This window comes from Ancylobacter crimeensis (assembly GCF_023016805.1).
GTDB classification, from domain to species: domain Bacteria; phylum Pseudomonadota; class Alphaproteobacteria; order Rhizobiales; family Xanthobacteraceae; genus Ancylobacter; species Ancylobacter crimeensis.
Map to the genome: position 1 here is coordinate 228,639 of NZ_JALKCH010000005.1, position 114,058 is coordinate 342,696.

Consider the following 114,058-nt stretch of genomic DNA (forward strand, 5'->3'; position numbering starts at 1 on the left):
GGAACGTTCGGCGGCGAACCCGGCGGCGAGCCGGGCGGGCGCGGAGGATGGGGAGGCTGAACCATCGGGGGTCACTCCGCCGCCTGCTGGGTGGTGTCGCGATCGAGCGGGAAGGTGCAGGTCACGAGCGTGCCGCCGCCCGGCGCCGCGCCAATCTGCACCAGCCCGCCATGCAGCTCCATGAGCGAGCGCACGATGGAAAGCCCGAGCCCGACGCCGCGGTGACGCGAGCCCGAGGTGCGGCTCTCGAAACGGTCGAACACGCGGGAGGCAAGTTCGGGGGCGATGCCCGGCCCCTCGTCGCGCACACGGAAGCGCACCGCTTCCGGCGTGCGTTCGGCCGAGAGGGTGACGGTGGAGCCCTCGGGAGCGAAGCCGACGGCGTTGGACAGCAGGTTGTAGAGGATCTGCCGCACCCGCCGCTCGTCGGCGAGGAAGCTGCCGGCACGCTCGGAGACTTCCAGCACCAGCCGGATCTCGCGCTCCGCCACCCGGTCGCGGATGCCCTCGGCGGCGGCCTCCATCGCGGCGCGGATGTCCACCGTGCCGAGCTCCAGCGCCATGGTGCCGGCGTCGATGGTGGCGAGGTCGAGGATGTCGTTGATGATGGCGAGCAGGGCCGCGCTCGATTCGGTGATGTGGCTCACATAATCGCGCTGCTTGGGGGCGAGCGGGCCCGTGGCGTCGTCGCCGAGAAGCTGGGCGAAGCCGATGATGGTGGTGAGCGGCGAGCGCAGCTCGTAGGAGACGTGGCTGACGAAGGTGCTCTTGAGGTGGTCGGCCGCCTCCAGCGCCTCGTTGCGCTCGACGAGGGCCCGCTCCATCTTCACGCTGTCCGTCACGTTGCGGAAGGTGATGAGCGTGCCGCCATCCGGCAGCGGCTGGGTGGCGCCGTCCAGCACCGAACCGTCGCGCCGCTCCATGCGGATGCGCAGCGGCGCGCGCTTCTCCATGGTGGTCACGGCCTCGCGCAGGCTGCGCCAGATCTCCGGCTTCGCCACCTGTCCGGCGCACAGCGCCATCAACCGGTCGATGTGCGGGCGATCGGCCAGCGCGCCGGGCGGGAGCTGCCAGAGCGTGGCGAAAGCGGGGTTGCTGAGGCCGAGCCGGCCGTCCGAGCCGAACACCGCCACCGCCTCGGCGAGGCCATCCAGCGTCTCGGTCTGCAGGCGCGCGAGCGCATCGACGCGGCTTTCCAGCGCGAGATGCTCGGTCACCTCGTCGGCGAGATAGGTGACGCCGCCTTCCGGGTTCGGCGCGGTGACGACGCGCAGCGTGCGCCCGCCGGGCAGGTGCCAGGCGTGCTCGCGCGGCTCGATGGCGTGATAGGCCTTGTGCAGTTCCTCGCGCCAGGCGCGGAAATCCGCCTGTTCCGGCAGGCGGCGGGTGGTGCGCAGCCGATCCAGCACCGCGCTGTCGGACGGCCGGTCTTCAAGGAAGGCGGGGTCGAGGTCGAACAGCCTTGCATAGGCGGCATTGTGGAACACCAGCCGCCGGTCGCCGCCGAAGATGGCCACCGCGGTGGAGAGCCGGTCCAGCGTGCGGCGATGGGCTGCGACCGCATGGGCGAATTCGGCGCGCACGCTTTCCGCCTCGGTGGCATCGAGGGCGAGGCCGGCAAAGCCGTCTCCCGTTGCCACCTCCACCACGTCCAGCACCCGGCGCGAGCCGGCGACGATGACCGGCAGCCGCGCCGCATAGGCGCCGCCCTTCGCCTGTGCCTCATGCGCCGAGCGTCGGCCGGCATGGTCGAGCAGAGGCAGGTCGCGCGCCACCGCGTCGCCGGCGTCGGAGGCTTCGACCGCATGGGCATAGGCGGCATTGGCCCAGACGAGGCGCCCGTCGCCGTCGCGCAGCCAGGCGGCGTGCTGCAGGCGCCCGAGCAGGCTGCGCAGGCCCGCAGCCTCGCCTTCCAGCCGCCGCTGGTCCTCGCGGGTGGCGGCAAGCTCCTGCCGGGCGCCGGTGACCTCCCGCAGCCGGAGCATCACCGCGCTGCCGACCGGGCGCCCCTCGGCCTCCACATGCCGGCCGTCATGGGTGACGAGCGGCAGGGTGAAGGCGATGCCGGCGCGGCGAAGATCGTCCACCGCATGGTCGATCGCACTCGCCGAGCCCGGTGCGAGCCAGGAGCCGAAGGCGAGCAGCCGCAGCGGCGCCGCCGAGCCGGTGAGGGTGACGGCGGGGCCGAGGATCTCCGGCGCGCCGGCGGGCTCGCGCCACACCACGATCACCTGCGGCTCGGTGAGGAGGAGCGCGCGGCTTTCCGCGAGCTGGGCCTCGAGCCGGGATATGTCGGCATGGGCTTCCGCCTCGCGGGCATTGGCGAAGCGGCGGAAGCGCAGATGCACGATGGCGGTGGTGGTGGCGAAGGCGAGCAGCCCCGCCATGAAGGCGAGCCCGGTGACCTCGCCGCGATCGAGCTGCCCGAGCGCGCGGGCGGCGTCGCCGAACGGACCCGCCAGCGGGACGGCCATCGCGGTGCCGGCGGTGGCGAGAAGCGAGGCGAGGGAAGCGGAGGCGAGGAGCGCGCGGCGGAAGGGGCGCGCGGCGGCCGAAGCCATGCGCGGGGTATCGCCGGAGCGATGGGCGGCGCCGGGCTCCGCGTCCTGTGGGCGGGCGGCCGGCGAGCAGGCGGTTGGCGTGCGGGAGGCTCGCGGCTGGCTCTGGCGCTGGTCGGCACCGGCTTCGCGGACAGCGCAGGTCGCATGCCGCGACGTTGCCGCCGCGCCCCCGGCTCCGGTCCCGCTGTGCCGCACCATCTGGCCGTCGCCCCCTTGTCGCCGCGCGATGCCCCCCGGCACCGTGCCATTCCCCCAAAGGCGCACTGGCGCGGGGCCTCACCGCGCTTCGCCCGCCGCGAATCACCCTGACTTTAACCAAGCGGGACTCCCGGCAGAAGGCCCGATGCGGGGGGTGTTGAAACCGGGGGCGACACTGCCGGTATGGCTGCACCGGTCGCCGGTGTCGCGGGCGTTCACCAGCCTCTGGCACGGGCGGATGCAGCCGCGTTCGGGATGCGCGTGTCACTTGGCCCGGCGGGCAGGAAGCTCGCCGCATGATGCGTCTCATCGCCTGTGCAGGTGGACGGCCGGGCCTTTGCCGGATGCGGCCTTTCCTCTCCGGGTCGGGAGGCGAACGGGCCTGCGCGGGCGAGGGAATGGCAGGAAGGCCGCACGCGCCGCATGCCCTATCCCTCGACCTGCCCCCCGTCGGAGAGCGTGACGCGTTGCACGGGGAGCCAGGGAGGCGCGTTTCGCGGCCGATTCGCTGGCGGGGGACTCAGCCGCCCGTCCGCCGTCATGGCCGGTCCCGATGCGGCCACGGCGTTGCCGGGCGGGCCCTTCCCATGCCGGCAGCAGCGAAGCGAAAAGCTGGGCCGGGCGGATCTCCGTTCGTTCCGATACTGCACGGTCAGCCGCCGTGCGGGGCAAGGAACGCTCCCGGTCGCAGCCGAGGCCTCGGGGAAACGGCGAGGCGGCATCTCGGGCGTCGCGACGCATCCCCACCGTTCGGGCGAGAGGGCCGGGCGGCGACCGCAAAAAGAAGGGGCAGACGGGTTCCGCCCGCTGCCCCGTTCCTCACGGCCGGGTCGCGCCCTGCCGCTGCCCGCCTCAGAGCCCTTCGAACAGGGCGGTCGAGAGGTAGCGCTCGGCGAAGGAGGGGATGATGACCACGATGGTCTTGCCCTCCATCTCCGGCCGGGCGCCGACTTCCAGCGCGGCGGCGAGCGCGGCGCCGGAGGAAATGCCAACCGGGATGCCGTCGAGCCGGGCCACGGCGCGGGCGGTCTCGAAGGCGGTCTGGTTGCCGACCGTGATCACCTCGTCGATCACCGAGCGGTCCAGCACGTCCGGCACGAAGCCGGCGCCGATGCCCTGGATCTTGTGCGGGCCGGGCTGGCCACCGGAGAGCACCGGGCTGTCCTCCGGCTCCACCGCGATCATCTTCAGCGAGGCCTTGCGCGGCTTCAGCACCTGGCCGATGCCGGTGATGGTGCCGCCGGTGCCGACGCCCGAAACCACCGCATCGACCGCGCCGTCGGTGTCGTTCCAGATCTCCTCCGCGGTGGTGACGCGGTGGATGGCCGGGTTGGCGGGATTGCGGAACTGTTGGGGAATGATGGCGTCGGGCAGCTCGCGCACCAGTTCCTCGGCGCGGGTGACGGCGCCGCGCATGCCCTGCGCCGCCGGCGTCAGCACCAGTTCGGCGCCGAGCAGCGCCAGCATCTTGCGGCGCTCGATCGACATCGATTCCGGCATGACGAGGATGAGCCGGTAGCCGCGCGCGGCCGCGACGAAGGCGAGCGCGATGCCGGTATTGCCGGAGGTGGGCTCCACCAGCACGGTGCCCGACTTCAGCACGCCGGCCTCTTCCATCGCCTCGATCATGGACACGCCGATGCGGTCCTTCACGCTGGAGATAGGGTTGAAGAATTCGAGCTTGGCGAGGATCCGCGCCTTCACCCCGCGCTGCGCCGGCAGGCGGTGCAGCTCGACCAGCGGGGTGTTGCCGATGGTCTCGGTGATGGAGCTGTAGACCCGGCCGCGACCGGGCTTGGAGGAGGTGGATTCGGCCATGGACGTCTCCCGAGAATCCGGAAATCAAGGGTCCGGTTGCGGGAGCATATAAGGTGTCGCGCCCGCATTCGGAACTGCGCCTAGCATATTCACGCTTGCGCGTCGAGAAATCTTGATAACAACAATTCTAGATGGTGAAATCTATGCCTTCCGGCACGCCGCGCCGGCCCTCGGTCTGCAGCGCCTTGCGGCAGAGTTCTTCCACCGTTACCGCTTCCAGCGCGGTTTCGAAGGTGCGCTCCGCCTCGGCGACGGCGGGCTGCACCACGTCGCGCACGATGGAGGGGAAATCGGCCATGGCCTCCTCGGCGTCGGCTTCCACCACCCGCACCACCTCGGCCACCGTGATGCGGCGGCGCTCGCGAGCGAGCTCATAGCCGCCGCGCGGCCCGCGCACGCCCTTCAGCACGCCGGCATGGACGAGGGCCTGCAGCACCGGTTCCAGATGGCGGGGAGGGAGATCGTGCCGGGCGGCAAGCGCCTTGGCGGCCACCGGCGTGCCGCGCGCATGGAGGGCGACATCGACGACGGCGGCAATGGCGAGCAGGCTTTTGTCGGACAGACGCGGCATGGACCCTTGGCTAGCGCGATCCGGCGCCGCCGTCGAGCCCCGTGGAGCCGAAACCACCATCTCCACGTGTTGTTTTTTCCAAATCACCGGTTTCCGTGAGCTGAATCACCGTCACCGGGGCCACGACGAGCTGGGCGATGCGCTGCCCGCGGGTGAAGGTGACAGGCTCGGAACCGAGATTCACCAGCAGCACCTTCACCTCGCCGCGATAATCCGCATCGACCGTGCCGGGCGCGTTCAGCACCGTCACGCCGTGTTTCAGCGCAAGGCCGGAGCGCGGGCGCACCTGCGCCTCGAAGCCGTCCGGCAAAGCGAGGGCGATCCCTGTCGGCACCGCGGCGCGGGCGAGCGGGTCGAGGGTGAGCGGGGCGTCCTCGGGCAGCGCGGCGATGAGGTCGAGCCCGGCGGCGCCGGCGGTGGCATAGGCCGGCAAAGGCAGGTCGGCACCGTGCGGCAGCCGCATCACCGGGACGGACAGGGGCATGGCGGTCATTCGGTTTCCTGCGCGATGGGGCCGACGGCCTCGACGATGCGGGCGACGAGGCGGCGCGCCACCTCGCTCTTGGCGGCCATGGGCCAGTGCTCGACGCCCTCCGCCGCGACCAGATAGACCGCGTTGCTGTCCCCGCCCATCACCCCGCCGGGCACCTCGCCGCTTTGCGAGACGTCGTTGGCGACGATCCAGTCGCAGCCCTTGCGGGCCCGCTTGGCGGTGGCGTAGGCGATGACGTTCTCGGTCTCCGCGGCGAAGCCGACCACAAGCCCCGGCCGGCGTCCGGCGGGCAGGCGGGCGATGGTGGCGAGGATGTCCGGGTTCTCGACGAGGGCGAGCGCGGGCGTACCCGAACCGTCCTTCTTCATCTTCTGGCCGGCGGCATCGGCGGTGCGCCAGTCGGCGACGGCGGCGGCGAACACCGCGATGTCGGCCGGCAGCGCGGCTTCCGCCGCCGCCAGCATCTGCCGCGCGGTCTCGACATGGACCACCGTCACGCCGGGCGGATCCGGCAGGCTCACCGGGCCGGACACCAGCGTGACCCGCGCCCCGGCGGCGGCGGCGGCGGCGGCGATGGCGTGACCCTGCTTGCCGGAGGAGCGGTTGGCGATGTAGCGCACCGGGTCGATCGGCTCATGGGTCGGGCCGGAGGTGATCAGCACATGGCGGCCGGCGAGCGCGCCGGTCGCGCGGGGCGCCGCGAGCAGGCGGGCGGCCTCGTGGGCGATCGCCAGCGGCTCGGCCATGCGGCCGGCGCCATCCTCGCCGCGCTCGGCCATCGGGCCGCTGTTCGGGCCGATGAAGGCGATGCCGTCGCCCCGCAGCGTCGCGGCGTTGCGGCGGGTGGCGGGATGCGCCCACATCGCCGGGTTCATGGCGGGCGCGACCAGCACCGGCGCGCGGGCGGCGAGCAGGATGGCGGAGGCGAGGTCGTCGGCGAGGCCATGCGCCATCTTCGCCATGAGGTCGGCGGTGGCGGGGGCGACGAGGATGAGGTCGGCCTCGCGGGCGAGGCGGATATGGCCGATATCCTGCTCGGCCTGCCGGTCGAACAGGTCGGTGTAGACCGGCTCGTGGGACAGCGCGCCGGCGGCGAGCGGGGTGACGAAGCGCTGCGCGGCTTCCGTCATCACCACTCGCACGGTGGCGCCGCGCTCCTTGAGCCGGCGGATGAGGTCGAGGCTCTTATAGGCGGCGATGCCCCCGCCGATGACGAGCAGCAGGCGGGCGCCGTCGAGGGAGGCGTCGATATGCGTGCCGTCCATGGGCGGGCTGGTCATGCTGCCGCTCCCTTGCCTAGTGGAAGACCTGCCACGCCAGCAGCGCAGCGATGATCCACAATGCCACGCTCGTCCAGCGATTGCCGCGTCCTTCGGCCCGGCCGATCGCCTTCACCGTCTCGGGCGCGAGGGCGAGGCCCTCGCGGGTGGCCTCGTCGAGCTGGGCGGCGATGCGCTGGCCGTGGGCGACGAGCATCGGCAGCGCCTGCACCCCGCGCCCGAGCGCACTGACTCCGTCCGCCACCTCGCCGATCCGCGCGGCGGGGCCGAGATTGCGCTCGATATAGGCGCGCACCACGGGCTCGGCCGTCCTCCACATGTTGAGCTGCGGATCGAGCGAGCGGGCGACGCCCTCGACCACCACCATGGTCTTCTGCAGCAGCAGAAGCTCCGGCCGGGTCTTCATGTCGAACAGCGCCGTGACCTCGAACAGCAGGGTCAGGAGCTTGGCCATCGAGATCTGGTCGGCACGGCGGGAATGGATCGGCTCGCCGATGGCGCGGATCGCCTGGGCGAAGTCGTCCACCGAATGGTGGCGGGGTACATAGCCGGCTTCGAAATGCACCTCGGCGGTGCGGCGCCAGTTGCGGGTGATGAAGCCGAACAGGATCTCGGCGAGGAAGCGCCGCTCCTTCTGGTCGAGCCGGCCCATGATGCCGCAATCGACCGCCACCAGCCGGCCTTCGGCGTCCACGAAGAGGTTTCCCGGATGCATGTCGGCGTGGAAGAAGCCGTCGCGCAGGGCGTGGCGCAGGAAGGACTGCATCACGATACGTCCCAGTTCCGGCAAATCGTGCCCGGCGGCGCTGAGCCCGGCGAGGTCGTTCAGCTTGATGCCGTCGATCCATTCGGTGGTCAGGACCTCGCGCCCGGTGCGGTCCCAGTCCACCGCCGGCACGCGGAAATCGCCGTCTTCCGCCGTGTTCTGGCCCAGCTCGGACAGCGCGGCGGCCTCCAGCCGCAGGTCCATCTCCATCGAGACCGAGCGGGCCAGGGTGTCGACGATGGCGACCAGCCGCAGGCGCTGGCCCTCGGCGGAGAGCTGCTCGCCGAGCCGGGCGGCGCGGTAGAAGGAGCCGAGATCGGTGCGGAAGCGGCGCTGCACGTCCGGCCGCAGCACCTTCACCGCGACGGTTCGGGTAACGGCGCGCCCGGCTTCCTCATCGCGCGCCGTGCCGCGATGCACCTGGGCGATGGAGGCGGCGGCGATCGGCGGGCCGAGCGTCTCATAGACCTCGCTTGCCGGCCGGTCGAAGGTGCGCAGCATCGCCGCGTCGACCTCCGCTTGCGCGAAGGGCGGCATCCGGTCCTGCAGGGTTTCGAGGTCCTTCGCCAGCTCCGGGCCGACCACGTCCGGGCGGGTGGCGAGAAACTGGCCGAGCTTCACATAGGACGGTCCCAGCCGGGTCAGGGCGGCGGAGAGCCGGGCCGCGCCGCTGCCGGCGCCGCGCCGCTCGATCAGGCGGGCAAGGGTGAAGGCTTCTGCCGCGCCCGGCGGGGCGCCGCCGAAGTCGAGGCGGGACAGCACGCCCTCGCGGGCGAGGACATAGCCGGCACGGACCAGCCTCAGCGCATCTCCAAGCGGAGTTCCCACAAAGCCCCCTCAGATCCGAACGCCGGAATGCAGCGCCACGATGCCGCCGGTGAGCGGGGTATAGGCCACGCGGGAGAGCCCGGCATTGCGCATCAGCTCGGCAAAGGCCTCTGGCGGGGGGAAGCGGCGGATGGACTCGACGAGGTAGCGATAGGATTCGGCATCCCCGGTCACCAGCCGACCGAGGCCGGGGATGACCTTGAAGGAATAGGTGTCGTAGATGGCGTCGAGGCCCGGCACGTCGACGCGCGAGAATTCCAGCACGAAGCAGCGCCCGCCCGGCTTCAGCACGCGGCGCATCTCGGCCAGCGCCTTGTCCATGCGCGGCACGTTGCGGATGCCGAAGGCGATGGTGGTGGCGTCGAACGAGGCGTCCGGGAAGGGCAGGTCTTCGGCATTGGCCTCGACGAAATCGAGGCGGTCCGCAAGGCCGCGCTTTTCCGCCCGCTCGCGGCCCACGGCGAGCATCTCGCCATTGATGTCGGCGACCGTGGCATGGGTGTTGGGCCCGCCCGCCTCCACCGTGCGGAACGAGACATCGCCGGTGCCCCCCGCAATGTCGAGCAGGGCGAAAGGACGCTCGTTCCGCGGCGGGCGGAGCTTGGAGACGAGGGCGTCCTTCCACACGCGGTGGAGGCCCATCGACATCAGGTCGTTCATCAGGTCGTAGCGGCGGGCGACCGAGCGGAACACGTCGTCCACCAGCGTCTGCTTCTCGCCGAGCGGCACGTCGCGGAAGCCGAAATGGGTGGTCGCGTCGGCTCCGTCTGTCGTGCGGGTCTGGCTGTCGGCCATCATCTGCTCCCTGAGGCGCCGCAAGGCGCTGCGGCGCCGGCGCCGCAGCGCGCGGACCATAGCGGAGACGCCCGCCTTGCGCCAATCCCGCGCGGCGCATGGCTGGGGCGATGGAGGCGGCGTCCACATGAAGCCGGTGAGGGCCGGCAAAATCCGCGGCGACCGGGGGACGGTATCTGTGCGCATGACCCTGCGCCCGCGCGCCGGATGACGGAAATTTCACGAAGACCGCCCTTTCACCGCCTTGCTCGGGGACTCATATCGCTCCCACGGCAACCCATGGAGGGGACGATGAACGCCGAAGAACGCGCGCTGATCGACGGTCTGTTCGAGAAGATGGCACCCATCGCCAATGCGCCCCGCGATCCCGATGCGGAAGACCTCATCAACCGTCATGTCGTCGCGGCGCCGCACGCGCCCTATGCGCTGGCGCAGACCGTGCTGGTGCAGGAGCACGCGCTGAACCAGGCCGCGCAGCGCATCGCCGCGCTGGAAGCCGAGCTGAAGGCGGCGAAGGACGAAGCCGCGAAGCCGTCCTCCGGTGGGTCGTTCCTCGGCGGCCTGCTGGGCGGCGGTCTTGGCGGCAGTCTTGGCGCCGCCGCCCGCTCGACCTCGGTGCCCGCTGCCGGCCAGCGCACGATCTCGCCGCAGGCCGATTATCAGGGCGGCGCGCAGGCCGCGCAGCCGGGTTACGGGCAGGGCGGCTACGGGCAGGCTGGCTACGGGCAGGGTGGCGGAGGCTTCCAGCAGGGCGGTTACGGCCAGCAGCCGGGCTTCCAGCAGGCGGCGCCGCAGGGCCGCTTTGGCGGAGGATTCGGCGGCGGGGGCTTCCTCTCGAGCGCGCTCACCACGGCGGCGGGCGTCGCCGGCGGCGCCCTGCTGTTCGACGGCATCCGCTCGATGATGGGCGGGGCCGGCAGTCCGTTCGGCGGCCACGCCACCGAGAACGTGACCGAGAACATCACGCAGAACATCACCGAGAATACGAAGGACGGCGTCTCCGCCGCGAGCCCGTGGGGCGATTCGGCGAAGGATGCCGGCGATGCGGGCAGCGACACGGCCGGGCAGGGCGTCACCAACGGGCTGTGGCCTTTCGGCGGAGACGACACCGCCGCGGGCACCGACAGCGGCACCGACCTTGCCGATTACGGCAATGACGATGGCGGCTTTCTCGACGACAGCTCCGACGACAGCGGCTGGGCCTGAGGCCGTCGAGCGGACGGGCGCGGCCGGGCCGCGCCCTTTTCCGTCTACAGCACCTTCACCTTGGTGCCGATGTCGACCCGCTCGTACAGGTCCTCGACATCGTCGTTCAGCATGCGGATGCAGCCCGAGGACACCGAGCGGCCGATCGTCTCCGGCTCGTTGGAGCCGTGGATGCGGTAGAGGGTGTCGCCGAGATAGAGTGCGCGCGCGCCCAGCGGGTTTTCCGGGCCTCCGGGCATGTAGGCCGGCAGATCCGGGCGGCGCTCCAGCATCTCCTGAGGCGGCCGCCAGTCCGGCCATTCCTTCTTGCGGGTGATGTATTGGGTGCCGCTCCAGGCGAAGCCCTCGCGCCCGACGCCCACCGCATAGCGCAGCGCCTTGCCCTCGCCGAGCACCAGATAGAGGTAGTGCTCGGAGGTGTTGATGACGATCGTGCCCGGCGCCTCGCCGGAGGGGTAGAGCACGATCTGCCGCGACAGCCGGTCGATCGTCCGGCCGGTGCCGAAGGCCGCGCTGCGGGCGCTGCCGTCCGATCCGTCATAGGGGGCGGGTGCGTAGACCGGGCGGCGCGATGCCGGCAGGTTGGCGGCGCGGTCGTCATTGAGGCCGGGCGGATAGGCATAGCCGGAGCCCGGCTGCCAGCCGCGCCCGCCGGATTGCCACGGCCGCTGGCCGCCGCCATAGCCATACTCGTAATATTGCGCCGCCGCCGGAAAGGTCAGAAGCGCCAGCGTCGCCACGGCGGCGCAGGCCGCCCTCGTCGCCACGGCGGCGCAGGCCGACATGGCCGCGGCGCGGCCGGGACGGACGAGGGCCGCGGCAGCCTCGCCCGTCATCGCTCGGCCGGATGCGGCCGGCACCTCGCGCGCGACCGTCGTTGCGCGAGGTGCCGTTGATGCGCGAGTGGCCATCTGTGGCTCACTGCTGCGGGCAGCGGACATAGACCATGGTGCCGTAGCGGCCGGCGACTTCCTTGTCGAGCCACTTGAGTACCATCACCGAGCCGTCGAAGCGCAGCACCTCGCGATCGCCGTCGCCCCCCGGCGGCTCGTCCGGCAGGCCGATATAGATCGGGCCGGGCGGGTTCTGCTTCGACACGACCTCGGAGGGCTCCGACTGGTCGGCGAGGTACATCATGAAGCCGCCGCTGGAGCCGCGATTAATGACATAAGGCTGCCGGCATCCCTGCTGGGCCTGCTGCTCGGTGCGCGCGGCGTCCTCGGGCCGGTGGAAGGCCGCGAGGCCCCACTTGCCCACCACCTGGTCGGCGGTGATCGGCGAAGAGTAGCCCGGCCCGGCCGGCACCTGGGGAGACGGCGGCTGATTGCCGCCGGCGCAGGCCGCAGCGAGCGAGGCGATCGCGCCGACCAGCAGGGCGCGCGGCAGAAGAGCAGTTCGGTTCATCGAGAACTCCGGGGCACGGGAGGCCAGGAAGAGGGCACGTGAGGCGCGGAAGGGCTTGCGGGCACGAAATGGGCGTAGAGGGCAGGCTCCGACAGCTCCGCTGGCGGAGCCTCGCGGCAGGCTGTAGCGGGAAAGCACGGCGAGACGACGAACAGCGCAGCGGGCAAAGACAACGGGCGAGACAGCCGGCAGGGCCCATGGTAATCGGGCGTCCTTCGGCGGAAGACGAAGCAAGCTTCATCGGAATTCTATACAACGGTGCTTTACGCTTTCTTCATCGCCGAACATAGTCCGCACGCCCTTCCGCGTCGATGCAGCCCCGGCCACACGGGGCGGAGATTCGTTCCGTGACCGCTTGCCCCTTCCGTTCGCTTCCCGTGACCGGCGCCTCGCGCCCCAGCGGCCGGGGCGGCCGGCGCCGCATCGGGGGTTGAGCCATGGCCGACGTGAAGCCTTTCGCGCCCGCCTCCGCCCATGGTGCGCTCGCCCCGATCGCCAGCGCGGTGCTGGGCATCGGCCTGCTGTCGGTGATGGACGCCGCGGTGAAATATCTCGCGCCCGACTTCGCCACCTCGCAGCTCGTGGTGCTGCGCTATTTCTTCGGCGTGCTGTCGGCGGCCATCGTCTTCTTCGCCAACGGCACGCGCTGGCCCGATCTTGCGACGATGCGGCCGCATGCCTGGCGCTCGGTGGTCGTGGTCATCACCGCCGGCTCCTTCTACTACGCGCTCTCCACCCTGCCGCTGGCGGTGACACTGGCGCTCTCCTTCACCTCGCCGATCCTGATCGCGCTGTTCGCCCGGCTCACGCTCGGCGAGCGACCGGGCGGGCATGTCGCGCTGGCGCTGGCGCTCGGCTTCTTCGGCGTGCTGGTGGTGCTGTGGGACCAGCTGGCGCAGGCGAGCGGGGGCACGGTGTTCGGCGCGGTCGCGGCGCTGGTGTCCTCGGTCTGCTACGCCATCGCCATGGTGTCGCTGAAATGGCGCGCCGCGCGCGACCCGATCCCGACCATCGTGCTGCTGCAGAACCTGTTTGCCTGCCTGCTCTCGGCCCCGGTGGCGGCGCTGCAATGGTCGCTGCCCAATGGGGGGCAATGGATCCTGTTCGCGGTCATCGGAACGCTCGGCACGGTCGGCCATCTGTGCCTGACATGGGCCTATGGCCGCGCCGATGCCAGCCGGCTCGGGGTGCTGGAATACACCGCCTTCATCTGGGCGGTGATCATCGGCTTCCTGGTCTTCGCCGAATGGCCGACGCTCGGCACGCTGGCGGGCGCCGCGCTCATCGTCGCCGGCGCGATCCTCGCCAACCGCACGCCGCGCATTCCCGCCTCGCGCGCGCCGGACGCCGAAATCGGGCCATAGAGACATTCATCGTTTCACGGAATCGATGAATGTCTCCAACGTATTGACTGGACAGACTTTCTTCACGCGAACCGGTCTCCATCGCGCTTGAAAATGCTCCGGGCGCGCTTCCCCTCCGCACGGGTGCATGCTCCAAACATGCGCCAGATCAACAACGCCGCGCGCCGGTCGTCCTAGCCTGCCGGCGTTGAAACCGGCGATGGGAGACGGGCATGGCGGCTTTTGGACAACCGGCGGCGTCCGTGCGCGCGGCCGTCGCGGGAGAGCCCGGCGCCTTTCCGGCGCGTGCCGAGGCCGTCCGCCGAACCGCGGAGCCCGGCTTCGTGCTCGAGGAGCAGCCGGATTTCCTCGTCCGCGCGGTGGCGCAGCGGCTGGCGGCGATCTTCGCCGAGCATGTCGGGGAGGGGCTGACGCAGCCGCAATTCTCAACGCTGGCGAAACTGCGCGAGGTGGGAAGCTGCTCCCAGAACCGGCTCGGCCGGATGATCCATCTCGACGGCGCGACCATCAAAGGCATCGTCGACCGGCTGATCGCCCGCGGCCTCGTGCTCGCCAGCGAGGATCGTGCCGACCGGCGCCTGCGGACCGTCGCGCTGACCGAAGCCGGGCGCCGGGTGGTGGAGAGCGCGATCGAGCTGTCGGGCGAGCGGGCCGGCGAGATGCTCGAGCCGCTGAGCCGGCCTGAGCGGGGCGAACTGATCCGCCTGCTCAAGAAGCTCTGCTAGAACAACGTATTGCGTGGTCGCATCTTCTTCACGCGAACCGGTATCCGCTTCGCTCCAAAATGAGGCGCGTTCTCAGCGCGGTGAAAAGCCGGCGAGCAGCCCGGCATAGGGCTTGGCGCGCGGGGCGGCATAAGGTCCGGACTTGCCGGTCCTGAGCCCGGCCCGCACCAATGCCTCGGCGAGGCCGACCGCCGCCGCCACCCCGTCCACCACCGGCACGCCATGCTCCGCGCCCAGCGCGCGGGCGAGATCCGCCATGCCGGCGCAGCCGAGCACGATGGCGTCGGCATGATCCTGTGCCACCGCCCGGCCGATCTCCGCCGAGATGCGGGCGCGGGCATCGGACGCGGGGTCCTCCAGCTCCAGCACCGCGACCTCCGAGGCCCGTACCTTCGCGCAACGCGCGGCGAGACCGTAGCGCGCGAGATTGGCCTCGATCACGGGCACCGAGCGGCGCAGCGTCGTCACCACGCCGAAGCTGTGGCCGACGAGGCTGGCGAGGTGAAAGGCCGCTTCCCCGATGCCGACGACCGGCGCATGGGCGAGCGCGCGGGCGGCGTCGAGCCCGGTGTCGTCGAAACAGGCGATGATGTGGGCGTCGACCCCTTCGCCCTCGGCCGCGGCAATCGCCTCCATCAGCCCGGGAAGCGCCAGCGCATCGTCATAAAATCCCTCGATCGAGGCCGGCCCCATCGTCGAGGTGCGGGCAAGGATCTGCGTAGCCGGCGCGGCGACCGCACGCGCGGCGGCGGCGGCCTTCTCCGTCATCGAGGCGGTGGTGTTCGGGTTGACGAGGTGGATGCGCAAGAGGGCCTCGGAGCGGTTCGCCAACCCCCTATATGACGCGGCGCGCGGGCCCTGTCTGCACCGATGGTGCGCTCTCCACCAAATGGTGGACGAAGAGGTTTGGCGCCCTCGCTAGGGTGTCTGCGTCGAACGTCGTTCGTTTCGTGTCGTTTGTTGTCATTTCCTTCAATCAGAACGTTCAGGGCGGAAGCGTGGAGATGTCCAGATGGTCCAGGTAAAGAAGTTCGGAAGTGAGGGCGGCGGGGTTCTCTGGTGCCATCCCGGCGGAACGAACTGCGTCGTCAAGGTGAAGAAGGTGCTGACGCCCGAAGGTGCGGACGGCGAGCGATATTTCAATCACCCGGCGGCGGACGCGGCTCATTACGATCCCGATCTCGACGCCCTGACGCAGCAGATGAACAGCCTCGTCGATGCGGCGCAGCAGCGGGGCCTTGCGGGCGGGCGCAAGGCCCCGGGCCTGCAGGTCGGCTTCCTGCGCACGCCGAACGGCTATCTGCCGGTGTGGAAGCGCGACGTGGCGGATAACGAGCGTCTCGAGGACCTGGTGGATGTGTCCACGCTGACCCCGCTGGGCAGTATGTCGGACGAAGCCGTCAGCGCGCATCTGCGGCTCGCCAGCCAGACCGCCGCCGGCGACTGGTACGTCTACAAGAAGACGACCACCGAATACACCTGCGAGAGCGGAAACGGTAATTGCTACGTCACCGTGGCATCGGCCGACGGTTTCCGCACGGTGACGGACAGCATCTATTTCCCGAAGGTCGATGAAGGCTCGCCGGTCTACGATCCCGAGCTTGCGACGCTCGCCGACGAACTCAACGCCGCGCTCAACGCGACGCAGAAAACGGCCCTCCAGCGGACCGGGACCTCGCCGACGGAGCGCGAGATCGGGCTGGCTTTTGAGGAGGATGGGCTGACCGTGGTCTGGAAGGTCGTCAGGCGCAGCTAGAGTGTGTTTTCCGCGAAATCGGATCCGTTTATCGCAGACGGTTCCGGGGCGCCGAGCGACGCTATGGGGGCTGAAGCGTCGTCTTCTTGCAGTAAACATTTGAAGATCTTACGATTTTACCGTTTCGCATTCTTTGTGCTGGTTTCAGCCCGTCATAGGCTGGAGGCGCGATCATCGATCGCGCCTCCAGACCTGACGATGCGGCGTTTTGTGCTGCATCCGGCCGTTCTTGGGGTTAACGTCGCCGCGGGGCGGTGACCATCTGCATGCAGGCGGCACCTTTGGGGCAAGGGTGTCGGCCAGATGCTGGAGCTACAGGACAGGGCGCAGCTCATCTCCGAGCTGGTCGGCCTGATCTATGATTGTGTTCTCGATCCTGAGAAATGGGTTCCCGCCGTCGACAGGATTCGTCAGGCCCTCGGCTTTTCTTATGCCATTCTCGGCGTCTATCCGCTTCCGGCGGGTACGGTGACGCTCGGCGTCGCCTCCGGCATGTCGACGGAGCGGCTGGCCGAGCTGACCCGGCTTGGCCCGGACATCGTGGAATTGTGGGGCGGCGACGAGCGGGTGCGCCAGTTTCCGCTGGAGGAGCCCATCGTCCAGTCGGTCGCGGTGCCGCCGGAGGCGCTTGCCGCCAGCAGCTTCGTCACCCAATGGGCCGAGCCGCAGGGCATCGTCGATGCCATCGCGATCGGGCTGGAGCGCAATCCGCGCATGGTCTCGACGCTGTCCTTCGGCTGGCACCGCGACGCCGGTCCGCTGGGGGAGGCCGAACTCGACAGCCTGCGCCTGCTGGCACCGCATTTCCGCCGTGCCATTGCGATCAGCCAGCTGCTCGAGCTGCGCTCCATGGTCACAGCGGACGCCGCCGCGATCCTCGACAGCCTGCCCTTCGGGCTGTTCCTCGTCGACGAGCTGATGTCGCTGCTCCACGTCAATCCGCGCGGCGCCGCGATGCTGGCGGCGCGGGACACGGTCCAGCTCCACAATGGGCGCATCGTGATCGAGGGGATCGGCGCGGTGATCGAGGAGGCGGTGGTGTTCTCCGCGCACGACGCGGCACGGCTCGGCCGCAGCGGCGGCACCGGCTTTGCCGCCTTCGGCCCGCAGGGCGAGCCGCGGATCGTCCATGTGCTGCCGTTGAAGGGCCGGGAGGCCGGGCCCGGCCTGTTCCGGCGGGCCACGGCGGCGCTGTTCATCACCCGTGCCGATGACGGGATCGAGCTGCCGCACAAGGCATTCGCCGCGCTTTACGGGCTGACGCCGGCAGAGATCCGGGTCGTCGAGCTGGTCGTCGCCGGGCTGACACAGCGCGAGATGTCGCAACGGCTCGGCCTGCAGGCGTCCACGGTGAAGACGCACCTGCTGCGCGTCTTCGAGAAAACCGGCGTGCGCCGGCAGGTCGATCTGGTCCGCCTGGTCGCCTCGCTGGCCGGCCCGCTCCAGCTCTGACGGCGGGAGGCACTGCGATGAAGCGGATGGCGGCGACTGCGGTTTCAAAGCTGCTGGGCCACGCCGACGCTCGGGGCCGCACCGTCCGCGGCGGCCCGCTCGCTGCAAGGGGCTCTGCGCGTCCTGTCTTGTCACCCCCCGTCCGCCGGCCTCGGGCTGATCGGGCGCTTTTGTCGTTTTTGGCCGGCTGAGGCTGATGTGGAGGCGTGGGATTGTGCCGGCTTTTGTGCGCCGGCGTTTCACGTTGCGTTCACGCATGTCCGAAACGTTCGGCGCATGTCGTGTTGAAACGAAAAGGAAAGCTGGCTGGGGCGGGAGGATTCGAACCTCCGCATGGGGGAATCAAAATCCCCTGCCTTACCGCTTGGCGACGCCCCAACGGATCGCCTTGCGGCGAGCCTGCGGGCGCGGAGATAGCCACACTCCGCGCCGGCTTTCAACTCATGGATATCAACAGGCTTCCATGCCGAAGGACGATCTCGCGAGGATGGGCTTGCAGCGCCGGCAAGCGACGTGTTAGAGGCTGCGCACCGCGTCGGAGTGTAGCGCAGCCTGGTAGCGCACCTCGTTCGGGACGAGGGGGTCGCAGGTTCAAATCCTGCCACTCCGACCATTAAAATCAAGGACTTCCCGGGTCCTCTCCCATATCTTCCACATTTCGTCGAATGATCCCGTCTCGGAGACGGCGACGGTGTGCTTTGTCCGGTTGGCATAAACGGAAAAACCCGCCACGGGGGCGGGCTCGGTTCGTTCCAGGGATCTTCATGTCCGGCGCAGAGGCGTCCGGCTTCAGGCCTGGTTGCTTGTGCCGTAGCGGCGATGCTCGCGGGCGACGAGATAGGCGATCGCGTTGGGCAGCAGCGTGATCAGTGCCGACGATACGGTGCCGAGCACCATGACATGGCTGAAATCACGCATGTCGCCAAAAAAGAAGATGGTGAGGAAGGAGGCGACCGCGGCGATCGCGAGGTTCCATACCAGCGCGCCCGCATAGCTTTCGGCATTCCAGCCGGCAACCGCAGCGGCAACGAATGCCATGGCGCTGATCAACATCGAAGCCGTCATGTGGCAAACCCTCCCTCTATTTTCTGCTTCGGTCACGCAGAGGAAATGTAGGTCATTCGCCGGGATCATGCAATCAATTTATTACTAAAATCGAATTATTGGCATAATGAATACGACAGGCCGCCCGCGCCTGGTGCGTCCTCCTGGTTCGCTGGCGGCTGAAGGCACAGCCGTCGCCGGCGAGGATCGGCCGACATGCGGCCGACATGCGGCCGGCGTCAGGCCGCGCCGAAGGTGCCGTCCGGGCGCAGGCGCTCCAGAATGCCGGTGGCCACCGCGAAATAGGCGCCGTGCAGAACGAGGCGGCCATCGGTGATCCGCTCCTCCACCCAGGGGAAGCTGCGCAGATTGTCGAGCGACAGCCGCACACACTGATATTCCAGCACGGTGCGGCGCTCGTCCGGGTCTCTGGTCAGGTTCTCGGCCACCTGCCGGGCGGGCTCGGCGATGCTCACCCAGTCCGGCAGGAAGTCCTGCGCCTGCGGGGGGGCGCCTTCCAGCAGGGCGCGTGCGCCGCCGCACAAAGCGTGGCCGAGCACGACGATATTGGCCACCTCCAGCACCTTCACCGCGAATTCGATGGCGGCGCTGGTGCCGTGGTGGGCATGGTCCGGCGCGGAATAGCGCGGCACCAGATTGGCCACGTTGCGCACCACGAAAAGCTCGCCCGGCCCGGCGTCGAAGATCATCGAGGGATCGACCCGGCTGTCGGAGCAGGCGATGACGAGGGTGTGCGGGCGCTGGCCGCGCGCCGCCAGCTTCTCGAACAACGCCTTGCGCTCGATCCAGGAGGTGGCGCGGAAGCGGCGGTAGCCGTCGATGAGCTCGTCCATGGCGGTTCCGTTCGTCATGCGTCGGGGGGCGGGCCCGCGATGGGCCCGATCGTGGCTGTGACAGAAAGCTGACAACGCGTGTCACGGCAAGGGTGCTGCGGAAAAAGGAGAGGTGCGGGAGCAGGATTGTGCCGGTGCGCCCGGTTCGAGAGGGCCTGCTGCGCGCCTCGGCCGCAGGTTGGCCATGTCCGGCCGGAGGAATCTGTCCTTCGGGCCGGAAAGGTGTGCATGCCCGGCTCGACGCGGATGGACGGCCTGCGCTAGAGCGGTTGGGGAAGGGTGTGCTGCGCCGACTGACCTCGTTCGGCGCGTGCCGGAAGGAGACAGCTGGCGCCATGGCCGACGACATTCCGTTCGATCGCCGCTTCGATGCCGTGCCGGGCGTCGTCGAGAAGGTGGCTCCGGGCGTGCGACGGATCCTGGCGCCGAATGCCGGGCCGTTCACCTTCACCGGCACCTGCAGCTACATCATTGGTGAAGGCGAGGTCGCCGTTCTCGATCCCGGCCCCGCGGATGAAGGCCATCTCGCCGCGCTGCTGGCAGCGCTCGAAGGCGAGCGGGTGAGCCATATCCTTTTGACCCACACCCATCGGGATCATTGCGATGGGCTTCCGGCGCTGAAGGCGGCGACAGGGGCCCTCGTTTATGCCGAGGGTCCTTACCGTCCGGCCCGCCCGCTGCGGCTCGGCGAGGCGAACCCGCTCGATGCCGCCTCCGATCACAGCTTCCGACCGGATGTCACGCTCGTCGACGGCGAGCGGATCCACGGGTCCGGCTGGACGCTCGAGGTGGTGGCGACACCGGGGCATACCGCAAACCATGTCGCCTTCGCGCTGGAAGGTGAGGGGCTGCTGTTCTCCGGTGACCATGTGATGGCATGGGCGACCACCATCGTCGGGCCGCCGGACGGCGCGATGGGCGACTACATGGCCTCGCTTCACAAGCTCGCGGCGCGTAGCGAGACGGTCTATCTGCCCGGCCATGGCGGTCCGGTGCGCGACGCGCCGGCCTTCGTCGCACGGTATATCCGCCATCGGGAAGCCCGCGAGAGCGCCATCCTGCGCGTGCTGCAACGCGGGCCGGCGATGATCCCGGAGATCGTGCGGGCGATCTATATCGGGCTCGACCCGCGTCTGGTCACCGCGGCCGGCCTGTCGACGCTGGCCCATCTGGAGGAGATGGTTGCGCGTGGCGAGGTGTCGACGGAGGGCGAGCCGGCCTTTGACGGGGTGTACCGCATCGGCTGAAAGGGGTCAGCGCGCCCGCCGGCCCCGCGCTTCGGACAGGTCGGCCATCAGCGTGGTGATGCGGTTGGCATTCATGCCGTAGTCGCGCTCGCCCTCGCGCGAAACCGAGCGCATGTCCACGCGCACGCCGGAGGCGGTCTGGCGCACCCGCAGCGCGATGTCGGCGCGCAGGCCGAAGGGCAGGCTGCGCGTCGTCGCCTCGATGCGACCGTCCCTGAGCCCGCCGCGCGGCGGGGTGGCGTCGATGACGCGCCATCTGTAGCGGGCGACGAGCGCGAGCAGCGAATTGTAGATCTCGTCGGGCGAGGCATCGAATTCGAGCGGCTTCACGTCCGGCCACGCCGTGGACTGCGCCTGCGCGACCGCGGCGTCGGGCGGGTCGAGGGCGTTGGCGGCGCGCGAGCGGGCATAGCCCAGCGTCTCGAACAGCAGGGGCTCCTCGCTGTCGGTGGTCACGTCGTGGATGGCCGGAACAAGCGTGCCCAGCGCCAGCACGGCGGCGCCCGGCAACAGGAGAAGCGAAGCGAGGAACGCGGCGCCCACCACCCGGCCAAGCCCCCGCAATCCCTCGTTCCAGATGACGACGAAGGCGGCGATCGCCAGCAGTAAGGCAAGGCCAGCCAGGGCGATGCCGGCGATGAGGGTGCGCAGCGCGGCGTTGAAGTCCAGCACCTCCGCCCAGAACAGGCCGAGCGCGAGGGCTGAGACCGGCAGGGCGAACACCGCCACGCGCAGGCTCCACGTCGCGAGGCGCGACATGCGCTCCTCGATATAGAGCCAGCGCCGGATCATGCTCGCGCCCGTTGCTCCTGCGGCCGCACGCCGCCGAGCACATGATCGGCAAGCGCGTCGATGTCGTCCAGCACAAGATCGGCTTCGTCGGCGAAGGCATCGACCGGGCTCGGGCCGCTGCGCACGAGCACAGCCAGCGCGCCGGCGGCTTTGGCGGCGAGAAGGTCGTGCCGGGTGTCGCCCACCAGCGCGACATGTTCCGCTGGCAGGCCGGTGCGCCGGATGAAGGCCTCGACCATGCCGGGGCCGGGTTTGCCGCCATGGCCGGAATCATAGCCATAGATCGCGTCGAGCAGCGGGGTCAGTCCGAGAAGCTCGGCCTGCACGCGGGCATTGCCCTCGGTGTCGTTGGTGGCGATGGCAAGCGGCAGGCCGCCCGCCCTGAGCCGGGCAAGGGTGTGTGCCGGCGTGCCGATGGCGGTGAGGAAGCGCCGCCCTTCCTCGCCGAACAGATGGTTGATTTCGTTGAACAGCGCCTCGTCGGCCGGACGCTCCAGCACCTGAGCCCAGAGCGGCCCATATTCCCGCGAGGAGCCGGCCACCAGCGGGGACGATGCAAGGAAGCGCTGCTGCGCGGGCAGATAATGGCTGACCTCGTTCAACCGGGCGATGCGGGTTTCGTTGCCCCCGGTGATCCGGCGAATCACCGCGCCTGCTGCCTGTCCCCAGGTTTGGTCGAAATCGACGAGGGTGCCGTCCTTGTCGAACAGGATGGCGCGAATGGTCGGTGAAGCGGACAAGGCGCGGCGTCCCGGTGTGAGGCGCCCCGGCGGTCATGGCCCCGGGATGCGGTGGCCCGGCACGGTTGGCCGGCGGATGGGGCGCCTGATAACATGAAAGGCCGCGCTGCCCAATGACAGGGCGGTTCAGTGAGGTGCCGGTTGAGGACAGTGCAGCTTGTGGGACTGGTGGCGGCGGGTATTCTCGCGTTGCCGTCAAACATCGCGATCGGGCCGGGCGACCGTGGCGTGCGCGTGATCGGCGGGTACGCCTTCGCCCAGACCGCAGACGCCTCGGCCACGATCGACCGGGCCGGACAGGCGGTCAATCGGCAGCTGCGGGGTGTCTTCGGCATGACGCCGGACCCGAAGAAGCCGAGGCGCAAGCCCGCTGCCAAATCCGCCGCGACCCCGGCGGGCGGAACGGTGCAGGCCGGCATTCCGCTTCCCCCGCGCCGCCCGGCGTTGCCGGGCGACGGCGATGCAGGCGAAGCCGCACCCGACGATCCCGCCGATGCCGAAAGCGCGGGCGAGGCCCCCGCCGCCGCCTCTTCTCTCGCCGCTGCCCCGATGGCTTCCCCTGCGCCCGCCGGCTCGTTGCACCTGCCGGCGACGGCGCCCTTGCCGCTGCCTTTCCCGGTCTCCAAGCCCGGTTCCGGGCACTTTCCGCCGCCTCCGCCGCCGGAGGTCGCCGCGAAGCAAGCTGCGCCGTCCGGCCCCGTCGCCATGCTGGCCGGCCGTCCCGTGCCTCTGCCGCCGGAAAAGCCAGGCTCGGCCACGGCTCAGCCGGAGGCGAACGAGGATGCGCAGGCGGAGGCTGCTGCGCCGCCCAGTCCGGCGCCGGCAAAGCCTTCCGGCGGTTTCGTGCTGTTCCGGCCGCGCGATCCCGGTGCGCCCGTCCGGGGTGCATCGGTGCCGGACGATACGCCCACCGACGCGAGCGAGGCCGATGCGGGGGACGCGGCGGGGGAGGCGGCCGGTGCGCCGCATCCGGCGGCCTCCGCCCGCCTTGCCTTCGTACCCCTGCCGCCGCCGCGCCCCGGCCTTGCGCGACAGGCAGCGCTTGCCCCGCCTGCCGCGGCGCCGGACGAGGAGAGCGCCGACGATTCGGAGGAGGAGGCCGAGCCCAAAGCTCCCTCGCCGCCGCCCGCGCCCGGCACCGCCCCGCCGCGCAACGCCGGCGCGCCCATCGCCGCGCCCACGCTGGCGAAGGCCTGCCCGGCGCTCGCGGCATCCGGCATTGCGGTGTTCGCGCCAGCTCCACCGCCGCCGACGCCGTTCGCCGGATGCGGGGCCGACAAGCCGGTGCTGCTGCAGGGCGTGAAGGCCAGCAACGGGCGGATCATCGCCTTCGAGCCCGCCGCCCTGTTGCGCTGTGACATGGCAGATGCCGTGGCTCACTGGGTGCGCGAGGATGTCGAGCCGCTGGTCGGACAGCTCGGCTCGCCGCTCGATACGCTCTTCGTCGCCGACAGCTACAATTGCCGCTCACGAAACCGGGTGGCAGGCGCCAAGATCAGCGAGCACGGCAAGGGCAATGCCATGGACACCCATGGCTATCGCATGGAGAACGGCCGGCAGGTCACGATTGGCGGCAAGGGCGACAACGCGATGCCGGTGGACTTCCAGAATGCGCTGAAAGCCAGTGCCTGCGGGCGGTTCACCACCATTCTCGGCCCCGGTTCGGACGGCTATCACGAGTACCACCTGCATGTGGACCTCGCGCAGCGCCGCTCGGGCGGGGCCTATTGCCACTGGGCGGTGCGGGCAGCGACGCCCTGACGCGGCTTGAAAGCCCCTGCGGCCACCGCCTCAGACCAAGGGCGCGCTTCCGGCCGGCAGCGGGCGGGACTAGGCTGCGAAACCTTTCAAGCGGTGGCCTTTTCCAGCGCCCGGGGCGGGCCGGCCACGGCAAAGACTGCGGAGCACGTCATGCTGACCAATATGCAGGCTCGCGATGTCGAGACCCTGGTCCATCCCTACACCAACCTTGAGGCGATCCGCAGCACGGGCCCGCTGATCCTGGAGCGCGGGCAGGGCGTGTGGCTCCATGATTCCGACGGCAAGGCCTATCTCGAAGGCATGGCCGGCCTGTGGTGCACCGCGCTCGGCTATGGCAACGAGGAACTGGTCGAGGCCGCATCCGAACAGATGCGCAAGCTGCCCTTCACCCACATCTTCGGGGGCAAGAGCCACGATCCCGCGATCGAGCTGGCGGAGAAGCTCAAGGAGATGGCGCCGGTACCGATCTCCAAGGTGTTCTTCACCTGCTCCGGCTCGGAAGCCAACGACACCCAGATGAAGCTCGTCTGGTACATGAACAACGCGCTCGGCCGGCCGCGGAAGAAGAAGATCATCTCGCGGATGCGGGCCTATCACGGCGTCACCATTGCGTCCGCCTCGCTCACCGGCCTTGCCGGCAACCACAACGACTTCGACCTGCCGATCGCCGGCGTGCGCCACACCACGGCGCCGCATTACTATCGCCTCGCCGAGCCGGGCGAGAGCGAGGAGGATTTCGCGACGCGGCTGGCCGCCGATCTCGAGGCGCTGATCCTCGCCGAGGGGCCGGAGACGGTCGCCGCCTTCATCGCCGAGCCGGTGATGGGCGCGGGCGGGGTGATCGTGCCGCCGAAGACCTATTTCCCCAAGATCGAGGCGGTCCTGAAGAAGTACGATGTCTTCTTCATCGGCGACGAAGTGATCTGCGGATTCGGCCGGCTGGGGACGCCCTTCGGCTGTCAGGCGCTGGACATGAAGCCGAACGCCATCTCCGTCGCCAAGGCGCTGTCCTCCGCCTACCAGCCGATCGGCGCGGTGATGATCCCCGAGGAGATGTACCAGGCGATGCTCGAGGAGAGCCGCAAGCTCGGCTCGTTCGGTCACGGCTTCACCTATTCCGGCCATCCGGTCGCCGCCGCGGTGGCGTTGAAGACGCTGGAGATCTACGAGCGCGAGAGCATCTTCGAACGGGTGCGGGCCAAGATCCCGCAATTCGCCGCCCGCTGCGCCGCGCTGGAGGATCATCCGCTGGTCGGCGAGGCGCGGCAGGCCGGGCTTGTCGCGGGCATCGAGATCGTTGCCGACAAGAAGACCCGGCACCAGTTCGATCCCAAGCTCGGCTTCGCGGCGAAGGTGGTCGCCTTCGCGCAGGACGAAGGGCTGATCGTGCGGAGCGTGTTCGGCGACGCGGTCACCATCTGCCCACCGCTGGTCATCTCGCCGGCCGAGATCGACGAATTGTTCGACCGCCTCACCCGCGCGCTCGACCGCACGCTGGACTGGGCGACGCGGGAGCATCTTCTTGCGGCGTGATATGCGTTGTTTGGAGGCGGGTGCCTCGCACCCGCTTCCAGCAATGAGGGCCAGACATGAAAAAGGCGCTGCCGGAGCAGCGCCTTTTTCATGTCTGGCGTGGAGGCCCGCTATCTCGGAGGGTCAGATCACCACCACATGGGCGCCTTCGGGCACGCGGCTGTAGAGGTCGATCACGTCCTCGTTCAGCATGCGGATGCAGCCGGAGGAGATCGCCATTCCGATATATTCCGGCTGGTTGGTGCCGTGGATGCGGAACAGCGTGTCCTTGTCGTTCTGGTAGAGATAGAGCGCGCGGGCACCCATCGGGTTCTGCGGGCCGCCGGCGACGAAGTTCGGCACGCCCTCGAGGCGCTGCTTGATTTCCTCGGTGGGGGTCCAGGTCGGCCATTCCTTCTTGGCGCCGACCACGGCCTCGCCCTTGAAGGCCAGCCCCTGTTCGCCGACCGTCACGCCGTAGCGGATGGCCCTGCCGCCGTCCTCGACAAGATAGAGGAACTTCTTGTCGGTGTTGACGATGATGGTGCCGGGCTGCTCGGTGCCGGAATACTCCACCACATGGCGCTGGTAGAGCTCGAGCGGCTTCACCTTCTTGTAGGGCGGATTGGCCAGGAGCTGCTTGTCACGCGGCGTCAGCGCCGCTTCCGGCGCAGGTTCGTTCACCGAGGTCTGGCATGCCGCCAGGCACAGCGCCAGAAGAGCCAGACCAGCCCCACGCCACATCATCGTCACGATCTCCAGGAAGCCGCCCCTTGGGGCAACCATTGCTTAAGAATCCACTGTCTTCCGATTAGCCCCTTTCGCCTTTGCCTTGAAGGGCTCATCGGGGGCTCTTCCGCATGAGGCGGGTCCTTTGTTGCGGAAAAGCCGCACTATCTTCCCAACCGGAAACCGCCGCCTGTTTGCCGTAATGAGACCTTGGTAGGTCTTATACTGAGCGATGCAACTGCATATTTTTGACGCAGTTGCTGCTCATCTCACCGTTCCCGCGCCGCGAGACGGCGGGCAGTGAACCATGGAGGACGTGATGTCTGCTGAGGACAACCGGGACGTCGAGCCCGGTAGCGAACGTTGGGAACGTTCGCAGCAAAACGCCCATTGGCGTCAGATCGGAATTTCGGCCGTTGCCGCGGCTGCCCGCTATACCAGTGCCCCGGATGCTGCTGCCCCCGTCAAGGGTGAGGCGCGCTCCGATGATGGAAAAGTCGTAACGCTTCGCGACATCGAGTTCTTCGCGGCGTGATTCGGCCGGACCGTCGGGTCCGCTGAAGAGCTGCAGGCTCACTCCTTTCCCACATCATGCGACATCAGCAACGCGCAGCGTGGCGTGACCGCCGGCCTGTCTGCGCGTTATCGATGTGAAGCAGACATTCGCCGCGCCGCCATGGCGCGGTGACGATGGACTGCGCGTCGTGGGGGAGGCGAGATGCTCGAGGCCTATTGCGTACGCGGCGGGGCGCTTCGCGCCTTCACGGTGCCGCCCGGCGAAGCCGTGCCGGGCGATGCCGTCTGGCTCGACCTGATGGCCCCGGGCGAGGGGGAGGAGCATGCCGTCGAGCATGCCTGCCACCTCGCCGTGCCCACCCGCGAGGAGATGCGGGAGATCGAGCCCTCCAGCCGCCTTTATGTCGAGGACGGCAACCGCTTCATGACCGGCAGCGTGCTCTGCCAGTCGGAAGCCAGCCGGCCGACGCTCGCAGCCATCACCTTCATCCTCACCGCCGACCGATTGATCACGGTCCGCTATGGCGATCCCAAGCCCTTCCGGCTGGTGGCCGCCAAGCTCGACCGCGCCTGCCAGACGGGGCTGACCGGCGATCAGGTGCTGATGGAACTGCTCGACGCCATCGTCGACCGCGCCGCCGACATCATCGAACGGCTCAGCAACGAGATCGACGAGGCCTCCGACCAGATCTTCTCGGAGCAGCCCGGCGCCGACGCCAATCGCCGCTACCGCGCCCTGCTGAACCTCATCGCGCGCAAGGCCGACATTGCCTCGAAGGTGCGGGAGAGCCTGGTCTCCATCGCCCGCGTCATTACCTTCCTCGCGACCGATGGCGAGGGCAGGAACCTCAGCAAGGACCAGAAGGGCGCGCTGAAGACGCTGCAGCGGGATTGCACCTCGCTCAACGATCATCTCAGCTATCTCGGCGACAAGGTGACCTTCCTGCTCGACGCCACGCTCGGCCTCGTCAGCATCGAGCAGAACAACATCATCAAGATCTTCGCCGTGCTCTCCGTGGTGCTGATGCCGCCGACGCTGATCGCTTCGGTCTATGGCATGAACTTCCAGCACATGCCGGAGCTGCAATGGCCGTTCGGCTACCCCGCCGCGCTCCTCGCCATGCTGGTCGCGGCGGTCGTGCCCTACTGGTTCTTCAAGTGGAAGCGCTGGCTGTGAGCGGCGCTTCGCAGGGCCGGTTCAGACGTGCTGGCCGCCATTGATGTGGATTTCGGCGCCGTTCAGATAGGACGAGGTGTCGGTGCACAGCACATAGATGATCTTCGCCACCTCATCCGGGGTGCCGAGGCGCTGCATCGGAATCTGCTCGACGATCTTCTCGGTGCCGGGCGACAGGATCGAGGTGTCGATCTCTCCCGGCGCGATGGCGTTGACCCGCACCCCGACCCGGCCGAAATCGGCCGCCATTTCGCGGGTGAGGCCGGCGAGCGCGGATTTCGAGGTCGCATAGGCCGCCCCGGCGAAGGGATGCACCCGCGAACCGGCGATGGAGGTGACGTTCACCACCGCGCCATGGGTGCGCTTCAGCTCCTCCAGCAGGCCGCGGGCGAGCAGGATGGGGGCGAAGAAGTTCACCTGAAACACCTTGCGCCAGGTCTCCTCCGGCGTGTCGATGGTGCCGAGCCGCGCGCCGCCGGGTCCCTTGGGCGAGATGCCGGCATTGTTGACGAGGGCATGGAGCTGGCCGTCGGGCAGCCGGCTCTTGATCTCGTCGACGGCGCGCCGGGTGTCCTCCTCATTGCCGAGATCGACCTGGATGTGGTCCTCCGGCCCCATCTCCCACGGGCAGTTCTCGGGAAAGGCGTGGCGCGAGCAGGTGATGACCCGCCAGCCGGCCGCCGAGAAGCGCTTGACGGTGGCGTGGCCGATGCCGCGCGAGGCGCCGGTCAGGAGCAGGGTACGACGGGGCTGGTTCGTCGGCTGGGACATGAGGCGGACCGGGTGCTGGAGAAACGTGGCTTCTTTAGAGCCCTTTCCCGCCGGTTGGAATGACCGATCGCAAAAGGGTGGTGGAGGGCGTCACGGATAGAGCCGGGTCTTGGTCCATTCGCCCTGCGGGCTCTCGCGGCGGAACACGATGCGGTCGTGCAGCCGGAAGGCGCGGTCGTGCCAGAACTCGATCTGCACCGGACGGATGCGGAAGCCGGTCCAGTGCGGCGGGCGTGGCACGCTGCCGAGCGCATATTGCGCGGTGTAGCGCGCGACCGCGGCCTCCAGCGCGAAACGCCCCTCCAGCGGACGCGACTGCTGGCTCGCCCAGGAGCCGACCTGCGAGAGCCGCGGCCGGCTGGCGAAATAGGCATCCGCCTCCGCTTCGCTCACCTGCTCGACCGGGCCGCGCACCCGGACCTGCCGGCGCAGCGACTTCCAGTGGAACACGAGGGCGGCCTTCATGTTGCCGGCGAGTTCGCGCCCCTTGGCGCTGCCGGTGTTGGTGTAGAAGATGAAGCCGCCGTCATCACGCCCGTTCAGAAGCACCATGCGCACGTCCGGCATCCCGTCGGCATCGACGGTGGCGAGCGCCATGGCGTTGGGATCGTTCGATTCGCTCGCCGTGGCCTCTTCGAACCATGCCTCGAACAGCCGGAACGGCTCCGCAGCAGCCGTGAAATCGGACGTTAACGGTTCATGCTGTTCCATGGGGACTATCGTGGGTTGCGACCAGGGGCGGGGCCATGGCGTGGGATGGAAGGCAGACGGAGGCGGGCGGCCTCGGTCCGGCGCGCACGTCCTCATATAACCGGCGCGGGATGCGCCGCACAGCGTCCATTGCCGTGCTCCTCGTCGCAGGCAGCCTGTGCGGGGGCTGCGCCAGCATCTTCTCCGACGACTCGATCGTGACGGGTTCGGTGCCGGTGGGGGCGATGGTGAAGCCCGTCGCCTATCGCCCCGGCGACCTGCCTTCCGGCGTGGCGGCCGATGACTGGGTGCTTGCGCGGGAGGCCCTGAGCGAGGCGCTCTCCACCGGCGCGGACGCCCCGAGCGTGCCATGGGAAAATCCGGCGAGCCGCCGGCGCGGCAATGCCACGCTCGTCGGTTCGGCCGAGCAGCGCGACGGGATGAATTGCCGAACCTTCCTCGTCAGCATCGTGGCCTCCGACGACGGCGCGGGCGATGCCGGGCGCTGGGTGCAGGGCCAGGCTTGCCGGGCGACGCGCACCGCCTCGTGGAAGATCGACCAGGCCCGGCTCCTGCAGAAGACCTGAACCGGCTCTCCCGGCATCGACGGCCGGGTACCTTGCCAGCGCGCGCCGGTGCGCTAGGCTTTTCCGTTCCACTGCCCTGCGGGACCGTTGCGTTCCTGCAACAGGCCACCTACATCAGCGGCGTAAGACCGGAACCGCCGGCCGAGAAGCACATCCATGCGAGAGCCTTATGAGGTGCTCGGCGTTGCCCGCAACGCCAGCCAGGACGACATCAAGCGCGCCTTCCGGCGGCTTGCAAAGAAGCTGCATCCCGATGCGAACACCTCCGACCCGAAGGCGCAGGACAAGTTCGCCGAGCTAAACACGGCGCACGAGATCCTTTCCGATCCCGAGGCCCGCGGCAAATATGACCGTGGCGAGATCGACGGCGAAGGCAAGCCGAAGTTTCAGGGCTATCCCGGCGGCGGCGCAGGCTTCGGGGGTGCGGGCTTCGGCCAGGGCGGCCCTGGCGGCTTCCGCCGTACCGGGCCGAATGGCGAGACGATTTTCGAGTCCTTCCACTTCGACGACGACAGCGCCGCCCGCCGCGGCCGTCAGGGCGCGAATTCGGGTTTCGAGGACGTGTTCTCAGACCTGTTCGGCCGGTTCCGCAGCGGCGGCGGGCGTGCATCGTCCGAGGCGGCGCCGAAAGGCGGCGACATCGAGATCGTCGTTCCGGTGCCGCTGGAGCGGGTGGTCGAAGGCGGCCCGGTCAAGGTCGCGCTTCCCGGCGGCAGCACGGTCGAGATCAAGGTCCCGGCCGGGGTATCGGAGGGTCATCGCCTGCGCCTCAAGGGCAAGGGCGAGGCCAGCCCGTTCGGTGGAGCGCCGGGCGATGCCTATGTGGTGGTGCACTACGCCACCCATCCCCAGTTCCGGGTGGACGGCGTGGATCTCAGGCTCGATCTCGCCGTGCCGCTGCAGGACGCCGTGCTCGGCGGCAAGCTCCGGGTGCCGACGCTCGGCGGTTCGGTGGACCTGACCATTCCCGCCTGGACCCAGAACGGGCGCACCTTCCGCCTGCGCGGCAAGGGCATGCCAAACACCCATGGCGGCCATGGCGATCTGCTCGCCACCGCGCGCATCGCCTTGCCGGATGATCGCGACCCGGAACTCGAGGAACTGATGCGCAAGCGCCGCAAGGCGGCGGAGTAACGGCGGCGCAATGACAGTGGCATCGGTGTCGGCTGGCTGACGCAGCGTCCCGTTGTGTTTGCCGCCGGGTGAACGGCTGGCAGGGCGATCCATCCCGCCGTTCGCCCGTCGCACCGCCACCGCCCTGCCGCGCGCCTCGCTTGAGCGGCTTTCGCTGCTGTGCGATAGGAACCCTTCCCAAATGGGGGCGGTCCCTAGGGGGACAGTGTGTGACGGAGCGCGGCGTGACGGAAGTGGGCAAGGCCTCGGGCCTCATGAGCGGCAAGCGCGGCCTGGTTATGGGCGTGGCGAATAATCGCTCGATCGCATGGGGGATCGCCAAGGCGACCGCCGCGCAGGGCGCCAAGCTCGCCTTCACCTATCAGGGCGAGCCGCTGCGCAAGCGCGTCGAGCCGCTGGCCGCGGAGTTGGACGCGGCGATCGTCGGCCATTGCGACGTGACCGACCCGGCGACCATCGACGCGGTATTCGCCGAGACCGAGCGCCAGCTCGGCGGGCTGGACTTCCTGGTCCATGCCATCGCCTTCTCCGACAAGAACGAGCTCGACGGCCGCTATGTCGACACCACGGCGGAGAATTTCAGCAAGACCATGCTGATCTCGTGCTACAGCTTCACGGCGGTGGCCCAGCGCGCCGAGAAGCTGATGGCCGATGGCGGTTCGATGCTGACGCTGACCTATTACGGCGCCGAGAAGTGGATGCCGCACTACAACGTCATGGGCGTCGCCAAGGCTGCGCTGGAAGCGAGCGTGCGTTATCTCGCCGCCGATCTCGGCCCGAAGAACATCCGCGTCAATGCCATCTCGGCCGGCCCGATCAAGACGCTCGCCGCCTCGGGCATCGGCGATTTCCGCTACATCCTGAAGTGGAACGAGCTGAACGCGCCGCTGCGCCGTACCGTCACCATCGACGAGGTGGGCGATACCGGCATGTATCTGCTCTCCCATCTCGGCCGCGGCGTCACGGGCGAGGTCCATCATTGCGATGCCGGCTATCATGTCGTCGGCATGAAGAATCCCGAAGCGCCCGACCTCACTCTCGACCGCGACTGAGCGGGGAGGGCTGGACGGACGCGGACTGCTCGTCGTGAGGCCTTCATGGGGAAAAGCATGGCATCCGGCCGGATCAATCCTGTCTTCTTTGGCCTGAAGGCCGCTCTTCTGGCCGCGGCGCTGCTGGGGAGCGGCGCCGCCTCGGCGCAGACGCCCTCAATCGTGGTGCGCCCGCCGCCCGGTTCGGGCGATCCCTCGCTGGCCGCGCCTCCCGGCACCGGTCCCGGTCTCGATCGCGGGCCGCCACCCACCTTCGAGCAATATCCGCTCATCAACCGCATCTTCGGTTTCGGCGGGCTGGTCTTCCCGAATTATGTGAGCCCCAGCACGGGCCGCAACGGACCGGATCGGTTCGCCTTCGTCACCGGCGGCGGTTCCTCGTCGCTGATCTTCGCGGCCGGCACGGTGGACCGGCTGTGCCAGATGGGACAGGTGCCGACGATCACCGTGCTGAAGGGCCCGCGCACCGGGCGCCTGCGTACCGATATCGGCGGCTTCACCGCCACCGGCACCGATGCCGGCTCGCGCTTGTGCGTCGGCCGGCAGGTCGAGGGGGCACGAATCTTCTACAAGGGCTTCCCCGGTGCTGGCGGCGACAGCATCACCGTGCGCGTGGCCTATCCTCCGCTCGGCCGCAGCTACACCCACACCATTCCCATCAGATGAGCCGCCCGCGCATCTATCTGGTCCGGCACGGCGAGACCGACTGGAACCTTGCCGGGCGGCTGCAGGGCGGCAAGGATATCCCGCTCAACGATCTCGGCCGCGAGCAGGCGGTGACCAGCGCGCGGGTGATCCAGGAGATGGACCGCGATCCCGGTCGCCTGTTCTACGTGTCGAGCCCGCTCCAGCGCACCGCCGGCACCATGGCGATCCTGCGAGCCACGCTTGGCCTCAGGCCGGACGACTTCGCCCGCGACGACCGTTTCCGCGAGATTCGCTATGGACGCTGGGAGGGCATGAGCTGGCCCGAACTGCGCCGCCGCGAGCCGGAGAACCTCGCTGTCCGCGACGCCGACCCCTGGAACTTTGTGGCGCCCGATGGCGAGAGCTTCGCGATGTTGAGCATGCGCGTGCTGCCGGCGCTGGCCGAGCTGAAGCAGGACAGCGTCGTCGTAACCCATGGCGGCGTGGTGCGGGTGGTGCTGCACGCGCTGGCCGGCATGCCGGCTGCGGAGGCCGCGGAACTCCCGGTGCGGCAGGGCGCGGTCTATGTGGTGGGCGAGGGCGGCTTCGAGCTCGCCATCCCCTGATCTCAGCCTTCCTCATCTGCCGATCTCGTGCCCGTTGCGGAGCCGTTCATGACCGATCGCCTCATCCCCGCTTCCGAAGCCCTGAATGTGCGCCCGATCTGGTGCGTGACCCGCAAGGACTGGCGGATGGCCAGCGGCCCGTTGCCGGCCGCGCAATTCGCCTTCGCCGAAGCCTGCGGGTTTCGTGGCGATCCGGGTGCGGTGCAGGTGCTGCCCGACTCCGAGGGCGGGGTCGGGGGCGTGCTGTTCGGTTTCGATCCGGAGGCCGATCCGCTCGGCTGCGGCAAGCTCGCGACCAGCCTGCCGGCGGGCGACTACCGCTTCGCCAACGCAGTGGCGGACCCGTCGCTTGCCGCGCTTGCCTTTGCCCTCGGCGGCTATCGCTTCGAGCGCTACCGCACCCGCAAGGGTGCGCGCGCCCGGCTCGTGGTGCCGGCCGGGGTGGACGTCGCTGCGCTGCGCCGGACCGCCGAGTCGGTCGCCCTGACCCGCGATCTCGTCAACACGCCGGCCAATGACCTCGGCCCCGCGGAACTGGAGGATGCGGTGCGCAACGTCGCCTCCGCCTTCGGCGCCGAGGTCGCGGTGATCGCTGGCGATGACCTGCTCGCCGCCAATTTCCCGATGATCCACGCGGTCGGCAAGGCGAGCCCGCGGGCGCCGCGGCTGATCGACCTGACCTGGGGCCCGGCGGACGCGCCGAAGGTGACGCTGGTCGGCAAGGGCGTGTGTTTCGACACCGGCGGCCTCGACATCAAGCCGTCGAGCGGCATGCTGCTGATGAAGAAGGACATGGGCGGGGCGGCCAACGCCCTGGGCCTTGCCCGCATGATCATGGCGCGTGGATTGAAGGTCAGGCTGCGCCTGCTGATTCCGGCCGTCGAGAACGCGATTTCCGGTCTTGCCTTCAGGCCTGGCGACATCCTCCCGTCCCGCAAGGGCCTCACCGTCGAGATCGGCAACACCGATGCCGAGGGCCGGCTCGTGCTGGGCGATGCGCTGGCCTATGCCGACGAGGAAGCGCCCGAACTGATGATCGACTTCGCGACGCTGACCGGCGCCGCCCGCGTCGCGCTCGGCCCCCAGCTTCCCCCCGCCTATACCGATGACGAGGCGCTGGCCGCCACGCTCGCCCGCCACGCCGCGGCGCAGGCCGATCCGCTGTGGCGGATGCCGCTCTGGCAGCCTTACGCCTCCATGCTCGACAGCCCGATTGCGGACATCAACAACGCGCCGGGCTCCGGTTTCGCCGGCTCCATAACGGCGGCGCTGTTCCTAAAGCGCTTCGTCGAACGGGCCTCCTCGTGGCTGCATCTCGACATCTATGCCTGGAACCCGTCGGCCCGGCCGGGGCGGCCCGAAGGCGGCGAGGCGCAGACCATCCGTGCACTCGATGCACTGATCGCCGAGCGCTACGGCTGAGCAAGCGAAAAGCGCCGCATTAAGATTTCATTGCCTTGCGCCGGCCATGATGGGGCGAACAATACGTCTCCGTAATGATCGCGCCGGTCTCCTCCGGCGCAGAGGGTGTGCGCGATGGCCGTCGAGATGCGTCCGTCCCAGGCGCTGCGCCTGCTCCAGGAGCTGGCGCTCGCACAGGTGCGCGACGCCGAGCCCGACCTCTCGCCGCGCCAACTCGCCATCCTGCTTACCGTCTATCTCGATGCTCCGCCCCACACGGTGCGCGGCCTTGCCGTGCGGCTCGGCGTGACAAAGCCCGTCATCACCCGTGCGCTTGACACGATGGGCGAGCTGCGGCTGGTGTCGCGCCGCCGCGACGAGGCCGACCGGCGCAACGTGATCATCCAGCGCACGGTGGAAGGCGCGCTTTATCTGGAGCGGCTCGGCGACCTGGTCGTTGATGTCGCCCGCAATCTCCCGCGATGAGACGTCCTCCATGACCGGTTTCGACCCCCGCCTGACGCCTGCCCGCCCGGATCTTGCCGCCGCATCGCTGCGCGACCGGGTGGAAGCGCCACGCTTCGTGGAGGGAACTGTGCAGCGCGTGGTCTGGCCCCGCGCCGCGCTGCGCAAGGAGCCGAACCCGATGGCGAGCCTCGTGACCGAGGCCATTTATGGCGAGACCGCCACCATCTACGAGATCGACGGCGAGGGCTGGGCGTGGGGCCAGCTCGATGCCGATGGCTATGTCGGCTTCATGCCGGCCGAGGCGCTGGTGGCGCCGGGGGCTGCGGTCACTCACAAGGTGGCGGCTATGTCGACGCCGGCCTTTCCCGGACCCAGCATCAAGCTGCCGCCGGAAGCACTGCTGCCCTTCGGCGCCCGCGTCAGCATCGTGCGGGAGAAGGACCGCTTCCTCGTAACCGATAGCGGGCTCCACATCTTTGCCGACCACCTCGCCCCGCTCGATCGTTTCGAGGCCGATCCGGTCGCGGTGGCGGCGCGGTTCCTCGGGCTGCCCTATCTATGGGGCGGGCGCTCAAGCCAGGGCCTGGATTGTTCCGGCCTCGTCCAGACCGCGCTCAACGCCTGCGGCGTCGCCTGCCCGCGCGACAGCGACATGCAGGAGGCCGCGCTCGGCGAACCGGTCGACTTCGACGGCGACATCTCGGTGCTGCGGCGCGGCGATCTCGTCTTCTGGCCGGGCCATGTCGGCATGGTGGAGGACGCCGACACCCTGCTGCACGCCACCGCGTATTTCATGGCGGTCGTGCGGGAGCCGCTTGGCGCCGCGCTGGCCCGCATCGCATCGGCGTCGGCACCGGTGCGGACCGTAAAGCGGCTGGTTGGTCAGATCGTTTGACGCGAGAGCACTTTCTCGTCGATCAGGTGATTCCACCCGATCGCAAAGGGCTCTAATAGCCGACTGAGCGGTCCACCACGTTCTGCAAGGGTTCGCCCGTCTCGAAGCGGCGGATCTGTTCGAGAATGGCGCGGAACAGCCGGTCGGGGTCGGGGTCGGCCGCCATGTGGGGCGTCAGCAGCACATTGGGCAGGTCCCAGAGCGGGCTGGATTCGGACAGCGGCTCGGTCTCGAACACGTCGAGCGAGGCGGCGAGCAAAGTGCCGTCGGTCAGCGCGGCGATGACCTCCGGCTCATTCTGCAGGCCGCCGCGCCCGGCGTTGATCAGCACCGGCCCGCCGAGCGCGCCGTCGCGGGGGAGCTGACGCAGCAGCTCCGCGTCGATGATGCCGCGCGTCTCCGGCGTCAGCGGAAGCAGCACCACGAGAATGTCGGTCTCGGCGAGGAACGCCGGCAATTCGGCCTCGCCGGTGAAGTAGCGAATGCCGGTGAGCTGCTTGGCCGAGCGGCTCCAACCCAAAACCGTGAAACCCATCATGACGAGCTTGTGCGCGGCGTCGCGGCCGAGTTCGCCCATGCCCATGATGCCGACCCGCACGGCAGGCGCGGAGGGCTGGTCGTGCTGATTCCACTGCCGTGCCCGCTGGTCGAGCAGAGCGCGGGGCAGGCGGCGGTGATGGGCCAGCACGTTCAGCACCACATATTCCGACATGCGGATGGTGAGGTCGGAATCCACCACGCGGACCAGCGGCACCTCGGGCGGCAGGGCCGGATCGGCGATGAGCGAATCGACGCCCGCGCCCAGCGAGAACAGCACCTTCAGGTTTGGCAGCGCGGCCAGCGTGCCGGGCTCCGGCTTCCAGCCGCAGGCATAGGTGATCTGGGAGAGGTCGCCGGCGTCGGGCCACAGCCGGATGTCCTGCTCCGGCGCCAGCACGCGGAAGCGTTCCGCCCAGTTCGCGGCATCGAGTCCGGTGGCAGCGACGAGGATGGCGCCGTTCATGACCGCTCCTCCACAAAGGCCCGCACGTCCGCCCGCTCGCGATTGAGCGCGAACCATTGCAACGCGGTCATCAGGAAGGAATTACCGATCGTGCCGGCGGCCAGTGCGGCGAGAGCATCGCCGGTGCGCACCAGAAGGGGGCGAGTGTGCTCCTGTTCGCTTGCCGCGCCCGCCTCGCAGGGTACCGTCGCGGCGTCGACCAGGGCGAGAAAGACATTGGCGTATTCGTCGGAGCAGCCGGGGGAGGGCATGAAGCGGTAGATCGGCAGGAGGGCGCGGGGGGCGACGCCGATCTCCTCGATACATTCGCGGATCGCCGCCCGATCCGGCGCCTCGCCGGGCTCGATCCCGCCGGCGACGATCTCGACGCTGCCGCCACGCCCGGTGGCGAGATGCGCAGGCAGGCGGAACTGGCGGATCAGCACGAAGCAATCCAGCACCGGGTCGAAGGCCAGAACGGCGGCGACATTGCCCACCCGCAGCACGTCGCGATCATAGGAAACGGGCGTGCCACCCCGTCCGGCGAGGGTCACGTCGAAGCGGTCATAGGGCCGGAAGCCGTCGCCCAGCAGGCGCGGGCTGGAGAGCTCCACCTCCACCGGCGTATCGGCGATCTGTTCGGTAAAGCGCGGCATGCCCACCCGTTGATTCACGTCGTGGCCTTTTCGCTGGCGGTATCGAGATTGAAGGCGGCAGCGAACAGCGCCTTGGTATAGGCCTCGCGCGGATTGCGGAAGATGCTGCGGCTGTCGCCTTCCTCCACCACCTTGCCGCCCCGCATGACGAGGATGCGCGAAGCCAGCGCCGAGACCACGCGCAGATCGTGGCTGATGAAGAGATAGGTCAGGCCGCGCTGCTTCTGCAGGTCGCGCAGCAGGTCGACGATCTGGGCCTGCACGATCATGTCGAGCGCGCTGGTCGGCTCGTCCAGCACCACGAAAGACGGCTCCAGCACGATGGCGCGGGCGATCGAGACGCGCTGGCGCTGGCCGCCGGAGAATTCGTGCGGGTAGCGGTGCCGGGTTTCGGGGTCGAGACCGACATCGCGCAGGGCGGCGATCACCTTCGCCTCGCGCTCGGCCTCGGAAAGCTTCGGCATGTGGACGCGCAGGCCCTCGCCGACGATGTCCGCCACCGACATGCGCGGGGAGAGCGAGCCGAACGGATCCTGGAACACCACCTGCATCGCGTTGCGGCGCGGGCGCATCGCCTTGAAGCCGAGGGCGTCGATCGGCTGGCCCATGAAGACGATGGGGCCGCGCGAGGAGATCAGCCGCAGCAGCGCGAGGCCGAGCGTGGTCTTGCCCGATCCGCTCTCGCCGACCACGCCCAGCGTCTCGCCGCGGTGGATGGCGAGGGACACGCCGTCCACCGCCTTCACATGGCCGACCGTGCGCCGCAGCACGCCGCGCTTGATCGGAAACCAGACCTTGAGGTCCTTCGTCTCCATGATGAGCGGGGCGTCGGGCTGGCTCGGCGCCGGTTCGCCCTTGGGCTGGGCGGCGATCAGGGCGCGCGTATAGGGGTGCTGAGGGGCGCCGAACACGTCGCGCACGGAGCCGTGCTCGACGATGCGCCCGCTCTTCATCACGCAGACCCGGTCGGCGATTTTTTGCACGATGCCGAGGTCATGGGTGATGAACAGCATGGTCATGCCGAGGCGGGTCTGCAGGTCCTTCAGCAGCTTCAGGATCTGCGCCTGAACCGTCACGTCGAGCGCGGTGGTCGGCTCGTCGGCGATCAGGAGCCTGGGCTCGTTGGCGAGGGCCATGGCGATCATCACGCGCTGGCGCTGGCCGCCGGAGAGCTGGTGCGGATAGGAGCCGAGCCGCGTCTCGGGCTCCGGGATGCCGACCTCGGTGAGCAGTTCGATCACCCGCTTGCGGGCCGCCGCCCCGCGCAGGCGGCCATGGAGCTCCAGGATCTCGACGATCTGGTGCTCAACGGTGTGCAGCGGGTTCAGCGAACTCATGGGTTCCTGAAACACCATGGTGATGTCGTTGCCGCGCACCGAACGGATCTCCCGCTCGCTCATGGCGAGCAGGTCCTTGCCTTCAAACAGCACTTGCCCGGACGGATGCGAGGCGGCCGGATATTGCAGCAGCTTGAGGATGGAGAGCGCCGTCACCGACTTGCCGGATCCGCTTTCCCCCACCAGCGCCAGCGTCTCGCCGCGTTGAATGTCGAACGACACATGATCGACCGCCAGCGCCGTCGATCCCTCGCGGGCGAAGGCGACGGACAGGTCGCGGACGGAGAGCAGGGGGGCTGTCGTCGGTTCTGTCATCGGTTCCTTCACCGGCACAGGTTCCTTCACCGGAAGGTCTTCCGCGGGTCGAAGGCGTCGCGCACGCCTTCGCCGATGAAGATCAGCAGGCTCAGCATGAAGGCCACCGTGAAGAAGCCGGTGAGGCCGAGCCAGGGGGCCTGCACATTCGCCTTGCCCTGCGCCAGCAATTCGCCGAGCGAGGGCGAGCCGGGGGGCAGGCCGAAGCCGAGGAAGTCCAGCGCCGTCAGCGTCATCACCGAGGACGAGACGATGAAGGGCAGCATGGTGAGCGTCGCCACCATCGCGTTGGGCAGCAGGTGCCGGGCCATGATGACCGGGTTCGAGACGCCGAGCGCGCGGGCCGCCTGCACATATTCGAAATTGCGCCCGCGCAGGAATTCGGCCCGCACCAGTCCGACGAGAGCCACCCATTCAAACAAAAGCAGGATGCCGAGCAGCACCCAGAAGCCGGGCACCAGCACGGAGGAGATGATCAGCAGCAGATAGAGCGAGGGGATCGCGGTCCAGATCTCGATGAATCGCTGGAACAGGAGGTCGGTCCAGCCGCCGAAATAGCCCTGGATCGCGCCGGCCGTGACGCCGACCACCGAGGAGATGATGGTGAGCGTCAGGCCGAACAGCACCGAGATGCGGAAGCCGTAGATCAGCCGGGCCAGCACGTCGCGGCCTTGGTCGTCGGTGCCAAGCCAGTTCCATTCCAGGGCGTCGCACGGATTGCCGCTGCCGGCGAATCCCTTCTTCTCCGCCACCGGCCGGCACTGGTCGGCGCTCAGCATCCAGGTCGGCGGCGAAGGCGCCGGCGTCGGCAGGTCGAGATTATGGGTGTCGTAGCTGTAGCGGATCGGCGGCCACACCATGTAGCCGCCCTTCTCCGCGATCAGCTTCTGCAGATAGGGGTCGCGATAATCCGCCTCGGTCTCGAAATCGCCCCCGAAGGTGGTCTCCGCGTAGTGGCGCAGCGCCGGCACGTAATAGGCGCCGTCATATTTGACGAGGAACGGCTTGTCGTTGGCGATGAACTCCGCGAACAGGCTGGCGATGAACAGCACCAGGAAGATCCAGAAGCTCCACCAGCCGCGCCGGTTACGGCGGAAATTGGCGAGCCGGCGCTGGTTGATCGGCGAGAGCCGGCCCGGTCGCGGGGCGGGCGGCAGCGTCGCGGTGGCTTCGACCGGCACGGTCGCGTCCATTCAGACCTCCCGCGTCTCGAAGTCGATGCGCGGATCGACCCAGGTGTAGGTCAGGTCCGAGATGAGCCCGACCACGAGGCCGAGCAGCGAGAAGATGTAGAGCGTGGCGAACACCACCGGATAATCGCGGTTCAGCACGCTCTCGAAACCGAGCAGGCCGAGCCCGTCCAGCGAGAAGATGGTTTCGATCAGCAGCGAGGAGGTGAAGAAGGCCGAGACGAAGGCGCCCGGAAAGCCGGCGATGACGATGAGCATCGCATTGCGGAACACATGGCCATAGAGCACCCGTCGCTCCGACAGGCCCTTCATCCGCGCGGTGACGACATATTGCTTGCGGATCTCGTCGAGGAACGAGTTCTTGGTCAGCAGCGCGGTGGTGGCGAAGGCGCCGAGCGCCATGGAGACGATCGGCAGCACGAGGTGCCAGAAATAGTCGACGATCTTGCCGCCGAGCGAGAGTTGGTCCCAATTGTCGGAGGTGAGGCCGCGCAGCGGGAACAGCGAGAAGAACGAGCCTCCGGCGAACAGCACGATCAGCAGGATCGCGAACAGGAAGCTCGGCACCGCATAGCCTATGATGATGATGCCCGAGGTCCAGATGTCGAAGCGCGAGCCGTCGCGCACTGCCTTGGCGATGCCGAGCGGGATCGAGATCGAATAGCTCAGCAGCATCATCCACAGGCCGAGCGAGATCGAAACCGGCATCTTCTCCTTGATGAGGTCGATGACCGAGATGTCGCGGAAATAGGACCGGCCGAAGTCGAAGCGGATGTAGTTCCACAGCATCAGGCCGAAGCGCTCATAGGCCGGCTTGTCGAAGCCGAACTGCTTCTCCAGCTCGCGGATGAAATCCGGGTTCAGACCCTGCGCGCCGCGATATTTCGATGAGACCGGATCGCCCGAGGGCGCGCCCTGACGGGAGGCGCCGAAATCCCCGCCCTGTCCGGAAATACGCGCCGTGGCATCCGAACCCTCGCCGGTGAGCTGGGCGATGACGCGCTCCACCGGCCCGCCGGGGGCGAACTGCACCACGATGAACGACACCAGCATGATCCCGATGATGGTCGGGATCATCAGGGCGATGCGGCGGACGATGTAAGCGAGCATGCGGTTGGGGCATCCTGCCGGGGGACGTACAAAGGTGGCGGGGCGATCCGGCGCCGTCAATCGCCGGAAGCCCCGGCGCGGCGCGTCGTCAACCGGGCGGCGGAGTGTCGGGCGCGGAGGCGGGCGGTGGCTCGGGTTCCGGCTCGGGCGCGTCGGGCTTCGCCCACCATGAGGAGGGGATGGCGCGGTCATAGCGGGGCGCCGGCTTGTCGGGCCGGGCGAACACGTTCCAATAGGCGATGCGGTGCTGGCCGCTATACCATTGCGGCACCCAGTAGCGTCCGGCGCGCAGGAGGCGGTCGAGCGCGCGGCAGGCGGAGCGCAGCTCGTCGCGGCTGCGGGCGGCGATGACGGTTTCCACCAGCGCGTCCACCGCAGGGCTCGCAATGCCGGAGAGGTTGTTCGAGCCCGGCGTTGCCGCCGCCCGCGAGCCGAAGAAGGCACGCAGCGCCTCACCCGGCAAGGTGGAGACGGAAAAGCGGCGCACCGTGGCGTCGAAGTCGAACTCCTTCAGCCGCTGCTGGTACTGCGCCGGATCGACCACCCGGAACGAGGCGGCGATGCCGAGCGTGCCGAGATTCTTGATGAAGGGTGCGGTGTGGCGTTCCAGCGAGCCCTCGTCATCGAGGAATTCGAGGGTGAAGGGCTGCCCCTTGTCATTGGCGAGGCGACCGTCCCGGATGCTCCAGCCGGCCTCGCGTAGCAATTGCACGGCGTGGCGCAGCAGCGCACGGTCCTGCCCGGAGCCATCCGAGACCGGGGGCGACCAGGGCTCGCCCTTCAGCTCGTCATACACTTCCGGCGGCACCTTCCCCTTGACGGTCTCGATCAGCGCCAGCTCGTCCGGCCCGGCCGGGCCCTCGGCCTTCAGTTCGGAGTTCTCGAAGAAGGAGGTGGTCCGCTCATACAGGCCGAACATCAGGTTGCGGTTGGTCCACTCGAAGTCGAAGGCATAGGACAGCGCCTCGCGCACCCGGCGATCGGAAAATTGCGGGCGGCGCAGATTGAGGAACCAGCCCTGCGCGCCGGAGGGCGTCTGGTCGGGCAGGCTCTCGCGCTTCACCCGCCCGTCCTTGAAGGCGGGGAAATCATACCCCGTGGCCCAGGTACGGGAGGTGAATTCCTGCCGGAACAGGTAGGACTTCGCCTTGAAGGCCTCGAAGCCGATGTCGCGGTCGCGGAAATATTCGAAGCGCAGCACGTCGAAATTGTTGATGCCGCGATTGACCGGCAGGTCGCGCCCCCAATAGTCCGCCACCCGTTCATAGGCGATGAAGCGCCCGGCCTCGAACCGGCCGATGCGATAGGGGCCCGAGCCGAGCGGGGGCTCCATGGTTGTCTGGTCGAAGGGCCGGCCGGCGTAATAGGCCTTCGAGAACACCGGCAGCGTCGCCACGTAGAGCGGCACGTCGCGCGCCCGCTTGGCGGCGAAGCGGATGGCGAGCGCATCCTCGCCCTCGGCCGCCACGCTGGTCATGTCGCGCAATTGCTGGGCGATGATGGGGTGACCCTTCAGCTTCAGCATCAGCAGCGAGAAGGCGACGTCGGCGCTGGTGAGACGCGAGCCGTCATGGAACCGCGCCTCGGGACGTAGGCGGAAGCGGTAGAGCGTGCCGTCGGCCGAGACCGCGACCGAGCGGGCCAGCAGCCCGTAGACGGCATCCGGTTCGTCGAACGCCCGTACCATCAGGCTGTCGAAGATCAGGTCGAGCCCCTGCGCCCCGTCGCCCTTCAATATGTAGCCGTTCAGCGAATTGAAGGTGTTGAAGGACTGGTTGTAGGCGGCGGTCGGACCGATCTGCGAGAAGGTGCCGCCCTTCGGCGCATCCGGGCTCACATAGTCGAAGGCGGGGAAGTCCGGGGCGTATTTCAGGTCGCCGAAGGCCGAGAGGCCGTGCAGCTCCGGCCCGGTCTCGGTGGTCTGGGCATGGGCGCCGGCGGGCAGCAGGCCGGTAAGCGCCAGCGCCCCGCCGGCCTTGAGCGCGGCGCGGCGGGTAAGGCCCGGCAGCGCCGGGAGCGGGGAGCCACGGTCCATCGGTCGCTTCCTCACGGCCGGCCGGTGGCAGCGGCCTTGTCCTTGTCCCACCACCATATGGTGGGGAAGGCGAAGGAATATTCCGGCAGCTTCTCGGGGTGGCCGAAGCGGTTCCAGCGCGCCGTGCGGTAGAATGGGTAATTCCAGGTCGGCACCACATAGTCATGGGCCAGCAGCACCCGGTCGAGGGCATGGGTGGCGGCGACGAGATCGTCGCGGTTATGCGCGTAGATCACCTTCTCGATCAGCGCGTCGATACCGGGATCCTTGATGCCGGCATAATTGGCCGAACCCTCGCGGTCGGCTGCCGCCGAGCCCCAGAAGTCGCGCTGCTCGTTGCCCGGGGAGAGCGACTGCCCCCAGCCGGCGATGATCATGTCGAAGTCGCGGGCGCGCAGGCGGTTGATGTATTGCGAGGAATCCACCACCCGCACATTCACCGTGATGCCAAGCCGCTCCAGCGTCGGCTTGTAGAACAGGGCCACGCGCTCGAAGGCGGGGTTGGCGAGCAGGATCTCGATGATGAAGGGCTTGCCGTCCGGCCCCACCAGCTTGCCGCCCTTCACCTCATAGCCGGCTTCCTTCAGCAGCCGCGCCGCCTCGCGCAGATTGGTGCGGCGCACATCGTCTCCGCCCTCCGGCGGGTTGGCATAGGGGGCGGTGAACACGCTGTCCGGGATCTGGTCCTTGACCGATTGCAGGATCTCCAGCTCGCGGCCCTGCGGCAGGCCGGAGGAGGCGAGCTCGGTGTTCTGGAAGAAGCTCGAGGTGCGCTTGTACTGGCCGTAGAACAGGGTGCGGTTCATGCCGTCGAAATCGAGCGCGGCATTCAGTGCCCGGCGCACCCGCTGGTCCTGGAACTTGGCGCGGCGCAGGTTCGGCACGAAGGCCTGCATCTGGCCGGAGGCGCGGTCGGGGAATTCCTCCAGCACCACCTTGCCCTGCTTCACCGCCGGAAAATCATAGGCCGTGGCCCAGTTCTTGGCGGAGGTTTCCATGCGGAAGTCGAACTGGTCGCCCTTGAAGGCCTCCAGCTCCACGGTGTCGTCGCGGAAATATTCGTAGCGGATCTCGTCGAGATTGTCGGTCCCGACATTCACCGGCAGGTCCTTGCCCCAATAGTCGGGCACCCGTTCGAAGGCTATGGAGCGGCCCGGCACCACCTGCTTCACCTTGTAGGCGCCCGAGCCGAGCGGGATTTCGAGCGTGCCCTGGCTGATGTCGCGCGGCTTGCCGTCGGCGCCGTTCGCGGTCCACCAGTGCTTGGGCATGATGCGGAGCTGGCCGACGATCTGCGGCAATTCGCGATTGCCGGCCTGGTCGAAGGTGAAGGTCACCTCGCGCTCGCCGGTCTTCTCCACGCCTTTGACGTGGCTGTAATAGAAGCCCTGGCGCGGGTTGTTCTTCGTCACTGCCTCGAAGGACCACATGACGTCTTCCGGCGTGATCGGGGTGCCGTCATGCCATTTGGCCTCGGGACGCAGCCGGTAGGTCACCGAGGAGAAATCGGCTGGAAAGCTCACGGATTCGGCGATGAGGCCATATTCGGTGGCCACCTCGTCGGCGGCGGGGGTCATCAGCGAATCATAGATCAGCGACATTCCGTCCGCCGGATTGCCGCGCGGCAGGATGTCGTTCAGCGTGTCGAAGGTGCCGTCGGCGGCAAGGCGGAGCAGCCCGCCCTTGGGCGCGTCCGGGTTCACATAGTCGAAGCGCTTGAAGTCGGCCGGATATTTCGGCTTGCCCAGCAGGGCGAGGCCGTGGCGCCACTGCCGCTCCTGCGATGTCCCGGTCGTGGCTGCGGAGGGCGCCGGCATTTCCGCGGGCGGCGCCTGCGGGCTGGCGGCGTTCGGAACGGGCTCGGCGCTGCCGGCCGGCGCGCTTTGGGCCAGCGCAGGATGGGAGAACGGTATCGGCAGCGCCAGCAACGTCGTCAGCACGGATGCGGTGAAGATCCGGGTTGCGGTGTGGCTCATCGTCATTCCGGCGTCCTTGGGCACATGAGGTGGCAGCGGGCGGGAGCGTTTCTTAAGACCACGCGCCGGACCGGACGGCAATCGGCCGCGCACAGGCAGAAGGGCGCGGCGATCGGATAAGAATAAGGCCGGCGCGCAAGAGCGTCGCCGGCCTGACGTGATCGTGAAACGTTACGGCATCTAACGGAATGCGCCGCGCCCTCACGGGGTCGCGGGCTTCTCCGCGGGCTTCTCGCCGGCGGGGGCGGCTGCTGGCGCGGCTGCTCCTGGCGCCGGTAGCGGCTGCGGGCTGTGCGAAAGCGTATTAAGATAGACGATCACATCGGCCCGGTCGGTCTCCTTGGCAAGGCCGGCGAAGCCCATCGCAGTGCCGGGGATGTCGCCCTTCGGGTTCTTGATGAAGTCCGAAATCTCCTGGAACGTCCAGTTGCCGCCATGAGCCTTCAGTGCGGCGGAATAGGCAAAGCCCGGTGCGCTGGCCACCGGTCGGCCGATCACGCCGAACAGGTCGGGGCCAACCTTGGGGCCGGCGCCTTCCTCGAAATTGTGGCAGGCGGCGCACTTCTTGGCGACCGTGGCGCCGCGCTCGGCGCTCGCCTTGGCCAGCAGCTCGGCGATCGGCACGTCGGCGGTCGCGGCCTGCGCCTCGCCGGAGCCCCCCGAGCTTTCCTGCACCGCGATCTCGTAGCCGGGCTTCTCGGCGTGGTGGGGCGAGAAGATGATGTCGGAGAGGACACTCAGTCCGAGCGTGAAGGTAAGCGTGCCGAGAATGGCACCGGCGATCTTGTTCAGCTCGAAGCTGTCCATCGAAATTCCGCTCCCTGATCCGTGCTCGCTCACGCTCCGGCAGCTTCGCGATCACATCGCGCCAATCTGGCGCGCCTTTCCGGCGGCCAATGGCCGTTTGGAACTAATCATTTTGACCGTAGGCCCGCAACCCGTATAAGCCCCGCGCGCATGGGGGGTTCTGGCGCCCGCGATGCCGCTCAGCCATGGCGCCGGCATCGGCTTGCGACCCGGCAAGGGCGGCGTTCCGCGGTTTTTTTGAGCTCTTCGCAGGTACGGGCTCTCCCGCAGCGGAAGGGCCGGCCGGCGGCAGGCCGCCGCTGCATGGGCGAAAAGACGTCGAGGCGCGGCGTTCGGTCGCGGGAAAGCCGGCCGTGCCGGTGCGACGGAAACACCAAGAGACGCAAGGCCGCCGGGCCGATTCGAGGCCGGCGCAGGCAAGGACGGACGAGATGACGAGGCGCAACTCCATCGTGTTCCAGGGCGAGCCCGGAGCCAATTCGCACATCGCCTGCCGGGAGGCCTATCCCGACATGGAGCCGGTGCCCTGCGCCACCTTCGAGGACGCCTTCGCCGCCCTGCAGAACGGGGAAGCCGACCTCGGCATGATCCCGATCGAGAACTCGGTGGCCGGCCGCGTCGCCGACATCCATCATCTGATGCCGACTTCGGGCCTCAACATCATCGGCGAGTATTTCCTGCCGCTCAGCCACCAGCTCGCGGCGGTGAAGGGCGCGAGCCTCGCCACGGTGAAGAGCGTGCAGAGCCATGTGATGGCGCTCGGCCAGTGCCGCAACATCATCCGCAAGCTGGGCCTCACCGCCATCGTGGGCGCCGACACGGCGGGCTCGGCGCGCGAGATCGCGGAGGCCGGCGACCCGACGCGCGGCGCGATCTGCCCGCGCCTCGCCGCCGAGATCTACGGGCTCGACATCATCGCCGAGAACATCGAGGACGAGGCTCACAACACCACGCGCTTTCTCGTGCTGGCGCGCGAGGCGGACTGGGCGCCGCTCGACAGCGGCCCGACCATGACGACCTTCGTGTTCCGCGTGCGCAACGTGCCGGCCGCGCTCTACAAGGCGATGGGCGGCTTCGCCACCAATGGCGTGAACATGACCAAGCTGGAATCCTACCAGCTCGACGGCGCTTTCCAGGCAACGCAGTTCTATGCCGACGTCGAGGGCCACCCCGACCAGCCGGCCTTGCGTTTCGCCCTCGAGGAACTGGCCTTCTTCTCCAAGGAGCTGCGCATCCTTGGCGTCTATCCCTGCCACAGCTACCGGCTGGCGTTGCCGCGCGACTGAACGGCAGCCTTTTCCGAACCGCTGCCCCTTCGCGTTCAACGAAACGGCCGGGCACTGCCCGGCCGTTCTGCATCAGGGGTGCGGGATGCCCGTCAGGCGGCGGCGACGGGGCCGTCCGTGAGGGGCGCCTCAGCGTCTTCCATCGTCTTCAGCGCGTCGGGATGCGGCATGGAGATGATGTTGTAGCCGGAATCGACGAAATGCACCTCGCCGGTGACCCCGGTGGACAGGTCGGAAGTGAGGTAGAGCGCGGCGCCGCCGACCTCGTCGAGGGTCACGGTCCGGCGCAGCGGGGCGTGGCGCTTCTGGTAGTTGAACATGAGGCGCGCATCGGCGATGCCCGCGCCGGCCAGCGTGCGGATCGGGCCGGCGGAGATCGCGTTCACGCGGATGCCTTGCGGGCCGTAATCGGCGGCGAGGTAGCGCACGCTGGCTTCCAGCGCGGCTTTGGCGACGCCCATCACATTGTAGTTCGGCATCACCCGCGTGGAGCCGCCATAGGTGAGCGTGATCAGCGAGCCGCCATCGGGCATGATCGCCGCCGCGCGTTTGGCGAGCTCGGTGAAGGAGAAGCAGGAGATCACCATGGTGCGGGTGAAGTTCGCCCGCGTGGTGTCGGCATAGCGGCCCTTCAGCTCGTTCTTGTCGGAAAAGCCGATGGCGTGGACCAGGAAGTCGATCGAGCCCCACTTTTCGGCGAGCTGGGCGAAGAGGGCATCGACGGACTCGAGATCCTCGACGTCGCAGGGCAGCACGGTGTCGCTGCCGAGGCTTTCCGCCAGCGGCTTGACCCGGCGGCCGAGCGCCTCGCCCTGATAGGTGAAGGCCAGCTCGGCGCCCTGCGCGGCCAGCGTCTTGGCGATGCCCCAGGCGATGGAGTGGTCATTGGCGACGCCCATCACCACGCCGCGCTTGCCGTTCATGAGACTCATGGCCGTTCCTTCCCCGACGGGGTGCTGTTGGCTGGCGCGCGCGATCACGCGTCGGGATGCTGGAGCACGAGCACGGCATTGGCCCCGCCGAAGCCGAAGCCGTTCGACAGCACGCGGCCGAGATGCACGTTGTCCGCCCGCTCGCGCAGGATCGGCATGTCGGCGAAGGCCGGGTCGATCTCCTCGATATGCGCGCTCGCGGAGATGAAGCCGTTCTGCATCATCAGGATGGAGTAGATCGCCTCGTGCACGCCGGTGGCGCCCTGCGAGTGGCCGGTGAGCGACTTGGTGGCGGAGATGGGCGGGCAGTCGGCGCCGAACACCGCGCGGATCGCCTCGATCTCCTTGAGGTCGCCGACCGGGGTCGAGGTGGCGTGCGGGTTGATGTAGTCGATCGGACCCTTCACGCCGGCCATGGCGAGGCGCATCGCCCGTGCCGCGCCCTCGCCGGAGGGGGCGACCATGTCGGAGCCGTCGGAGGAGGTGCCGTAGCCGACGATCTCGGCATAGATCCGAGCGCCGCGGGCCTTTGCGTGCTCCAGCTCCTCCAGCACGAGGACGCCCGCGCCGCCGGAGATCACGAAGCCGTCGCGGTTCTTGTCATAGGGGCGGGAAGCGACGGCGGGGCGGTCGTTATAGTCCGAGGACATCGCGCCCATGGCGTCGAACAGGCAGGAGAGCGTCCAGTCCAGATCCTCGCAGCCGCCGGCGAAGACGATGTCCTGCTTGCCGTACTGGATCAGCTCGGCCGCGTTGCCGATGCAGATATTGGTGGTCGCGCAGGCCGCCGAGATCGAATAGCTCGCGCCCTTGATCTTGAACCAGGTGGAGAGCGTGGCCGAGGCGGTCGAGCTCATCGCCTTGGGCACGGCGAAGGGGCCGACGCGCTTGGGGCTGTTGTTCTTGCGCGTGATGTCGGCGGCTTCGACGATGGTGCGGGTGGAGGAGCCGCCCGAGCCCATCACGAGGCCGGTGCGCTCGTTGGAGATCTCGTTCTCCTCCAGGCCGGAATCGCGGATGGCCTGTTCCATCGCGACATGGTTCCAGGCGGTGCCGCCGCCGTGGAAGCGCATGGCGCGGCGATCGACGATCTCGCTGGCGTCGAGCTGCGGGGCGCCGTGGACCTGGCTGCGGAAGCCGAGTTCGGCATAGCGGTCGGCGCGGGTGATGCCGCTCTTGCCCTCGCGCAGGGAGGCGAGAACCTCCTGCGTGGAGTTGCCGATCGACGAGACGATGCCCATACCGGTGACGACGACGCGGCGCATAGGCTTCCTTTCCTTAAGCACAGGGCTCCGACGGGGGGATGCACGATCCCGCCGCTGCCGGGTCCCGCCTGAACGGGGACGCCCCCGGCAGATGGCACCGGGAGCCGGACTGCACAAGGCCGCAAGGCCCGTGCCGCGGCGCCGGCGGGCGCCGGATGGTGCGGGCCGTGCGGCGGGAGCCGCGCCGGCCGGAATGTCAGGTCTGGAACAGGCCGACCTTGAGGTCGCTGGCGCGGTAGATCACCTCGCCATCGGCCTCCAGCCAGCCATCGGCGATGCCGAGCACCAGCTTGGAGCGCATCACGCGCTTGAAGTCGATGCCGTACACCACTTTCTTCATGGTCGGCAGCACCTGGCCCGTGAACTTCAGCTCGCCGAGGCCGAGCGCGCGCCCGCGGCCCGCGGCGCCGAGCCAGCCGAGATGGAAGCCGACGAGCTGCCACATGGCGTCGAGGCCGAGGCAGCCGGGCATCACCGGGTCGCCCTGGAAGTGGACCGGGAAGAACCAGAGGTCCGGCTTCACGTCGAGCTCCGCCCGCACATGGCCCTTGCCGTGCGGGCCGCCATTGTCCGAGATCTCGGTGATGCGGTCGAACATCAGCATGGGCGGCAGCGGCAGCTGCGCATTGCCCGGTCCGAAGAGTTCGCCCCGTCCGCAGGCGAGGAGATCCTCATATTCAAAGCTCGACCGACGCTCGACCATCTTCCCTACGTCACTTTCGTATTTCATCGCCGGGCACCGCGGGTCATCACCGACCGGGCCGGGCGGCTCATGCCGGCCGCAGCGCTTCCTAACACAGGCCCCCCCGTGCTCAAAGCAGGCTTGCGTAAGCCCCGCCGGGGACGGCGTGTCAAGTCCGGAAGGGCCGGGACGGCGTGGGCGCGCACCTTCATACGGGGCGATCCGTACTCCCCGAAGGTCAGGAGATTGGAAACATTCCTGTTTAGTCCCGTTCGACTTGCGGCAGGGGAAGGGGCCGGGATAATATGCCAGCGAACATGACGCCTGCCCGACGCTTTGGCGAAAGGACATGGCGTAACTATATGATAGGACGTCACGACGTCGGATGCCCTCGCGGACGCCGAGACGCGTGACGGTGGCCTGATCCCGGAATGTGAAATGAGCGAGACTGTTCGGACCGTGCAGATGGCGATCCCGCGTATGGTCGTCGATGATCAGGAGCCCGTGCTTCCGATCGCGCGGCTGCGCGACTCGGCCGGCACCAGCCGTACCGGCTGCCCCTTCCATGACGTGCGGCACATGCTGCGTGACGTCGGCTTGCGTCCCACCCGCCAGCGCCTCGCGCTCGGCTGGCTGCTCTTCGCCAAGGGTGACCGCCACGTCTCCGCTGAAATTCTGCACGAGGAAGCCATCAAGGCGCGCTTCCCGGTTTCGCTGGCCACCGTCTACAACACGCTGCACCAGTTCACCGAAGTCGGGCTGCTGCGGGAGCTGGCGGTGGACGGGTCGAAGACCTACTTCGACACCAACCCCTCCGATCACCATCATTTCTTCGTCGAGGGCGAGAACAACCTCGTCGACATTCCGAGCACGGCGGTCGAGGTGGAGCGCGTGCCGGAGGCGCCCGAAGGTTACGAGATCGCCCGCGTCGACGTCGTGGTGCGCCTGCGCCCCAAGCGCCGGTCCTGAGCACGCCGGGCCTGAGAGGGCTGCGTCCTGAGGGCTGCGGAACGCCGCTTTCGCGATCACATGAAAAAGGGCCGGTCGAAGGACCGGCCCTTTTTCATTCGCCATTCGCTCCATGAGGCGATGGCGCGTCCTCAGTCCACCTTCTCGCCGGGATAGACGCCCCACAGCTTTTCCTGCTGGATGAAGCCGTCGAAGCCGTCGCCGAAGAAGCGGCACCATTGGCCGTCGCAATCCTTGATGTTGCCGAGCACGCCGGATTCGAGCCGCGCCTTCACGTCCGAATCGCCGCTGCGCCGCGCGTGCAGCGAAACCGGGCCGTCCTTCTTCAGCCATGAGCCGACCAGCGCGGTGCGCCGGCTCGATAGCATGGCATGGTAGATCCAGCCTTCCGCGCCTTCCGAATCGCGGATGCGGCGCCAGTTCTCGAATTCCGCGGTGATCTCGACCGGCAGGCCGGCGCGGGTGAAGACCCATGCCACGTCGTGATCCTTGGTCGGACCGCCGCGCACATTCACCTTGTCGGCCTTCAGACTGACGAATCGCGGAATCGGCTGGCCGCTTTCCTTACCGGTCTGCCGCCCGTCGGCGGCGGCAGCGCCTGCGTCCTGCGCGTGGGCGGGCGAGGCGATGAAGCTGCCCTCGGTCAGCGCCGCGGCCGAGACGACCAGCGCGAGCGCGCCGAGGCCGAGCAGGAGTTGGCGGGGCCGCGCGAAGGCGCGACGGGCGGCCGGCTTCCCATGGAAAGAGAAAAGGTGCCCCTGTCGGCGCCTGTCGTCGCGCATCGTCTGCATCTTCCGTCGTCCAGGCGAAGGGGGCGCGACCGTCGGAACCGGGCCCGCCACGGCGCATGGCCGCGGCGTTTATGCCCGGTTTTGTCTTTCCCCAACCCGTCTGGTAATGAACCCCGGTCTCGGCGCGAGTGTGATGGCTCGCGGTTAACGGGACCTTGATTGCCGATGGGGAAGGCGACGGGGAAAAACATGGCCCGCAAGAAGCCGCTGGTGGTCGTCACGCGCAAGCTCCCCGACACCATAGAGACCCGGATGCGCGAATTGTTCGACGCCCGGCTCAATGTCGAGGATACGCCGCTCTCGCAAGCGCAGCTTGCCGAGGCGGTCGCGGTTGCGGATGTGCTGGTACCGGCGATCACCGATCGCATCGATGCCGAGGTGCTGGCCTCGGCCGGTCCCAACTTCAAGCTGATCGCCAATTTCGGCAATGGCGTCGACCATATCGACGTCGCCGCCGCCATGGCGCGGGGCATCACCGTCACCAATACGCGCGGCGTCCTGACCGAGGACACCGCCGACATGACGATGGCGCTCATCCTCGCCGTGCCGCGCCGCCTCACCGAGGGTGCCGCGATCCTGACACAGGATGACGGTTTCTGGCCCGGCTGGTCGCCCACCTGGATGCTCGGCCACCGCATCTGGGGAAAACGGCTCGGCATCATCGGCATGGGCCGCATCGGTCAGGCGGTGGCGCGGCGGGCGCGTGCCTTCGGCCTGCAGATCCATTACCACAACCGCCACCCTTTGCCGCCGCAGGTGGAGGAGGAACTCGAGGCAACCTACTGGGACAGCCTCGACCAGATGCTGGCGCGGATGGACATCCTCTCCGTCAACTGCCCGCACACGCCGGCGACCTATCACCTGCTCTCTGCCCGCCGGCTGAAGCTGGTGCGGCGCGACGCCTATATCGTCAACACCGCGCGCGGCGAGGTGATCGACGAGAGCGCGCTCGCCCGGATGATCGAGACCGGCGAGCTTGCGGGTGCGGGGCTCGACGTGTTCGAGCGCGAGCCGGCGGTGAGCCCGAAGCTGCTCAAGCTGGCCCGCGCCGGCAAGGTGGTGCTGCTGCCGCATATGGGCTCGGCCACCGTCGAGGCACGCATCGAGACCGGCGAGAAGGTCATCGTCAACATCCAGGCCTTCATGGACGGCCACCGCCCGCCGGACCGAGTGCTGGCGGCGATGCTCTGAGGTCGGCCGGACCGGGCGTGCCGGGCCTGCCGCACGAATCACGTGTGCCGGCTGTGTCCCCGCCGCCACAGCACAAAATCGGCGGCGTGATAGGGTGGCGCCGGTCCAGTTTTATGGGGGCGGGCCCTTTCGATGGTTCCTGCGTTCGTGCGCCGGCTGCGTGCCGGCCTTCTTCTCGTATGCGTGCTCACGCTGACGGCGTGCGCCGCCTTGCCCCGCATTCCTTACACGGCCGAGGATGCCTCGCTGGGCGATCCCATGGGCATTCCGGGCGTGCGCATCTGGGCCGACGCCTCCATTGCCGAACTCCGGCCGATGCTCGCGCGCCTGCGCGACAAACAGCAAAGGGCGGGCATCAACGACTACAATATTCTGGCGATTTCCGGCGGCGGGCAGGACGGCGCCTATGGCGCGGGATTGCTGAACGGCTGGACCCGATCCGGCAAGAGGCCGGATTTCGCCATCGTCAGCGGCGTGTCGACCGGCGCCCTGATCGCGCCCTTCGCCTTTCTCGGCCCGAGCTATGACGAGAAGCTGAGGAAGGTTTATACCGAGACATCGGCCAGCGACATCATCACCGGCAATCCGATCACGGGGTTCTTCGGCGAAGGCCTGTTCCGCACCGATCCGCTGCGCGAGATGGTGGCGCGCTATTGCGACTGGGAGATGCTGCGCGCGATCGCCGAGCAGCACCGCGCCGGCCGGCGCCTCTATGTGCTCACCACCAATCTCGACGCCCAGCGACCCGTGATGTGGAACATGGGTGCCATCGCCGACAGCGGCAATCCGCGGGCGCTGGAGCTGTTCCGCGACGTGCTGGTGGGTTCGGCAAGCATTCCGGGCGCCTTCTCCCCGATGATGATCGAGACCGAGCGCGACGGCCGCCGCTTCGAGGAGATGCATGTCGACGGCGCCACCACCATGCAGGTTCTCACGGTGCCGACCAAGGTGGTGGCGGCCGAAAGCGGCGCTTTCGTCCATAATGGGCGGCGCGGCTACTACATCCTGCTGAACAAGAAGTTCGTGCCGGAATTCGAGCTGTCCAAGCGCTCGACGCTACGCATCGCGGTGCGGGCCTTCGACACGCTGATGAAGTCGGACACCAACGGCACCGTCCTCGACGCCTACACCTTCAGCCGCCGTTTCAACTACACGTTCAATCTCGGCTTCATCCCGGAGAGCTTCGACAAGACGCCGGATTCGGTATTCGACCGCACCTATATGAACGCTCTGTTCGACCTCGGCTACGAGGCCGGGCTGAAGGGCGGCAACTGGTACAGCGCACCGCCGGGGTTGTATGAGGAGGCCGGGCCTCAGCGCCGGTAGCGTTCGAGATCGTGGATGCTGGGCGCGCGGCCGGTCAGCGGGTTGTCGGGATCCCAGCCATAGTCCAGCGTCTCGAAGCGCATGGTGAGGGCATCGATCATCAGGAGCCGCCCCACCAGCCCATCACCGAAGCCGACGATGGCGCGGATCGCTTCCAGCGCCATCAGCGAGCCGGCGATGCCCGCCAGCGCGCCGAGAATGCCGGCCTCCGCGCAGCTCGGCACGGTGCCCGCGGGCGGCGGCTCGGGGAACAGGCAGCGATAGGTCGGGTTCGGCGTGCCGTCCGCCGCGTTCTCATGGGCGCGGATCGTCGTCACCGTGGCATCGAAGCGGCCGAGCGCGGCGGTCACCAGCGGGCGCTTCGCCAGCACGCAGGCGTCGCTGACCAGATAGCGCGTGGTGAAATTGTCGGAACCGTCCAGCACCACATCCGCCGCGGCGATGCGCTCCAGCGCAGTGTCGGGCGAGATGCGCGCGGCGATCGCCTCCACCTCGACATGCGGGTTCAGCGCGGCGATGGCGCGGGCGGCGCTCTCGCCCTTCGGCGTGTCGACGCCTGCGGTTGTGTGGATCACCTGCCGCTGCAGGTTTGAGAGCGAGACGACGTCGTCATCCATCACCGTGATCCGCCCGATACCGGCGGCGGCGAGATAAAGCAGCGCCGGGGCACCGAGCCCGCCGGCGCCGATGACCAAGACCCGCGCCTTCTTCAGCTTCTGCTGGCCGGGGCCGCCGATCTCGCGCAGCACCAGGTGGCGGGCATAGCGCTCCACCTCCTCCGGCGCGAAGAGGGAGGCGCGGGGCGCGGGCGGGCGGGTGTCGGCGGTGTCGCTGCTCATGGCGGCTATATAGCCAGCCGCCCCGTTCCCCGCCATGGTTCACCGGCAGGGCACCCGCGAGGGAGGAAACGGCGGAACGCGCGGGCGGGCCTCGCGTTGAATCACCTTCATGGGTGGGGGCGAGCGAAGATGGCGGCGCGCGCGAACTGGCGGGGATTCCTCAGACTGGCGGAGCTCACCTGTCCGGTGGGCCTGTTCACGGCGGTCTCCACGGCGGATCGGGTGAGCTTCCACACCATCAACCGACGGACCGGCAACCGGGTGCAGCGCCAGTTCGTGGACCGCGACACCGGCGGCGTGGTGGAGCGCGACGATCAGGTGAAGGGCTACGAGGTCTCTCCCGGCCGCTACGTCGTGCTGGAGCCGGAAGAGGTGGCTGCTGCCGTGCCGGAGAGCGACAAGATGCTCGACATTGGCGACTTCATCCCCTGCGGCCAGATCGATGACGTATTCTTCGACCGACCCTATTACCTCGCCCCCGGGCCGGGCGTAGACGAGGTGTTCGACCTGCTGCGCGCCGGCATGGCGGCCAAGAAGGTGGCCGCGCTTGCCCGCACCGTGCTGTTCCGCCGGGTGCGCACGCTGCTCATCCGCCCCCATGAGGCGGGCATGATCGCGACCACGCTGTCCTATGACTACGAGGTGCGTTCCTCGCGCGAAGCCTTCCGCGACATCCCGGCGCGTAAGATCGGTGGCGAGATGCTGGAGCTCGCCGAGCACATAATCGCCACGAAGAAGGGCCGCTTCGACCCGGCGGCCTTCGACGACCGCTACGAGGCGGCGCTGGCCGAACTGGTGCGCGCGAAGATCGAGGGGCGCGACCTGCCCAAAGCCAAACCACGCCGCGCCGGGAAGGTGGTCGACCTGATGGAGGCGCTGCGCCTCAGTGCCGGGCAGGGCGGAACGGCGGCGAAGGGCGGCAAAAAGGCAGCCCGACCTAAGGCCGCGGCGCAGGCCGAAAGGAAGAATGGCGCGAAGACCGGCGCGGCGGACGAGCGCCCGGCCGGAACCAAGGCGGAGGTCCGCCCGCGCCCCTCCCGCGCCGGCGCGGCCGCAAAGGCCGCACCCCGCCGCAAGGCCGGCTAGTGGAGATGAGGACGGGCCATGGCGCTGGAAACCTATCGCCGCAAGCGCAACTTCAGGATCACTTCGGAACCGAGCGGGATGAAAAGTCCCGGTGCCCGTCCCGGCACCGCGCCGCGCGACGAGGCGGCCGGTCTGGGCACCGGCGCCTATCTCATCCAGAAGCACGATGCCCGCCGGCTGCATTACGATTTTCGGCTCGAACTCGATGGCGTGCTGCTGAGCTGGGCGGTGACGCGCGGGCCGAGCCTCGTGCCCGGCGAGAAGCGCCTCGCGGTGCATGTCGAGGACCATCCGCTCGATTATGGCACCTTCGAGGGTATCATTCCCAAAGGCCAGTATGGTGGCGGCACCGTCGAACTCTGGGATCGCGGCTCATGGCGGCCGATCGGCGATCCGCACAAGGCGCTGAAGAAGGGCCATCTCGAATTCGAGCTGACGGGCGAGAAACTGCACGGACGCTGGCATCTGGTGCGGATGCATGGGAAGCCCGGGGAGAGTCGCGAGAACTGGCTGCTCATCAAGGGCGAGGACGAATGGGCGCGCACGCCCGACCAGCCCGACATTCTCGAGGAACAGCCGGATTCGGTGAAGACCGGCCGCAGCCTCGCGGAGATCGCCGCCGCACCGGCTGCCGCCTGGGATAGCGGAAAGGGCGGCCCGACGCAGCCGGAACCGGCGCCGAAACCGGCGAAAGACACGACCCGCAAGCCTTCGCGCACCAGAGCCGCTGTGGCCGCGACCGTCGAGGTGAAGCGAGCAGCGACCGCGACGGGTGGCACGAGCAAGGGTGCCGCAGCGGACCGCGCAGCGAAGCCCGTCGCGCCACCCAAGCCGGGCAAGGGTGCGAAGCCGGGCACGAGTGCGGAGCCGCTCAAGGGAGCGAAGGCTGCCCCGTTGCCGGATTTCGTGCCGCCGGAACTCGCGACGCTGGTGCCCAAGCCCCCCTCCGGCGAGCGCTGGGTGCATGAGATCAAGTTCGACGGCTACCGCATCGAGGCGCGGATCGACCATTCCCGCAGCGGCGATGCGGCGGTGCGCCTGCTCACCCGCACCGGGCTCGACTGGACCCATCGCTTCGGCGAGGCCATCGTCGCCGCGCTGGCCGCGCTGCCGGTCGAGGACGCGCTGCTGGATGGCGAGATCGTGGTCGAGACCTCGGGCGGCGCATCCGATTTCTCGGCGCTGCAGGCCGATCTTTCGGAAGGGCGCAGCGACCGTTTCGTCTACTACCTGTTCGACTGCCTCCATCGCGACGGTCGGGACCTGACGGGAGCCGCGCTCACCGCGCGCAAGGAGGCGTTGCGCGACCTGCTGCCAGAAGGCAGCGTGCTGCGCTACAGCGAGAGCTTCGAGGAGGATGGCGGGCAGATGCTGCGCCATGCCTGCCGACTCAGTCTCGAAGGCGTCGTCTCCAAGTTGAAGGACGGGCCCTATCGTTCGGGGCGCGGGCGGGGCTGGGTGAAGTCGAAATGCTCGGCCCGGCAGGAGTTCGTCATTGGCGGCTTCGTGCCCTCCACCACCTCGCCGCACGCCATCGGCTCGCTCGTGATGGGCGTGAACGAGGAAGGCGGGCTGCGCCATGTCGGGCGCGTCGGCACCGGCTATTCGGCCCGGATGGCGCGCGACCTTCACGCCCGGCTGGAGCCGCTGGAGGTCGCGAAAAGCCCGTTCGCCGACCGGCTGGACCGCGCCGAGGCCGCCGACGTGCATTTCGTGAAGCCGGAGCTGGTGGCCGAGGTGGAATTCCGCGCCTGGACCGGTTCCGGCCATATCCGCCATGCCGCCTTTCGCGGGCTGCGCGAGGACAAGGCGGCGGCCGATGTGGTGGCGGAAACCGCAACCGGCGGCCCGGCCGAGGGGGTGGGCAACGCCGCTCCGGCGAAGGCTGCCCCGTCCAGGGCGGCCGCGCGCAGCTCCGTGGTGCTCACCCATCCCGACCGCATCTACTGGCCCGAGGACGGCATCACCAAGGAAGGTCTCGCCGCCTATTACAGCGAGGTCTGGCGCTCCATCGCGCCCTACATCGTCGCCCGCCCGCTGGCCTTGCTGCGCTGCCCGGACGGGGTGGCGAAGCAGTGCTTCTTCCAGAAGCATGGCTGGCGCGGCATGAACCGCAAGATCCGTCAGGTCGCCGATCCGAAGGATGCCGGCGGCGAGCCGATCCTGGCCATAGACGACCTCGACGGGCTGATCGCGCTGGTGCAGTCCGGCGTGCTGGAGATCCACCCCTGGGGCGCGCGGCTGGCCGATCTGGAACATCCCGACATGCTGATCTTCGACCTCGATCCAGGGGAGAAGGTGGGCTGGCCGGCGATGATCGCGGGGGCGCGCGAGGTGAAGGCGCGGCTGGAGGCGCAGGGGCTCGCCGCCTTCGTCAAGACCTCGGGCGGCAAGGGCCTGCATGTGGTTGCGCCGCTGAAGCCCAAGGCGGGCTGGGACGAGGCGAAGGCTTTCGCCAAGGCGTTGGCGAGCGACATGGCGGAGGATACCCCGGACAGCTTCGTCGCGGTGGCGACCAAGGCCCGGCGGCCGGGCCGCATCTTCGTGGATTATCTGCGCAACGGGCGCGGCGCGACGGCCGTGGCGCCCTATTCCACCCGCGCCCGGGTGGGGGCGGCAGTTTCCATGCCCGTCGCCTGGGGCGAGCTGACCGATGCGCTCTCGCCGTCGTTCTACACGGTGGGGAACGCGCCCGCCCGCCTCGCCAATCTCGCCGCCGATCCCTGGGCCGATTTCCGCGCCGCCGCCGTGCCGCTGGAGACGGGCAGGGCGCGCGGCCGGCGGAAGGGCTGAAGCACCTGCGCGTGTCGCCGCTCGCGCCGCCCCGCAGCCGCTTGCCCGCTCGTCCGCTTGCGCGCGTCGTCCGAAGCGGTTGGCCGCAGGACGGGATCGCATCCCGGTGCTGAAGGCGGCGACAGGGGGGCGGGAACGCGATCAAGGGTCGGCCGGGCCGCTGTCCGGGATGGCGGAGACGGGGCGGCGCGGCGCAAGCGTGGCGGGCGGCACGGTCTCCGCGTCCATCCCTCGAAAACGCAAGCGCCCCCGCGCGGGCGGGGGCGTTGCCGGGGGTTCGGTATCTTCCGTCAGGCGGCGGCGCGGCCGAGTGAGGCGACCTCGCCGCGGATCTCGACCTCGATCTCGAGGATAGAGAGCGGCGAACCCTTGTCGAGCCGTACCTTCACCGCCTCGCGGTCGCAGGGCACGCGCTTGGCGACGACGGCGAGGATGTCCTCGCGCAGGCTGGAGAGCAGATCATCGCCCCCCAGCACCTGGCGCTCATGGGAGAGCAGGATCTGCAGGCGCTCGCGGGCCTGCGGCGCGCTGCTGCTGCTGGAGAAGAAGCGGTTCCAAAGGCTCATGCCGCCCTCCTGAGGAGCTTGCTCAGGAAGCCGCCGCGCGGAGCGGTCGGCACCTGCACCGGGAGTTCCTCGCCCTTCAGCCGGCGGGCGGCGTCGATATAGGCCTTGGCCGGCGCGCTGGCGGGGTCGTTGATCGAGACCGGCACGCCGAAATTCGAGGCCTTCAGCACGTCCGGGCTCTCGGGGATGATGCCGAGCAGCGGGATGGAGAGGATCTCCAGCACGTCCGCGGTGTTCAGCATGTCGCCGCGGGCGGCGCGGGCGGCGTCGTAGCGGGTGAGCAGCAGGCGCTTGTCCACCGTCTCGCCGCGGGTGGCCTTCAACGTCTTGGCGTCGAGGATGCCGACGATCCGGTCGCTGTCGCGCACCGAGGAGACTTCCGGGTTGGTCACCACGATGGCGATGTCGGCGTGGCGCATGGCGAGGGTCGCGCCGCGCTCGATGCCCGCCGGGCTGTCGCAGATCACCCAGTCGAACTGGCTGGACAGCTCGGCGATCACCTTGTCCACGCCCTCTTCGGTGAGCGCGTCCTTGTCGCGGGTCTGGGAGGCCGGCAGCAGGAACAGGGTGTCGACCCGCTTGTCCTTGATGAGCGCCTGCGACAGCCGGGCGTCGCCCTGCACCACGTTCACGAGGTCGAACACCACGCGGCGTTCGGCGCCCATGACGAGGTCGAGGTTGCGCAGGCCGACGTCGAAGTCGACCACGGCCACGCGATCGCCCGTGCGGGCCAGCGCGGCGCCGATGGCGGCCGTCGTGGTGGTCTTGCCGACGCCGCCCTTCCCCGATGTGACTGTGATGATCTTGGCCATGCCCTGGTCCCGCTGCTTGGGCCGCGCCGCCCGCCCCTGCCGGGGTGGGGCGGAGAACGCGAGTCCCGTTCCCCGTGATTAGAGTGCGGCAAGCCGCAATGCGTCGTTCTCGATCCAGACCCGCACGGCCTGGCCCCGCAGGGCTCCGTCGAGGTCCTCGGCCGTCTTGTAGGCACCGTCCACGGCGATGAGCTCGGCTTCCATGCGGGAGCAGAAGATCTGCGCCTTGGTTCCGAAGGTGGCCCCGGCGATGGCGCGCCCGGAGAGCGTGCCGTAGACGTGGATGGAGCCGCCGGCGATGATCTCGGCGCCCGAGGCGACCGAACCGATGATGGTGACGTCGCCTTCCAGGCACATGATCGACTGGCCCGAGCGCACCCGGCTCTCGACGATCATGTTGACCGGCTCGGCGGGCTTGCGCGGCTCTTCCGGCGCGGGCGGAGCCTTGCCCACCGAGGTGACCGGGCCGGCCAGCGAGACGTCGCGCCCGCCATTGAGGATCGGCGGCATGGAGGCGTCGACCATGCTGGGGCGTACCCCTTCGAGGCCGACGAGCCGGACGCCGCGGGCGGCGAGCTCGGCGATCCAGCGCTCGACCTCGGCCTTGTTGGCGGCGTTGCCCGCCATGTCCAGCACGACGGTGCGGCCGGTGAAGAAGCCGGGGGAGCGCTGCAGCCAGACGTCGAAATCCTCCAGCCAGAGCTGGAGGGAGGCGTCGGCGACGAGCGTCATCGCGACGAAGGAACGACCACGGAAGCGGATGGATGGGCCGGATCGGCTGACTGGACGCACCGTTCGAATCTCCTCTGGTAGGAGAGAGATTCGGTTAATCTCGGTTAACAGCCGGTTAATGGGTGCCGCCGGCTTTACCGATCCTTGACCATGATACCGTCTAAACCCGTGGAAGGCGCACGGGCCGCTTGCGCCGGACGCGCCGAATCAGCCGGGTCGGCGTCCCCCGCCGCGAGGCGTCCCGCCGCGAGACGTCCCGCGCGCCTCGTCAGAATTCCTCGTAGCGGGCCGGGTCCTGGTCGGCGATGCGCCCGTCCGGTCGGGAGAGGCCGGCAATGGCGGCCATCTCGTCCTGCGAGAGCGAGAAGTCGAACACGGACAGGTTCTCCATTTGCCGCTCGGAGGAGGCCGCCTTGGGCAGCGGCAGCACGCCCAGCTCCACATGCCAGCGCAGGATCACCTGCGGAATCGAGCGCCCGAGCCGCGCCGCGATATCGCCGAGCACGGTGTCGTGCAGCAGCGCATTCGCGCGGCCGAGCGGGCTCCACCCTTGGGTGAGGACGCCGCGCGCGCGGTCCGCCCGGCGCTGCTCGTCCTGCGGGAAATAGGGGTGGAGCTCGATCTGGTTGACGCTCGGCGTCACCCCGGTCTCGGCGGTCAGGCGGTCGAGATGCTCGGGCAGGAAGTTGCAGACCCCGATGGAGCGTAGCAGCCCGCGCTTCTTCGCCTCGATCATGGCCTGCCACGCCTCGACATAGAGGTTCTGGCTCGGGTTGGGCCAGTGGATGAGGTAGAGGTCGAGATAATCGAGACCGGTGCGATAGACCGATTCCTCGATGGTCGCGAGCGCCTCCTGATAGCGCTGGTGCCGTCCCGGCAGCTTGGAGACAACCCGGAGCGCCTCGCGGGGCACGCCGGAGCTGCGCACCGCCGCGCCCACGGCGCCCTCATTCTCGTAATTGAAGGCGGAATCGAGCAGGCGGTAGCCGTTGCCGATGGCCCGGACGATGCCCTCGACCCCGGCGGCCCCGTTCAGCTTGTAGGTGCCGAAACCGATGGCAGGCAGGGTCGTGCCGTCATTGAGGGTGTAGCTCGGGATCGCAGTCATCTCGTCTCTCTCCGGTTCCGGCAATGATCGGTGCATCGGAACACAGGCCCGGGATGGCGGCAAAATCGAGACGTCGCGTCGCCGGAGGGCTCGGGGCGAGGCGGCCGCGGCGGGGCCTCAGCGCCGCGGCGGGCTGGGGCGGAGGATGGCGGCGACGAGAAGTGCCAGCCAGATCGGCATCCAGCGCGGGGCGACCTTATAGGGGTTGTCGTCCGGCAGATAGCCTGCGCGCTTCTTGGATTGCGCGAGTTCCCGCCGGATCCGTGCGGCCCGCTCGTTCCAACCCATGATGTTCGCGTCTCCCTCTCGAAGCACCAGCTTCCGAAGTGGTACTTTAGATATAAATTCGAATTAAAATTCAATTCAAATAAGGTATAATTTTCCGACGTTCTCTCCCGCCGAGGTCTGGTTCCGCTCGTGTACGGCGACAGGCAGGGCTTGCGGGCGCCGCAGGCACATGCCGGGGAGCGGACGCGAAACCCCTGCCGCGCAGCCGCCATCCGGCAAGGGTCCATTGCTTTTTTGCATGGCTTCACGCCCGTCGAGGGGCTTACGGATATTCAGTTTGCGTGTATTCTAATTTTCACGAATTACTGAAATTGCCGTAGGACTGGATACTCCGTGAACCTGCCCCCGCTTATACAGGCCTTCGTGCTCCATTTCGGCGAGATGGGCAGCCGCTGGGGAATCAACCGGACGGTGGGGCAGATCTATGCGCTGCTCTACGTCTCGCCGGAGCCGCTCTGCGCCGACGAGATCGTCGAGAAGCTCGGCATTTCCCGCTCCAACGTTTCGATGAGCCTGCGCGAATTGCAGGCGTGGAACCTCGCTTTGCCGCGTCACCGGCCCGACGACCGGCGCGATTTCTTCACCACCCCCGACGATGTCTGGCAGATCCTGCGCACGCTGGCCGAGGAACGGAAGAAGCGCGAGGTCGATCCCACGCTCTCGGTGCTGCGCGAGATCCTGCTGGAGGAGCCCGGCAGCGAGGCGGAGCGTCACGCGCAGGCGCGCATGGCGCAGATGCACGGTCTCATCGAGCAACTGACCACCTGGTATGACGACGTGAAGCGGCTGGAGACCGATCGCCTCGCCCAGTTGTTGCGGCTCGGCGCCCGCATTACCCGCATCCTGGAGACCAAGGATGCGCTGTTGTCCCTCGGGCGCGGGCGCCGCAAGGCCTCCGCCGCGACGGAGCACGAATGATGGCGCGGGTGAAGGATGATGCGCCGGAGCAGGCGGCGATCGACACCGGAGCGGAACCCACCGCCACGCGCCCGGCGCGCAAGTCTCGTCGCGAACCCAACTCCCACCGCCGCGACCCTCTCGTGCCAGGCCTTCGCGCCGCCGGCATGTGGCAGGTGGCGGCTTCCCTCGTCTGGGTGCCGCAGGCCTTCCTGCTGGCGGGCGCCATTGCCGGCCTCGCCGCAGGGGCGGGCGCGGACAGCGTGCTCCTGCCGGCCGTCGGCATCGCCGTTCTGGGCGTGTTGCGCGCGGCGCTGGACGGGATAGGCGCACGCAAGGCCTTCCGGGTGGCGCGTGCCGAGGTGTCGCGGCTGCGCGCGGCGGCGGTGGAGCGGCTCGCCGCCCGCTCGCCGATCGACCTGGAGCGTCCGGCCTCCGGGCTTGCCGCCAGCGTCGTCGCCGAGCAGGCCGAGGCAATGGTTCCCTGGCTGTCCCGTTTCCAGCCGGCGCGCCAGCGCGCAACGCTGGTTCCGCTTGCCATCCTCGCCTGCGTGCTGCCGCTGTCCTGGGCGGCGGCGCTGGTCCTCGCGGTCTGCGCCCCGCTGATCCCGCTCTTCATGGCGCTGATCGGCTGGCGCGCCCAGGCCGCCAGCGAGCGGCAACTGGTCGAGCTCGGCAGCATGAACGCCTTCCTGCTCGATCGGCTGCGCGGCCTTGCCACCATCCGCAGCCTCGGTGCGGTCGATCTTACCGCCCGGCGGCTGCGGGCCGATGCCGAGAGCCTGCGCCGCCGCACCATGGCGGTGCTGCGCATCGCCTTCATGTCCTCGGCGGTGTTGGAGCTGTTCTCCGCCATCGGGGTGGCGATGGTCGCGGTCTATGTCGGGTTCCATCTGCTCGGAACGCTGTCCTTCGGCACCTGGGGACAGGCCTTCGGGCTGCGCGAGGGGCTTTTCGTGCTGCTGCTGGCCCCCGCCTTCTTCGAGCCGCTGCGCGACCTCTCCGCTGCGTGGCACGACCGGGCCGCGGGGCAGGCCGCCTGCGCCGCGCTGGAGGGACTGGCGCAGGGCGGCGCGCGGATGCTCAACGTAGGGGAAGCCGAAGGGGTCGCTGCGCCTGCCATTGCCGGCGCGCCGCGGGTGCGCCTCGAACACGTCACCTTCCGCCATGCCGGCGCGAAGGAGCGGGTGCTCGACGGCATCGACCTTACCGTCGCGTCCGGCGAGCATGTGGCGTTGCTGGCCCCGAGCGGGGCGGGCAAGTCGACGATCCTCGCGCTCATCGCCGGTCTTGCCCACGCGGAATCCGGCCGCGTCCTGATCGGCGGCGAGCCGCTGATGCAGGGGAACGCCGCCCGGCTGCGCGCCACCATGGGCTATATCGGCCAGCAGCCGCACATCTTCGCGGGTACGCTTGCCGGAAACGTCACGCTGGGTCGGCCCGGCATCGGGCGGGAGGCGGTGCGCCGCGCGCTCCATGCGGTGCGACTCGACCGCGTCGCGTCGCGGCGCGGTTCCGCTCCGATCGGCGAGGGCGGACGCGGGCTCTCGGGCGGGGAAGGGATGCGCCTCGCGCTCGCCCGCCTCGCCGCCACGCCCGCGCTGGGCCTGATCCTTGCCGACGAGCCGACCGCCCATCTCGACAGCGCCACGGCGCGCGAGGTGACAAGCGGGTTGCTCTCCCTTGCGGAAGGCCGCACCCTCCTGGTCGCAACGCATGATCCCGCGTTGGCGGCGCGCATGGACCGGGTCATCCATCTCGCCGCCATGCCGAGGGAGGACGCGGCATGAGCCGGGGAAGCCGAGGGAGCGCCCGTTCGCTGTTCGCCGTGCTGCGCCTGTTCCTCGCGGAACGGCGCGGCCCCCTGTTGTGCGGCGTCCTGCTGGCGGCGCTGACGCTGCTCGCAGGTACCGGCCTGCTGGCGCTGTCCGGCTGGTTCATCACCGCGACCGCCATCGCCGGCCTGTCGAGCGCCACCGCGCTCGCCTTCGACGTCTTCGCCCCCTCCGCCGGCATCCGCCTCGCCGCGCTGACCCGGACGGGCGCGCGCTATGGCGAGCGGCTGGTGACGCATGATGCGACGCTGGCGGTGCTGGCCGGCCTGCGGGAGAGGCTGTTCCGGGGCTGGGCGGCGCCGCGCGCGGCGGGCCGGTTGGCCGATCGTCCGGCGGGGCTGCTGTTCCGGCTGACCCTCGACATCGACGCGCTCGATTCGCTCTATCTGCGGGCGCTGCTGCCGGCTGCGGCGGCGGCGATGGTCACACTTGCCTCCATCGTCCTCATCGGACTCATCGATCTCCACACTGGACTCGTTTTTGGACTGATCGTCCTCGGTCTCGGCGTGCTGGTTCCGGCTCTCGGTCTGCGTGCCGCCCGCCGCCCCTCCCGCCGCCGCGCGCATGCGCTCGAGGTGCTGCGCGCCCGCACGATCGATCTGGTGGCCGGCCAGACCGAACTCGCCATGACCGGCCGCCTCACCCCGCAGCGCGCCGCCATCGCCGCCGCAGACGCCCGGCTGGAGCAGGCGGACGACGATCTGAATCGAGCCGAAACCCTTATGTCGTCAGCCTTTGCCATTGGCGGAGCGGGGCTGCTGGCGCTTATGCTGGTGCTGGCGGCGCACCTCGTCGAGGCCGACCGAATCGACGCCCCGGCGGCGGCGCTGCTGCTGCTGGTCGCGCTCGCCGCCTTCGATCCGCTCGGCGCGCTGCGCCGCGGCGTGGTGGAGTTCGGCCGGATGCTCGTCGCCGCCGGCCGCATCGCCCCCCGCCTGAAGCCGACGGAGCCCGAAGCCGCGCCGGCATCGCCCGGGCCGGGGGTTGCGGTCCGGCTGACGGGAGCAGACATCGCCCCTGCTGGAGCGATCCGTCCGGTCGTGCTGGGCGCGGATCTCGCGATCGGCGTGGGCGAGCGCGTGGCGCTCATCGGTGCGAGCGGCGCCGGCAAGTCCACCCTTATCGCGGCCATCGCCGGCGAGGCGGGCCTGGAGGCGGGGAGGCTGGAGGCCTTGCCCGCAACGCTGCTGACCCAGCGCACCGAGCTCTTCCAAGACACGATCGGCGGAAATCTGCGCATCGCGAAGCCGGATGCCGAGGATTTTCAACTCTTTGACGCCCTCCGGGCAGCCGGTTTGATCGAGGTCATTGAGGCCTTGCCCCGGAGGCTGGATAGCTCACTGGGCGAGGCCGCATTGGGCCTGTCCGGCGGACAGGCGCGACGGCTCGCTCTGGCCCGGCTGTTCCTGCGCCCCACCCCGCTGTGGCTGCTGGACGAGCCGACCGAGGGCCTCGACGGCACCACCGCCCGGGACGTGCTGGCACGGCTCGCGGAACAGGCGGCTGGACGCACGCTCGTCATCGCCACCCATCTGCGGCGCGAGGCGGAGATCGCCGACCGCGTCGTCGTGCTCGCGGACGGTCGCCTCACGGCGAGCGCCCGTCGTGGAGAAGCTGCTTTCGCGGAGGCCCTTGCGACTCTGCGGGAGGACTGAACGCACTTTCCAGCGTCGCGGTTGCGCGGCGCGCCTCGATCAGGAGACCGGACGCTACCGGAACCCGACCATGGAACTCAACGTCGTCGACCTATCGCGCCTGCAGTTCGCGATGACTGCGCTCTACCATTTCCTTTTCGTGCCGCTGACGCTCGGACTCTCCATCCTGCTGGCCATCATGGAGACGGTCTATGTGATGACCGGCCGTCGCATCTGGCGGCAGATGACGAAGTTCTGGGGCGTTCTCTTCGGCATCAACTTCGCGATCGGTGTCTCAACCGGCATCGTGATGGAGTTTCAGTTCGGAATGAACTGGAGCTACTATAGCCATTATGTCGGAGACATCTTCGGCGCGCCGCTGGCGATCGAGGGTCTCATGGCTTTCTTTCTGGAAGCGACCTTCGTCGGATTGTTCTTCTTCGGCTGGGACCGGCTGTCCAAGGTTGGGCACCTGATCACGACCTGGGCGGTCGCGCTCGGCTCCAACCTCTCGGCGCTGTGGATCCTGATCGCCAATGGCTGGATGCAGAACCCGGCGGGCGCGGCCTTCAATCCGCAGACCATGCGCATGGAGGTGGCGGACTTCTATGAGGTGCTGACCAACCCGGTGGCGCAGGCGAAGTTCGTGCACACTGTCTCGGCCGGCTATGTGACGGCGTCGATCTTCGTGCTCGGCGTCTCGGCCTGGTACCTGCTGAAGGGCCGGCATGTCGAACTCGCCAAGCGTTCGATGACGGTCGCGGCATCGTTCGGTCTCGCCGCCGCGCTCTCGGTTGTCGTGCTCGGTGACGAGAGCGGCTATCTGACCACCGAGCATCAGAAGATGAAGCTCGCCGCTATCGAGGCGATGTGGGAGACCGAGCCGGCCCCGGCCGCCTTCACCGCCTTCGGCCTGCCGAGCATGAAGGACCGCGAGACCCATTTCGCGGTGCGCATTCCGTGGGCGATGGGCCTGATCGCCACACGTTCGCTCACCACCCAGATCCCGGGCATCGACCAGCTCACCGAGCGCGCCGAGGACCGGATCAAGAGCGGCATCGTCGCCTTCGACGCCCTGCAGAAGATCCGCGCCGCGGGCAGCAGCGCCGCCGTGTCGGATGCCGACAGGAAGGCCTTCGAGGACAACGGCGCCGACCTCGGCTATGCGCTGCTGCTGAAGCGCTATGTCGATGATCCGCGCACCGCGACGCCCGAGCAGATCAAGGCCGCGGCCTGGGATACCGTGCCGAGCGTGCCGACCCTGTTCTGGTCGTTCCGCATCATGGTCGGCCTCGGCCTGTTCTTCATCGCGCTGATGGCCACCTTCTTCTGGCTGTCGGCCCGCCGCACCCTCGACCGGTACCGGGGACTGCTCTGGATCGCGGTCCTCGCCATCCCGCTGCCCTGGATCGCGGCCGAATTCGGCTGGGTGGTCGCGGAGATCGGCCGCCAGCCCTGGATCATCGAGGGTGTGCTGCCGACCGCCGCCGCGGTTTCCAGCCTCGGCGCGGCCACCGTGCTCACCACCATCGTCGGCTTCGTGTGCATCTACACCGTGCTGATCGTGATCGAGATGGCGCTGATGCTCCGCGCCATCCGCAAGGGGCCGGAACCGGACGAAGAGCCGGAAGCCGAACTCATCCCCGCAAACCTCGTCGCCGCGGAGTAAGGTGCCATGATCCTTCACACGCTCATTGACTACGATACCCTGCGGGTCATCTGGTGGCTGCTGCTCGGCGTGCTGTTGATCGGCTTCGCCGTGATGGACGGCTTCGACCTCGGGACGGACATTCTTCTGCCCTTCGTCGCCAAGACGGATATTGAGCGCCGCACCGTCATCAATTCCATTGGCCCGGTCTGGGAAGGCAACCAGGTGTGGCTGATCCTCGGCGGCGGCGCGATCTTCGCGGCGTGGCCGCCGCTCTACGCGGTGTCGTTTTCGGGGTTCTACCTCGCGATGTTCGCCATCCTGTTCGCGCTCATCCTGCGGCCGGTCGGCTTCAAATACCGCTCGAAGCGCGACAGCGCGGCATGGCGGAACGGCTGGGACTGGGCGCTCTTCATCGGCGGCCTCGTCCCGGCGCTGGTGATGGGCGTCGCGGTCGGCAATGTGCTGCAGGGCGTGCCTTTCCACTTCAATGGCGACCTCCGGGTCTTCTATGACGGCACGACGCTGTTCGAGCTGCTGAACCCCTTCGGCCTGCTTGCCGGTCTCCTTTCCGTGACCATGCTCGTGATGCACGGTGCCGGCTGGTTGATGTTGAAGACGGATGGTCCGATCGCGGAGCGGGCGCGTGCGTTCGGCAGCCTCGCGGCCGTGGCAACCATCGTGCTGTTCGCGATCGGCGGAGCATGGCTCTGGTTCGGCCATTTCGGCTACCGCATCACCAGCGAGATCGTCGCCGGCGGACCATCCAACCCGCTGGCGAAGAGCGTGGAGCTCGCCCGGGGCGCGTGGTTCGTCAACTACGCCACGCATTCCTGGATGATGCTGGCGCCGGCGCTCGGCTTCGTCGGGGCGCTGGGCAGCCTGGCCTTGCTGCGGGCCGGTAAGGGCGGGTTCTCCTGGCTGCTGAGCTCGGTCTCGATCCTCGGCATCATCTCCACGGTCGGGCTGTCCATGTTCCCCTTCATCCTGCCGTCTTCGGTCGATCCGCGTTCCAGCCTCACAGTCTGGGATGCGTCTTCGAGCCATCTGACGCTGTTCATCATGCTCGTCTGCGCGCTGGTCTTCGTGCCGATCATCATTGCCTACACCTCCTGGGTCTACCGGGTGCTGTGGGGCAAGGTCGATCCGCGCGAGATCGGGCGCGACGGCAGCCACGCCTATTGAGACAGGGAGTTTCGGAACATGTGGTACTTCGCCTGGCTTCTCGGCCTGCCGCTCGCCGCCGCCTTCGCCGTGCTCAACGCCATGTGGTACGAGCTGATGGACGACGCGCGGGCGCGCAAGGCGCAACCCAAGCCCGTGCCGGCCACCCTCCGGCGCCGCTGAGCGTCCGGAAGACTCCGGTTGGACAGATGGCCTCGCCGGACAGGCGAGGCCATTTTTCTTTTATCCGATAGTGTCTTAGTGGAGCAGATGAGCCACCATCGGGGCCGCCACGACATTCAGCAGCCCGACCAGCACCATGACGAGGCCGGCGACCGCGCCCTCGGTCTCTCCGATCTGGTGGGCCCGTGCCGTGCCGGCGCCATGCGCACCGACACCGAACAGCGCACCCCGTGCCATGGCAGTGGTGATGGGAAGACGTGCGAGGATCACATCGCCGAGCGCGGCTCCGGCGATGCCGGTCAGCACGACGAAGACCGCGGTCAGATCGGGGATTCCGCCAATCTCTCCAGACACTTCCATCGCGAAGGGGGTGCTGAGCGAGCGCGGCAGCAGGCTGAGGCGGAGCGGGCCGTCGAGGCCGACCACGGTGGCGAGGGCCCAACTCGTGCCGATGGCGGTTGCACTCCCCATCACCATGCCGGCAACCAGCACCGGCCAGTGCCGGCGGATGAGGTTGCGCTGGTCGTAGATGGGGATGGCGAAAGCGACGGTCACCGGACCCAACAGAAGGACCAGCCAATGGGTTGCGCCGATATAGTCGCGATAGCTGGCGTGGCAGGCAAGCACAACCGTTCCGATGAGCAGCGGTGTCACCGCGAGCGGCGAGAGCCACCAGCGCGGGAAGCGAAGGTACAACCGCTTCGCCGCCAAATAGAAGCCTACGGTTACACCCGACCAGAAGAGCAGTTGCGCCGTCGATTCAGCGGATGGCGTCCACATGGCGGGCCCTCCAGCGGGAGCACAGATCGACGGTGAGTGCGGTGACGACCATCACCGCCGTCGTGCTGGCGAGAATGACGAACAGGATCTTCAGGCCGAGCAGCCCCAGCAATTCGGGGTGCTCCAGAACCGCGAGCACGGCCGGCACGAAGAACAGCAGCATGTCGGCGAGCAGCCAGTGCGCGCCGCGACGCACGGTGAGCGCGCTCAGCCGGCCGCTGGCGAGGAGCGCCAGTACGGCGACGAGGGCGACGATGCCGCCCGGCAGCGGAATTCCGCCGGCCCGCACAAGAGCTTCTCCGGCCATCCAGAATCCGGTGACGAGCCCGGCCTGGGCCAAGGGGGTGTGACGAGCCCGGCGAGCGAGATGTCGCACGGGCGCGACCCTGCGGGGCGAAAGTTCCAGCGATGTGGGATCGAGCAAAGCCATGGCGAACCTCTTCCTTGACGGTATAGGTCCGCTGCCAGCATGATGAAAATGAATTGTCTGACTAAAATTTATTCGAAATGGGAATTTCGGTGGAATTCCGTACCCTGCGGGCCTTCGTCGAGGTCGTCCGGCAAGGTGGCTTCTCGCAGGCGGCAAAGGCCGTCTTCGCCACTCAGTCGACCGTCAGCAAGGCGGTGAGGCAGCTTGAGGACGAGATCGGCGCGCCGTTGCTCGATCGCATCGGGCACCGCAGCCTGCTCACGCCGGTGGGCGAAGTGGTGTATCGGCGCGCGGTCAAGCTGCTCGCGGAGCGCGACGATCTCATTGCAGAACTTTCGGAAATCCGCGGGCTGAAACGTGGCGTGCTAAAGCTCGGCCTGCCGCCGGTGGGCAGCGCAACGCTGTTCGCTCCGCTTTTCGCGGTCTATCGCCAGCGTTATCCGGGCATCGAGGTCAGGCTCGCGGAACATGGCAGCGACCAACTCGAGGAGAGCCTGAGGGCAGGCGAGATCGACTTCGCCGGGGCGCTGCTGCCCACCTCGCAGGATTTCGAATGGCAGCAGGTCCGCCATGAACCGCTGATGGCGCTGCTTCCGGCCGGCCATCCGCTCGGCGGGCGGGTCAGCATCGGCATCGCCGACCTGCGCGACAGCGCCTTCATCCTGTTCGATGCCGGCTTCGCGCTGAACCGCATCATCCTCGACGTGGCGCGCCGGGCCGGCTTCGAGCCGCAGGTGGTGGCCCGCAGCAGCCAGATCGACTTCATGGTGCAACTGGTTGCGGCCGGGCTCGGCGTCGCCTTTCTCCCACGCCTCATCGCCGAACAGCGGCTCGATCCCGCCGTGCGGCTGGTGCGTCTCGACGAGCCGGGCACCGAATGGGTGATGGCCATGGCATGGCGGCGCGGGGCCTTTCTCTCCGCCGCCGCGCAGGCTTGGCTGGCGCTGGTGCGAGAGCTGCACAGCACGGCACTGCCGGACGAAAGCTAGAGCCATTCATCGTTTCGCGGAATCCATGAATGACTCCAGCTTATTGACTGGTCGCATTTCTGCCAGCGAACCGGTGTCCGTTTCGTTCGAGAATGCTCCAGCCGCGCCGACAGCTTGACGGGTCGGCGCTCAGCGTCCGGCGCGGATGAAGGCGGCGATGCGCTCGGCGATCATGAGGGTCGGCATGTTGGTGTTGGCCCGCGGGATCGCCGGCATCAGCGAGGCATCGGCGATCCTGAGGCCCTCCATGCCGAGTACCTGACCTCTGGGGGTCGTCACCGCCGCCGGATCACCGGACCGGCCCATGCGGCAGGTGCCGGATGGGTGCCAGGTGCCGCCGACATTGGCGTGCACGAAATCGGCGAGCGCCAGCGGATCGGCGAGCAGCCTCCGCACGGTGATGCCCTGTGTGACAGCGGCGTGGATCAGTTCGGCCCGCAGCGGTCCGGCGGCGTCGAGCAGGCCGGCCAGCAATCCGCGCTGCAGTCCGTTCCACAGGCCGGGGCCGGCGATGCGGGCGACGCGGGGCGTGTAGCTCGCCGGGAAAACCACGTCGCGTGCGCCGTCGAGCCGTTGATCCATAAGGGTTTCAGCACCGCTGCGCAGCGCATCCGTGAGGCGGATGAGGTCCCGCTCGTCGCTCAGCATGCGGAAGTCGACATCGGGTTCGGCGTGCGGATGCGGCGAAGCGAGCCGCACATGGCCGCGGGAATAGGACTTGTTGACCCAGAAGAACAGGCATCCCGTTCTGCGCCCGACCGCGTGCCAGCCGGCGCGGGAGAGTATGGCGGCGTGCATGTCGCCGGCCGGTGCGTCCCCGAGGCGGGAGGAGTAGCGCCAGATCGCCTGCTCGTGGTGCTCCCCGTCATTGCGCTCGCGCAACCCCGGCGGAAGCCAGGTTGCTACCGCGATCGAGGGATGCTCCATGAGGTTGCACCCCACCCCTGGCAGATGGGTTGCGACCGGCAGGCCCAGCGCACGCAGATGCTCCCCTGCGCCGATGCCCGAGCGGAGCAGCAGGGCCGGGGTGTGGATGGAACCGGCGCTGAGGACCACCTGCTTCGCGTCGATGCGGTGCAACCCGCCGGGGCCCTCGATCTCGGCTCCGGTTGCCCTGTTCCCGTCGAGGACGATGAGTCGCGTGTGGTGACCAGTGAGGACAGTGAGGTTGGACCGGGCACGCACATCGGGTGTGAGATAGGCGAGCGAAGTCGGCTGGCGCTCGCCGGCGTCGCTCACCGCCACCGCGCCGCGATAGGTGCCATCCTCCCACACTCCGTTCTGGTCCGGGCGGATGGGCCAGCCGCGGGCGTCGAGGGTCTGCATCACCCGGGCGACGAAGGGCGAGAGGGCGTCGTCGGAGATGCGGCGCACCGCGATCGGGCCGTCCCGGCCGTGGAGGGGGCCGTCGAAATCGTGGTCGGCCTCGATGGCGCGGAAAACCGGCAGGCAGTTCTCCCAGCCCCAACCCTCGGCGCCGAGCGCCTCCCACTCGTCATAGTCGCCGGGCGCGCCGCGATTGGCCATCAGCGCGTTGATGGCCGAGCCGCCGCCGAGGATGCGCGCCTGCTCGTAGCGGCGCGGCAGGCGGGGGGCATTGCCGCCAGCGCCGCCCATCAGCGCGGTGAGGCGGTTCCAGATGCGCCCGGTGTCGAGATAGGCCCGGCCCGGATAGCGCGAGCGGACATCGGCAGGGATGGTGTCCCCCGTGATGTCCTGCCCGGCCTCCACCAGCACTACTCGGCGCGCGCTGTCCTCCGACAGCCGGGCGGCGAGCACGCAGCCTGCCGATCCACCGCCGATCACGAGCACGTCGCAGGCGAGGCCGGCAAGGGGCCGGACCGTGGGGGAGGGGACGCCCATCGGACGGGAGCGCCTCAGGCGGCGGCTGCGGGGGCGAGGGTGCCACGCTCGGCGTCGATGGCGTCGGCGAGCTGCTTCAGAGTCGAGAAATGGAAGTCCGGCGTCGTGAAGCTCTTCGGCGCAGGAGTGCCGCCCCAGCCGCCGACGCCCTGCCGCCGCTCGATCCAGCAGACGGTGTAGCCCTCGGCCCGGGCAACGCCGATGTCGTGGTGCTGGCTCTGGGCGACATGCAGGATTTCGTCCTGCCGGTAGCCCAGCGCCGACTGGCGGCCGCGGTTGAAGGCGAAGAAGCGCGGGTCGGGCTTGGCGCACTGCGCCTCGTCGCAGGTGACGGCGTCGTGGAACGGGTTGCCGAGCGTATGGGAATAGGCGGTGAAGGCGGTGCGGTCGGCATTGGTCATCGCCACGAGGCGGAAGTTGCGGCGCAGGCGCCGCAGCGCCTCGACCGAGTCGGAAAAGGCGGGCCAGCGCAGGCAGGCAAGCTGGAAGGCGTCGGCGGTCGCTTCGTCGTCGCGGAAGCCGCATTCGCGGGCGAGGTGCAGATACACTTCCTTCATGGCGAAGGAGGAGCGGCCGTAATTGGCGTCGCGCCCGCGCTTGTAGGGCTCGAAGATCTCTTCGTCGCTCGCCGCTGCCGCCTTCGGGCCGCCGAGACTGCGCACGGCATCGAGCACGCCGGCCTCGAAGTCGATCAGCGTGCCGACGATGTCGAAGGTGAGCACCTTGAAGTTGGCGAAGGTCATCGGGCTGGGTCCTTGGAGGCGGGAAAAGGGCCGGCGAGGCCGGCGGGTCGGCTCTCACGAGACCAGCGAAGCGGGCGGCGTTCAATTGAAAAAGAATGCGGCCGGCATTACACCATGTAAATGCGCAAGATCCGGCTCGGCCTGCCGTCCATGAACGGCTTCTTCACCTTCGAGGCCGCGGCCCGCTGCGGTAACTTTGCCCGCGCCGCCGCCGAGCTGAATGTGACCCCCGCCGCGGTGAGCCGCATGGTGGGGCGGCTGGAGGACCATCTCGACGTCGTGCTGTTCGACCGGCTGCATGGCGGGGTGGCGCTTACCGATGCCGGGCGCATCCTCTATGAGGCGATCGCGCGCGGCTTCTCCGGCATCGAGCACGCGCTGCAGGAGATCGAGGATCGCAGGGCGGGCGTGGAGACGGTGACGCTCTCGGTTTCCACCGGCTTCACCACGCACTGGATGATGCCGCGCATGGCGGAGATCAAGCGGGTCTTTCCCTCGCTGGAACTGCGCTTCCAATTGGTGATGGGCGCGGTGACGGGGCCGGTGAGCGATGTCGACCTCGGCATGCGCTTCGTCGACGGCCCCGATGTGCGGCACGAAGCGAGCTACATCATGCCGGAGGTGCTGATGCCGATCGCGAGCCCGGCCTATCGGGACGCCACCGGACAAGCCTCCGCAGGGCGCGCCGCCGATCCCCCGCTGGCGACGCTGATCCATCTCACCGAGGCGCAGCCGGACTGGTCGCATCTGTTCTACCCGGATGCGCCGGGCGGGGCGCTGCCGTCGATGAATTTCGGCGACTACGCCATCGTGGTGCAGGCGGCGATGCTGGGGCAGGGGGTGGCGCTCGGCTGGCTGAACGTGTGCTGCCACTGGCTGAGAATGGGCGCGCTGGTGCCGCTCGGCGAGCGGGTGATGACCACCGGCCGGCACTGCCAGTTCGTCCGCGCCCGCGAAAAGCCGCTGCGCCCCATCGTGGCGGATCTGCGCGACTGGGTGATCGCGCGAATGCGGGCGGACATCGAGGCGGTGGGCGAGCGCTACCCGGCACTCAACCTCGACGGGGTCATCGCGGCCCAACAGAATGTAAATGCACCGATTGCTGCGGAATCGCATCTAAAAGCGTCACAAACCCCCGTCGGGCCGCTTCCACGTTAGGCGAAACGGTGCGTGGAGACCGGTCGTGTTCTCCGGGAGCGCCCTGCCGGTCCGGCCCCGTCCATGCGCTTGCCGGACGTGTGCCACAGCGTCCGCAACATCTCCGCGCCGGCCGGAGCCGCTGAATCCGGCGCCCACCCGACCTTTTCATCCCCGTTCTGCTGTTGCGCAAGCTGTGCTCCGCTGATCGCTTTATCTTGTGGCACGCATCAGCATTCCGAATATTTGAACCGGCTCGCCGCATATCCCGAAAAATCCGTACAGTGCTGTACGGACGGGGCGGGGGTCTTTTCCTTTACGTTTCCGCGCACGCGCTCCGGCCCCTTCCGCTGTGAGAAGAGGCTCGCCTAAATTCTAGTCATTCCAGCATGTCGCACCTCTGTCGGAGGCGCCCCGGCGCCGTTGCGCGGCGTGCCGAAGCACCCGATGGCCGGATCGGCGCTGCCGGTGCGCAGCCTCGCGCCAACGTGCTGAACGGAAATATTTTTTCCTCCCAATACTGCGCGACGACGGCCTCTCGGGGGCCGCACCGCGCATCTGGCACGGTGCTTGCGGGAGATGGGTCGTGTTCGATCTGTGCCGGAAGACGATACCGATGATGTCGATGACCAAAGACAAGGTCGAAGGACGGGCGGGCTACGGCCCGGTCCGGCTCCTCCCCGCCCAGCGCCCGCAGGAGGCCGCATGAAACTGCCCGTCAGCGCCTCCGAGAGCTTCGTCGAGTTCGCCGGCGTCCAGAAGACCTATGATGGCGAGATCCTGGTGGTGAAGGACCTCAATCTGCGCATCAGGCGCGGCGAGTTCCTCACTTTGCTGGGCCCGTCGGGCTCGGGCAAGACCACCACCCTCATGATGCTCGCCGGCTTCGAGACGCCGACGGTCGGCAACATCATGCTTGACGGCGACCGCATCGACGCCGTGCCGCCCGAGAAGCGGGACATCGGCATGGTGTTCCAGAACTACGCGCTGTTTCCCCACATGACGGTGGCGCAGAATGTCGGCTATCCGCTGAAGGTGCGTGGCGTCGCCAAGGCGGAGATCGCCGAGCGGGTCGCCAAGGCGCTCGACATGGTGCATCTCGGCGCCTTCGGGGGCCGCATGCCGGGCCAGATGTCGGGCGGCCAGCAGCAGCGCGTCGCGCTGGCCCGTGCCCTCGTCTTCGAACCCAAGCTGGTGCTGATGGACGAGCCGCTCGGTGCGCTCGACAAGCAGTTGCGCGAGCATATGCAGATCGAGATCCGCCATCTGCACGAGCGCCTCGGCATCACCGTGGTTTATGTCACGCACGACCAGAGCGAAGCGCTGACGATGTCGGACCGCGTCGCGGTGTTCAATGCCGGCATCATCCAGCAGATCGCCCCGCCCTCCGAGCTCTATGAGCGGCCCGCCAATTCCTTCGTGGCCCAGTTCATCGGCGAGAACAACCGCCTGCCCGGACGCATCCAGTCTGCGGACGGCGCGGTGTGCAAGGTCAGCCTTGCCAATGGCGACACCGTCGCCGCCACCCTGACCGACGCGGCCCGCGTCGGCCAGGACTGCCTGCTCTCGATCCGCCCCGAGCGCGTGAAGATCGCCCCCAACGGAGAGGCGATGGACAACCGGTTCGAGGCCCAGATCGCGGAGATCATCTATCTCGGCGACCATCTGCGCGTGCGCTGCGTGCTCGACAGCGGAGGCGAGGTGGTCGTCAAGGTCGGGAATGCCGAGGATCGGCCCCCGCTCGACATCGGTTCGCGCATTCCGCTGGGCTGGCGCGCGGAAGACTGCCGCGCGCTCGACGCCGCCTGAGCCCGCCCGCCTTTCGACCCGACGCCTTCCAGAAAACGACTGCCACCTTCCAGCAGACATCTGCCGCACCCAACAGATCCACAAGGGAACGACCATGACGTTTAAGCCGTTCACCCTCACCCTTTCCGCGCTCGCGCTCGCGGCGATGTGCGGCGCCGCCTCGGCGGAAGGGCTCACCATCACCTCCTGGGGTGGTGCCTATCAGAAGAGCCAGCAGGAGGCTTATTTCAAGCCCTTCGCCGCCAAGACCGGCACCAAGATCACCGAGGAAGAGTATAACGGCGAGGCCGCGCGCATCCGCGCCATGGTCGAGTCCGGCAATACCACCTGGGATCTCGTGGACGTCGATTCCGCGACGGTGCAGCAGGGCTGCGACGAAGGTTTCCTCACCCCGATCGACTATTCCAAGTTCGGCGGCAAGGAAGCCTTCGTGAAGGGCTCCACCAATGATTGCGGCATCCCCACGATCATCTACTCCACCATCTATGCCTATGACGGCGACAAGCTGAAGAACGGGCCGAAGACCATTGCCGACCTGTTCGACACCAAGACGTTCCCCGGCAAGCGCGCGCTGCAGAAGAGCCCCTTCGGCAATCTCGAATTCGCGCTGATGGCCGACGGCGTGCCGGCCAACGAGGTCTATGCCACGCTGAAGACCAAGGAAGGCGTCGACCGCGCCTTCAAGAAGCTCGACACCATCAAGAAGGACATCGTCTGGTGGGAAGCCGGCGCCCAGCCGCCGCAGCTCCTGGCGACCGGCGAGGTGGTGATGACCACCGCGTGGAACGGGCGCATCTTCGACGCCAACAAGAAGGACGGCAAGAACTTCAAGATCGTGTGGGACGGCCAGCTCCTCGACTGGGACCTGTGGGCCATTCCGAAGGGCGTGAAGGACATGGACGCCGCCTACAAGTTCATCGAGTTCGCCCAGAGCCCGGTGCCGCAGGCCGAGCAGACCAAGTACATCTCCTATGGCCCGGCCAAGCTGGAAGCGGTGCCGAAGATCGAGCCGGCGATCCTGAAGGACCTGCCGACCGCGCCGGAAAATCTCAAGAACGCGCTCGCCAACGACGTGCAGTTCTGGGGCGACAACAAGGAAGAGCTGCTGAAGCGCTTCAACACCTGGATCGCCCAGTGAGGCGCGACCACGGCGCGACGGCGGCCGGGAACACAACGCTCCCAGGCGCCTGAACGACCGCAGAACCGTCGGCCGGGCCTCTCGCGCCCGGCCGGTCTTCCGGCGTGCCGGCCCCTTCCCACGGAGGACCGGATCAAAGTCGAAGGGACACCGATATGGTGGCACTCACGTCCGAGGGCGGCGGGCTGGTCCGCGAGGACACCACGTCGCTGAAGGCCAAGCTCAGGCGGGCCGAACGCGTCAACCGCATGCGCTCGCTCTCGCTGGTGGCGCCGCTGCTGATCTTCGTGCTGGCGGTCTTCGTGCTGCCGATCGGGCTGATGATGTTCCGCGCCATCGAGAACACCGAAGTGCGCGACGCCCTGCCCAAGACCATCGCCGCCCTGCAGGACTGGGACGGCACGGCGACGCCCGACGAGCCGGTTTTCGCCGCCTTCGCCGCGGATCTGGTGCAGACCCAGAAGGACCGCACCACGGCCGGCGTCGGCAAGCGCATCAATTACGAGGTGCCGGGCGCGCGCTCGCGCTTCCTCAAGGCCGGCCGCCTGATCGACGCCGGCGGTGGCGGACCGTGGAAGGAAAAGTTCCTCGCCGCCGATCCCGAATGGGGCTCGGTGCCCTTCTGGGCGATCATGAAGCGCGCGGGGCGCACCTACACGCCCTATTACCTGCTGAATTCGCTCGACCTGCGCCAGGACGCGACCGGCGCGATCGTGCGGAACTTCCCCGACCAGTCGATCTTCCTCGACATCCTGTTCCGCACCATCTGGATCAGCTTCCTGGTGACGGCGGCGACGCTGATCCTCGGCTATCCGGTGGCGCATCTGCTCGCCATCCTGCCGCCGAAGCACGCCAATCTGCTGATGATCCTGGTGCTGCTGCCCTTCACCACCTCCATCCTGGTGCGGACGACGGCGTGGATCGTGCTGCTGCAGAGCAGCGGCGTCATCAATGACGTGCTGCTGGCGCTGCACATCACCACCGAACGGGTGCAACTCATCTTCAACCGCTTCGGCACCGTGCTGGCGATGACGCAGATCCAGCTGCCCTTCACCATCCTGCCGATCTATTCGGTGATGAAGTCGATCCCCGCCGCCCATGTGCGCGCCGCTCGCTCGCTGGGGGCCGGGCCGCTCCGGGCCTTCGTGTCGGTGTACATGCCGCAGACCCTGCCGGGCGTCGGCGCGGGCTGCCTGCTGACCTTCATCCTTTCGCTCGGCTACTACATCACGCCGGCGCTGGTGGGCGGCCCGCAGGACCAGATGATCAGCTATTTCGTCGCGCTCTACACCAATCGCGAGATGAATTGGGGGCAGGCCTCGGCGCTGGGCGCCATCCTGCTGCTCATCACGCTGGGGCTTTATGCGCTGTTCAACCGTTTCGTCGGTATCGACAAAGTCAAGCTCGGGTGATCCGCCATGCTCGCACCCTCCTATGCCACGCCGCGCGAGAAATTCACCTATTTCGTCTTTGCGGTGTACTGTGCCCTCGTCTTCCTGTTCCTGGTCGGCCCGATCCTCGTCATCATGCCGCTCTCCTTTTCGAGCGAGCCGTGGTTCACCTATCCGCTGCCGGGGCTGAGCCTGCGCTGGTATGCGGATTTCTTCACCGATGACCGCTGGCGGATCGCGCTGCAGAACAGCGCCATCATCGCGGTGTGCTCGACGGTGGTGGCGACCGGGCTCGGTACGCTGGCCGCGCTCGGCCTGTCGCGCGGCAACGTGCCATGGGCCGGCCTCATCATGCCGATCCTGATCTCGCCGATGATCGTGCCGATCGTGATCGTGGCGGTGGCGATGTTCTTCGGCTTCGCCTCTGTGGGGCTGAACAACACCTATTTCGGCCTCATCATGGCCCACGCCATGCTCGGCACGCCCTTCGTGGTCATCACCGTGACGGCGACGCTGACCGGGTTCGACCGCTCGCTGACCCGCGCGGCGGCCTCGCTCGGCGCGTCGCCCTGGACCTCGTTCCGTACCGTGACGCTGCCGCTGATCGCGCCGGGCGTCATCTCCGGCGCGCTGTTCGCCTTCGTCACCTCGTGGGACGAGGTGGTGGTGGCGCTGTTCCTCGCCAGTCCCGACCAGCGCACCCTGCCGCGGCAGATGTTCTCCGGCATCCGCGAGCAGATCTCGCCGACCATCACTGCCGCCGCCACCATGCTGGTGGTGTTCGCCGCGGTGCTGATGACGACGCTGGAACTGCTGCGCCGCCGCTCCGAACGCCTGCGCGGCACGATGGTGGCGTGACGCGGACCGCTTCGGCAGGCTCGAACGACAAAGGCCCGGAGAGACAGCTCTCCGGGCCTTTGCGTTTTCAGGGGCGGCCGCGAAGGCCCGCTGCCGGCCGAACGTTCCTCAGCGATCCATCTTCTCGCGGAAGCGGTCCCATTTCAGCCGGCTCTTCACCGCCAGCGGCCAGGCGAGATGGCCGAGGATGGGGCGGATCCGGGTCACTGGAAGGTCCAGCGTCTCCGGCCCGCCCCCGGCGGCGCGGCGGGCGAGCATGCGACCGGTGGCGGTCGCCATGGCGACGCCCCGGCCATTATAGCCGAGCCCGATATGGATCCCGACCTCCGGCTCGTGGATGTGGGGCAGGTGGTCCCAGGTCACCGCGACCCGCCCGTTCCAGCGATGGGTCCATTCGAACGCCTTCAGCATCGGAAACAGCTCGACCGCATGCCTGACCAGCGCGCGGTAATCCTCCGGCTGCGTCGCCTCGCGCAGCACCGAGCGGCCGCCCATCAGGAAGCGGCCGGCATCGTCGATGCGATAGTAGGCATAGGTCGAGGACATCTCGTACAGCACCACGCCGCCCGGCATGATGGTGTTGCGCACCTCATCGGACAGGGGCTCGGTGGCGGTGATCGAGGAGAACACCGGGATCACGCTGCGCCGCAGCCCGGGCCAGAGGTCGTCCGAATAGCCGTTGGTGGCGAGGATCACGCGCTTGGCCGTCACCCGTCCGCCGGGGGTGGAGAGGTTCCAGCCCTGCGTGCCGCGAACGAGCTGCGTGACCGGGGTGTCGGTGAAGATCTCGGCGCCGGCGGCGAGCGCGGCGCGGGCGAGGCCGCGGGCATAGCCGAGCGGGTTCACTTGCCCGCCCCGCCGGTCATGGGCGCCGATCCTATAGGCCCCGGTGCCGGTGAGGCGCGCCATCTCCTTCGCATCGGCGAGCACGACATCGGCGCCGCGGGCGCTCCATTGGCGCTGGAAGTCGCGGATTCCGGCGACCGATTTCGGGGTGATGCCGGCCCGCAGGGTGCCCCCGCGCTTCGCCGCGCAGTCGATGCCGTGGCGGGCGATGAGGTCGAAGACGAGGGAGGGCGCCTCATGGCCGAGCCGTACCATGCGGCCGCCGAGGTCGGAGCCGAAGCGCTGCTCCAGCTCCTCCGGCTCCCATTTCAAGCCCGGATTGACCTGCCCGCCATTGCGCCCCGAGGCACCCCAGCCGATCTGGCTTGCCTCCAGCACGATGGTCGCGATGTCGGCCTCGGCAAGATGCAGCGCGGCGGACAGGCCGGTGAAGCCGGCCCCGATGATGGCGACCTCCACCATGCGGTCGCCGGCGAGCGGCGCGGTCTGAGGGGCGGGAGCCGCCGTCGCCGCATAGAGCGAACGCGGCATGGGGCGGCGGGCAATGGTTTCGACCACGGCGGGCACTCCGTTCGAAGGATGTATCGGTTTCCGGCGCCGTCTCCGGTCAGGGGGGCCGGCCGGAAAGGGCTCCGGATTCACGCAATGCGCTAGAGACCCGCGACCGGGCGGGGGCGGCTTCCGTCGAAGAAGCGCGAGAGGCGGTAGGGGGCGGGGTCGGCGATCGGCCTGCTCCCGGTCAAGAGGTCGGCGACCAGATGGCCGGCGCCCGGCCCGATGCCGAACCCATGGCCGGAGAAGCCGGTTGCGACGATGAGGCCGGAGATCGTGGTTTTGCCGGTATCGGCCGGCGAGATAACCGGCACCGCATCCGGCGTCGCGTCGATGAAGCCGGCCCAGCACTGCGCGATGCGCGCCGTTTCAAAGGCCGGGAAGCGCCGCTTGAGCGCGGCGAAGGCCTGATCGAGATAACCGCGATCCGGCGCCGGATCGAGCACGCGGGCCTCCTCATAGGGCGACGTCTGGTCGAAGGGGCGGGGCGTCGCCTCGTTCCACTCGGTCACGAAGCGCGGGCCGAGGCGCAGCCGCAGCGAGGACAGCTCCATCGAGAGCGCGGGCAGGAAGTCGAGGAAGAAGCGGAAGCTGTCGGGCACGATCGGCACGACGTTCACATGCCCGTTGGCGAGGGTGTAGCCGCCATCCTCGCGTCGGCGGAACGCGAATTCATGGTCCCACAGCGCTGCCGGCGGGCCCTCGATCGGGGTGGTGCGCAGCACGCTGGCGCGCACCTTGAGCTGCGGCAGGTCGATTCCGACATCCTTGAGGATGCGCCGGGTCCAGGCGCCGCCGGCCACCACGACGTTCGAGGTCGCGATGCGCCCGCGCTCGGTGACCGCGGCGATGACGCGCCCGCCTCCGGTCTCGATGCCGCGCACCGCGCAATCGGTGAGGATGACCGCGCCCAGACGGCGCGCGGCCTCCGCGATGGCCGGGGCGGCCTTCTGCGGTTCGGCTCGCCCGTCCGATGGGCACCACAGTGCCGCTTTCGAAGGCGAGGTGTCGCCGGGCATCCGTGCGGCCATTGCGGCCCCGGATACCATTTCGGCATGGATGCCGGCGTCGGCCGCTTCCTTTATCCAGTCGGCAAAGCGTTGCTCGGTCGCATCGTCGGCGGCCGAGAACATGATGCCGGTGGTGGTGAAGCCGGTGGAGGCACTGACGGTCGCGTCCATTCCGCGCCAGAGCCCCAGAGCCTCGCGGATCAGCTCGAATTCCCGAGGGTCTCGCTTGGCCTGCCGGCACCAGCCCCAGTTCCGGCTCGATTGTTCGCCGGCAATGTGTCCCTTTTCGCAGAGTACCACCCGCAGCCCGCGCTGGGCGAGATAGAGGGCGCTCGAAGTGCCGATGATGCCGCCGCCGACAATGACGACATCGGCGGCCGGCGGGCATTCGAGATCGGAGGCGACGGGTACGACTTGCGGTCCCATGGGTTCCTGCTGTGCACGCAAAGACATCTGCCGCCGCACGGCGCAGCGGACAGGACGAGCAGAGATCGCAAAAGCGGTGCCAATTATGGCGAACGCCGCCTTTTCGCTGCGGCCTAGGCTTCCAGGGTCATGCGATAGGTGTAGGCGTCGCCGCGGAACAGGCCTTCGACATATTCGATCATGCGCTCCTTCTGGTCGAAGGAACGACGCTTGATGAGGAGGCACGGCATGGGGGAGGTGAAGCCGAACACCGCGCTTTCCGCTGCGTTGGGGAAGGCGGCTTCGATGCTCTGCTCGCAATGGCCGAGCGCGGCGCCGTGGCTGGCGAGGTGGGCATAGACCGAGCCGGAGAGGTCGGCCTGCGCAAGGCTGGGGCAGTATTCGATGTTGTACCAGGCCACCTCACGGGCGAGGGGGGTGCCATCGCCATAACGCTCCCTCACCAGATGCAGGAACTCGGTTTCCGAGGGAAGCCCGAAGATGGAGGCGATGGAGCGGTCGGTGACCACGGCGCTCTCCACCACCCGGCTGCTGGCCCTGCGGCCGAGCGCCATCATTTCCTCGGTGAAGCCCTTCAGCCGGTTGATGCCGGACACCGCCGCCGGCTTCTGCACCACATAGCCGAGCCGCCCGTGGGCCATGACGAGGCCGCGCCTGCGCAGCGCTGCGTAGACCCGCTGCACCGTGTTGCGGCTCAGCCCCAGCGCGCTGGCGAGATGGCGTTCCGCCGGCAGGGTATCGCCGGCACCGAGGGTGCCGTCGGCGATCATGGCGGCGACCTGTTCCTCCAGCTGGAGGTAGATCGGCATCGCCGTGTCGGCGCGCACATTCAACCGGTCGACAAGGGGCAGGGTCATATGGACCTTCGTGGCGACGGCAGCCTGTCTAGACGTTCGTCGTATTCGGACGAGACCTCCGCATATCTTTTGGTCTGAGGACATGCATCATTCGCGCCGTGCGATGGTTTTCACACGCCTTGTCGTCGCGAATGTGGCTTATCTGGGCCGACGGACGGCGATGCCTCGCCGGCCGCGATCCGGCGCTGGCGCTGGCGAGGCTCGGTGAAGTCATCCGCCCCCGGAGCTTTCCGATCCGTCGATCAGGGTTCGCGCCGGGTGTTCTAGCGCGGCTGGCGCCGCAGCGCGGCGAGCGCGTCGGCGATGCCCTTGAGCGGGATGGTGAGGGTCACCGGCTTGCTGTTGATCGGGGTGAAGGAAACCGCGGCCTCGGTTGCTGCGCCCAGTTCCCGGGCGAAGCCGGCATCGAACGGGCCGGAGGCCTCGCAGCCGCGGGCATCGCACAGCACATAGTCCAGCTTGCGCGGCTTGCCGGAACCGAGCGCGATGCTCACGCCCTCCTTGACCATTACGCCGAGCGGGGTGCGCAGGGCGGTGACGGGATTGTTGGCGGCGTCGTTGCCGATCTCCCAGATCAGCACGTCCTGCCGGCTCTTGGTGTTGGTGATGCGCAGGATGGCCGAGCAGGTGCGCTGCGAGACGGCGCCTACCCTGTCGCGGCAGGTCGCCGTCCAGTTGCCATAGGTCACCGTCTCGGTGCGCACCGGCGGCGCCTCCTGCGCCGGGGCGGCGGGAGGCGCCGCGGGCTTTTCCGTCGTGGGCTTGCCCGCCGGCGGCTTTGCCGGGCCGGTCTGGGCGAGCGCCGGCCCGGCGAGGGCGCCGGCGAGAAGGCCGAGCACGAGGGCCGTGGCGCCCGGAACGCGGCAGTGGCGGAGTGCGGAGCGGGTCATGAGGGGCATCCCTGGCAGGAACGGGGGGCGGGAACCGATGCGGCCGGCCGGTCCCGAATGACCGGCGGCGCCGATGCAACAGGCCGGTCCTGAAGGACCGGCGGGGCCGATGCAAAAGGGCCGGTCCTGAAGGACCGGCCCCTGAAAATGTGGAGGACGACAGGCCGTCTCACCACTGATAGCGCACGCCGGCCAGCGCGGTGCCGGAGGTGAAGTCGCCGTTGAACTTGACATTGGCGTTGAGGAAGCCGTTCCAGCCGCTCGTCTTGGCGAACCAGTTCAGGCTCCCGCCGATCTCGCCATAGGCACCGTCGAAATTGTCGGCGACGGTGAAGGGCGAGCCGAGGGTGTCGATGGTGACGGTGTTATCGCCGGCGAATTCGTACCAGAGCCGGCCGGTCGCCGAGGCCTCGACATAGTAGCTCTCGGTCTCGAACAACCGTCCGCCGATCCGCGCGCCGATGCTGCCGAGCACGCTGTCGCCGTCCTTGAAGAGGACGTTGCTGCCGGCGATGCCGTCGAGGTCGTCGATGCGGGTGTTGACATAGGAGAAGGTCGCCACCGGCTCGATGAACAGGTTCTCGGTCCAGTTCATGCGGTAGCCGGTGTCGATGGTGACGCCGAGCGAGGTCACGTCGCTCTTGCCGCCGGTGTAGCCGAAGCCGCCGAGGGAGGGCGCATTGTAGTCGAGGCTCAGGATATCGGCCTTCAGGAGGCCGTCCACGAAGAAGCCGTCCTTGATGTAGGTGGCGTAGACGCCGACCGTGCCACCCGAATAGTCGCCCGAGGTGCGCGAGCTCTTGAAGTCGAGCGAGGAGGTGACGTAGCCGCCCATCACGCCCAGGATCCAGGTGTCGTTGTCGGTGGTCCGGCCGAAATCGGCACCGGCGATGAAGCCGTAGGTGTCCTGGTTGTAGGAGGTGTCATAGCCGTAGCTGTTGCCATAGGCGCTGTAGCTGGCGTGGCTGTCACGCGACATCCAGCTTCCCACCGCCTTGGCCCACACGCCGGGGGTGACGTCCGGGGTCGCCGAGGGAACCGCCTTGGTGACGAGGCCGTGCTCCTTGGTGACGATGGTCGTGGTCGTCGTCGGCTGCGGATTGAGGAAGTAGGAGCGCAGATCCGCCTGGCGGTTCAGCCAGATGTCGGCGGTCTCGTGCCAGATGGTCTGCGCGCCGGTGATGAAGGTGGGAAGCTCGTAGGCCTCCTGATCGGGCGCGCTGACGAGGAATTCGCCGACGCCGCCGGTCGAGGTGGCGAAGCTGGCGAGGTTGTAGATGAACAGGCCCTTGTCGATGACGCCGCCGAAGCGCGAGTCGTAATGGCTCGATGACGGGTCGATCGAGAAGGAATTCGGCGCGATGGAGCCATTCTCCACCGACACCACGAGGATGCCCTGCGTGTTGTAGGCGCCGGCGCCGGCATTGACGTCGTTGATGACGAGCGAGGTGTGACCGCTCACCGTGGTGCCGCTGATCGGGTTGCCGCTGGCATCGAGACCGCCCACCACCAGCACGTCGGCGGTGGAGCCGGGGCCGGCGACGAAGGCATCGACCCCCAGCCGGCTGTTGCCGACCCCGCTGAAGGTGCCGCTGACATAGGTGGTGTCGCGCACCGCGTTGAAGGCGAGCTGGCCCGGCACCTCGTCGATCATGGTGAGGAAGCCGGCGCCGCTGCCGGAGGGATCGCCGTTCACGAAGCTTTCCAGCGAGAGGAAGCCGGTGGTCTCGGCAATGCCGCCCTGCAGCGCGGTGACGATGCGCCCGGGATTGCTCAGCGTGTCGGTACCCGTGCCGAAATCATTGGCACCGGTCACGATCCAGGTGTTGGAGGACAGGTTGGCGAAGCTGTCATTGCCGGCGGAGAGGTTCACCCGGCCGATGACGGTGCCTTCATTGACGACGCTGGTTCCCCCGCCCGAGGCGGCGATGGCGTATTGCCCCGCCGCGGTGACGAGGCTGGCCGGCGAGCCGTCATAGCTGTTCGGGGCGATCAGCACGCCGCTGCCGATGGCGATGGAGGCCCCGTCCGTGCTGGCGACGGAGATGACCGAATCCGCCAGATCCTGGCCGGAGCCGCGGACCTGTGCGCCGCTGGCGATCGTGACGCTTGCGGTGGCGGAGCCGGCGACGCGCACCGCGCTCCCGGTGCCGCTGTTATCGCCGTCGCCGAGCAGGGTGGTGCCGGAGGTGACGGTGACCGTGGCCGCGCCGGCGCTGGTGACGTTGACCGCGTCATTGGCGGCGGCGACGGTGCTTCCGGTGCCCGTGGTGACGGCGACATCGCCGCTGGCGCTGTTCACCAGAATGCCGGTGTCGCCCGCGCCGATGACGCTGCCCGCGCCGGTCGCGACCGTGGTGGCGCCGGAGCCGACGGTGCGCGTCACCGCGATGCCGGTGGTGCCGGCGGTGATGGTGCCGGCGCTGGAGACGGCGACCGTGCCGATCTGGCTGTCGGTGCTGACGAGAATGCCGGTGTTGGCGGCGATATCGGACAGCGCGGTGACCGAGACGTCGCCGGTGCCGCCGCCGCTCGTCACCTCGATGCCGGCGGCGCCGGCGGTGATCGGGCCGGAACTCGCCACGGTGACATTGCCGTCGCCGCTCTTCTGCGCCTCGACGCCCACGATGCCGGCCGTGACCGGCCCACTCTGGGTGATCGAGACGGTGCCGGTGCCGACATTGCCGGCGAACAGGCCGATCTGATCAGACTGGATGCTGGAGGTGGCAGTCAGCGTGGCATTGCCGGAGCCGTTGCTGAAGGCGCCGCCGCCGATCACGGGCGCGGTGACGTCGCCGGTGATGGTGGTGGTGGCGTTGCCGGTGCCGGCGGCATAGGCATAGACGCCGAAGGTGCCGCCGCTCGCGACCGTGACGGGCCCGTTGCTGGTGACGGTGGCGTCGCCGTCGCTGTTGAGGCCGAGCACGCCGTCCTGCGTGGCGCTGACCGCGCCATTGCTGAGGACGGTGACGGTGCCGCCGGTGCCGAGCGCGGCGCCGACGATGCCGGTCCCGCCGGTCGCGGTGACCGGGCCGTTGCTGGTGACGCTGACGGTCGCGCCGTCGCCGGTGACGAAGCCGCCGACGCCGAGCCCTTCGGCGGTGATCGCGCCATTGGTCGTCACGTTCACGCCGACCGTGTTGCCGGTGCCGAGGCCCAGCACGCCCACGCCGTCCGCCGCGGTCACGTCCTGCGTGGTGACGGTGACCGAGCTGTTGTCGCCGGTGACGATACCGCCGACGCCGAGGCCCTGCGCGGTGACGCCGGCATTGGTGGCGACGGAGACGGTGTTGCCGGTCGAGCCAATGGCCGCACCGATCACGCCCGGCCCGTCGCTCGCGGTGACGGCGCCGTTGGTGGCGACGGAGACCATGTTCGAATCCCCGGTGGCGATGCCGCCGACGCCGAGATACTGCGCGGTGACGGTGTCGTTGGTGGTGACGTTGACGGAGCTGCCGCCGGCACCGAGCGCGGCGCCGACCACGCCGACGCCATCGCTGACCGTGACCGGGCCGCCGGTGGTGACGTCGATCGCGCTGGCGTCGCCGATATTGATGGCGCCCACGCCGAGATAGACGGCGTTCACCCCTGCGGTGCGCACCGTGAGGCTGTTGCCGTCGCCGACCCCGAGGGCGGCGACGCCGGGGCCTTCGGTCGCGGTCACCTGGCCATAGGTGTTGAGCTCGACGGTGTTGCCGTCGCCGATGGCCAGCGCGCCGGCCCCGAGATAGCGGCCGTCCACGGTGCCGCTGCTCTGCATGCGCAGGCGGTTGCCGTCGCCGATGACGCCGCCGAGGATGCCGATCCCGTCGCTGCCGGTCGCCGACACGTCGGAGGTGAGGTTGATCTGGTTGCCGTCGCCCACCGCGAGCGCGCCGATGCCGAGCACGGTGCCGTCGGCGACGCGGATGCCGACATTCAGCGTGTTGCCGTCGCCGATCGCCACGCCCGCCGCCGCCGCGCCATTGGTGGCGGTCTCCGAATCGTGGCCATAGAGGCTCACCTGGTTTCCGTCGCCCACGGCGAGCACACCGGCACCGAGATAATAGCCGGTCACCGCGCCGTCGGTGATGATGTTGGCGGTGTTGCCGTCGCCGATCAGCGCGCCGGCCACGCCGATGCCGTCGGAGGAGGTGACCGCGCCCTCGGTGGTGACGTTCAGGGTGTCGCCGCTGCCGATGGTGAGCGCGCCGACGCCGAGATAGCGGCCGGAAATGTCGTCATGGGCATAGATGCCGGTGCCGCTTGCCGAACCCTGCAGGATGGCCAGCACCCCGACGCCATCGGACGAGGTGACCGTGCCATAGGTCTCGATGCCGAGCCCGCTATTGTCGCCCGTCACCACGCCGACCACGCCGGCATAGCGCCCGGTGACGTCGCCGGTCTTGATGTCGACGCCGTTGCCGACCGTGCCGAGCGCGCCGCCGAACACGCCGACCCCGTTGGCGGCGTTCGCGACCTCGGCGGTGACGTCGACCTGGCCGTTGTCGCCGATGCTGAGACCGCCGACGCCGAGCAGGTCTCCATTGGTAGTGGCGTGGCCATGGGCGATGACGGTGTTTCCGTCGCCCACGCCGAGCGACACGATGCCGAAGCCGTTGGAGGTGACGTCGCCATAGGCGTCGATCACCGCTTCGCTGTTGTCGCCCACGACCAGCGCGCCGATGCCGAGCACGCCGGCCTCGACATTCGCGCCATGGCTTTCGATATCGACAGAGCCGTTGTCGCCGATCACCGCGCCGACCACGCCCGCGATGTCCGCGGTAACGTTGCCGTCCACGGTCATGCCGACGCCGTTGTTGTCGCCGATCGCGATGCCGCCCATGCCGAGCAGCCCGGCGTCGATGGCGCCGCTGGTGCCGACCTGCATCTCGTTATTGTCGCCGACCGCGAGCCCGAGCATGCCGACGAACTCGGCGTCGATGGCGGCGGTGTTGCCGACATTCAGCTCCGCCCCGTCGCCGATCACCACGCCGCCGACCCCGAGCGCGTCCGCGAAGATGGCGCCGGTGTTCGAGACCCGCACGTCGTAGTCATTGCCATAGGACAGGCCGAGCACGCCGATCTGCGTCCCGTCGATCGCGCCCGAATTGTCGACCACGATGGTGCTGCCGTCCACGCCGGCATCGCCGATCGCGACACCGGCCACGCCGACCAGGCTGTCGCTGATGACGGCGCTGTTGTGGACCTCGACATCGTTGGCGGCCCCGTCCGCGAGGCCGAGCACGCCGACCGCGTAGCCGGTGACGGTGCCTTCGTTGTTTACATAGACGTCGGCCGGGCCGTTCGTGTTGTGGTCGCCGATCTTGACCGCGCCGACGCCGAGGAGCGGGAAGGCGCCGCTCGACGAGGTGATGGCGGCGCTGTTGTCGACGGAGGCATGGCCGTCGCCGATATTCACCGCGATGGCGCCGATCAGGTCGGCGTCGATGCTGCCGGAAGTGGTGGTGCTGGCCGTGCCGGTGCCGATGGCGAGCGAACCGGCGCCGATCAGCGGCGGGTCGATGACGCCGTCGAAGTCGACGGACGCATTGCCGTTGTTCATGGCCACGGCACCGATGCCGATCAGTCCGCCGGAGGCCACCTGGACCGTGCCGGTGGTGCTTACCGTGGTGTCGCCATTTGTGTTGAAGCCGAGCACGCCGCCCTGCGTGCCATAGACGTCGCCGGTGGTGATGTTCACCGTGCCGCCGAGCCCGGCATTGTCGATCGAGCCGGCCAGCACGCCGAACCCGGCCTCGCCGCGCACATCGGCCTCGGTGGTGTCGACATCCACCTGGTTGCCGCCATTGCCGATGGCGAGTGCGATGATGCCGCTGCCGGCGGTGGAGGTGACGCTGCTCTTGCCGCCGAGGGTGTCGCTGGCGGGCCCGCTGGTGACGCTGACGCTGGTGGCACCGTCGCCGAGCGCCCAGGTGGACGGATCGTTCGGATCGAAATCGGCGGGATTTCCCTCGACGCTGGCGCCGACCGCGAGGATGCCGGCGCTGCCGCCGCTCACGGTGGCCAGGTTGTCGACCGTCACGCTGGCGCCCGTTCCCGAGCCGAGGACGTTGCCGCCGACGGCGATGGCGGAGATGCCGGAGCCCGTCACGCCCGTGACGGAGCCGCCATTGGCCGTCACCGTGCTGGAGGCCGTGGTGTCGATGCCGGCGGCGATCGACTGGATGCCGTTGGTCGCGCCGTTCACCGTGGCGCTGTTCGAGGCCACCTCGCTGCTGCCGCCGGTGCCGAGCACGCCGAGCGCGGTGGCCGAGATGCCGTTGCCGCCGCTGCCGGTGACGATGCCGCGAGTGACGGTCACGGCCGCGCTACCCCCGCTCGCCACGATGCCGTTGGCGGAGCCGGTGACGGAGCTGTCCTGCGTGCTGACGGAGGCGGTGCCGAGCGAGGTCGCGCTGATGGCGTTGCCGCCATTGCCGTTGATGTTGCCCCAGGTGGTGCTGACGCTGGCGCCCGCGGAGCCGTAGACATCGATGCCGTCCTGGGCGCCGGTGACGTTGGTGTTGTTGGTGGTGACGCTGGCGGTGCCGAGCAGGCTGGTGGCGCGAATGCCGTCGCCGCCGGTGCCGCTGACGTTGCCATTGGTGAGATCGACGCCGACGGTGAGACCGCTGACGTCGATGCCGTCCTGGCTGCCCGTGATCATGCCGCCATGGACGGTGACGGTGGCGGTGCCGAGCGCCGCGGCATGAACGCCGTCGCCGCCATTGGCGAGGATGGTATTGTTCGTGAGGTCGACGGCGACGTTGCGGCCCGTGACGTCGATGCCGTCCCCGCTGCTGATGAAGACCGTGCCGCTGCTGGTCATCTGCACGGTGCCGAGCGCCGTTCCGCCGACATGGACGGCGTCGCCGGCGGCGATGATCGAACCGCCGGTGATATCGATGGTGGCGTTATTGCCCACCGTCATGTTCAGGCCGGTGCCGTCTGCCGCGTTGAGGGTGCCGTTCGTCGCGGTGTAGGTGCCGTTGAGGCCCGTGATGTCGAGCGCGTTGAGCGAACCGGAACCGGAGGCGGTGTTCTGGACGGCGCCGTTATTGGTGACCGACGCCGTGCCGAGGCTGGTGACGCCGAGGCCGCGGCCGGTCACCGTGACCCCGCTGCTGATGGTGGCCGGCGGGCTGAGGCAGTTGCGCGAGGCCGCGTTGGTCGTGGTGTTGCTCGTGTAGTTGCACGCCGCCTCGGCGCCGGTGGAGGCGAAGAGCAGCGCGGCCGAGAGCGTGGTGGCGATGGCGGTGGAGGAGAGCAGGCCGGCGCGGCGGGTACCGGTTGCGATGGTGCGGCTGCGCGCGATCGATGCACGCCTGGTATTGTTCGTCATAGTCCCCCCATGCATCCCGGCTACGCGGCCTTGACGCTTTTCATTCGGCCGACCCTCCTGGACATGCGACCAAAAAGGCTCCAGTGCGGAACGGTAACAAGCGATTCGCCGCTTCACAACGCCTGCCAGCGGCGGCGGAGGGCCTCTGTGTCGGGATGTGGCGGGGGTGTGTCGCGATTGTCACGTTTTCGACGTGAATTGCACGAAAAGCCGGCGCATCTGTCGCTCCAGCTTTATAAGTCTCTGTATATATAAACATTTAGGAGATAGGGGCGAGGCCCCGCGCACCGGGAATTCAAGCGCGGCATGCCCGCGGCGCAGGCGGCTGGGCACCGTCGCGTGGATGCTGAGACGAACGCAGCCAGAAAAGTCCAAAATCGATCCAGATGGATTCGATCCCGGCCGACATCACCTAACCTGCCGTGAATCTCGAAATAAATCACCTGCCTTTTTTTGCGGCAAATGATCACAAATAAGTAGATTGACGTAAGGTAAAATAAATGCCGCCGCTCTAACGCGAACGGATGTGCTCCGGGCGGAAGCCGAGGCCCACCAGCCGGCCGGCGAGATGGGCGAGGATCGGCCAGCGCGCGATGGAGCGTAGGAATGCCGGCGGCCCGTCGCGCCGTGTGGCGTGCGCATCCGCGCTGCGCCTGCGCCCGCGCATCATCCGCTGCAGCTTCTGCGTCGCCCGCGTCGGGAGCAGCCGGCGCGCTTCCACCGCGGCGAGGTCCGCATCGCTCGGGGCTCCCGCGCGCAGCGGGGCGGCGAGGATGTTGGCGGCGGCGACCGCGTCCTGGATGGCGAGGTTCACCCCGAAGCCCCCGATCGGCGACATCGCATGGGCGGCGTCGCCGATGCACAGCAGTCCCGGCCGCCACCAGCGCTCCAGCCGGTCGATGCGCACGGTGAGCAGATGGACGTCCTCAAAGGAACGTACCTCCTCCATCCGCTCCGCCGGCAGCGGCGAGACGGCGGCAATCGCAGCGCGGAAGGCGTCGATGCCGCGGGCGCGGATGGCGGCAAAGGTGTCCTTGCGGACCACATAGCCGCATTGCCAGGTGCTGCCGCGGTCCACCATCACGAAGCCCTGTCGCGGGCCGCCATGGCCCATGGTGTAGGGCGGGTCGTCGGGCTGGTGCGAGAGCTTCATCCAGAGCACTTCGCTCGGCTCGCCGAAGCTCCGGATCGCAAGCCCGGCCTTCTCACGCACCACCGAGTTGCGCCCGTCCGCGCCCAGGACGAGACGCGCGCGCAGCGCCATGGGGCCGTCCGGCGTGACGGTGTGGAGGCCCGTGATGCGGCCGTCCTCCTCGATCAGGTCCGTCACGCCCGCTTGCATCAGCAGCCGGAAGTTGGGGTAGCGTGCCGCTTCCTGCGCCAGAAAAGCCAGGAAGTCCCATTGCGGCATGAAGGCAATGAAGCGGCATCGGGTCGGCAAGCGCGAGAAATCGGCGATGGTGACGTCCCGCCCGCCGATCTCGGCGTGCAGCCGGGGCGCTTCGGTGTGCGGCAGGGCGAGCAGGCCGTCGAGCAGTCCGAGCTCGTGCATCACCTCCAGCGTCGAGGGATGGATGGTGTCGCCGCGGAAGTCGCGCAGGAAGTCGCCATGCTTCTCCAGCACGGTGACGGCGATCCCGGCTCGCGCGAGCAGCAGCCCCAGCAACAGCCCGGCCGGCCCGGCGCCGACGATGGCGCAGCCGGTCTCCATGCATCGCGGGGCTGAGGGCTCGCTCAACGCCGTCAGCCTCCCTGCGACAGCGCCGCGGCGGCGCCGGCCGGTTCGCCTTGCACCGGGCCGCCGAACTGGGCGGCGTGCAGCCGGGCATAGATGCCGCCGCGCGCCACGAGGTCGGCATGGGCGCCTTCCTCGACGATGCCCTTGGGCGTCACCACCGCGATGCGATCGGCGTCGCGGATGGTGGCCAGGCGGTGGGCGATGATGAGGGTGGTACGCCCGCGCGCCAGCTCGTCCAGCGAGGCCTGGATCTCGCGCTCGGTGTGGGTGTCGAGCGCCGAGGTCGCCTCGTCGAGAATGAGGATCGGCGGATCCTTGAGGAAGATGCGGGAGATGGCGAGCCGCTGCTTCTGCCCGCCCGACAGCTTCACCCCGCGCTCGCCGACAACGGTGTCGAGCCCCTCCGGCAGTTCGGCGATCAGCCCGTCCAGCCTTGCGCGGCGGGCCGCCTCGAAGATCTCGGCCTCGCTGGCGTTCAGTCGTCCGTAGGCGATGTTCTCGCGGATCGTGCCGCCGAACAGGAACACGTCCTGCTGCACGATGCCGATATTGCGCCGCAGCGACGCCAGCGTCATGTCGCGGATGTCGAGGCCATCGATGGAGATGCGGCCGGCGTCGATCTCGTAGAAGCGCGGCAGCAGCGAGAGCAGCGTGGTCTTGCCCGCGCCCGAGGGGCCGACGAAGGCCACCGTCTCGCCCGCCTTGATGGAGAGGTCGATGCCGGAGAGCACCGGCCGCTCCGGCGTGTAGCCGAAGCGTACGCCCTCGAAGCGGATGTCGCCCTTGAGGTGCCCGACGGCACGCGAGCCGGGCCGGTCGGCGATGTCCGGCTCGGTTGCAAGCAGCTCCTGATAGCGGCGGAAGCCGGCAATGCCCTTGGGGTAGGTCTCCATCACCGCCGCGATCTTGTCGAGCGGGCGGTAGAACACCGCCACCAGCAGCAGGAAGCTGACGAAGCCGCCGATGGACAGGGTGCCCTGCACCACGAACCAGGCGCCCGCCAGCATCACCGCGAGCTGCACGAGGCGCATCGCCATGTAGTTCAACGCCTGGCTGGCGGCCATGATCTTGTAGGCGTCGAGCTTGGTGTCGCGGTAGCGGGCATTGTCGCCCGCGAACAGCCGGCGCTCGTGGTCCTCGTTGCCGAAGGCCTGCACGACGCGGATGCCGCCGATATTCTCCTCCAGCCGCACATTGAAGGCGCCGATCCGGCCGAACTGGCTCTGCCAGTTGCGCGTCATGCGCCCGCCATAGCGGGTCACGACCAGCGCGGTCAGCGGCACGATGAGCGCGGTGAGGAAGGCGAGCGGGGGATGCACCCACATCATCAGCAGGAAGGCGCCGATAAAGGTCATCACCGCGATGAACAGGTCCTCCGGCCCGTGATGGGCGATCTCGCCGATCTCCTCCAGATCCTTGGTGACGCGGGCGAGCAGGTGGCCGGTCTTGTAGTTGTCGTAGAAGCGGAAGGAGAGCTTCTGCAGATGCTCGAACGCCCGCTCGCGCATCTCGGTCTCGATGTTGATGCCGAGCACGTGGCCCCAATAGGTCACGATCGCCATCAGCCCGCTGTTCAGCACATAGACCGCGAGCAGGCCCAGCGCCGCGAGGATGACGAGCTGCAGGTCGCCGCGCGGCAGCAGGAGATCGACGAAGGCCTTCATGGCCATCGGAAAGCCGAGTTCCAGCACGCCGGACAGCACGGCGCAGCCGAAATCGATCAGGAACAGCCGGCGGTGGGGCCGGTAATAGGAGAAGAAGGCCTTCAGCATGCGCCGCGCTCCGACGCTGCGTCCGGTCCGAAACCCTGTGTCACGCCCGTCAATCCCGTCATCCGTCACGTTCCGGCCCGGCGTCGCCGCAGACGCCACGCCGCCAATAGGCGGCGACCTCGGCCGCGCGCCCGCTCATGCCCCGCTCCCGGCGCAGGAAGTGGCGAATGGCCCGCGCCGCGCCCTGCTCGCAGCCGACCATCGCGTGCCCACATCCGTGCGCCGGCCATTCCATGGCCCTTAGCGCGCGTTCCAGCAAGTCCGTCGTGCCGGCCGGGGCGCCGTCGCGCGTCAGCCATGCAATGCGCGAGGAGGCGGCTGCGGCAATCTCCTGCCGCTCGGCATCGTCCGCCACCTCGATGAAGACGAAGGCGGGCGTGCCGGCGGGGAGCGTCTCCAGCGTGCGGGCGATGGCCGGGAGCGCGGTCTCGTCGCCGGCGAGCAGATACCAGTCGGCCTCCGGCAGGTCGGTCCCGCCGGGCCCCATCAGCCCCACCGGATCGCCGGGCCGGGCGTTCAGCGCGAAATGCGCGCCGGGCGCGGGTCGAGCCGGGCCGTCCTCCTCATGCAGCACCATGTCGATATCGAGGGTGCCGGCGGCCGGGTCGATCCGGCGCAGCGTGTAGACGCGGCTCGCCAGCGTGTCCGCGCCGGCCGGCCAGAGCGTGCGCCCGTCCGGCGCGGCCTGCGGCCAGACCGGCGCGCGTCCGGCTTGCGGCAGAAGCAGGCGGGCATGGATGCCGGTGCCGCCGGTGAAATGGGCGGCGTCGCCGGCGAGCCGCACCCGGCGCATGCGCGGGGTCAGAGGGTACACATCCGCGACCGTCATCACCCGGAAGAAGGGAATGCCCGCCGCGCCGTCCCCGCTCCAGTGAAGGGAAGGCAGGGCGTCGCCGGCAAGGCTCGCAAGCTGCTCGGCCAGCGCGTTGCGCACCACATAGAGCCGGGTGGAATCGGCGGCTTCGACGAGAAGATCGAGCCGCCCCGCTCCGGCCCGCAGCTCGGCGCGACCGAAGGGGCTCTCGAACGCGGTCGCGGAGGGGGTGCGGGCGAGGGTGCCGTGCTCGGCGAGCCGCGCGCACAGCGCCTCGATCATGGCCTCAGGGTCGGCCAGCGGCAGGCGGGCCTGCGTCCTCAGCGGAGCTTCGTTGCGCGGAAGCGTTTCGGTCATCGGCCGTCTCCCGCCGCGCCAGCATAGCGCCGACGCGGCGGAGGTAGGCCAATCGTCTCCTTGGCGCAATCGCGAGAGCGCTCGATTGGAAGTGGTCGAGGCTGCGATGCGCCGCTCACTCCGCCGGAAGCGGCGCGCTGGCGGTGGTGGCCGGACGGCGGTTGAACCAGGCCTGGACGCGCGCCAGATAGAGATAGACCACCGGCGTCGTGTAGAGCGTGAGCACCTGGCTCAGGGCGAGGCCGCCGACCATGGCGTAGCCGAGCGGCTGGCGCAGCTCCGAGCCCGTGCCGTGGCCGAGCATCAAGGGCACGCCGCCGAGCAGAGCCGCCAGGGTGGTCATCAGGATCGGGCGGAAGCGCAGCCGGCAGGCCTCGGTAATGGCGGTCTCCGCGTCGAGCCCCCGCTCGCGCTCGCCGGCAATGGCGAAATCCACCAGCATGATGCCGTTCTTCTTCACGATGCCGATGAGCAGGATGATGCCGATGATGCCGATCACCGACAGGTCGAACCCGCCGCCCCACAGCGCCAGCAGCGCGCCGATGCCGGCCGAGGGCAAGGTCGAGAGGATGGTGAGGGGGTGGATGTAGCTCTCATAGAGCACGCCGAGGATGATGTAGACCGCGAACAGCGCCGCCGCGATCAGCGCCGGCTCGCTCGCCAGCGCGCTCTGGAACGCCTGTGCGTTGCCCTGGAAGCTGCCGGTGATCGTGTTCGGCATGCCGAGATCGGCCGCCGCCTTGTTGATGATCTCCACCGCCTGGCCCAGCGAGACGCCGGGCCGCAGGTTGAAGGAGAGCGTGATCGCCGGGAACTGGGCCTGGTGCTGCACCGAGAGCGGGCCCACAGCCTTGGCGTCGACGGAGACGAAGGTGGAGAGCGGGATCGCCGCGCCGGTGGTGGGCGACTTCACATAGATCTCGTCGAGCGTGCCGATGCGGCGCTGCAACTCCGGTGTCGCCTCGATGATGACGGAATAGGAATCGAGCTGGGTGAAATATTGCGCGGCCTGCTGCTGGCCGAAGGCGTCGTTCAGCGTGGCGTCGATCACCGCCGGCTGGATGCCGAAGCGGGAGGCGTGGTCGCGGTCGATGGTGATCTTCACCTGAGGAGCGTTGCCCTGCTGGTCGGACGATATGTCGGCGAGATCCGGCTCGGCGCGCAACTTCGCCATGAGCTTCGGCGCCCATTCGTTCAGCTCGTCGAGATCGACGTCGGTGAGGGTGTACTGGTACTGCGCGCGCGAGACGCGGCCGCCGACCGTGATGTCCTGCGCCGGTTGCAGGAACACCGCGGCGCCGGGCACCTGCGCCAGCCGGGGCCGCAACCGCTCGATCACCTGCGTGGCCGAGGCATCGCGCTGGTCGCGCGGCTTCAGCGCGATGAAGAAGCGCCCGTTATTGGTGGTGGACGCGCCGCCGGAGCCGAGCATGGAGCCATAGGCCGCCACCGCCGGATCGGCGCCGATCACCGCGCCGAGCTGCTGCTGCAGCTTCTTCATCGCTTCCGGCGAGATGTCCTGCGCGGCTTCCGACAGGCCGGAGATGATGCCGATATCCTGCGTCGGGAAGAAGCCCTTCGGCACCACCACGAACAGCCAGCCGGTGAGCCCCATGGTGAGGAAGAACACGATCAGCGTGACGAGGCGGTGCCGCATGGCAATCGCAAGGGTTGCCATGTAGCCGGCCAGCAATCCGTCGAAGCCGGCTTCGATGAAGCGGTAGAGACGGCCATGCTCATGGGAGGGCGCCTTCAGGAAGCGCGAGCACAGCATCGGGGTCAGGGTGAGCGACACCACCGCCGATACCGCGATGGCGGCGGTGACGGTGAGGGCGAATTCGCGGAACAGCCGACCGACGATGCCGCCCATCAGCAGAAGTGGAATGAACACCGCGACGAGCGAGATCGAGATCGACAGCACCGTGAAGCCGATCTCGCGCGCGCCCTTCATGGCGGCGGGGAAGGCGGCCTCGCCCTCTTCCATGTGGCGCACGATGTTCTCGACCACCACGATGGCGTCATCGACCACGAAGCCGACGGCGATGGTCAGTGCCATCAGCGAGAGATTGTCGAGGCTGAAGCCGAGCGCATACATCACCGCCGCGCTGCCGGCGAGCGAGAGCGGAACAACCACGGCGGGAATCAACGTCGCGCGCAGGTTGCGCAGAAACAACAGGATGACCAGCACGACCAGGCCGATGGTGAGGCCCAGGGTGAACTGCACGTCTTCCACCGAGGCGCGGATGGTGGTGGTGCGGTCGAGTACGGTATCGACGGTGATGCCGGCCGGCAGCACGGCGTCGAGCTGCGGCAATGCCTTCTTGATGGCGTCGACGGTGGCGATGACATTGGCGCCGGGCTGCTTGAACACCAGCAGCACGACCGCCTTCCGGCCGGTGCTCCAGGCGGCGATATTGACGTTTTCCGGCCCCTCGACCGCATGGCCGACATCGCGCACGCGGATCGGTGCGCCGTTGCGATAGGCCAGGATCACGTCGTCATAAGCTTCCGGCGTGGTGATCTGGTCGTTGGCCGCGATGGTGAAGCTGCGCACCGCGCCGTTGATCGAGCCCTTCGCCGCCTGCGCGGTGGAGTTGGCGAGGGTGGTGCGCACGTCCTCGAAGGTGAGGCCGCTGGCGGCGAGGCGCGCCGGGTCGATCTGGATGCGGATGGAGGGCTTCTGCTCGCCGGCGATCGACACCTGCGAGACGCCGTCGATCTGGGAGAGGCGCTGGGCCAGCACGTTGTCCGCCACGTCGTCCACTGCCGTCATCGGCATGGTGTCGGAGCGGGCGGAGAGGATCATGATCGGGCTGTCGGCCGGATTGACCTTGCGGTAGCTGGGTGGCGAGGTGAGGTCGTCCGGCAACTGGCGCAGCGCGGCGGTGATGGCGGCCTGCACGTCCTGCGCGGCGGCGTCGATGTCGCGGTTGAGGTCGAACTGGATGGTGATGGAGGTCGAGCCCAGCGTGCTCGACGAGGTCATCTGCGTGATGCCGGCGATCTGGCCGAAGCGCCGTTCCAGCGGCGAGGCGACGGAGGCGGCCATCACGTCCGGGCTGGCGCCGGGCAGGCTGGCCGAGACCTGGATGGTGGGGAAGTCGATCTGCGGCAGCGGCGCCACGGGAAGCTGCGGATAGGCGATCACGCCCAGAAGGGCGAGCGCCAGCATCAGCAGGGAGGTGGCGATCGGCCGGTTGATGAAGGGCGCCGAGAGGTTCATGGGCGGATCCTCACGGCGCCGGGGGAGCGGCTTCGCGCTCGGCGAGCTTCTGGGTCGCGCCGGTGTCCGCGCCGGGCCCGGCGACCGCCACCTTGCTGTTGGGCCGCAGCCGGTACTGCCCCTCGGTCACGACGCTCTGGCCGTCGCTGAGCCCGCTCGTCACCACGGCCGAGCCCTTGGACATGGTTCCGGTCTCGATGGGGGTCATGGTGGCGACCTCCTCGGGTCCGACCACCCAGGCGAACAGCCCGTCCGGCCCGCGCTGCACCGCGGCGACAGGAACAGTCAGCGCGTCCTTCAGCGTGCCGACCTCGAGGTCGACATGCACGAAGGCGCCCGGCCAGAGCGTCTCTTTCTCGTTGGGGAACATCGCCTTCAGCCGCAGCGTGCCGGTGGAGGTGTCGATCTGGTTGTCGATCACCGCGAGCTTTCCGGTGCCGAGCACGGTGCCGTCCCCGCCTTTCGCCACCGCCGGAACCGGGCCGGCAGCAAGGGCGGCCTGCACCGCGGGCAGGTTCTTTTCCGGCAGGGTCAGCACCACCGCGATCGGCTTCAGCGTGGCCAGCACCGCGATCGGCGTGGTGTCGCTCGAATGGACGACATTGCCGGCATCGACCTGTCTCATGCCCATGCGGCCGTCCACCGGGGCGGTGATGGTGGTGTAGTCGAGATTGGTCTGCGCGCTCTCGATCTGCGCCTCGTCTGCGGCGATGGTCGCCTTGTACTGGTCGACCGTGGCCTGCTGCTGGTCCACCGTCTGCTTCGAGGCGAAATCGCTCTTGGCGAGGGTGAGCGAGCGGGTGAGGTCCGCCTGCGCGCTGGCGAGCAGGGCCTCGTCCTTCGCCTTGGCGGCCCTGGCCTGCGCCAGTGTCGCCTGCGCGAGGCGCGGGTCGAGCCGGGCCAGCACGTCGCCGGCCTTGACCTGCTGGCCCTCGGTGAAGGTGACGGACTGCAGCGTCCCGTCGATGCGGGAATGGATGTTGACCGTCTGCGAGGCCTGCACGGTGCCGATGCCGCTCAGCGTCACCGCCACGTCGCGGCGTTCCACCTTGGCGACGCTGACCGGGACGACGACGCTCTTGGCCGTGGCGGTCTTTTCGGGGGCCGGTTCCGGCGTCGCCCGGCCCTTGACCACCCAGATCGCCCCCCCGGCAATGGCCAGCAGAGCGATGGCGGCAACGATACCCCTGCCGCGTCCCGGACGGTCGGCACCTTGCATCACGGATCTCCCCATATCGTAGCGCAGCATTCTGCGCCGGGATGAAACCCGGATGGGGTTAAATCTTGTTCAGCAAGAAGACGTTAGGGAAGGTGGTGCCGACCCCGGTGGCGGCCGGCGGCGATCGATGCTTAGCCGGCGCGCGGCAGATCGCCGTTACGTCAGGTGCCGTCCGGCGCCACCCGCATTGCCGCGTTGCACAGCACGAAGCGGCGAAGCTCCTGCGCGCGATCTCGCAAACGTGATGCCGGCTCAGGCGGTCGCACCCTCGATCAGCGGGAGGTAATGCTGCGGCTGGCGCATGACCATGAGGTCCTTGCGCCGCACGACATTGGTCGGATAGGGCGTGTCGAGATTCGTGGTGTCGATCTCCGCGACCGCTACGCCCTCGCCGGAAGCGATGATCGCCTCGCGGCGCGGGAAGGCGAAGGTGTCCGGCCCGAACACGCCGCTCGTGCCGCCATAACCGGCGGCCTCGTCCAGCACATTGGCGAAGGCGAGGAAGCAGTTGTTCTCGCCGGCCCGTGCCCGCATCAGGTGCCAGTGGTGCGGATCCGCCCCGGTCGGGATCGGGTAGTTCTGCGCCACTTTCGTGCCGGCATGGCCGAAGCTGAGCCGGCCGCGCAGCGCGGCCGGGCAGAGCAGGAGGTCGCAGCCGCGCAGGGCGAGAACCCGCCCGGATTCCGGGAAGGCGGCGTCATGGCCGACCATCAATCCGATCCGCCCGAGCGGGGTGTCGAGCACGGTCCAGTCGCCGCCGGGCGTCGCCCAATTGTGGTCGGCGGCATCGAGATGGAGCTTGCGGGCCGTCCCCAGATGCCCGCCGGGGCCGACCAGCGCGGCGGCATTGTAGAGCCCGTCCTCCGCCGCCTCGGCAAAACCGGCGGCAAGGAAGATGCCGTGCCGCGCGGCGATGGCAGCGAGCGAGGCCGCGACCTCGGCGCCGGGCAGCGGGGCGGGAGCGTCGAGCCCGGTCACCGCGCGCTCGGGGAAGACGACGAGGTCGGCGCCCGCTGCCTTCGCCTCGCCGGTCAGCTCCGCGATGCGGGCGAGGTTGCTGCTCGCGTCCGGGCCGGGGGCGAACTGCGCGACCGCGACCTTCGAGCGCCGGCCGGGGGGCAGCGGACGGTGGCCGTAGAGGCCGAAAAAGTCGAGCGGGTTCCACGAGAAGGTGCTGGTCGGCAGCTCCATGTAGAGTTCTGGCCGGCGCTGGGCGAACACCTCCTCGCCCAGCACCCGGTGGGCCCGGGTCTTGTCGAGGTCGATTTCGGCGCGGGCGATGCCATCGCCGCTATCGACCACCGCCTCGATGCTGCCGTCCGGCCCGATGACGCAGGAGCCGCCGGAGAACTGCACCGTGCGCTCCAGCCCCCAACGATTGGCCTCGATGACGTAGCAGGAATTCTCGAAGGCGCGGGTGATCCAGTAGGGCGCCGGGGTGCGCTCGGCCAGCCAGTTCGAGATGTGGCAGATGATGTCTGCCCCCTGCAGCGCGCAGAGCCGGGCGGTCTCGATGAAATGGATGTCCATGCAGATCAGCAGGGCGACGCGGCCGACCGGGGTGTCGAACACACGGTGCGCATCGCCATTCGCCGCCCATTTCGGCTCGGAAATATAGGGGTGGCTCTTGCGGTGGGTGCCGATGACGCCGCCGGGGCCGATGAGCACGGCGGCATTGTAGTAGAGCCCGGTCTGGGCATCGACCTCCGGCATGCCGATGACGATGTGGCAGCCCTTTTCCTTCGCCAGCGCGGCGAAGCGATCCGTGGTCGGGCCTGGTACGGTCTCGACATAAGGCGCGACCTCGGCGCGGTCGAACCAGCAATAGCCGGTCGTGCCCATTTCCGGGGTGACGATGAGTTCCGCGCCGTCGTCCGCGGCCTCAGCCACCAGTGCGAGGAGCCGGGAGACATTGCGCTCCTTCTCCGCGAGGGTCGGCTCGAACTGGACGGCGGCGACGGTCTTCAGCGTGGCCATGAACGTGCTCCGGGCAGGAAAAGGGCGGCCGGCGCCGGGCGCCGGGAGTGGTGTTCGTGCGTCTGTCTTCCCTCTCCCTGCCGGGGAGAGGTGGCCTGCGAGGGGGCGAAGCTGCTGCGCACCGAGACCCCTCGCCCCAGCCCACTCAACGTCGGGGAGAGGGCAGGGTGAGGGGGCGTGCGGCAGGGGGAGGGACAGGCGCTTGCGGAGCCTTCCACCCCGCGCGACGTCAGCCGAGATACGACTTCAGGATCGACGCCCCGAGCGTGTATTTCGGGTCCACCATGTTGCCCACTCGCACGCGGCCGCACTGGGTCAGCAGCATGTAGGCCTCCACCTCGTCGAAGCCGTAGTCGGCCGCCATCCAGCGGATGAGGTCGCGATAGGCCATGCGGGCGGCGTCCTCCATCGGGCGGGTGGAGCCGATGGACATGATGAAGTCCGCCGTCTCCAGCCGCGGGGTGGAGATCGTCCAGCCCTTGATCAGGTCGATCTGGATGGTGGTGACGGTCGGGTGCTCCAGCGCCACGCCGCACAGCTCGCCGTCGCCCTGGGTGGCGTGGCAGTCGCCGAGATAGACGAGGCCGCCCTTGGTGTTGACCGGAAGGTAGATCACCGCGCCGACGCCGACATCCGGCAGGTCCATGTTGCCGCCGTAATAGTCCGGTTGCAGCGAGGTGATGGCCTCGATCTCCGGCGAGGTGCCGATGGTACCGATGAAGGGCACGTAGGGCAGGGTGATCTTGTCGTTCCATTTCGTGCCGGTCTCGGCGTCGACATGGAGCTTCTTCACCTTGATCGGCAACGCCGGATTCAGCATCGCCGTGTCCTTGGTGGGCACGAGGCCGCCGAAATCCGGCATGATGAGCGTGGTGCCCACCGGCTGCTCGCCGCGCGGCACGATGCTCTTGATGTAGATCGCGATGGTGTCGCCCTTTTCCGCGCCATTGACGAAGATCGGGCCGTTCTGCGGGTTGAGATAGGGGAAGTTCAGGATCTCGAGCGGGTTGTCCGTCTCGTGCTTGATCTTGCCCTCGAAGGCGTCGTGCGTCTCCGCCGAGACCACCGCGCCGGGATCCACGCTCAGCACCGGCTTCACATAGGGGCCGTAGACGTAGTGGTAGGTGCCCTGCACCTCTTCGGTGATGCTGAAGGATGGGCCCGGCTGGCCCTTGGCGAGGCCCTTCTTTGCCATGATGGATTGTTCGAGCCAGGACATGTGATTGCTCCCTGTGGACTTCAGACGGCGAGATGGCGGCGCATGGCCTCGCCATCGGCGAGGGCGTCGCGTTCGAGCTCGGCGACGATCCGGCCCTTGTCGAGCACGTAGCAGCGCTGCGCCATGGCGCGGATCATGTCGATGTTCTGCTCGACGAGGACGATGGTGGTGCCGGTCGCGCGGTTCAGCTCGACCATGATGCGGGCGATGTCCTGCACGATGTTGGGCTGGATGCCCTCGGACGGCTCGTCGAGAAGGATCAGCGAGGGGTTCGCCACCAGCACCCGGCCGATGGCGAGCTGCTGCTGCTGGCCGCCGGACATGGTGCCGGCGCGCTGGTTCCAGCGCTCGCGCAGGATGGGGAAATAGGAGAGCACGCGCTCGCGGTCGGCCTCGCTCACCCCGCCGGCGCGCATGCCGCCGACCGCGATGTTCTCGCCCACCGTCAGGCGCGGGAACACGTCGCGACCCTGCGGCACATAGCCGAGGCCGAGCCGGGCGCGCCGGTGCGCGGCCAGCCGCTCCACCGCCTTGCCCTGATAGACGATGGAGCCCTGCGTGGCTGGGATCAGGCCGATCAGGCTCTTCATCAGCGTCGACTTGCCGACGCCGTTGCGCCCGATCACGGCGACGATCTCGCTCTCCCGCACCTCGATGTCGAGGCCCTGCAGCACCGGCTTGCCGCCATAGCCGGCGCGCAGGCCGAGCGTGGAGAGCAGCACTTCCTTACGCATGAGCCGTCTCCGCGACCTGACCGAGATAGATGGCGGCGACCCGCTCGTCGGCGACGATCTCGTCCACCGTGCCTTGCGCGAACACCTGGCCGAGATGCAGCACCGTCACCTTCTGCGCGACCTGCCGGACGAAGGCCATGTCGTGCTCCACCGCCAGCACGGTCATGCCGTCCGCATTCAGCCGCTGCACCATTTCCCCGGTGGCGTGGGTCTCCTCCGGCGACATGCCGGCGGTGGGCTCGTCGAGCAGCAGCAGCTTGGGCTTGAGGCTCACCGCCATGCCGATCTCCAGCCACTGCTTCTGGCCGTGGCTGAGATTGCCGGCGAGGCGGTCGGCATCGGGAGCGAGCTTGAGGAAGTCGAGCAGCCGGCCGATCTCGGCGACAAGATGCGCCGGCTCATAATGGTGCTGCATCGCGATTTCGAGGTTCTGCCGCACGCTCAGCGCCTTGAAGATGCCGGGCACCTGGAACTTCACGCTCATGCCGCGGCGGATGCGCTGGAACGGCTTGAAGGCGGTGATGTCCTCGCCGTCGAACAGGATCTGGCCCGAACTCGGAAGATGCTCGCCGAGGACGAGGCGGAACAGGGTGGACTTGCCGGCGCCGTTCGGCCCGATGAGGCAGTGCACCTCGCCCGGCTCCAGCGCCAGGTCGACATTGTTGGTGACGTGCAGGCCGCCGAAGCGCTTGTTGAGGGCGCGCGTCTCGAGGATCGCCATCACACGTCTCCCGTTTTGCGTGAGCGGAACGGGCGGGCGATCAGCCGCGCGAAGGCGAAGGCGAGGCCCTGCGGTGCCAGCAGCACGGTCAGCACCAGCAGCACCCCCATCACCACCAGCGCATACTGGCTGCCATGGATGGTGAGCGCCTGGAACACCGAGAGCACAACCAGCGTGCCGACCAGCGTGGTGGTGAGGTCGGAGCGCCCGCCCACCGCGACCCACACGATCGGCAGGGCCGCCGCCGTCATGCCCATGGAGGAGGGCGTGATGTACTGGCCCCAGCTCGTGTAGAGCACGCCCGACAGCCCGGCCAGCATGGCGCCGATGACGAAGGCGCCGAGCTGGTATTTGCGGATGTCGTAGCCCAGCATCTCGGCACGCTCCGGGTTTTCGCGGATGGCGACGAGCACATTGCCGAAGGGCGAATTCACCAGGATGCGCAGGCCGAGATAGACCACCACCATCAGCGCCAGCACGACGTAATAGAGCTCGACATCGGGGAACAGCACGAGGTCGCCGCCCGGCCATGGCAGGGTCAGCGGGGGCATTGCGCTCATGCCGTTGAAACCGTTGAGCCGGGCCTTGCCGATGTGCCATTCCGGGCCGGCGGTCTGCGCCATGAAGCGCTCCAGCACCAGCGTCACCGACAGCGTCACGATGCCGAGGAACACCCCCGAGATGCGGCCGAAATAGAGGAAATAGCCCAACAGCACCGCGAAGAGCGCGGCGAACAGCACCGCCAGCACCAGCGCCACCAGCGTGAAACCGTAGGCCGCGCCGAAATTGATCGTCAGCACGCCGTAGGAATAGCCGGCGATGCCGAAGAAGGCGGTCTGGCCGAAGGACAGCGCGCCGCCATAGCCCCAGATGAGGCTGAGGCCGAGCGCCATGAACACCCAGGTGAAGAAATACACCGTGTTGCCGACCGTGTAACCGTCGGAGAACAGCGGATAGGCGCAGGCCCCGGCCAGCACGACGAGAAAGCCGAGCCAGAACAGCGGCCCCCGGCCCAGCGTCTGCGGGCCTTCGAGACGGGAGAAGAAGCGGAAAGTCGCGTTCATGTGCGTTGCTCCCGGCTCAGGCGCGTTCGCGCAGGAGGAAGCCGGAGAGGCCGCGCGGCAGCACCCGGATGACGATGATGACGGCGAGCAGCAGGCCGATCTGGCCGAAGAGCTGGCCATAGAGCGAAGTCATGGTCGCCTTTACCACGGCGAGCACCGCGGCCGCCGGCGCGGTGCCGAGGAAGACGTCGGCCCCTCCGACCACCACGGTCACGAAGGCCTCCATGATGAAGGTGGTGCCCATGGTCGGCACCAGCGTCATGGTGGGGGCGTAGAGCCCGCCGGCAAGCCCGGCGAGGCCCGCGCCGAGCGCGAAGGTGAGGGTGTAGACGCGGCGGGTGTCGACGCCGAGCGCGGCCGCCATGTGCGGCACCTGGATGGTGGCGCGGGCCATCACGCCGAAGCGGGTCCAGTTGAACAGCGCATAGAGCGCGGCCAGCACCACCAGCGCCGCGACGAACAGCACCACCCGGTAGAGCGAATAGGAATAGCCGCCGACCTGGAAGCTGCCGAAGGGCGTGCCGACCCCGGCCATGGTCGAGCCCAGCAGGATCAGCGTGCCCTGGGTCGCGATGAGGCTGAGGCCCCAGGTGGCGACGATGGTGTCCAGCGGGCGCTCATAGAGGTGGCGTATCACCACGATCTCGACCAGCGCACCCACCAGGGCCGCGACCAGCGCGCCGAGCAGTATGGCGAGCGGCAGCGGCAGGCCGGCATGGGCGGCCGAGACGGTGACATAGGCGCCGCACATGATGAACTCGCCATGGGCGAGGTTGATGACGCCCATCATGCCGAAGATGACGGCGAGGCCGCAGGCGGACAGCACCAGGAAGGCGAAGGCGTCGCCGAACTGGTAGAGGGCGGAGAAGGCGAGCGTTCCGACATCCATCGGCGAGGGGGCCTTGCGGTTCGGGGAGGGACGGGTCCGGCGGTAGCGGGGCGGAAGGGGTGCCCCGGCCAGTGAGGGGGTCGGGCCGGGGCAGGCGCGGAACGGGCGAGGGGCCCGGCCGCGCATGGAGCGCTCCGCGCGCGGAGCACCCCGGAAAGCGGGCGGAGGATTCCGCTGGGGGGCATCGGGCGAGGCGCCGGGGACATGCCGGCCGGATTCCACAGGGGAGCTTCATCCGGCCGGCATGGTGCCCCGTGGGGCACCCGTCGATCAGGCCGCCTGCGGCATCAGGGCTTCGGGGGCGGGTTGGACGGCGTGTACTGGGCGTTCGGGTTGGACTTGGTCAGGTCGCAGCCCGCCTCGCCGAGCCAGTACGGCTTGATGTCCTGCCAGACCTTCGGGAAGTCGATCGAGTGGTCGGCATTCACATGCGCCAGATAGATGGTGTGCGACATGTGCTGGCTCTTGGGGTCGATGCAGACCTTGCCCTCCGGGGCGTCCATGCAGACGTCGCCCTGCGCGATCACCTTGCGGATGTCCTCGCGCTTGGTCGACTTCGCGCGCTCCACCATCTGCTTGTAGAGATAGACCGCGAGATAGGAGTTCTCGGCCTCCTGGTTCACATAGGGCTCGTTCGGGAACTTGGCCTTGAACTTGTCGTAGAACGCCTTGGACTGCGGGCTGTCGACCTCCTCGATGTAGTTGGTCGTCACATACATGTCCTTGAGCGATGGCGGCTTGAAGCGCTTGTGCTCGTAGCCCTGGCCGACATTGACCGAGGAAGCCATCGGCAGGCCGACATTGGCGGCCGCGGCCTGCTCGTAATAGGAGGCCTGCGCGGTGCCGACGAGGAGCGTCACTACGAAGTCGGGCTTGGCCTTCTGGATGTTCTGGATGTTCTGCGAGAACTGGGAGACGCCGAGCGGGATGAAGTCCTCGCCGACCATCTCGCCGCCGTGCTCCTTGACGATGTTGCGCACCCATTCGGCCGAGATCTGGCCGAAATTGTAGTCGGCGGCGAGCGTGTAGACCTTCTTGCCGTACTTCTCCATCATCCACGGGATGAGGGTCGAGAACTGCTGCTCGGGCACCGCGCCGGTGACGATCATGTGCGCGTCGCAGACGCCGCCTTCATACTGGTTGTTGTAGAAGGCGAAGCCGTCGAGCTGGTCGACGATCGGGCGATAGGCTTCGCGCGAGGCCGAGGAGAAGCCGGCGAAGACCGCGTCCACCTTGTCGCGCTGCAGCACGCGGCGCATGAACTCCTGGTAGCGGGTGTTGTCGGACTGGGTGTCGTAGATCACCAGCTCCAGCGGCCGGCCGTCGATGCCGCCGGCCTTGTTGATCTCCTCGGCGGCGAGCTGGATGGCGTGCACCTTGCCGATGGTCGCCGCGGCGAAGTCGCCGGACTGGTCCTCCAGCACGCCGAGCTTGATGGGGTCGGCGGCAAGCGCGCCGGTGATGGACTGGGCGACGCCGAGCAAAAGCGTCCCCGTGAGGGCTGCGGCTCGCAGCCCCCGCATGGTCTTCGCGGTCATGGAGGCTTCTCCTGGTGGAAGGTGCTTATCGTCCGGCGCGTTTCCCCGCGCCGTGTACCGGTTCGTTGGCGACGGGAGCCGTGGCTCCCGTGCGGGCGAGATAGGCCTCGCAATAGTCCTCGAGGCTCTGGCGGGCGCGCATGGCTTCGCGGCGCAGGCTGTCATAGGCCGCGTCGTCATCGAGCGCGGACTGCTTCATCCGCGCGATGATCGCCTTCACCACCGCCCGGCGCCCGCGCCGGCGGCGGTCCATGTCGTCGAGGCGATCCTCAAGGTCGCCGCGCAACAGGAACTGGTTGATACCGAGGAACAGCGCCGTGTAGACCGCCGCGCCCTGCACCGGCTTGCGCAAGAAGGAGGTGGCACCGAGCTGGATGAGCTGCTTCAGCCGGCTCGGCGCCTCGACGCCCACCAGCCCGATCACCGGAACCGGCGGCAGCCGGAAGGTCGCTTCGTTCTCCAGCGCCACCGGATTGTCGAGGTCGCCGTCGATGAACAGGATGTCGCGCTCGGACTGGAGACCGGCCATCTCGATCTGAGCGCGTCCTCCCACGAGGGCGGGATAGCTCGCCGTCACCCCGAGCTTGCCGAGCGTCGCCTCCAGGGCTTCCACCGCCGGAAGGTTCGCGGTGACGATGAAGGCCCGTCCGCCATTGAAGTTCTGAAGCAGTCGCGGTGCCGTCATCTTACCACTCGCAGCGAAGGGTTGCGGGGTGCCACCGCGAAGCGCGGGGCCGACTGGACGAGATAGGGGTCGGGCCGCACCGGCCCGTCCGCCTCGACCATTATGTCGAAGCGGGCATTGGTGTTCGAGATGCCGATGCGCGGGGTGAGGAAGGCGTGCAGGGTCTGCGGGTCGATGCGCACCTCGCCCTGCGGGGCGGTGAGGTGCTGGCCGGTGACCGCCGCCTTCACCGCCTCCAGGTCGTCGGTGCCGGCGGCGGCGAGCGCGCCGATCAGCAGCTTCATGGCGATGTAGGAGGCCTCCGCATCCGCCGACATGGACGGGCCTGCGGGGTAGGCGGCGCGATAGGCGCTGGTGAAGGCGTGGTTGGCCGGGGTGTCGAGCGAGGAGAAATAGACCGAGGAGGACAGGTGCCCGTCCCACGCCCCGTGCCCGATCTCCTCCAGCTCCGGCTCGGACAGCGTGCAGCTCGCCACCGGGATGGTGCGCGGCTGGTCGATGCCGTGCTTCAGGCAGGCGGCGCGGAAGGCGCGGAAGAAGGCATAGGCGCTGGTGCCGATGAGGTTGTTGAACACGAAGCGCGGCCGCGCCTCGAGGATCGCCTCGATCACCTTGTCGACTTCCGTGTCGCCGACCGGCACGTAGCGCTCCGCCAGCACCTGCCCGCCGCGCGCGGTCATCGCCTCGCGGAAGATCCGGGTGTTCTCCCACGCCCAGATGTAGTTCGAGCCGATGCAGAAGGCGCTGCGTCCCGTGGTGGCAAGCATGTAGTCGACGAGCGGCAGCACGTGCTGGTTGGGCGAGGCTCCGGTGTAGATGACGTTGTTGGAACTCTCGAACCCCTCATAGTGGGAAGGGTACCAGAGCAGCGCGTCATGCTTCTCGAAGCAGGGGATCACCTCCTTGCGGCTGGAGGAGGTGTAGCACCCCACCACATGCCGGATGCCGGAGGTGATGAGCTCGTGGCTGAGCATCCGATAGCGGGCCAGGTCGCCCTCGGGGTTCACCACCACCGGCTCGATGCCGGGGCCGGTGCCGGCCGCCGCGTGCTCGGCAATGGCGAGCAGGGCGCCGTTCAGCATGGAGCGCGCAACGAGGCTGTAGGGGCCGCTCGTGGAGAGCATGACCCCGACCCGAAAATGCTGTGCGCCACGCCCGTTCATGCGTCCCGACCAACTCCCGCCCCCCGGATCGATGCGCCGGGAAGGCCTGAAACACAAAACGCCCGCCGGCCGTGTGGCCGCGGGCGTCTTTGCCACCAACCTGCAGCACGGAATCCGTGCCGTCGTTGGAAATGTTCACCGAATTTGGCGCGATTATGAGCATCCTTGCCCCGCGCTTGATTTTTAGGCTGACCCCTGGCCGTGGATTTGTCAAGTGTCTTGCGTGTCGCTCCGGTAGGTCGGATCGAGAATCCTGTGCGCGGCGGGATCATGGCTCTATCCGTAGATGCCCCCGTTTCATGCTGGCGGATGCTTATTTTCTACCTACATAGTAGAATACAGGACAAACAGGATTCGCATTCCATGCTGACCGCCAAAGGCAAATACGGCCTCAAGGCGATGATCCACCTCGCCGCGCTTGAGGCCGGGCAGATCGCCATGGGCGCCGAGATCGCCGCGGCCAACAACATCCCGAAGAAGTTCCTCGACGCCATCCTGCTCGAACTGCGCAATGCCGGCATGGTGCGCACCAAGAAGGGGCCCGGCGGGGGCTATGCGCTCTCGCAATCGCCGAAGAACATCCGCGTCGGCCACATCATCCGCGCGCTGGACGGTCCGCTGGCGCCCATCCAGTGCGCCAGCAAGAGCGCCTTCGTGCCCTGCGAGGATTGCCGCGACCTGCCGAGCTGCGAGGTCCGCATCACCATGGCCAAGGTGCGCGACGCCATCTCCGACATCCTCGACCGCATGACGCTGGAGGAGATGGTCGCCTTCGGCAAGACCGCCCATCCCGACCTGATGTATCATATCTGACGCACCACCCCTCCCTTTTTACCATGGACACGGTCTTCCATGGCGCTATGCCGGTGCGGCAGTCTATGAGACGGTCATCATGCCGTGCCGGCCCGGCCTTTCAGGCCATCCGCCGGCGCGATCAAGAACCAGGGCAGATCAAGGAAGGCGCAGATGAAGAAGATCGTAACCATCGCCATTCTCGGCCTGATGGTCGCCGGCTGTACCACGACTGAGCGCCGCGCCGGCACCGGCGCGCTGATCGGCGGCGGCACGGGCGCGGTGATCGGCGGCATCGCCGGCGGCGGCACGGGCGCGGCCTGGGGCGCGGGCATCGGCGCGGCGTCCGGCGCTTTGATTGGCGCGGCCACCACCCCGAAGGATTGCTGGGCCCGCGACCGCTACGGTAACTCGGTCCGCGTGCGCTGCTGAGTCGCGAGGACGGCGGCACCAGCCGCCGTCCCTTCTCGCACCGGTTCAACGCATGACCATGGCCGGGCCGACCCGCGATATCCCGCGGGTGTCGATGCTTTGCCATCAACCCGCGGCTGGCTTGTCCTCGCGCCGTCCCGATCCCGGCTCATGGCTCGGGTTGCGCACGACAGTCTCCGCCTGCGACCGGCGTCCGCGACGCGCGAACCGTGCGATTGGCGCGCCGTCCGGCGTCCGCCGTCGCGTCCCGCCGCGCCGGCCCGCTTCACATGCCCACGACCCCGACCTTGCGGCCGGAAGGGGAGCCGTCCCGGCGGGTCGGCTTCACGGATGACGCTGCGCAAGGCAGCGGCCCGCCCGGATCGCGACCGCGCGGCCGGATCGGATGTGCTCCACAGGGGTG

98 protein-coding genes and 2 tRNA genes (1 of these 100 running past the window's edge) are annotated in these 114,058 nt (G+C 68.6%); 40 read left to right on the plus strand and 60 right to left on the minus strand.

The genetic code is table 11. The features are described from left to right. The 8 genes from tsaE to ubiE form a co-directional block, all read right to left on the minus strand. Positions 1–65: the beginning of a tRNA (adenosine(37)-N6)-threonylcarbamoyltransferase complex ATPase subunit type 1 TsaE gene (gene tsaE, locus MWN34_RS09135; RefSeq protein WP_247028664.1), read on the minus strand. 1,633 nt of this gene lie to the left of the window's left edge; only the first 65 of its 1,698 coding nucleotides appear in the window; it begins with the start codon at positions 63–65; the stop codon falls past the left edge of the window. Between the two features lie 6 nt (positions 66–71). Next, a complete protein-coding gene (locus tag MWN34_RS09140; RefSeq protein WP_247028666.1) occupies positions 72–2,561 on the minus strand; it encodes a sensor histidine kinase in 2,490 nt (829 codons plus the stop codon). A gap of 1,050 nt (positions 2,562–3,611) precedes the next feature. Further along, a complete protein-coding gene (cysK, locus tag MWN34_RS09145) occupies positions 3,612–4,577 on the minus strand; it encodes a cysteine synthase A (protein ID WP_247028668.1) in 966 nt (321 codons plus the stop codon). A gap of 127 nt (positions 4,578–4,704) precedes the next feature. Beyond that, the gene (locus MWN34_RS09150; RefSeq protein ID WP_247028670.1) at positions 4,705–5,148 is read right to left on the minus strand and encodes an RrF2 family transcriptional regulator; all 444 of its coding nucleotides are present in this window, start codon (positions 5,146–5,148) and stop codon (positions 4,705–4,707) included. A gap of 10 nt (positions 5,149–5,158) precedes the next feature. Continuing rightward, entirely contained in the window at positions 5,159–5,641 is a 483-nt protein-coding gene (dut, locus tag MWN34_RS09155; RefSeq protein ID WP_247028672.1) for a dUTP diphosphatase, read from the minus strand. Beyond that, positions 5,638–6,921 carry a bifunctional phosphopantothenoylcysteine decarboxylase/phosphopantothenate--cysteine ligase CoaBC gene (coaBC, locus tag MWN34_RS09160; RefSeq protein ID WP_247028673.1) on the minus strand — a complete coding sequence of 428 codons (1,284 nt, stop codon included), beginning with the start codon at positions 6,919–6,921 and terminating at the stop codon, positions 5,638–5,640. The genes dut and coaBC overlap by 4 nt, the downstream gene beginning before the upstream one ends. A gap of 16 nt (positions 6,922–6,937) precedes the next feature. Next, positions 6,938–8,515 carry a 2-polyprenylphenol 6-hydroxylase gene (ubiB, locus tag MWN34_RS09165; protein WP_247028675.1) on the minus strand — a complete coding sequence of 526 codons (1,578 nt, stop codon included), beginning with the start codon at positions 8,513–8,515 and terminating at the stop codon, positions 6,938–6,940. A gap of 9 nt (positions 8,516–8,524) precedes the next feature. Then, positions 8,525–9,313, minus strand: a complete 789-nt coding sequence (gene ubiE / locus MWN34_RS09170; protein ID WP_425532086.1) for a bifunctional demethylmenaquinone methyltransferase/2-methoxy-6-polyprenyl-1,4-benzoquinol methylase UbiE — start codon at positions 9,311–9,313, stop codon at positions 8,525–8,527. Between the two features lie 288 nt (positions 9,314–9,601). On the opposite strand from ubiE, the gene MWN34_RS09175 reads away from it, so the two are divergent. Beyond that, complete coding sequence (locus tag MWN34_RS09175; protein WP_247028679.1) at positions 9,602–10,516, plus strand: DUF2076 domain-containing protein; 915 nt, start codon at positions 9,602–9,604, stop codon at positions 10,514–10,516. Between the two features lie 44 nt (positions 10,517–10,560). On the opposite strand, the gene MWN34_RS09180 is transcribed toward MWN34_RS09175, so the two are convergent. Then, positions 10,561–11,301, minus strand: coding sequence for a L,D-transpeptidase (locus tag MWN34_RS09180; RefSeq protein ID WP_425532087.1), 741 nt, complete (start codon positions 11,299–11,301; stop codon positions 10,561–10,563). Between the two features lie 133 nt (positions 11,302–11,434). Next, positions 11,435–11,920 carry a hypothetical protein gene (locus tag MWN34_RS09185; protein WP_247028681.1) on the minus strand — a complete coding sequence of 162 codons (486 nt, stop codon included), beginning with the start codon at positions 11,918–11,920 and terminating at the stop codon, positions 11,435–11,437. A gap of 437 nt (positions 11,921–12,357) precedes the next feature. Here MWN34_RS09185 and MWN34_RS09190 point away from each other — a divergent pair, with 437 nt between their 5' ends. Together MWN34_RS09190 and MWN34_RS09195 are read left to right on the plus strand one after the other, a co-directional pair. Further along, a complete protein-coding gene (locus MWN34_RS09190) occupies positions 12,358–13,284 on the plus strand; it encodes a DMT family transporter (protein ID WP_247028682.1) in 927 nt (308 codons plus the stop codon). 212 nt (positions 13,285–13,496) lie between these two features. After that, positions 13,497–14,009 (plus strand): MarR family winged helix-turn-helix transcriptional regulator, encoded by a 513-nt coding sequence (locus MWN34_RS09195; protein ID WP_247028683.1) that lies wholly within the window; start codon positions 13,497–13,499, stop codon positions 14,007–14,009. 72 nt (positions 14,010–14,081) lie between these two features. Here the strand turns inward: MWN34_RS09195 and MWN34_RS09200 are convergent, their stop codons facing one another. After that, entirely contained in the window at positions 14,082–14,816 is a 735-nt protein-coding gene (locus MWN34_RS09200; protein WP_247028684.1) for an aspartate/glutamate racemase family protein, read from the minus strand. A 205-nt stretch (positions 14,817–15,021) separates the two neighbouring features. Here MWN34_RS09200 and MWN34_RS09205 point away from each other — a divergent pair, with 205 nt between their 5' ends. Together MWN34_RS09205 and MWN34_RS09210 are read left to right on the plus strand one after the other, a co-directional pair. Further along, on the plus strand, positions 15,022–15,765 hold the full coding sequence (locus MWN34_RS09205) for a hypothetical protein (RefSeq protein WP_247028685.1): 744 nt from the start codon (positions 15,022–15,024) through the stop codon (positions 15,763–15,765). Positions 15,766–16,068: 303 nt separating this feature from the next. Then, the gene (locus tag MWN34_RS09210) at positions 16,069–17,217 is read left to right on the plus strand and encodes a helix-turn-helix transcriptional regulator (RefSeq protein ID WP_247028686.1); all 1,149 of its coding nucleotides are present in this window, start codon (positions 16,069–16,071) and stop codon (positions 17,215–17,217) included. A gap of 303 nt (positions 17,218–17,520) precedes the next feature. On the opposite strand, the gene MWN34_RS09215 is transcribed toward MWN34_RS09210, so the two are convergent. Beyond that, positions 17,521–17,595, minus strand: a tRNA-Gln gene (locus tag MWN34_RS09215). A gap of 158 nt (positions 17,596–17,753) precedes the next feature. Between MWN34_RS09215 and MWN34_RS09220 the strand changes: the two genes are divergently transcribed. Further along, positions 17,754–17,830: transfer RNA gene (locus tag MWN34_RS09220), tRNA-Pro, on the plus strand. A 176-nt stretch (positions 17,831–18,006) separates the two neighbouring features. Here the strand turns inward: MWN34_RS09220 and MWN34_RS09225 are convergent. Together MWN34_RS09225 and MWN34_RS09230 are read right to left on the minus strand one after the other, a co-directional pair. Continuing rightward, positions 18,007–18,255 (minus strand): hypothetical protein, encoded by a 249-nt coding sequence (locus MWN34_RS09225; RefSeq protein WP_247028688.1) that lies wholly within the window; start codon positions 18,253–18,255, stop codon positions 18,007–18,009. 245 nt (positions 18,256–18,500) lie between these two features. Next, positions 18,501–19,115 (minus strand): carbonic anhydrase, encoded by a 615-nt coding sequence (locus MWN34_RS09230; RefSeq protein WP_247028689.1) that lies wholly within the window; start codon positions 19,113–19,115, stop codon positions 18,501–18,503. Positions 19,116–19,450: 335 nt separating this feature from the next. On the opposite strand from MWN34_RS09230, the gene MWN34_RS09235 reads away from it, so the two are divergent. After that, positions 19,451–20,362, plus strand: coding sequence for an MBL fold metallo-hydrolase (locus MWN34_RS09235; protein ID WP_247028691.1), 912 nt, complete (start codon positions 19,451–19,453; stop codon positions 20,360–20,362). A 6-nt stretch (positions 20,363–20,368) separates the two neighbouring features. Here the strand turns inward: MWN34_RS09235 and MWN34_RS09240 are convergent, their stop codons facing one another. Next, a complete protein-coding gene (locus MWN34_RS09240) occupies positions 20,369–21,154 on the minus strand; it encodes a DUF1499 domain-containing protein (protein ID WP_247028693.1) in 786 nt (261 codons plus the stop codon). Then, positions 21,151–21,894 (minus strand): HAD family hydrolase, encoded by a 744-nt coding sequence (locus tag MWN34_RS09245; RefSeq protein WP_247028694.1) that lies wholly within the window; start codon positions 21,892–21,894, stop codon positions 21,151–21,153. The genes MWN34_RS09240 and MWN34_RS09245 overlap by 4 nt, the downstream gene beginning before the upstream one ends. Before the next feature lie 150 nt (positions 21,895–22,044). On the opposite strand from MWN34_RS09245, the gene MWN34_RS09250 reads away from it, so the two are divergent. Beyond that, positions 22,045–23,655 carry an extensin family protein gene (locus tag MWN34_RS09250; protein ID WP_247028695.1) on the plus strand — a complete coding sequence of 537 codons (1,611 nt, stop codon included), beginning with the start codon at positions 22,045–22,047 and terminating at the stop codon, positions 23,653–23,655. Between the two features lie 150 nt (positions 23,656–23,805). Next, entirely contained in the window at positions 23,806–25,188 is a 1,383-nt protein-coding gene (locus MWN34_RS09255) for an aminotransferase (RefSeq protein WP_247028696.1), read from the plus strand. Positions 25,189–25,311: 123 nt separating this feature from the next. Here MWN34_RS09255 and MWN34_RS09260 read toward each other — a convergent pair whose 3' ends face one another. Beyond that, positions 25,312–25,953, minus strand: coding sequence for a L,D-transpeptidase (locus tag MWN34_RS09260; protein WP_247028697.1), 642 nt, complete (start codon positions 25,951–25,953; stop codon positions 25,312–25,314). A 250-nt stretch (positions 25,954–26,203) separates the two neighbouring features. On the opposite strand from MWN34_RS09260, the gene MWN34_RS09265 reads away from it, so the two are divergent. Further along, complete coding sequence (locus MWN34_RS09265; RefSeq protein WP_247028698.1) at positions 26,204–26,431, plus strand: hypothetical protein; 228 nt, start codon at positions 26,204–26,206, stop codon at positions 26,429–26,431. Between the two features lie 183 nt (positions 26,432–26,614). Then, positions 26,615–27,589, plus strand: a complete 975-nt coding sequence (locus MWN34_RS09270; RefSeq protein WP_247028699.1) for a magnesium transporter CorA family protein — start codon at positions 26,615–26,617, stop codon at positions 27,587–27,589. Between the two features lie 21 nt (positions 27,590–27,610). Here MWN34_RS09270 and MWN34_RS09275 read toward each other — a convergent pair whose 3' ends face one another. Together MWN34_RS09275 and pdxH are read right to left on the minus strand one after the other, a co-directional pair. Next, a complete protein-coding gene (locus MWN34_RS09275) occupies positions 27,611–28,360 on the minus strand; it encodes an SDR family NAD(P)-dependent oxidoreductase (RefSeq protein ID WP_247028700.1) in 750 nt (249 codons plus the stop codon). Positions 28,361–28,450: 90 nt separating this feature from the next. Beyond that, positions 28,451–29,071: a pyridoxamine 5'-phosphate oxidase gene (gene pdxH, locus MWN34_RS09280; protein WP_247028702.1), complete on the minus strand. Its 621-nt coding sequence runs from the start codon at positions 29,069–29,071 to the stop codon at positions 28,451–28,453. Positions 29,072–29,181: 110 nt separating this feature from the next. Between pdxH and MWN34_RS09285 the strand changes: the two genes are divergently transcribed. The 8 genes from MWN34_RS09285 (at position 29,182) to MWN34_RS09320 (ending at position 35,840) form a co-directional block, all read left to right on the plus strand. Next, positions 29,182–29,637 carry an RT0821/Lpp0805 family surface protein gene (locus tag MWN34_RS09285; protein ID WP_247028703.1) on the plus strand — a complete coding sequence of 152 codons (456 nt, stop codon included), beginning with the start codon at positions 29,182–29,184 and terminating at the stop codon, positions 29,635–29,637. A gap of 156 nt (positions 29,638–29,793) precedes the next feature. Next, on the plus strand, positions 29,794–30,771 hold the full coding sequence (locus tag MWN34_RS09290) for a DnaJ C-terminal domain-containing protein (RefSeq protein ID WP_247028704.1): 978 nt from the start codon (positions 29,794–29,796) through the stop codon (positions 30,769–30,771). A 233-nt stretch (positions 30,772–31,004) separates the two neighbouring features. Then, the gene (gene fabI / locus MWN34_RS09295) at positions 31,005–31,823 is read left to right on the plus strand and encodes an enoyl-ACP reductase FabI (protein ID WP_343311926.1); all 819 of its coding nucleotides are present in this window, start codon (positions 31,005–31,007) and stop codon (positions 31,821–31,823) included. Between the two features lie 57 nt (positions 31,824–31,880). Beyond that, positions 31,881–32,489, plus strand: a complete 609-nt coding sequence (locus tag MWN34_RS09300) for a hypothetical protein (protein WP_247028705.1) — start codon at positions 31,881–31,883, stop codon at positions 32,487–32,489. After that, on the plus strand, positions 32,486–33,076 hold the full coding sequence (locus MWN34_RS09305) for a histidine phosphatase family protein (RefSeq protein WP_247028706.1): 591 nt from the start codon (positions 32,486–32,488) through the stop codon (positions 33,074–33,076). The genes MWN34_RS09300 and MWN34_RS09305 overlap by 4 nt, the downstream gene beginning before the upstream one ends. Before the next feature lie 48 nt (positions 33,077–33,124). After that, positions 33,125–34,498: a leucyl aminopeptidase family protein gene (locus MWN34_RS09310; protein WP_247028707.1), complete on the plus strand. Its 1,374-nt coding sequence runs from the start codon at positions 33,125–33,127 to the stop codon at positions 34,496–34,498. A gap of 114 nt (positions 34,499–34,612) precedes the next feature. Then, a complete protein-coding gene (locus MWN34_RS09315) occupies positions 34,613–34,963 on the plus strand; it encodes a MarR family transcriptional regulator (protein WP_247028708.1) in 351 nt (116 codons plus the stop codon). 10 nt (positions 34,964–34,973) lie between these two features. After that, positions 34,974–35,840, plus strand: coding sequence for a C40 family peptidase (locus tag MWN34_RS09320; RefSeq protein ID WP_247028709.1), 867 nt, complete (start codon positions 34,974–34,976; stop codon positions 35,838–35,840). A 52-nt stretch (positions 35,841–35,892) separates the two neighbouring features. Here MWN34_RS09320 and MWN34_RS09325 read toward each other — a convergent pair whose 3' ends face one another. From MWN34_RS09325 to MWN34_RS09360, 8 genes are all read right to left on the minus strand, one after another. Continuing rightward, on the minus strand, positions 35,893–36,843 hold the full coding sequence (locus MWN34_RS09325; protein WP_247028710.1) for a 2-hydroxyacid dehydrogenase: 951 nt from the start codon (positions 36,841–36,843) through the stop codon (positions 35,893–35,895). Next, the gene (locus MWN34_RS09330) at positions 36,840–37,496 is read right to left on the minus strand and encodes an NUDIX domain-containing protein (protein ID WP_343311924.1); all 657 of its coding nucleotides are present in this window, start codon (positions 37,494–37,496) and stop codon (positions 36,840–36,842) included. The genes MWN34_RS09325 and MWN34_RS09330 overlap by 4 nt, the downstream gene beginning before the upstream one ends. Beyond that, positions 37,493–39,130 (minus strand): ABC transporter ATP-binding protein, encoded by a 1,638-nt coding sequence (locus MWN34_RS09335; protein ID WP_247028711.1) that lies wholly within the window; start codon positions 39,128–39,130, stop codon positions 37,493–37,495. Before MWN34_RS09335 ends, MWN34_RS09330 begins: the two co-directional genes overlap by 4 nt. Before the next feature lie 26 nt (positions 39,131–39,156). After that, on the minus strand, positions 39,157–40,323 hold the full coding sequence (locus tag MWN34_RS09340; RefSeq protein WP_247028712.1) for an ABC transporter permease: 1,167 nt from the start codon (positions 40,321–40,323) through the stop codon (positions 39,157–39,159). Further along, complete coding sequence (locus MWN34_RS09345) at positions 40,324–41,430, minus strand: microcin C ABC transporter permease YejB (protein ID WP_247028713.1); 1,107 nt, start codon at positions 41,428–41,430, stop codon at positions 40,324–40,326. 88 nt (positions 41,431–41,518) lie between these two features. Further along, the gene (locus MWN34_RS09350) at positions 41,519–43,465 is read right to left on the minus strand and encodes an extracellular solute-binding protein (RefSeq protein ID WP_247028714.1); all 1,947 of its coding nucleotides are present in this window, start codon (positions 43,463–43,465) and stop codon (positions 41,519–41,521) included. An 11-nt stretch (positions 43,466–43,476) separates the two neighbouring features. Further along, positions 43,477–45,282: an extracellular solute-binding protein gene (locus tag MWN34_RS09355; RefSeq protein ID WP_247028855.1), complete on the minus strand. Its 1,806-nt coding sequence runs from the start codon at positions 45,280–45,282 to the stop codon at positions 43,477–43,479. Between the two features lie 360 nt (positions 45,283–45,642). Then, complete coding sequence (locus MWN34_RS09360) at positions 45,643–46,248, minus strand: c-type cytochrome (RefSeq protein ID WP_247028715.1); 606 nt, start codon at positions 46,246–46,248, stop codon at positions 45,643–45,645. Between the two features lie 431 nt (positions 46,249–46,679). Here MWN34_RS09360 and MWN34_RS09365 point away from each other — a divergent pair, with 431 nt between their 5' ends. Beyond that, entirely contained in the window at positions 46,680–47,534 is an 855-nt protein-coding gene (locus MWN34_RS09365) for a prephenate dehydratase (RefSeq protein ID WP_247028716.1), read from the plus strand. Between the two features lie 92 nt (positions 47,535–47,626). On the opposite strand, the gene fabI (MWN34_RS09370) is transcribed toward MWN34_RS09365, so the two are convergent. From fabI (MWN34_RS09370) to fabA, 3 genes are all read right to left on the minus strand, one after another. After that, positions 47,627–48,466 (minus strand): enoyl-ACP reductase FabI, encoded by an 840-nt coding sequence (gene fabI / locus MWN34_RS09370; RefSeq protein WP_247028717.1) that lies wholly within the window; start codon positions 48,464–48,466, stop codon positions 47,627–47,629. 44 nt (positions 48,467–48,510) lie between these two features. After that, complete coding sequence (fabB, locus tag MWN34_RS09375; RefSeq protein ID WP_247028719.1) at positions 48,511–49,731, minus strand: beta-ketoacyl-ACP synthase I; 1,221 nt, start codon at positions 49,729–49,731, stop codon at positions 48,511–48,513. A 196-nt stretch (positions 49,732–49,927) separates the two neighbouring features. Then, a complete protein-coding gene (fabA, locus tag MWN34_RS09380; protein WP_247028857.1) occupies positions 49,928–50,434 on the minus strand; it encodes a 3-hydroxyacyl-[acyl-carrier-protein] dehydratase FabA in 507 nt (168 codons plus the stop codon). A 417-nt stretch (positions 50,435–50,851) separates the two neighbouring features. Between fabA and irrA the strand changes: the two genes are divergently transcribed. Next, a complete protein-coding gene (gene irrA, locus MWN34_RS09385; protein ID WP_425532079.1) occupies positions 50,852–51,382 on the plus strand; it encodes an iron response transcriptional regulator IrrA in 531 nt (176 codons plus the stop codon). Positions 51,383–51,513: 131 nt separating this feature from the next. Here irrA and MWN34_RS09390 read toward each other — a convergent pair whose 3' ends face one another. Next, positions 51,514–52,164, minus strand: coding sequence for an SH3 domain-containing protein (locus MWN34_RS09390; protein WP_247028721.1), 651 nt, complete (start codon positions 52,162–52,164; stop codon positions 51,514–51,516). Positions 52,165–52,362: 198 nt separating this feature from the next. Between MWN34_RS09390 and MWN34_RS09395 the strand changes: the two genes are divergently transcribed. Both MWN34_RS09395 and MWN34_RS09400 read left to right on the plus strand, forming a co-directional pair. Beyond that, positions 52,363–53,364: a 2-hydroxyacid dehydrogenase gene (locus MWN34_RS09395; protein ID WP_247028722.1), complete on the plus strand. Its 1,002-nt coding sequence runs from the start codon at positions 52,363–52,365 to the stop codon at positions 53,362–53,364. A 132-nt stretch (positions 53,365–53,496) separates the two neighbouring features. Beyond that, positions 53,497–54,690, plus strand: coding sequence for a patatin-like phospholipase family protein (locus MWN34_RS09400; RefSeq protein ID WP_247028724.1), 1,194 nt, complete (start codon positions 53,497–53,499; stop codon positions 54,688–54,690). Here the strand turns inward: MWN34_RS09400 and MWN34_RS09405 are convergent. Then, entirely contained in the window at positions 54,678–55,529 is an 852-nt protein-coding gene (locus MWN34_RS09405) for a HesA/MoeB/ThiF family protein (RefSeq protein WP_247028725.1), read from the minus strand. The genes MWN34_RS09400 and MWN34_RS09405 overlap by 13 nt on opposite strands. Positions 55,530–55,658: 129 nt before the next feature. Here MWN34_RS09405 and ku point away from each other — a divergent pair, with 129 nt between their 5' ends. After that, positions 55,659–56,615: a non-homologous end joining protein Ku gene (gene ku, locus MWN34_RS09410; protein WP_247028726.1), complete on the plus strand. Its 957-nt coding sequence runs from the start codon at positions 55,659–55,661 to the stop codon at positions 56,613–56,615. Between the two features lie 18 nt (positions 56,616–56,633). Further along, entirely contained in the window at positions 56,634–59,408 is a 2,775-nt protein-coding gene (ligD, locus tag MWN34_RS09415; RefSeq protein WP_247028727.1) for a DNA ligase D, read from the plus strand. Between the two features lie 290 nt (positions 59,409–59,698). Here ligD and minE read toward each other — a convergent pair whose 3' ends face one another. The 5 genes from minE to MWN34_RS09440 form a co-directional block, all read right to left on the minus strand. Next, positions 59,699–59,974, minus strand: coding sequence for a cell division topological specificity factor MinE (minE, locus tag MWN34_RS09420; protein WP_247028728.1), 276 nt, complete (start codon positions 59,972–59,974; stop codon positions 59,699–59,701). Then, positions 59,971–60,786 carry a septum site-determining protein MinD gene (minD, locus tag MWN34_RS09425; RefSeq protein WP_247028729.1) on the minus strand — a complete coding sequence of 272 codons (816 nt, stop codon included), beginning with the start codon at positions 60,784–60,786 and terminating at the stop codon, positions 59,971–59,973. The genes minE and minD overlap by 4 nt, the downstream gene beginning before the upstream one ends. Before the next feature lie 78 nt (positions 60,787–60,864). Next, the gene (gene minC / locus MWN34_RS09430) at positions 60,865–61,578 is read right to left on the minus strand and encodes a septum site-determining protein MinC (protein ID WP_247028730.1); all 714 of its coding nucleotides are present in this window, start codon (positions 61,576–61,578) and stop codon (positions 60,865–60,867) included. A 208-nt stretch (positions 61,579–61,786) separates the two neighbouring features. After that, positions 61,787–62,626, minus strand: coding sequence for an aldo/keto reductase (locus tag MWN34_RS09435; RefSeq protein ID WP_247028731.1), 840 nt, complete (start codon positions 62,624–62,626; stop codon positions 61,787–61,789). Positions 62,627–62,743: 117 nt separating this feature from the next. After that, positions 62,744–62,914 carry a hypothetical protein gene (locus tag MWN34_RS09440; protein ID WP_247028732.1) on the minus strand — a complete coding sequence of 57 codons (171 nt, stop codon included), beginning with the start codon at positions 62,912–62,914 and terminating at the stop codon, positions 62,744–62,746. A 333-nt stretch (positions 62,915–63,247) separates the two neighbouring features. On the opposite strand from MWN34_RS09440, the gene MWN34_RS09445 reads away from it, so the two are divergent. From MWN34_RS09445 to cydX, 6 genes are all read left to right on the plus strand, one after another. Beyond that, a complete protein-coding gene (locus MWN34_RS09445) occupies positions 63,248–63,832 on the plus strand; it encodes a GbsR/MarR family transcriptional regulator (RefSeq protein ID WP_247028734.1) in 585 nt (194 codons plus the stop codon). Next, positions 63,829–65,601, plus strand: a complete 1,773-nt coding sequence (gene cydD / locus MWN34_RS09450; protein ID WP_247028735.1) for a thiol reductant ABC exporter subunit CydD — start codon at positions 63,829–63,831, stop codon at positions 65,599–65,601. The genes MWN34_RS09445 and cydD overlap by 4 nt, the downstream gene beginning before the upstream one ends. Further along, complete coding sequence (locus tag MWN34_RS09455; RefSeq protein ID WP_247028736.1) at positions 65,598–67,301, plus strand: amino acid ABC transporter ATP-binding/permease protein; 1,704 nt, start codon at positions 65,598–65,600, stop codon at positions 67,299–67,301. The genes cydD and MWN34_RS09455 overlap by 4 nt, the downstream gene beginning before the upstream one ends. 70 nt (positions 67,302–67,371) lie before the next feature. Beyond that, positions 67,372–68,949 (plus strand): cytochrome ubiquinol oxidase subunit I, encoded by a 1,578-nt coding sequence (locus MWN34_RS09460; protein ID WP_247028737.1) that lies wholly within the window; start codon positions 67,372–67,374, stop codon positions 68,947–68,949. Between the two features lie 6 nt (positions 68,950–68,955). After that, a complete protein-coding gene (gene cydB, locus MWN34_RS09465) occupies positions 68,956–70,113 on the plus strand; it encodes a cytochrome d ubiquinol oxidase subunit II (RefSeq protein WP_247028738.1) in 1,158 nt (385 codons plus the stop codon). Between the two features lie 18 nt (positions 70,114–70,131). Beyond that, positions 70,132–70,275 carry a cytochrome bd-I oxidase subunit CydX gene (gene cydX / locus MWN34_RS09470; protein ID WP_247028739.1) on the plus strand — a complete coding sequence of 48 codons (144 nt, stop codon included), beginning with the start codon at positions 70,132–70,134 and terminating at the stop codon, positions 70,273–70,275. A gap of 75 nt (positions 70,276–70,350) precedes the next feature. On the opposite strand, the gene MWN34_RS09475 is transcribed toward cydX, so the two are convergent. After that, positions 70,351–71,055 (minus strand): LrgB family protein, encoded by a 705-nt coding sequence (locus tag MWN34_RS09475; protein ID WP_247028740.1) that lies wholly within the window; start codon positions 71,053–71,055, stop codon positions 70,351–70,353. Beyond that, complete coding sequence (locus MWN34_RS09480; protein ID WP_247028741.1) at positions 71,036–71,485, minus strand: CidA/LrgA family protein; 450 nt, start codon at positions 71,483–71,485, stop codon at positions 71,036–71,038. Before MWN34_RS09480 ends, MWN34_RS09475 begins: the two co-directional genes overlap by 20 nt. 89 nt (positions 71,486–71,574) lie before the next feature. Here MWN34_RS09480 and MWN34_RS09485 point away from each other — a divergent pair, with 89 nt between their 5' ends. Beyond that, positions 71,575–72,474, plus strand: a complete 900-nt coding sequence (locus MWN34_RS09485; protein WP_247028743.1) for a LysR family transcriptional regulator — start codon at positions 71,575–71,577, stop codon at positions 72,472–72,474. Positions 72,475–72,603: 129 nt separating this feature from the next. On the opposite strand, the gene MWN34_RS09490 is transcribed toward MWN34_RS09485, so the two are convergent. Together MWN34_RS09490 and MWN34_RS09495 are read right to left on the minus strand one after the other, a co-directional pair. Beyond that, positions 72,604–74,337, minus strand: a complete 1,734-nt coding sequence (locus MWN34_RS09490; RefSeq protein WP_247028745.1) for a GMC family oxidoreductase — start codon at positions 74,335–74,337, stop codon at positions 72,604–72,606. Positions 74,338–74,351: 14 nt separating this feature from the next. Then, positions 74,352–75,080, minus strand: a complete 729-nt coding sequence (locus tag MWN34_RS09495) for an HAD-IA family hydrolase (RefSeq protein ID WP_247028747.1) — start codon at positions 75,078–75,080, stop codon at positions 74,352–74,354. A gap of 120 nt (positions 75,081–75,200) precedes the next feature. On the opposite strand from MWN34_RS09495, the gene MWN34_RS09500 reads away from it, so the two are divergent. The 6 genes from MWN34_RS09500 (at position 75,201) to MWN34_RS09520 (ending at position 81,413) form a co-directional block, all read left to right on the plus strand. Continuing rightward, positions 75,201–76,238, plus strand: a complete 1,038-nt coding sequence (locus tag MWN34_RS09500) for a LysR family transcriptional regulator (RefSeq protein ID WP_247028749.1) — start codon at positions 75,201–75,203, stop codon at positions 76,236–76,238. A 565-nt stretch (positions 76,239–76,803) separates the two neighbouring features. After that, entirely contained in the window at positions 76,804–76,926 is a 123-nt protein-coding gene (locus MWN34_RS19605) for a hypothetical protein (RefSeq protein WP_281502942.1), read from the plus strand. Then, on the plus strand, positions 76,923–78,026 hold the full coding sequence (locus MWN34_RS09505; RefSeq protein ID WP_247028751.1) for an ABC transporter ATP-binding protein: 1,104 nt from the start codon (positions 76,923–76,925) through the stop codon (positions 78,024–78,026). Before MWN34_RS19605 ends, MWN34_RS09505 begins: the two co-directional genes overlap by 4 nt. Positions 78,027–78,120: 94 nt before the next feature. Next, on the plus strand, positions 78,121–79,164 hold the full coding sequence (locus MWN34_RS09510; protein WP_247028753.1) for an ABC transporter substrate-binding protein: 1,044 nt from the start codon (positions 78,121–78,123) through the stop codon (positions 79,162–79,164). 155 nt (positions 79,165–79,319) lie between these two features. Next, on the plus strand, positions 79,320–80,576 hold the full coding sequence (locus MWN34_RS09515; RefSeq protein ID WP_247028755.1) for an ABC transporter permease: 1,257 nt from the start codon (positions 79,320–79,322) through the stop codon (positions 80,574–80,576). Between the two features lie 6 nt (positions 80,577–80,582). Then, on the plus strand, positions 80,583–81,413 hold the full coding sequence (locus MWN34_RS09520; RefSeq protein ID WP_247028757.1) for an ABC transporter permease: 831 nt from the start codon (positions 80,583–80,585) through the stop codon (positions 81,411–81,413). A gap of 108 nt (positions 81,414–81,521) precedes the next feature. On the opposite strand, the gene MWN34_RS09525 is transcribed toward MWN34_RS09520, so the two are convergent. The 19 genes from MWN34_RS09525 to MWN34_RS09615 all read right to left on the minus strand — a co-directional run bounded on the left by MWN34_RS09525 (position 81,522) and on the right by MWN34_RS09615 (position 112,392). Then, a complete protein-coding gene (locus MWN34_RS09525) occupies positions 81,522–82,817 on the minus strand; it encodes an NAD(P)/FAD-dependent oxidoreductase (RefSeq protein ID WP_247028758.1) in 1,296 nt (431 codons plus the stop codon). Positions 82,818–82,909: 92 nt separating this feature from the next. Further along, positions 82,910–84,247, minus strand: a complete 1,338-nt coding sequence (locus MWN34_RS09530) for an NAD(P)/FAD-dependent oxidoreductase (protein ID WP_247028759.1) — start codon at positions 84,245–84,247, stop codon at positions 82,910–82,912. A gap of 113 nt (positions 84,248–84,360) precedes the next feature. Beyond that, positions 84,361–85,104: a GntR family transcriptional regulator gene (locus MWN34_RS09535; RefSeq protein ID WP_247028760.1), complete on the minus strand. Its 744-nt coding sequence runs from the start codon at positions 85,102–85,104 to the stop codon at positions 84,361–84,363. 263 nt (positions 85,105–85,367) lie between these two features. Then, entirely contained in the window at positions 85,368–85,994 is a 627-nt protein-coding gene (locus tag MWN34_RS09540) for an invasion associated locus B family protein (RefSeq protein ID WP_247028761.1), read from the minus strand. Positions 85,995–86,163: 169 nt separating this feature from the next. After that, positions 86,164–93,318, minus strand: a complete 7,155-nt coding sequence (locus MWN34_RS09545) for a hypothetical protein (RefSeq protein ID WP_247028762.1) — start codon at positions 93,316–93,318, stop codon at positions 86,164–86,166. 511 nt (positions 93,319–93,829) lie between these two features. After that, positions 93,830–95,056, minus strand: coding sequence for an FAD-dependent oxidoreductase (locus MWN34_RS09550; protein ID WP_281502943.1), 1,227 nt, complete (start codon positions 95,054–95,056; stop codon positions 93,830–93,832). A 5-nt stretch (positions 95,057–95,061) separates the two neighbouring features. Further along, positions 95,062–96,828, minus strand: coding sequence for an ABC transporter ATP-binding protein (locus tag MWN34_RS09555; RefSeq protein ID WP_247028763.1), 1,767 nt, complete (start codon positions 96,826–96,828; stop codon positions 95,062–95,064). Positions 96,829–96,886: 58 nt separating this feature from the next. Then, complete coding sequence (locus MWN34_RS09560; RefSeq protein ID WP_247028764.1) at positions 96,887–97,999, minus strand: siderophore-interacting protein; 1,113 nt, start codon at positions 97,997–97,999, stop codon at positions 96,887–96,889. Between the two features lie 115 nt (positions 98,000–98,114). Then, on the minus strand, positions 98,115–101,222 hold the full coding sequence (locus MWN34_RS09565; protein WP_247028765.1) for a multidrug efflux RND transporter permease subunit: 3,108 nt from the start codon (positions 101,220–101,222) through the stop codon (positions 98,115–98,117). Between the two features lie 10 nt (positions 101,223–101,232). Then, positions 101,233–102,441 carry an efflux RND transporter periplasmic adaptor subunit gene (locus MWN34_RS09570; protein WP_247028766.1) on the minus strand — a complete coding sequence of 403 codons (1,209 nt, stop codon included), beginning with the start codon at positions 102,439–102,441 and terminating at the stop codon, positions 101,233–101,235. 252 nt (positions 102,442–102,693) lie between these two features. After that, positions 102,694–104,418: a nitrilase-related carbon-nitrogen hydrolase gene (locus tag MWN34_RS09575; RefSeq protein WP_247028768.1), complete on the minus strand. Its 1,725-nt coding sequence runs from the start codon at positions 104,416–104,418 to the stop codon at positions 102,694–102,696. A 229-nt stretch (positions 104,419–104,647) separates the two neighbouring features. Continuing rightward, the gene (locus tag MWN34_RS09580; RefSeq protein WP_247028770.1) at positions 104,648–105,637 is read right to left on the minus strand and encodes an acetamidase/formamidase family protein; all 990 of its coding nucleotides are present in this window, start codon (positions 105,635–105,637) and stop codon (positions 104,648–104,650) included. Positions 105,638–105,657: 20 nt separating this feature from the next. Further along, entirely contained in the window at positions 105,658–106,371 is a 714-nt protein-coding gene (locus tag MWN34_RS09585; RefSeq protein ID WP_247028772.1) for an ABC transporter ATP-binding protein, read from the minus strand. Continuing rightward, positions 106,364–107,092 (minus strand): ABC transporter ATP-binding protein, encoded by a 729-nt coding sequence (locus MWN34_RS09590; RefSeq protein ID WP_247028774.1) that lies wholly within the window; start codon positions 107,090–107,092, stop codon positions 106,364–106,366. Before MWN34_RS09590 ends, MWN34_RS09585 begins: the two co-directional genes overlap by 8 nt. After that, positions 107,092–108,156, minus strand: a complete 1,065-nt coding sequence (locus tag MWN34_RS09595) for a branched-chain amino acid ABC transporter permease (protein ID WP_247028776.1) — start codon at positions 108,154–108,156, stop codon at positions 107,092–107,094. Before MWN34_RS09595 ends, MWN34_RS09590 begins: the two co-directional genes overlap by 1 nt. 16 nt (positions 108,157–108,172) lie before the next feature. Further along, positions 108,173–109,045: an ABC transporter permease subunit gene (locus MWN34_RS09600; RefSeq protein WP_247028861.1), complete on the minus strand. Its 873-nt coding sequence runs from the start codon at positions 109,043–109,045 to the stop codon at positions 108,173–108,175. 287 nt (positions 109,046–109,332) lie between these two features. After that, positions 109,333–110,583 carry an urea ABC transporter substrate-binding protein gene (locus MWN34_RS09605; protein WP_247028777.1) on the minus strand — a complete coding sequence of 417 codons (1,251 nt, stop codon included), beginning with the start codon at positions 110,581–110,583 and terminating at the stop codon, positions 109,333–109,335. Positions 110,584–110,608: 25 nt separating this feature from the next. Further along, positions 110,609–111,268: an ANTAR domain-containing response regulator gene (locus MWN34_RS09610; protein WP_247028779.1), complete on the minus strand. Its 660-nt coding sequence runs from the start codon at positions 111,266–111,268 to the stop codon at positions 110,609–110,611. Continuing rightward, positions 111,265–112,392 (minus strand): transporter substrate-binding domain-containing protein, encoded by a 1,128-nt coding sequence (locus tag MWN34_RS09615; RefSeq protein ID WP_247028781.1) that lies wholly within the window; start codon positions 112,390–112,392, stop codon positions 111,265–111,267. The genes MWN34_RS09610 and MWN34_RS09615 overlap by 4 nt, the downstream gene beginning before the upstream one ends. A 402-nt stretch (positions 112,393–112,794) precedes the next feature. Between MWN34_RS09615 and MWN34_RS09620 the strand changes: the two genes are divergently transcribed. After that, positions 112,795–113,244 (plus strand): RrF2 family transcriptional regulator, encoded by a 450-nt coding sequence (locus MWN34_RS09620; protein WP_247028782.1) that lies wholly within the window; start codon positions 112,795–112,797, stop codon positions 113,242–113,244. A 153-nt stretch (positions 113,245–113,397) separates the two neighbouring features. Further along, positions 113,398–113,655, plus strand: a complete 258-nt coding sequence (locus tag MWN34_RS09625) for a YMGG-like glycine zipper-containing protein (RefSeq protein ID WP_247028783.1) — start codon at positions 113,398–113,400, stop codon at positions 113,653–113,655. The last annotated feature ends 403 nt before the right edge of the window (positions 113,656–114,058 follow it).

Excerpts from the sequence above, each read along its gene's own strand:
- MWN34_RS09365 (WP_247028716.1), top strand. The coding sequence starts at position 46,680 with ATGACGAGGCGCAACTCCATCGTGTTCCAGGGCGAGCCCGGAGCCAAT.
- MWN34_RS09540 (WP_247028761.1), bottom strand. The coding sequence starts at position 85,994 with ATGACCCGCTCCGCACTCCGCCACTGCCGCGTTCCGGGCGCCACGGCC.
- MWN34_RS09600 (WP_247028861.1), bottom strand. The coding sequence starts at position 109,045 with ATGGATGTCGGAACGCTCGCCTTCTCCGCCCTCTACCAGTTCGGCGAC.
- MWN34_RS09605 (WP_247028777.1), bottom strand. The coding sequence starts at position 110,583 with ATGACCGCGAAGACCATGCGGGGGCTGCGAGCCGCAGCCCTCACGGGG.
- MWN34_RS09230 (WP_247028689.1), bottom strand. The coding sequence starts at position 19,115 with ATGGACGAGCTCATCGACGGCTACCGCCGCTTCCGCGCCACCTCCTGG.
- minD (WP_247028729.1), bottom strand. The coding sequence starts at position 60,786 with ATGGCCAAGATCATCACAGTCACATCGGGGAAGGGCGGCGTCGGCAAG.
- MWN34_RS09480 (WP_247028741.1), bottom strand. The coding sequence starts at position 71,485 with ATGGCTTTGCTCGATCCCACATCGCTGGAACTTTCGCCCCGCAGGGTC.
- minE (WP_247028728.1), bottom strand. The coding sequence starts at position 59,974 with ATGAGCCTTTGGAACCGCTTCTTCTCCAGCAGCAGCAGCGCGCCGCAG.
- MWN34_RS09265 (WP_247028698.1), top strand. The coding sequence starts at position 26,204 with ATGGAGGACGTGATGTCTGCTGAGGACAACCGGGACGTCGAGCCCGGT.
- MWN34_RS09235 (WP_247028691.1), top strand. The coding sequence starts at position 19,451 with ATGGCCGACGACATTCCGTTCGATCGCCGCTTCGATGCCGTGCCGGGC.
- MWN34_RS09190 (WP_247028682.1), top strand. The coding sequence starts at position 12,358 with ATGGCCGACGTGAAGCCTTTCGCGCCCGCCTCCGCCCATGGTGCGCTC.
- MWN34_RS09610 (WP_247028779.1), bottom strand. The coding sequence starts at position 111,268 with ATGACGGCACCGCGACTGCTTCAGAACTTCAATGGCGGACGGGCCTTC.
- MWN34_RS09355 (WP_247028855.1), bottom strand. The coding sequence starts at position 45,282 with ATGCCGGCGCCCTCCGCAGCCACGACCGGGACATCGCAGGAGCGGCAG.
- MWN34_RS09440 (WP_247028732.1), bottom strand. The coding sequence starts at position 62,914 with ATGGGTTGGAACGAGCGGGCCGCACGGATCCGGCGGGAACTCGCGCAA.
- MWN34_RS09595 (WP_247028776.1), bottom strand. The coding sequence starts at position 108,156 with ATGAACGCGACTTTCCGCTTCTTCTCCCGTCTCGAAGGCCCGCAGACG.
- MWN34_RS09325 (WP_247028710.1), bottom strand. The coding sequence starts at position 36,843 with ATGAACGGCGCCATCCTCGTCGCTGCCACCGGACTCGATGCCGCGAAC.
- MWN34_RS09545 (WP_247028762.1), bottom strand. The coding sequence starts at position 93,318 with ATGACGAACAATACCAGGCGTGCATCGATCGCGCGCAGCCGCACCATC.
- MWN34_RS09300 (WP_247028705.1), top strand. The coding sequence starts at position 31,881 with ATGGCATCCGGCCGGATCAATCCTGTCTTCTTTGGCCTGAAGGCCGCT.
- MWN34_RS09530 (WP_247028759.1), bottom strand. The coding sequence starts at position 84,247 with ATGGGACCGCAAGTCGTACCCGTCGCCTCCGATCTCGAATGCCCGCCG.
- MWN34_RS09575 (WP_247028768.1), bottom strand. The coding sequence starts at position 104,418 with ATGGCCACGCTGAAGACCGTCGCCGCCGTCCAGTTCGAGCCGACCCTC.
- MWN34_RS09270 (WP_247028699.1), top strand. The coding sequence starts at position 26,615 with ATGCTCGAGGCCTATTGCGTACGCGGCGGGGCGCTTCGCGCCTTCACG.
- MWN34_RS09520 (WP_247028757.1), top strand. The coding sequence starts at position 80,583 with ATGCTCGCACCCTCCTATGCCACGCCGCGCGAGAAATTCACCTATTTC.
- MWN34_RS09255 (WP_247028696.1), top strand. The coding sequence starts at position 23,806 with ATGCTGACCAATATGCAGGCTCGCGATGTCGAGACCCTGGTCCATCCC.
- coaBC (WP_247028673.1), bottom strand. The coding sequence starts at position 6,921 with ATGACCAGCCCGCCCATGGACGGCACGCATATCGACGCCTCCCTCGAC.
- MWN34_RS09185 (WP_247028681.1), bottom strand. The coding sequence starts at position 11,920 with ATGAACCGAACTGCTCTTCTGCCGCGCGCCCTGCTGGTCGGCGCGATC.
- ubiE (WP_425532086.1), bottom strand. The coding sequence starts at position 9,313 with ATGATGGCCGACAGCCAGACCCGCACGACAGACGGAGCCGACGCGACC.
- MWN34_RS09210 (WP_247028686.1), top strand. The coding sequence starts at position 16,069 with ATGCTGGAGCTACAGGACAGGGCGCAGCTCATCTCCGAGCTGGTCGGC.
- MWN34_RS09580 (WP_247028770.1), bottom strand. The coding sequence starts at position 105,637 with ATGTCCTGGCTCGAACAATCCATCATGGCAAAGAAGGGCCTCGCCAAG.
- MWN34_RS09310 (WP_247028707.1), top strand. The coding sequence starts at position 33,125 with ATGACCGATCGCCTCATCCCCGCTTCCGAAGCCCTGAATGTGCGCCCG.
- MWN34_RS09490 (WP_247028745.1), bottom strand. The coding sequence starts at position 74,337 with ATGGGCGTCCCCTCCCCCACGGTCCGGCCCCTTGCCGGCCTCGCCTGC.
- MWN34_RS09620 (WP_247028782.1), top strand. The coding sequence starts at position 112,795 with ATGCTGACCGCCAAAGGCAAATACGGCCTCAAGGCGATGATCCACCTC.
- MWN34_RS09320 (WP_247028709.1), top strand. The coding sequence starts at position 34,974 with ATGACCGGTTTCGACCCCCGCCTGACGCCTGCCCGCCCGGATCTTGCC.
- MWN34_RS09515 (WP_247028755.1), top strand. The coding sequence starts at position 79,320 with ATGGTGGCACTCACGTCCGAGGGCGGCGGGCTGGTCCGCGAGGACACC.
- MWN34_RS09390 (WP_247028721.1), bottom strand. The coding sequence starts at position 52,164 with ATGCGCGACGACAGGCGCCGACAGGGGCACCTTTTCTCTTTCCATGGG.
- ligD (WP_247028727.1), top strand. The coding sequence starts at position 56,634 with ATGGCGCTGGAAACCTATCGCCGCAAGCGCAACTTCAGGATCACTTCG.
- MWN34_RS09140 (WP_247028666.1), bottom strand. The coding sequence starts at position 2,561 with ATGGCTTCGGCCGCCGCGCGCCCCTTCCGCCGCGCGCTCCTCGCCTCC.
- MWN34_RS09405 (WP_247028725.1), bottom strand. The coding sequence starts at position 55,529 with ATGAGCAGCGACACCGCCGACACCCGCCCGCCCGCGCCCCGCGCCTCC.
- MWN34_RS09315 (WP_247028708.1), top strand. The coding sequence starts at position 34,613 with ATGGCCGTCGAGATGCGTCCGTCCCAGGCGCTGCGCCTGCTCCAGGAG.
- MWN34_RS09360 (WP_247028715.1), bottom strand. The coding sequence starts at position 46,248 with ATGGACAGCTTCGAGCTGAACAAGATCGCCGGTGCCATTCTCGGCACG.
- MWN34_RS09305 (WP_247028706.1), top strand. The coding sequence starts at position 32,486 with ATGAGCCGCCCGCGCATCTATCTGGTCCGGCACGGCGAGACCGACTGG.
- MWN34_RS09340 (WP_247028712.1), bottom strand. The coding sequence starts at position 40,323 with ATGGACGCGACCGTGCCGGTCGAAGCCACCGCGACGCTGCCGCCCGCC.
- pdxH (WP_247028702.1), bottom strand. The coding sequence starts at position 29,071 with ATGGAACAGCATGAACCGTTAACGTCCGATTTCACGGCTGCTGCGGAG.
- MWN34_RS09505 (WP_247028751.1), top strand. The coding sequence starts at position 76,923 with ATGAAACTGCCCGTCAGCGCCTCCGAGAGCTTCGTCGAGTTCGCCGGC.
- cysK (WP_247028668.1), bottom strand. The coding sequence starts at position 4,577 with ATGGCCGAATCCACCTCCTCCAAGCCCGGTCGCGGCCGGGTCTACAGC.
- MWN34_RS09150 (WP_247028670.1), bottom strand. The coding sequence starts at position 5,148 with ATGCCGCGTCTGTCCGACAAAAGCCTGCTCGCCATTGCCGCCGTCGTC.
- MWN34_RS09585 (WP_247028772.1), bottom strand. The coding sequence starts at position 106,371 with ATGCGTAAGGAAGTGCTGCTCTCCACGCTCGGCCTGCGCGCCGGCTAT.
- cydB (WP_247028738.1), top strand. The coding sequence starts at position 68,956 with ATGATCCTTCACACGCTCATTGACTACGATACCCTGCGGGTCATCTGG.
- fabA (WP_247028857.1), bottom strand. The coding sequence starts at position 50,434 with ATGGTCGAGCGTCGGTCGAGCTTTGAATATGAGGATCTCCTCGCCTGC.
- MWN34_RS09460 (WP_247028737.1), top strand. The coding sequence starts at position 67,372 with ATGGAACTCAACGTCGTCGACCTATCGCGCCTGCAGTTCGCGATGACT.
- MWN34_RS09625 (WP_247028783.1), top strand. The coding sequence starts at position 113,398 with ATGAAGAAGATCGTAACCATCGCCATTCTCGGCCTGATGGTCGCCGGC.
- MWN34_RS09195 (WP_247028683.1), top strand. The coding sequence starts at position 13,497 with ATGGCGGCTTTTGGACAACCGGCGGCGTCCGTGCGCGCGGCCGTCGCG.
- fabI (WP_247028717.1), bottom strand. The coding sequence starts at position 48,466 with ATGAGTCTCATGAACGGCAAGCGCGGCGTGGTGATGGGCGTCGCCAAT.
- MWN34_RS09500 (WP_247028749.1), top strand. The coding sequence starts at position 75,201 with ATGCGCAAGATCCGGCTCGGCCTGCCGTCCATGAACGGCTTCTTCACC.
- MWN34_RS09345 (WP_247028713.1), bottom strand. The coding sequence starts at position 41,430 with ATGCTCGCTTACATCGTCCGCCGCATCGCCCTGATGATCCCGACCATC.
- MWN34_RS09205 (WP_247028685.1), top strand. The coding sequence starts at position 15,022 with ATGGTCCAGGTAAAGAAGTTCGGAAGTGAGGGCGGCGGGGTTCTCTGG.
- MWN34_RS09535 (WP_247028760.1), bottom strand. The coding sequence starts at position 85,104 with ATGACCCTGCCCCTTGTCGACCGGTTGAATGTGCGCGCCGACACGGCG.
- MWN34_RS09225 (WP_247028688.1), bottom strand. The coding sequence starts at position 18,255 with ATGGCATTCGTTGCCGCTGCGGTTGCCGGCTGGAATGCCGAAAGCTAT.
- MWN34_RS09475 (WP_247028740.1), bottom strand. The coding sequence starts at position 71,055 with ATGTGGACGCCATCCGCTGAATCGACGGCGCAACTGCTCTTCTGGTCG.
- MWN34_RS09175 (WP_247028679.1), top strand. The coding sequence starts at position 9,602 with ATGAACGCCGAAGAACGCGCGCTGATCGACGGTCTGTTCGAGAAGATG.
- MWN34_RS09590 (WP_247028774.1), bottom strand. The coding sequence starts at position 107,092 with ATGGCGATCCTCGAGACGCGCGCCCTCAACAAGCGCTTCGGCGGCCTG.
- MWN34_RS09400 (WP_247028724.1), top strand. The coding sequence starts at position 53,497 with ATGGTTCCTGCGTTCGTGCGCCGGCTGCGTGCCGGCCTTCTTCTCGTA.
- cydX (WP_247028739.1), top strand. The coding sequence starts at position 70,132 with ATGTGGTACTTCGCCTGGCTTCTCGGCCTGCCGCTCGCCGCCGCCTTC.
- ku (WP_247028726.1), top strand. The coding sequence starts at position 55,659 with ATGGCGGCGCGCGCGAACTGGCGGGGATTCCTCAGACTGGCGGAGCTC.
- MWN34_RS09290 (WP_247028704.1), top strand. The coding sequence starts at position 29,794 with ATGCGAGAGCCTTATGAGGTGCTCGGCGTTGCCCGCAACGCCAGCCAG.
- MWN34_RS09180 (WP_425532087.1), bottom strand. The coding sequence starts at position 11,301 with ATGTCGGCCTGCGCCGCCGTGGCGACGAGGGCGGCCTGCGCCGCCGTG.
- MWN34_RS09560 (WP_247028764.1), bottom strand. The coding sequence starts at position 97,999 with ATGACCGAAACGCTTCCGCGCAACGAAGCTCCGCTGAGGACGCAGGCC.
- MWN34_RS09275 (WP_247028700.1), bottom strand. The coding sequence starts at position 28,360 with ATGTCCCAGCCGACGAACCAGCCCCGTCGTACCCTGCTCCTGACCGGC.
- irrA (WP_425532079.1), top strand. The coding sequence starts at position 50,852 with ATGAGCGAGACTGTTCGGACCGTGCAGATGGCGATCCCGCGTATGGTC.
- MWN34_RS09555 (WP_247028763.1), bottom strand. The coding sequence starts at position 96,828 with ATGCTGAAGGCCTTCTTCTCCTATTACCGGCCCCACCGCCGGCTGTTC.
- MWN34_RS09240 (WP_247028693.1), bottom strand. The coding sequence starts at position 21,154 with ATGATCCGGCGCTGGCTCTATATCGAGGAGCGCATGTCGCGCCTCGCG.
- MWN34_RS09455 (WP_247028736.1), top strand. The coding sequence starts at position 65,598 with ATGAGCCGGGGAAGCCGAGGGAGCGCCCGTTCGCTGTTCGCCGTGCTG.
- MWN34_RS09565 (WP_247028765.1), bottom strand. The coding sequence starts at position 101,222 with ATGAACCTCTCGGCGCCCTTCATCAACCGGCCGATCGCCACCTCCCTG.
- fabB (WP_247028719.1), bottom strand. The coding sequence starts at position 49,731 with ATGCGCCGCGTCGTCGTCACCGGTATGGGCATCGTCTCGTCGATCGGC.
- MWN34_RS09570 (WP_247028766.1), bottom strand. The coding sequence starts at position 102,441 with ATGCAAGGTGCCGACCGTCCGGGACGCGGCAGGGGTATCGTTGCCGCC.
- MWN34_RS09435 (WP_247028731.1), bottom strand. The coding sequence starts at position 62,626 with ATGACTGCGATCCCGAGCTACACCCTCAATGACGGCACGACCCTGCCT.
- MWN34_RS09285 (WP_247028703.1), top strand. The coding sequence starts at position 29,182 with ATGCGCCGCACAGCGTCCATTGCCGTGCTCCTCGTCGCAGGCAGCCTG.
- MWN34_RS09495 (WP_247028747.1), bottom strand. The coding sequence starts at position 75,080 with ATGACCTTCGCCAACTTCAAGGTGCTCACCTTCGACATCGTCGGCACG.
- MWN34_RS09350 (WP_247028714.1), bottom strand. The coding sequence starts at position 43,465 with ATGGACCGTGGCTCCCCGCTCCCGGCGCTGCCGGGCCTTACCCGCCGC.
- MWN34_RS09510 (WP_247028753.1), top strand. The coding sequence starts at position 78,121 with ATGACGTTTAAGCCGTTCACCCTCACCCTTTCCGCGCTCGCGCTCGCG.
- MWN34_RS09395 (WP_247028722.1), top strand. The coding sequence starts at position 52,363 with ATGGCCCGCAAGAAGCCGCTGGTGGTCGTCACGCGCAAGCTCCCCGAC.
- MWN34_RS09335 (WP_247028711.1), bottom strand. The coding sequence starts at position 39,130 with ATGACAGAACCGACGACAGCCCCCCTGCTCTCCGTCCGCGACCTGTCC.
- MWN34_RS09260 (WP_247028697.1), bottom strand. The coding sequence starts at position 25,953 with ATGGTTGCCCCAAGGGGCGGCTTCCTGGAGATCGTGACGATGATGTGG.
- MWN34_RS09615 (WP_247028781.1), bottom strand. The coding sequence starts at position 112,392 with ATGCTCTCCACGAGCGGCCCCTACAGCCTCGTTGCGCGCTCCATGCTG.
- dut (WP_247028672.1), bottom strand. The coding sequence starts at position 5,641 with ATGACCGCCATGCCCCTGTCCGTCCCGGTGATGCGGCTGCCGCACGGT.
- cydD (WP_247028735.1), top strand. The coding sequence starts at position 63,829 with ATGATGGCGCGGGTGAAGGATGATGCGCCGGAGCAGGCGGCGATCGAC.